General features: G+C 62.9%; 112 protein-coding genes and 1 tRNA gene (1 of these 113 cut by a window edge). 48 read left to right on the top strand and 65 right to left on the bottom strand.

Translation table 11 applies throughout. The features are described from left to right. Window positions 1–887: 887 nt before the first annotated feature. The 16 genes from J2Y41_RS17175 to dacB form a co-directional block, all read right to left on the bottom strand. Entirely contained in the window at window positions 888–2372 is a 1485-nt protein-coding gene (locus tag J2Y41_RS17175) for an MDR family MFS transporter (RefSeq protein ID WP_309930256.1), read from the bottom strand. 116 nt (window positions 2373–2488) lie between these two features. Then, complete coding sequence (gene panC, locus J2Y41_RS17180; RefSeq protein ID WP_309930258.1) at window positions 2489–3391, bottom strand: pantoate--beta-alanine ligase; 903 nt, start codon at window positions 3389–3391, stop codon at window positions 2489–2491. A 5-nt stretch (window positions 3392–3396) separates the two neighbouring features. Then, on the bottom strand, window positions 3397–4305 hold the full coding sequence (locus J2Y41_RS17185; protein ID WP_224166001.1) for a Rossmann-like and DUF2520 domain-containing protein: 909 nt from the start codon (window positions 4303–4305) through the stop codon (window positions 3397–3399). Then, window positions 4298–5824: a PH domain-containing protein gene (locus J2Y41_RS17190; protein WP_309930261.1), complete on the bottom strand. Its 1527-nt coding sequence runs from the start codon at window positions 5822–5824 to the stop codon at window positions 4298–4300. The genes J2Y41_RS17185 and J2Y41_RS17190 overlap by 8 nt, the downstream gene beginning before the upstream one ends. Then, window positions 5821–6333 (bottom strand): PH domain-containing protein, encoded by a 513-nt coding sequence (locus J2Y41_RS17195; protein ID WP_224094617.1) that lies wholly within the window; start codon window positions 6331–6333, stop codon window positions 5821–5823. The genes J2Y41_RS17190 and J2Y41_RS17195 overlap by 4 nt, the downstream gene beginning before the upstream one ends. Next, entirely contained in the window at window positions 6314–6835 is a 522-nt protein-coding gene (locus J2Y41_RS17200) for a DUF3180 domain-containing protein (protein WP_224166000.1), read from the bottom strand. The genes J2Y41_RS17195 and J2Y41_RS17200 overlap by 20 nt, the downstream gene beginning before the upstream one ends. A 2-nt stretch (window positions 6836–6837) precedes the next feature. Continuing rightward, window positions 6838–7377, bottom strand: coding sequence for a 2-amino-4-hydroxy-6-hydroxymethyldihydropteridine diphosphokinase (gene folK / locus J2Y41_RS17205; protein ID WP_224094613.1), 540 nt, complete (start codon window positions 7375–7377; stop codon window positions 6838–6840). Then, on the bottom strand, window positions 7374–7733 hold the full coding sequence (gene folB, locus J2Y41_RS17210) for a dihydroneopterin aldolase (protein ID WP_216924207.1): 360 nt from the start codon (window positions 7731–7733) through the stop codon (window positions 7374–7376). The genes folK and folB overlap by 4 nt, the downstream gene beginning before the upstream one ends. Before the next feature lie 12 nt (window positions 7734–7745). Further along, a complete protein-coding gene (folP, locus tag J2Y41_RS17215) occupies window positions 7746–8651 on the bottom strand; it encodes a dihydropteroate synthase (RefSeq protein ID WP_224094609.1) in 906 nt (301 codons plus the stop codon). Between the two features lie 7 nt (window positions 8652–8658). Beyond that, entirely contained in the window at window positions 8659–9291 is a 633-nt protein-coding gene (gene folE, locus J2Y41_RS17220) for a GTP cyclohydrolase I FolE (RefSeq protein ID WP_224094607.1), read from the bottom strand. A gap of 10 nt (window positions 9292–9301) precedes the next feature. Further along, the gene (gene ftsH, locus J2Y41_RS17225) at window positions 9302–11371 is read right to left on the bottom strand and encodes an ATP-dependent zinc metalloprotease FtsH (RefSeq protein ID WP_224094605.1); all 2070 of its coding nucleotides are present in this window, start codon (window positions 11369–11371) and stop codon (window positions 9302–9304) included. A 166-nt stretch (window positions 11372–11537) separates the two neighbouring features. Next, window positions 11538–12590 carry a LacI family DNA-binding transcriptional regulator gene (locus tag J2Y41_RS17230; RefSeq protein WP_224094604.1) on the bottom strand — a complete coding sequence of 351 codons (1053 nt, stop codon included), beginning with the start codon at window positions 12588–12590 and terminating at the stop codon, window positions 11538–11540. 48 nt (window positions 12591–12638) lie between these two features. Continuing rightward, window positions 12639–13190: a hypoxanthine phosphoribosyltransferase gene (gene hpt, locus J2Y41_RS17235; protein ID WP_216924216.1), complete on the bottom strand. Its 552-nt coding sequence runs from the start codon at window positions 13188–13190 to the stop codon at window positions 12639–12641. Window positions 13191–13221: 31 nt separating this feature from the next. Next, window positions 13222–14292, bottom strand: a complete 1071-nt coding sequence (gene tilS, locus J2Y41_RS17240; RefSeq protein WP_309930486.1) for a tRNA lysidine(34) synthetase TilS — start codon at window positions 14290–14292, stop codon at window positions 13222–13224. A 92-nt stretch (window positions 14293–14384) separates the two neighbouring features. Beyond that, entirely contained in the window at window positions 14385–15506 is a 1122-nt protein-coding gene (locus tag J2Y41_RS17245; protein ID WP_309930270.1) for a zinc-dependent metalloprotease, read from the bottom strand. Window positions 15507–15593: 87 nt separating this feature from the next. Then, a complete protein-coding gene (dacB, locus tag J2Y41_RS17250) occupies window positions 15594–17042 on the bottom strand; it encodes a D-alanyl-D-alanine carboxypeptidase/D-alanyl-D-alanine-endopeptidase (RefSeq protein ID WP_309930488.1) in 1449 nt (482 codons plus the stop codon). Window positions 17043–17190: 148 nt separating this feature from the next. Between dacB and J2Y41_RS17255 the strand changes: the two genes are divergently transcribed. From J2Y41_RS17255 to J2Y41_RS17275, 5 genes are all read left to right on the top strand, one after another. After that, complete coding sequence (locus J2Y41_RS17255) at window positions 17191–17679, top strand: inorganic diphosphatase (RefSeq protein ID WP_144663396.1); 489 nt, start codon at window positions 17191–17193, stop codon at window positions 17677–17679. Window positions 17680–17897: 218 nt separating this feature from the next. Then, window positions 17898–18878 carry a hypothetical protein gene (locus J2Y41_RS17260; RefSeq protein ID WP_224094602.1) on the top strand — a complete coding sequence of 327 codons (981 nt, stop codon included), beginning with the start codon at window positions 17898–17900 and terminating at the stop codon, window positions 18876–18878. After that, entirely contained in the window at window positions 18875–19651 is a 777-nt protein-coding gene (locus J2Y41_RS17265; RefSeq protein WP_309930272.1) for a hypothetical protein, read from the top strand. Before J2Y41_RS17260 ends, J2Y41_RS17265 begins: the two co-directional genes overlap by 4 nt. Before the next feature lie 3 nt (window positions 19652–19654). After that, window positions 19655–20248, top strand: coding sequence for an RDD family protein (locus J2Y41_RS17270; RefSeq protein ID WP_224165997.1), 594 nt, complete (start codon window positions 19655–19657; stop codon window positions 20246–20248). Window positions 20249–20299: 51 nt separating this feature from the next. Then, window positions 20300–20899, top strand: coding sequence for a hypothetical protein (locus tag J2Y41_RS17275; RefSeq protein WP_224094599.1), 600 nt, complete (start codon window positions 20300–20302; stop codon window positions 20897–20899). A gap of 4 nt (window positions 20900–20903) precedes the next feature. Here J2Y41_RS17275 and J2Y41_RS17280 read toward each other — a convergent pair whose 3' ends face one another. Next, window positions 20904–21308, bottom strand: coding sequence for a hypothetical protein (locus J2Y41_RS17280; protein ID WP_309930275.1), 405 nt, complete (start codon window positions 21306–21308; stop codon window positions 20904–20906). A 411-nt stretch (window positions 21309–21719) separates the two neighbouring features. Between J2Y41_RS17280 and J2Y41_RS17285 the strand changes: the two genes are divergently transcribed. After that, a complete protein-coding gene (locus J2Y41_RS17285) occupies window positions 21720–22103 on the top strand; it encodes a hypothetical protein (RefSeq protein WP_309930277.1) in 384 nt (127 codons plus the stop codon). Between the two features lie 441 nt (window positions 22104–22544). Here J2Y41_RS17285 and J2Y41_RS17290 read toward each other — a convergent pair whose 3' ends face one another. From J2Y41_RS17290 to J2Y41_RS17300, 3 genes are read right to left on the bottom strand one after another with little or no spacing between them, the layout of a single operon-like run. Beyond that, complete coding sequence (locus J2Y41_RS17290) at window positions 22545–23120, bottom strand: DUF3618 domain-containing protein (protein ID WP_224094596.1); 576 nt, start codon at window positions 23118–23120, stop codon at window positions 22545–22547. Beyond that, entirely contained in the window at window positions 23117–23548 is a 432-nt protein-coding gene (locus tag J2Y41_RS17295) for a phage holin family protein (RefSeq protein ID WP_224165994.1), read from the bottom strand. Before J2Y41_RS17295 ends, J2Y41_RS17290 begins: the two co-directional genes overlap by 4 nt. Continuing rightward, entirely contained in the window at window positions 23545–24576 is a 1032-nt protein-coding gene (locus tag J2Y41_RS17300) for a hypothetical protein (RefSeq protein ID WP_309930281.1), read from the bottom strand. The genes J2Y41_RS17295 and J2Y41_RS17300 overlap by 4 nt, the downstream gene beginning before the upstream one ends. Before the next feature lie 161 nt (window positions 24577–24737). Here J2Y41_RS17300 and J2Y41_RS17305 point away from each other — a divergent pair, with 161 nt between their 5' ends. Then, window positions 24738–25820, top strand: a complete 1083-nt coding sequence (locus J2Y41_RS17305) for an FUSC family protein (protein ID WP_309930284.1) — start codon at window positions 24738–24740, stop codon at window positions 25818–25820. A gap of 18 nt (window positions 25821–25838) precedes the next feature. Here the strand turns inward: J2Y41_RS17305 and J2Y41_RS17310 are convergent, their stop codons facing one another. Then, complete coding sequence (locus J2Y41_RS17310) at window positions 25839–26873, bottom strand: NAD-dependent epimerase/dehydratase family protein (protein WP_309930286.1); 1035 nt, start codon at window positions 26871–26873, stop codon at window positions 25839–25841. 32 nt (window positions 26874–26905) lie between these two features. Further along, a complete protein-coding gene (rfaE2, locus tag J2Y41_RS17315) occupies window positions 26906–28483 on the bottom strand; it encodes a D-glycero-beta-D-manno-heptose 1-phosphate adenylyltransferase (RefSeq protein ID WP_309930288.1) in 1578 nt (525 codons plus the stop codon). 114 nt (window positions 28484–28597) lie between these two features. On the opposite strand from rfaE2, the gene J2Y41_RS17320 reads away from it, so the two are divergent. Further along, the gene (locus tag J2Y41_RS17320) at window positions 28598–29761 is read left to right on the top strand and encodes a glycosyltransferase family 9 protein (protein ID WP_309930290.1); all 1164 of its coding nucleotides are present in this window, start codon (window positions 28598–28600) and stop codon (window positions 29759–29761) included. Here J2Y41_RS17320 and J2Y41_RS17325 read toward each other — a convergent pair. The 7 genes from J2Y41_RS17325 to J2Y41_RS17355 are packed head-to-tail and all read right to left on the bottom strand — an operon-like array spanning window position 29727 to window position 36653. Continuing rightward, entirely contained in the window at window positions 29727–30422 is a 696-nt protein-coding gene (locus J2Y41_RS17325; RefSeq protein ID WP_223947500.1) for an SDR family oxidoreductase, read from the bottom strand. The two genes, J2Y41_RS17320 and J2Y41_RS17325, sit on opposite strands and share 35 nt — an antisense overlap. Window positions 30423–30463: 41 nt before the next feature. Further along, window positions 30464–31885 carry a PfkB family carbohydrate kinase gene (locus J2Y41_RS17330; RefSeq protein ID WP_309930293.1) on the bottom strand — a complete coding sequence of 474 codons (1422 nt, stop codon included), beginning with the start codon at window positions 31883–31885 and terminating at the stop codon, window positions 30464–30466. Further along, a complete protein-coding gene (locus J2Y41_RS17335) occupies window positions 31882–32601 on the bottom strand; it encodes an SIS domain-containing protein (protein ID WP_396133558.1) in 720 nt (239 codons plus the stop codon). The genes J2Y41_RS17330 and J2Y41_RS17335 overlap by 4 nt, the downstream gene beginning before the upstream one ends. Further along, window positions 32598–33866: a glycosyltransferase gene (locus J2Y41_RS17340; protein WP_309930295.1), complete on the bottom strand. Its 1269-nt coding sequence runs from the start codon at window positions 33864–33866 to the stop codon at window positions 32598–32600. The genes J2Y41_RS17335 and J2Y41_RS17340 overlap by 4 nt, the downstream gene beginning before the upstream one ends. Continuing rightward, on the bottom strand, window positions 33863–34984 hold the full coding sequence (locus J2Y41_RS17345; RefSeq protein WP_309930297.1) for a glycosyltransferase: 1122 nt from the start codon (window positions 34982–34984) through the stop codon (window positions 33863–33865). Before J2Y41_RS17345 ends, J2Y41_RS17340 begins: the two co-directional genes overlap by 4 nt. Then, window positions 34981–36069, bottom strand: coding sequence for a glycosyltransferase family 9 protein (locus J2Y41_RS17350; RefSeq protein ID WP_309930299.1), 1089 nt, complete (start codon window positions 36067–36069; stop codon window positions 34981–34983). The genes J2Y41_RS17345 and J2Y41_RS17350 overlap by 4 nt, the downstream gene beginning before the upstream one ends. After that, window positions 36066–36653, bottom strand: coding sequence for an HAD-IIIA family hydrolase (locus tag J2Y41_RS17355; protein ID WP_309930300.1), 588 nt, complete (start codon window positions 36651–36653; stop codon window positions 36066–36068). The genes J2Y41_RS17350 and J2Y41_RS17355 overlap by 4 nt, the downstream gene beginning before the upstream one ends. Window positions 36654–36761: 108 nt before the next feature. Between J2Y41_RS17355 and J2Y41_RS17360 the strand changes: the two genes are divergently transcribed. Then, the gene (locus tag J2Y41_RS17360) at window positions 36762–37712 is read left to right on the top strand and encodes a glycosyltransferase family 9 protein (protein WP_309930302.1); all 951 of its coding nucleotides are present in this window, start codon (window positions 36762–36764) and stop codon (window positions 37710–37712) included. A 40-nt stretch (window positions 37713–37752) separates the two neighbouring features. Here J2Y41_RS17360 and J2Y41_RS17365 read toward each other — a convergent pair whose 3' ends face one another. Then, a complete protein-coding gene (locus J2Y41_RS17365) occupies window positions 37753–38523 on the bottom strand; it encodes a sigma-70 family RNA polymerase sigma factor (protein ID WP_224094577.1) in 771 nt (256 codons plus the stop codon). Window positions 38524–38665: 142 nt separating this feature from the next. Between J2Y41_RS17365 and J2Y41_RS17370 the strand changes: the two genes are divergently transcribed. Both J2Y41_RS17370 and J2Y41_RS17375 read left to right on the top strand, forming a co-directional pair. Continuing rightward, window positions 38666–39406, top strand: coding sequence for a GAF and ANTAR domain-containing protein (locus tag J2Y41_RS17370; protein ID WP_224165983.1), 741 nt, complete (start codon window positions 38666–38668; stop codon window positions 39404–39406). Between the two features lie 42 nt (window positions 39407–39448). After that, complete coding sequence (locus tag J2Y41_RS17375; RefSeq protein WP_224094576.1) at window positions 39449–39898, top strand: SRPBCC family protein; 450 nt, start codon at window positions 39449–39451, stop codon at window positions 39896–39898. Window positions 39899–39931: 33 nt separating this feature from the next. On the opposite strand, the gene J2Y41_RS17380 is transcribed toward J2Y41_RS17375, so the two are convergent. Continuing rightward, window positions 39932–40777: an HAD family hydrolase gene (locus tag J2Y41_RS17380; RefSeq protein ID WP_309930306.1), complete on the bottom strand. Its 846-nt coding sequence runs from the start codon at window positions 40775–40777 to the stop codon at window positions 39932–39934. A gap of 108 nt (window positions 40778–40885) precedes the next feature. Continuing rightward, a complete protein-coding gene (gene serS, locus J2Y41_RS17385) occupies window positions 40886–42166 on the bottom strand; it encodes a serine--tRNA ligase (RefSeq protein WP_224094574.1) in 1281 nt (426 codons plus the stop codon). A 55-nt stretch (window positions 42167–42221) separates the two neighbouring features. Between serS and J2Y41_RS17390 the strand changes: the two genes are divergently transcribed. Next, the gene (locus J2Y41_RS17390; RefSeq protein WP_309930309.1) at window positions 42222–43283 is read left to right on the top strand and encodes a diacylglycerol kinase family protein; all 1062 of its coding nucleotides are present in this window, start codon (window positions 42222–42224) and stop codon (window positions 43281–43283) included. On the opposite strand, the gene J2Y41_RS17395 is transcribed toward J2Y41_RS17390, so the two are convergent. The 3 genes from J2Y41_RS17395 to J2Y41_RS17405 form a co-directional block, all read right to left on the bottom strand. Continuing rightward, complete coding sequence (locus J2Y41_RS17395; protein ID WP_216924263.1) at window positions 43280–43510, bottom strand: hypothetical protein; 231 nt, start codon at window positions 43508–43510, stop codon at window positions 43280–43282. The two genes, J2Y41_RS17390 and J2Y41_RS17395, sit on opposite strands and share 4 nt — an antisense overlap. 119 nt (window positions 43511–43629) lie before the next feature. Then, window positions 43630–44559: a prephenate dehydratase gene (gene pheA / locus J2Y41_RS17400; RefSeq protein ID WP_224165981.1), complete on the bottom strand. Its 930-nt coding sequence runs from the start codon at window positions 44557–44559 to the stop codon at window positions 43630–43632. Window positions 44560–44604: 45 nt separating this feature from the next. Further along, window positions 44605–44931 (bottom strand): rhodanese-like domain-containing protein, encoded by a 327-nt coding sequence (locus J2Y41_RS17405; RefSeq protein ID WP_224094571.1) that lies wholly within the window; start codon window positions 44929–44931, stop codon window positions 44605–44607. A gap of 141 nt (window positions 44932–45072) precedes the next feature. Here J2Y41_RS17405 and J2Y41_RS17410 point away from each other — a divergent pair, with 141 nt between their 5' ends. The 3 genes from J2Y41_RS17410 (at window position 45073) to J2Y41_RS17420 (ending at window position 48793) form a co-directional block, all read left to right on the top strand. Next, complete coding sequence (locus tag J2Y41_RS17410) at window positions 45073–45816, top strand: peptidase E (protein ID WP_224165980.1); 744 nt, start codon at window positions 45073–45075, stop codon at window positions 45814–45816. Further along, window positions 45809–47230 carry an amidase gene (locus J2Y41_RS17415; protein ID WP_309930312.1) on the top strand — a complete coding sequence of 474 codons (1422 nt, stop codon included), beginning with the start codon at window positions 45809–45811 and terminating at the stop codon, window positions 47228–47230. The genes J2Y41_RS17410 and J2Y41_RS17415 overlap by 8 nt, the downstream gene beginning before the upstream one ends. Before the next feature lie 63 nt (window positions 47231–47293). Continuing rightward, window positions 47294–48793 carry a peptide MFS transporter gene (locus J2Y41_RS17420; protein WP_224167605.1) on the top strand — a complete coding sequence of 500 codons (1500 nt, stop codon included), beginning with the start codon at window positions 47294–47296 and terminating at the stop codon, window positions 48791–48793. A gap of 123 nt (window positions 48794–48916) precedes the next feature. On the opposite strand, the gene J2Y41_RS17425 is transcribed toward J2Y41_RS17420, so the two are convergent. Next, window positions 48917–49600: a DUF4190 domain-containing protein gene (locus J2Y41_RS17425; RefSeq protein ID WP_309930315.1), complete on the bottom strand. Its 684-nt coding sequence runs from the start codon at window positions 49598–49600 to the stop codon at window positions 48917–48919. A gap of 277 nt (window positions 49601–49877) precedes the next feature. Here J2Y41_RS17425 and pgm point away from each other — a divergent pair, with 277 nt between their 5' ends. After that, window positions 49878–51539, top strand: a complete 1662-nt coding sequence (gene pgm, locus J2Y41_RS17430; RefSeq protein WP_224165977.1) for a phosphoglucomutase (alpha-D-glucose-1,6-bisphosphate-dependent) — start codon at window positions 49878–49880, stop codon at window positions 51537–51539. Window positions 51540–51555: 16 nt separating this feature from the next. Here the strand turns inward: pgm and J2Y41_RS17435 are convergent, their stop codons facing one another. Then, the gene (locus tag J2Y41_RS17435; RefSeq protein ID WP_224094564.1) at window positions 51556–52074 is read right to left on the bottom strand and encodes a 2'-5' RNA ligase family protein; all 519 of its coding nucleotides are present in this window, start codon (window positions 52072–52074) and stop codon (window positions 51556–51558) included. A 181-nt stretch (window positions 52075–52255) separates the two neighbouring features. After that, window positions 52256–52861 (bottom strand): malonic semialdehyde reductase, encoded by a 606-nt coding sequence (locus tag J2Y41_RS17440; RefSeq protein WP_224094562.1) that lies wholly within the window; start codon window positions 52859–52861, stop codon window positions 52256–52258. A 208-nt stretch (window positions 52862–53069) separates the two neighbouring features. Here J2Y41_RS17440 and opgC point away from each other — a divergent pair, with 208 nt between their 5' ends. Further along, window positions 53070–55544, top strand: coding sequence for an OpgC domain-containing protein (gene opgC / locus J2Y41_RS17445; RefSeq protein WP_309930319.1), 2475 nt, complete (start codon window positions 53070–53072; stop codon window positions 55542–55544). Between the two features lie 93 nt (window positions 55545–55637). After that, on the top strand, window positions 55638–56990 hold the full coding sequence (locus J2Y41_RS17450) for a solute carrier family 23 protein (RefSeq protein WP_309930321.1): 1353 nt from the start codon (window positions 55638–55640) through the stop codon (window positions 56988–56990). A gap of 4 nt (window positions 56991–56994) precedes the next feature. Here J2Y41_RS17450 and J2Y41_RS17455 read toward each other — a convergent pair whose 3' ends face one another. Next, window positions 56995–57225, bottom strand: a complete 231-nt coding sequence (locus J2Y41_RS17455) for a helix-turn-helix transcriptional regulator (protein WP_224165974.1) — start codon at window positions 57223–57225, stop codon at window positions 56995–56997. After that, window positions 57225–57716 (bottom strand): DUF2975 domain-containing protein, encoded by a 492-nt coding sequence (locus J2Y41_RS17460; protein WP_309930323.1) that lies wholly within the window; start codon window positions 57714–57716, stop codon window positions 57225–57227. Before J2Y41_RS17460 ends, J2Y41_RS17455 begins: the two co-directional genes overlap by 1 nt. A gap of 192 nt (window positions 57717–57908) precedes the next feature. On the opposite strand from J2Y41_RS17460, the gene J2Y41_RS17465 reads away from it, so the two are divergent. Continuing rightward, window positions 57909–58475, top strand: a complete 567-nt coding sequence (locus J2Y41_RS17465) for a type 1 glutamine amidotransferase domain-containing protein (RefSeq protein ID WP_224094558.1) — start codon at window positions 57909–57911, stop codon at window positions 58473–58475. Between the two features lie 75 nt (window positions 58476–58550). Next, window positions 58551–59102 carry a dihydrofolate reductase family protein gene (locus J2Y41_RS17470; protein ID WP_309930327.1) on the top strand — a complete coding sequence of 184 codons (552 nt, stop codon included), beginning with the start codon at window positions 58551–58553 and terminating at the stop codon, window positions 59100–59102. A 66-nt stretch (window positions 59103–59168) separates the two neighbouring features. Here the strand turns inward: J2Y41_RS17470 and J2Y41_RS17475 are convergent, their stop codons facing one another. From J2Y41_RS17475 to J2Y41_RS17490, 4 genes are all read right to left on the bottom strand, one after another. Then, complete coding sequence (locus J2Y41_RS17475; RefSeq protein WP_309930328.1) at window positions 59169–60479, bottom strand: MFS transporter; 1311 nt, start codon at window positions 60477–60479, stop codon at window positions 59169–59171. Further along, window positions 60476–61561 (bottom strand): TIM barrel protein, encoded by a 1086-nt coding sequence (locus tag J2Y41_RS17480; protein WP_309930331.1) that lies wholly within the window; start codon window positions 61559–61561, stop codon window positions 60476–60478. The genes J2Y41_RS17475 and J2Y41_RS17480 overlap by 4 nt, the downstream gene beginning before the upstream one ends. Window positions 61562–61672: 111 nt before the next feature. Further along, window positions 61673–63169 (bottom strand): PLP-dependent aminotransferase family protein, encoded by a 1497-nt coding sequence (locus J2Y41_RS17485; protein WP_309930333.1) that lies wholly within the window; start codon window positions 63167–63169, stop codon window positions 61673–61675. Window positions 63170–63191: 22 nt separating this feature from the next. Then, the gene (locus J2Y41_RS17490; protein ID WP_309930335.1) at window positions 63192–63635 is read right to left on the bottom strand and encodes a YdeI/OmpD-associated family protein; all 444 of its coding nucleotides are present in this window, start codon (window positions 63633–63635) and stop codon (window positions 63192–63194) included. A 95-nt stretch (window positions 63636–63730) separates the two neighbouring features. On the opposite strand from J2Y41_RS17490, the gene J2Y41_RS17495 reads away from it, so the two are divergent. After that, on the top strand, window positions 63731–63988 hold the full coding sequence (locus tag J2Y41_RS17495; RefSeq protein WP_224094554.1) for a DUF2630 family protein: 258 nt from the start codon (window positions 63731–63733) through the stop codon (window positions 63986–63988). 20 nt (window positions 63989–64008) lie between these two features. On the opposite strand, the gene J2Y41_RS17500 is transcribed toward J2Y41_RS17495, so the two are convergent. Then, on the bottom strand, window positions 64009–65151 hold the full coding sequence (locus tag J2Y41_RS17500; RefSeq protein WP_224094553.1) for a glycerate kinase: 1143 nt from the start codon (window positions 65149–65151) through the stop codon (window positions 64009–64011). Window positions 65152–65205: 54 nt separating this feature from the next. Beyond that, complete coding sequence (locus J2Y41_RS17505) at window positions 65206–66168, bottom strand: D-2-hydroxyacid dehydrogenase family protein (RefSeq protein ID WP_309930337.1); 963 nt, start codon at window positions 66166–66168, stop codon at window positions 65206–65208. 140 nt (window positions 66169–66308) lie between these two features. Here J2Y41_RS17505 and J2Y41_RS17510 point away from each other — a divergent pair, with 140 nt between their 5' ends. Then, window positions 66309–68147 carry a sugar-binding domain-containing protein gene (locus tag J2Y41_RS17510; RefSeq protein WP_309930495.1) on the top strand — a complete coding sequence of 613 codons (1839 nt, stop codon included), beginning with the start codon at window positions 66309–66311 and terminating at the stop codon, window positions 68145–68147. A gap of 57 nt (window positions 68148–68204) precedes the next feature. Here the strand turns inward: J2Y41_RS17510 and J2Y41_RS17515 are convergent, their stop codons facing one another. Further along, window positions 68205–69002: a glycerophosphodiester phosphodiesterase gene (locus J2Y41_RS17515; RefSeq protein WP_309930339.1), complete on the bottom strand. Its 798-nt coding sequence runs from the start codon at window positions 69000–69002 to the stop codon at window positions 68205–68207. A gap of 13 nt (window positions 69003–69015) precedes the next feature. After that, complete coding sequence (locus J2Y41_RS17520; RefSeq protein WP_309930340.1) at window positions 69016–69285, bottom strand: hypothetical protein; 270 nt, start codon at window positions 69283–69285, stop codon at window positions 69016–69018. Between the two features lie 132 nt (window positions 69286–69417). Here J2Y41_RS17520 and J2Y41_RS17525 point away from each other — a divergent pair, with 132 nt between their 5' ends. Both J2Y41_RS17525 and J2Y41_RS17530 read left to right on the top strand, forming a co-directional pair. Then, window positions 69418–70278, top strand: coding sequence for an SDR family oxidoreductase (locus tag J2Y41_RS17525; protein ID WP_309930342.1), 861 nt, complete (start codon window positions 69418–69420; stop codon window positions 70276–70278). Beyond that, complete coding sequence (locus J2Y41_RS17530) at window positions 70275–71204, top strand: isoprenylcysteine carboxylmethyltransferase family protein (protein WP_309930344.1); 930 nt, start codon at window positions 70275–70277, stop codon at window positions 71202–71204. Before J2Y41_RS17525 ends, J2Y41_RS17530 begins: the two co-directional genes overlap by 4 nt. Here J2Y41_RS17530 and J2Y41_RS17535 read toward each other — a convergent pair. The 4 genes from J2Y41_RS17535 to J2Y41_RS17550 are packed head-to-tail and all read right to left on the bottom strand — an operon-like array spanning window position 71201 to window position 74411. After that, window positions 71201–72010 carry an HAD family hydrolase gene (locus J2Y41_RS17535; RefSeq protein WP_309930346.1) on the bottom strand — a complete coding sequence of 270 codons (810 nt, stop codon included), beginning with the start codon at window positions 72008–72010 and terminating at the stop codon, window positions 71201–71203. The two genes, J2Y41_RS17530 and J2Y41_RS17535, sit on opposite strands and share 4 nt — an antisense overlap. A gap of 41 nt (window positions 72011–72051) precedes the next feature. Continuing rightward, window positions 72052–72552, bottom strand: a complete 501-nt coding sequence (locus J2Y41_RS17540; RefSeq protein WP_309930347.1) for a YbhB/YbcL family Raf kinase inhibitor-like protein — start codon at window positions 72550–72552, stop codon at window positions 72052–72054. A gap of 54 nt (window positions 72553–72606) precedes the next feature. Then, window positions 72607–73548: a carbohydrate kinase gene (locus J2Y41_RS17545; protein ID WP_309930349.1), complete on the bottom strand. Its 942-nt coding sequence runs from the start codon at window positions 73546–73548 to the stop codon at window positions 72607–72609. A 41-nt stretch (window positions 73549–73589) separates the two neighbouring features. Further along, window positions 73590–74411 carry an alpha/beta hydrolase gene (locus J2Y41_RS17550; RefSeq protein WP_224094542.1) on the bottom strand — a complete coding sequence of 274 codons (822 nt, stop codon included), beginning with the start codon at window positions 74409–74411 and terminating at the stop codon, window positions 73590–73592. Window positions 74412–74520: 109 nt separating this feature from the next. On the opposite strand from J2Y41_RS17550, the gene J2Y41_RS17555 reads away from it, so the two are divergent. From J2Y41_RS17555 to J2Y41_RS17570, 4 genes are all read left to right on the top strand, one after another. Continuing rightward, on the top strand, window positions 74521–75627 hold the full coding sequence (locus J2Y41_RS17555) for a GTP pyrophosphokinase family protein (RefSeq protein WP_216924310.1): 1107 nt from the start codon (window positions 74521–74523) through the stop codon (window positions 75625–75627). Between the two features lie 7 nt (window positions 75628–75634). Continuing rightward, the gene (locus J2Y41_RS17560) at window positions 75635–77131 is read left to right on the top strand and encodes a SulP family inorganic anion transporter (RefSeq protein WP_309930352.1); all 1497 of its coding nucleotides are present in this window, start codon (window positions 75635–75637) and stop codon (window positions 77129–77131) included. 94 nt (window positions 77132–77225) lie between these two features. Next, window positions 77226–78221, top strand: coding sequence for a bile acid:sodium symporter family protein (locus tag J2Y41_RS17565; RefSeq protein ID WP_309930354.1), 996 nt, complete (start codon window positions 77226–77228; stop codon window positions 78219–78221). A gap of 122 nt (window positions 78222–78343) precedes the next feature. Further along, window positions 78344–79600, top strand: a complete 1257-nt coding sequence (locus tag J2Y41_RS17570) for a D-arabinono-1,4-lactone oxidase (RefSeq protein WP_309930356.1) — start codon at window positions 78344–78346, stop codon at window positions 79598–79600. Between the two features lie 130 nt (window positions 79601–79730). Here J2Y41_RS17570 and J2Y41_RS17575 read toward each other — a convergent pair whose 3' ends face one another. The 4 genes from J2Y41_RS17575 to J2Y41_RS17590 are packed head-to-tail and all read right to left on the bottom strand — an operon-like array spanning window position 79731 to window position 85345. Beyond that, window positions 79731–81506 (bottom strand): biotin carboxylase N-terminal domain-containing protein, encoded by a 1776-nt coding sequence (locus tag J2Y41_RS17575; protein WP_224094539.1) that lies wholly within the window; start codon window positions 81504–81506, stop codon window positions 79731–79733. Window positions 81507–81513: 7 nt separating this feature from the next. Then, complete coding sequence (locus J2Y41_RS17580) at window positions 81514–83181, bottom strand: 5-oxoprolinase/urea amidolyase family protein (protein WP_309930497.1); 1668 nt, start codon at window positions 83179–83181, stop codon at window positions 81514–81516. Window positions 83182–83199: 18 nt separating this feature from the next. Beyond that, window positions 83200–84534 (bottom strand): MFS transporter, encoded by a 1335-nt coding sequence (locus J2Y41_RS17585; protein WP_216924323.1) that lies wholly within the window; start codon window positions 84532–84534, stop codon window positions 83200–83202. A 52-nt stretch (window positions 84535–84586) separates the two neighbouring features. Then, complete coding sequence (locus tag J2Y41_RS17590; RefSeq protein ID WP_224094535.1) at window positions 84587–85345, bottom strand: LamB/YcsF family protein; 759 nt, start codon at window positions 85343–85345, stop codon at window positions 84587–84589. Between the two features lie 109 nt (window positions 85346–85454). Here J2Y41_RS17590 and J2Y41_RS17595 point away from each other — a divergent pair, with 109 nt between their 5' ends. Then, the gene (locus J2Y41_RS17595; RefSeq protein ID WP_224165955.1) at window positions 85455–86153 is read left to right on the top strand and encodes a GntR family transcriptional regulator; all 699 of its coding nucleotides are present in this window, start codon (window positions 85455–85457) and stop codon (window positions 86151–86153) included. 105 nt (window positions 86154–86258) lie between these two features. Here J2Y41_RS17595 and J2Y41_RS17600 read toward each other — a convergent pair whose 3' ends face one another. After that, a complete protein-coding gene (locus tag J2Y41_RS17600) occupies window positions 86259–86984 on the bottom strand; it encodes a LysR family transcriptional regulator substrate-binding protein (protein ID WP_309930361.1) in 726 nt (241 codons plus the stop codon). A gap of 33 nt (window positions 86985–87017) precedes the next feature. Here J2Y41_RS17600 and J2Y41_RS17605 point away from each other — a divergent pair, with 33 nt between their 5' ends. After that, window positions 87018–87467: a DUF5997 family protein gene (locus J2Y41_RS17605; protein ID WP_216924330.1), complete on the top strand. Its 450-nt coding sequence runs from the start codon at window positions 87018–87020 to the stop codon at window positions 87465–87467. Between the two features lie 50 nt (window positions 87468–87517). Here the strand turns inward: J2Y41_RS17605 and J2Y41_RS17610 are convergent, their stop codons facing one another. Further along, window positions 87518–87910: a VOC family protein gene (locus J2Y41_RS17610; protein ID WP_224165952.1), complete on the bottom strand. Its 393-nt coding sequence runs from the start codon at window positions 87908–87910 to the stop codon at window positions 87518–87520. 100 nt (window positions 87911–88010) lie between these two features. On the opposite strand from J2Y41_RS17610, the gene J2Y41_RS17615 reads away from it, so the two are divergent. Then, window positions 88011–88574: a hypothetical protein gene (locus J2Y41_RS17615; RefSeq protein ID WP_309930366.1), complete on the top strand. Its 564-nt coding sequence runs from the start codon at window positions 88011–88013 to the stop codon at window positions 88572–88574. Window positions 88575–88645: 71 nt separating this feature from the next. Here J2Y41_RS17615 and J2Y41_RS17620 read toward each other — a convergent pair whose 3' ends face one another. Continuing rightward, the gene (locus tag J2Y41_RS17620; RefSeq protein ID WP_224094528.1) at window positions 88646–90073 is read right to left on the bottom strand and encodes an NAD(P)/FAD-dependent oxidoreductase; all 1428 of its coding nucleotides are present in this window, start codon (window positions 90071–90073) and stop codon (window positions 88646–88648) included. A gap of 56 nt (window positions 90074–90129) precedes the next feature. Between J2Y41_RS17620 and J2Y41_RS17625 the strand changes: the two genes are divergently transcribed. After that, window positions 90130–90864, top strand: a complete 735-nt coding sequence (locus J2Y41_RS17625) for a TetR/AcrR family transcriptional regulator (protein ID WP_224094527.1) — start codon at window positions 90130–90132, stop codon at window positions 90862–90864. Between the two features lie 37 nt (window positions 90865–90901). Here J2Y41_RS17625 and J2Y41_RS17630 read toward each other — a convergent pair whose 3' ends face one another. Further along, a complete protein-coding gene (locus J2Y41_RS17630) occupies window positions 90902–91894 on the bottom strand; it encodes a hypothetical protein (protein WP_309930370.1) in 993 nt (330 codons plus the stop codon). 187 nt (window positions 91895–92081) lie between these two features. On the opposite strand from J2Y41_RS17630, the gene J2Y41_RS17635 reads away from it, so the two are divergent. Both J2Y41_RS17635 and J2Y41_RS17640 read left to right on the top strand, forming a co-directional pair. Further along, complete coding sequence (locus J2Y41_RS17635) at window positions 92082–93209, top strand: L-talarate/galactarate dehydratase (protein ID WP_309930372.1); 1128 nt, start codon at window positions 92082–92084, stop codon at window positions 93207–93209. Between the two features lie 10 nt (window positions 93210–93219). Further along, a complete protein-coding gene (locus tag J2Y41_RS17640) occupies window positions 93220–93918 on the top strand; it encodes an FCD domain-containing protein (RefSeq protein WP_309930374.1) in 699 nt (232 codons plus the stop codon). Between the two features lie 131 nt (window positions 93919–94049). Here the strand turns inward: J2Y41_RS17640 and J2Y41_RS17645 are convergent. Further along, window positions 94050–94132: transfer RNA gene (locus J2Y41_RS17645), tRNA-Leu, on the bottom strand. 386 nt (window positions 94133–94518) lie between these two features. Between J2Y41_RS17645 and J2Y41_RS17650 the strand changes: the two genes are divergently transcribed. The 7 genes from J2Y41_RS17650 to pknB are packed head-to-tail and all read left to right on the top strand — an operon-like array spanning window position 94519 to window position 104123. Further along, a complete protein-coding gene (locus tag J2Y41_RS17650) occupies window positions 94519–95268 on the top strand; it encodes a DUF3662 and FHA domain-containing protein (RefSeq protein ID WP_216924342.1) in 750 nt (249 codons plus the stop codon). Window positions 95269–95273: 5 nt separating this feature from the next. Further along, window positions 95274–95753 (top strand): FHA domain-containing protein, encoded by a 480-nt coding sequence (locus J2Y41_RS17655; protein ID WP_224095160.1) that lies wholly within the window; start codon window positions 95274–95276, stop codon window positions 95751–95753. 3 nt (window positions 95754–95756) lie between these two features. After that, window positions 95757–97484, top strand: a complete 1728-nt coding sequence (locus tag J2Y41_RS17660) for a protein phosphatase 2C domain-containing protein (RefSeq protein ID WP_309930378.1) — start codon at window positions 95757–95759, stop codon at window positions 97482–97484. Further along, on the top strand, window positions 97481–98911 hold the full coding sequence (locus tag J2Y41_RS17665; protein ID WP_224165946.1) for an FtsW/RodA/SpoVE family cell cycle protein: 1431 nt from the start codon (window positions 97481–97483) through the stop codon (window positions 98909–98911). Before J2Y41_RS17660 ends, J2Y41_RS17665 begins: the two co-directional genes overlap by 4 nt. Then, on the top strand, window positions 98908–100365 hold the full coding sequence (locus tag J2Y41_RS17670) for a penicillin-binding transpeptidase domain-containing protein (protein WP_224094524.1): 1458 nt from the start codon (window positions 98908–98910) through the stop codon (window positions 100363–100365). Before J2Y41_RS17665 ends, J2Y41_RS17670 begins: the two co-directional genes overlap by 4 nt. Then, on the top strand, window positions 100362–102212 hold the full coding sequence (locus tag J2Y41_RS17675) for a protein kinase domain-containing protein (protein ID WP_224094523.1): 1851 nt from the start codon (window positions 100362–100364) through the stop codon (window positions 102210–102212). The genes J2Y41_RS17670 and J2Y41_RS17675 overlap by 4 nt, the downstream gene beginning before the upstream one ends. Window positions 102213–102221: 9 nt before the next feature. Then, a complete protein-coding gene (pknB, locus tag J2Y41_RS17680) occupies window positions 102222–104123 on the top strand; it encodes a Stk1 family PASTA domain-containing Ser/Thr kinase (RefSeq protein ID WP_309930382.1) in 1902 nt (633 codons plus the stop codon). Window positions 104124–104154: 31 nt separating this feature from the next. Here the strand turns inward: pknB and J2Y41_RS17685 are convergent, their stop codons facing one another. Further along, window positions 104155–104796, bottom strand: coding sequence for an aminodeoxychorismate/anthranilate synthase component II (locus J2Y41_RS17685; RefSeq protein ID WP_224094520.1), 642 nt, complete (start codon window positions 104794–104796; stop codon window positions 104155–104157). A 170-nt stretch (window positions 104797–104966) separates the two neighbouring features. Beyond that, the gene (locus tag J2Y41_RS17690; RefSeq protein WP_396133560.1) at window positions 104967–105776 is read right to left on the bottom strand and encodes a class E sortase; all 810 of its coding nucleotides are present in this window, start codon (window positions 105774–105776) and stop codon (window positions 104967–104969) included. A 173-nt stretch (window positions 105777–105949) separates the two neighbouring features. Here J2Y41_RS17690 and J2Y41_RS17695 point away from each other — a divergent pair, with 173 nt between their 5' ends. The 7 genes from J2Y41_RS17695 (at window position 105950) to J2Y41_RS17725 (ending at window position 110789) form a co-directional block, all read left to right on the top strand. After that, a complete protein-coding gene (locus tag J2Y41_RS17695) occupies window positions 105950–106204 on the top strand; it encodes a cell division protein CrgA (RefSeq protein ID WP_224094519.1) in 255 nt (84 codons plus the stop codon). Window positions 106205–106249: 45 nt separating this feature from the next. Next, window positions 106250–106759: a methylated-DNA--[protein]-cysteine S-methyltransferase gene (locus J2Y41_RS17700; protein WP_224094518.1), complete on the top strand. Its 510-nt coding sequence runs from the start codon at window positions 106250–106252 to the stop codon at window positions 106757–106759. Continuing rightward, window positions 106759–107334: an RNA polymerase sigma factor gene (locus J2Y41_RS17705; protein WP_224094517.1), complete on the top strand. Its 576-nt coding sequence runs from the start codon at window positions 106759–106761 to the stop codon at window positions 107332–107334. Before J2Y41_RS17700 ends, J2Y41_RS17705 begins: the two co-directional genes overlap by 1 nt. After that, the gene (locus J2Y41_RS17710) at window positions 107331–107960 is read left to right on the top strand and encodes a methylated-DNA--[protein]-cysteine S-methyltransferase (RefSeq protein WP_224094516.1); all 630 of its coding nucleotides are present in this window, start codon (window positions 107331–107333) and stop codon (window positions 107958–107960) included. Before J2Y41_RS17705 ends, J2Y41_RS17710 begins: the two co-directional genes overlap by 4 nt. After that, the gene (locus tag J2Y41_RS17715; protein WP_224094515.1) at window positions 107957–108673 is read left to right on the top strand and encodes an alpha-ketoglutarate-dependent dioxygenase AlkB; all 717 of its coding nucleotides are present in this window, start codon (window positions 107957–107959) and stop codon (window positions 108671–108673) included. The genes J2Y41_RS17710 and J2Y41_RS17715 overlap by 4 nt, the downstream gene beginning before the upstream one ends. A gap of 102 nt (window positions 108674–108775) precedes the next feature. Beyond that, on the top strand, window positions 108776–109393 hold the full coding sequence (locus J2Y41_RS17720; RefSeq protein WP_224094514.1) for a DNA-3-methyladenine glycosylase I: 618 nt from the start codon (window positions 108776–108778) through the stop codon (window positions 109391–109393). A 757-nt stretch (window positions 109394–110150) separates the two neighbouring features. After that, window positions 110151–110789 carry a GyrI-like domain-containing protein gene (locus J2Y41_RS17725; RefSeq protein ID WP_309930390.1) on the top strand — a complete coding sequence of 213 codons (639 nt, stop codon included), beginning with the start codon at window positions 110151–110153 and terminating at the stop codon, window positions 110787–110789. Here J2Y41_RS17725 and J2Y41_RS17730 read toward each other — a convergent pair. Further along, the gene (locus J2Y41_RS17730; protein WP_309930392.1) at window positions 110776–111630 is read right to left on the bottom strand and encodes a rhomboid family intramembrane serine protease; all 855 of its coding nucleotides are present in this window, start codon (window positions 111628–111630) and stop codon (window positions 110776–110778) included. The genes J2Y41_RS17725 and J2Y41_RS17730 overlap by 14 nt on opposite strands. Window positions 111631–111639: 9 nt before the next feature. Beyond that, a protein-coding gene (locus J2Y41_RS17735; RefSeq protein ID WP_216924370.1) for a peptidylprolyl isomerase crosses the window boundary here: on the bottom strand, window positions 111640–112036 show its 3' portion. It continues 146 nt past the right edge of the window; only the last 397 of its 543 coding nucleotides appear in the window; the start codon falls outside the window, past its right edge; it ends in the stop codon at window positions 111640–111642.

Raw genomic sequence — 112036 nt, forward strand, 5'->3', positions numbered from 1 at the left:
AAACAGACACAACCACACCCACCGGAAATAACGGCGAACACGGCTGCACAAAATTCGAAACCAGCTGAAAACCAAACCACCACACACGGGGGTGCATGACGATCCGGCATATAATTTCAACCAATCAAAAAAACAATCGGCATCAACAAACTTGGCACACTATTGAGTTCTCAAACAACAGATACTTACCGGCACCACCCACAACCCCTACAGGGCCACAGGATCGCTCCGGAGCAACTTTTCAAACTTACCCGATTCGATCGCATGAAGCAAACCGCACTCAGGCCCCCAAGCCAGATCGGAGGCACAAAAAGCACCACCGGAAACCGGTAATTTGAAGGGGATTTCGTCACCATTATTTCCGCATCAGCGGCGGCGACTCAGATAACTTTACACGTGCCATACCGTCCGAACAAATCCGCCCAGACGCCGCCCAAATCCCCGTAAACACTGGGGAAACGGCCCAGAAACACCTCAATAACCGCAAAACCGTTGTTCGTGAAGCCCGTCACACGAAGAAGCAGCGGCAATAGCCGCTCTTTGAAGCGGCACCAAGGATCCGCCGTCGGGCCTCATCAGCGGCCGATATCGGCAAAGCCGGCAGGCGATGAACTCAAGCGCAACCGGCCCAAACACGCCAGGAAGTGAGAGAACGACACGTCAAACACGTCAGGACGTGAGAGAACGACACGCCAAACACGTCAGGATGTGAGAGAACGACGCTCGAAAACACCGATTATCTGAGAGAACATCCGAAGAAGGCGGCGCGCGAGCGCGCGCAGCGGATGAACCGACAAACAGCCGAACCCCAAACAGCCGAAGCCCCCCACGGCCCGCACCCAAACGGCCCGGCCGTGCCCGGTCAAAGGTCAGTGCCCGGTCAAGGGTCAGTGGCCGCCGTGGCCTGCGCCTTCGGTCTTGCGCATCATCGAACCGAGCACCACTGCAGCTCCGGCAATGATGGTTGCCGCCAGGAAGGCCGCTTGCATGCCGGCTACCAGGCCGGACGATGCGGACACCACGGCGAAGATGGACACGAGCAGCGCAGTGCCAGCGGCACCGGCCACTTGCTGGGCCGTGCTCATGATGGCCGATCCGTGGGAGTACAGGTGCGGAGGCAGCGGGTTCAGGCCAGTGGTGAAGGCTGGCGTAAAGAGTAGTGCCAGGCCGAGGCTCAACGTTACGTGCAGCGCAATGACCCATCCGAGGGCGCTGGCCTGATCGAGCCGCGAGAACTGCCAGAGGGTCAGGACCATGAGGACTGAACCGGATACGGTCAGGGGCAGCGGACCCACTTTGTCGAAGATCCGCCCGATCACGGGCCCCAACAAACCCATGGCCAAACCGCCGGGCAGGAGGGCAAGGCCGGTTTCCATCGGCTGGAGGTGCAGCGTGTTCTGCAGGTAGAGCGGGAGCAGGATGACTCCACCGAACAGGGCCATCATCGCCACGACCATCAGCAGCGTGGACACTGTGAACATTCGGAAGTTGAAGGCCCGGAGATCCAGTAGTGGCGAGTCGGACTTCTGCAGTTTGAGCTGGCGGAAGACGAACAGCGCCAGGCACACGAGTCCCACTACGAGTGCGACGACCGGGACCACCCCTGCGTTTGCACCACCAATCTGGCTGAGGCCATAGACAAGGCCACCGAAGGCAGGCACCGTGAGGACCACCGAAGTGAAGTCCAAACCAGTCTTCCCGCGCTCCCCCACGTTGGTGAGGTACTTGGCACCAATCGCCAAGGCAGCCAGTGCTACAGGGAGGACGAACACAAACATGAAGCGCCACGAAAAGTGGTCCAGGATGATGCCTGAAACGGTTGGGCCCATCGCGGGAGCGACCGAGATGGCGATGCTGACGTTGCCCATGACGGCTCCGCGCCGGGACATCGGGACAAGGGTGAGGATTGTGGTCATCAGCAAGGGCAGCATGATCGCCGTGCCGCCGGCCTGGACGATTCGCGCAAGGAGCAGCACGGGAAAGCCGGGCGCCAGGGCGGCGAGCAGAGTTCCACCGCTGAAGAGTCCCATCGCCAGCATGAACGAGCCCCGGGTGGTCAATCGCTGGAGGATGAACCCGGTAGTGGGAATGACGACCGCCATGGTCAGCATGAACCCGGTGGCGAGCCACTGGACCGTGGGCGCGTCCACCTTGAGATCGGTCATCAGCCGCTGGAGCGCCACGTTCATGATGGTTTCGTTGAGGATCACCACAAAAGTGGCGACCAACAACGTGACAATGACCGTGACGGATTCACGGGACATCTTCCCGGATACAGGAGCCTGGGCGAGTGCTTCCTCTGTGGAGGGCGCACTTGCGGACGCGCCGGAACCGGGCTCGCTGTTGGCGTCGGATGTGACGTCGGTAGACATGAGGATTCCTCAGGTTTGGGCTTGGATTCCGGCGATCGGTGCCGGTAAAGACAGGAACAGTCTAGACGCCCAAGGGATTCCCGTCAGCAGAAAATCCAAACGTTGGGTATTCAACCTCAGGAATTAAGCGGAACGTTGTCTATCAACCGCACCGGACCTACCTTGGCGGCAATGATTGCCAGCCCTTCGCCGCGGAACGGAGTTTCCTTGCAGTTCTCCGCCAGCGGCTCAAGGGTGGTGGGATCCACGACGTCGAAATAGTCCAGTTCCACCAGTGGCTGGGACTGGACAAGCGCGACGGCGGAATCCAGGTCCAGCGGTTCATGTGCGTTCGCGCGGGACTCGATGAGGCGCAGAGCCCGTGAGAGCACCAGAGCTGCCCCGCGTTCTTCGTCCGAGAGGAAGCGGTTACGGCTGGAAAGCGCCAGCCCGTCGTCATCACGGACGGTTGGCACGGGCACGATCTCCACTGGGAAGTTCAGATCCACGACCATCCGCTTCACGAGGGCAAGTTGCTGGGCGTCCTTCTGGCCAAAGTAGGCACGGTAGACGGGGATGGAACCGTCCGCAGCTGCCCCGCCTGGAAGTCCGTAGTGCAGCAACTTGGCTACCACGGTCAGGGCACCGTCGAAGTGTCCCGGACGTGAGGCACCTTCCCATTTCCCGCCCAGCGGACCGGCCGTGATACGGACCAGCGGCTGCCCGCCGGGATACACCTCGTCCACGGCGGGCGCGAAGACAAGGTCCACTCCTTCGGCATCAAGGATGGCCATATCGGCCTCAAGCGTGCGTGGATAGCGGTCGAGGTCCACGGCGTCGCCGAACTGGAGGGGATTCACGAAAATGGTGGCCACCACGACGTCGTTCTCTGCCACGGCGGTCCTCGCCAAGGCGGCATGGCCTGAGTGCAGGGCCCCCATGGTCGGCACCAGGCCCTGGGAAGTTCCTCGTTTTGAAGCCAGGAGCCGTGCGCTTTCAGTGCGCAGTTCGGCCGTGGTGGTCACGAGTTTGATGGCCATGCTGTTCAGATTCCTTCCGGCGCGGTGGGCTCTGTTCCCAAGGCCTCGCCAATGTCAGTCAGTTGTTCAGGACGCAGCAGTCCGCGGTTCCCGGCACGCCGGGCCGTCGCCCGGGCCATGGCCTGGTAGGCCGCGAGCACGTCGCCGCCCGCTCCGCCGTCGTATTCTTTCAGCGCCTGGGCGTGCGCAGCAACGGTGCCTACGTCGCCTCGCGCGACGGGGCCGGTCAATGCGGATTCCCCGCTCGCAAGAGCGTTCTCGAGTGTGGCCCGCAGCAATGGGCCCAGCATGGACTCCGGTGATTCGACGCCGATTTCCCGCAGCAACTGCGACGCCTGCGCAACAAGCGTCACCATGTGGTTGGAGCTGTGCGCGAGGGCCGCGTGGTACAGGGTGCGGTCTGCTTCGGCAATCGCTACCGGCTCGGCGCCCATCTCCACGACCAGTGCCTGGGCAATCGGCAGCATAGCGGCGTCGGCGGTGATTCCGAACGTGCAATCCATCAGGCGGGTCAGGTCAAGGCTCATACCGGTGAAAGTCATGGCAGGATGCAGTGCCAGCGGAATTGCACCGGCCGTGCGGATCGGCTGCAGGATCCCGACGCCGAAGCGGCCGGACGTGTGGGCCACCAGTTGGCCCGGTTGCCACGCACCGAGCTTCGCGAGTCCAGCAACAAGCTCGCCGAGGGCATCGTCGGGAACGGCAAGGAGCACCAGTTCCGAGCGCTCCACGATGTCCTGGATCCCAAGGATCGGGACTCCCGGAAGCAGCGTCTCTGCCCGCTCGCGGCTCGCTTCGGATACCGCAGAAACCCCGACGACGGCGTGCTCGGCCGCGCGCAAAGCGGCACCAAGGACGGCACCCACCTTGCCGGCTCCGATGATGCCGACTCCGAGTCTTCCTGGCCTAACCATGCTGGGGGTCCTCCTGCGTTGGTGCGTGGGGTAGAGATTGTGTTGGTGATTGGGGTGGAACCTGGCCGCTTACCTCCGCAAGCCATTGCTCGCTGGTCTGCCGCTTTCTCGCCTCGCGGGCACGGGCAGCCTGCTGGTCGAATAACTGCACGGCCACCTCGACGTCGGCCTGATAGAGGCGTGGCACCACAGGTCCCGCCGTGGTGTGGAGGACAAGGTCCGCCACACCGAAACGCCGCGCGAGCGGACCTTGCTGCAGGGCCATGGACTGAGTGCGCTGATGGGGAACCAGGACCAAAGTACGCCACCATCGGCCGGATCGAATCAACAGTGCCGTTCGCGTGGCCAGGAACCCGTTGCGTCGCCATCCCAGCGGGGCCAGGAGCCGGGCGCGGCGCGGAGTGGTAACGAAAGCATCCCCGGAGGTAAGCCCGGCCAACCCCTCCAGCCCGGACGTGAAAACCCGTTCCGGATCCTCAACACCCGGGTCCGGCAGCACGAGGGACAGCATCCGCATGACGTCCGGCTTCATGCCCACCGGTAGCAACGTGGTCCGGGCAGCATTCTCATTGCCAGCAGCGCCGCCGTAGCCGGCCACGTTGACTTGCATCCGATACCAGCCGAAGATCCTCCAGATGGGCGGCTGGGTGACTTTCAGCGCCTGGATCCGGCCCGGGGGCAAGGTCTGGGCTTGGGTGTCCAGGAGCCCGTAGCGCAGCCGGATCCCATCAGGGGAGATCGCTGCGGTGAAGTTGTAGCCCTTGTTGAATGAGCTCCAATAAGCAGCACCAATGCCCAGCACGGCCGGGATCAGCGCCAGGAAGATGGCGCTGTTTTCGGTATACACGGAGATGGCTATGGATGCCACGGCACCGAGCAGGATACCCACGGTTTGCTCGCTGAGCAGGAGCGAGCCAATAAGCCGGGAAGGTGGCACGGACAAGACAACGTGCTCGGGCGCTTCTGGGATTTCCTGTGGAGTCTCCGGTCCACTCACCACTCCGGCGGCACGGGCAAGGATAGTGGCGCGCAGCTGTTTGGCCTGGGCCAGCGGAAGGTAAGCGAGCCGCACGGCCGACTCGCCGGCGTCGGCGACTTCAAACTTGAGTTCAGCGAGGCCAAAAATCCTCGCCAAGAGCGGTTGCACGATGTCGATCGCCTGGACACGGTCCAACCGCGCCTGCCGCTGCTGCTTGAACACGAAACCGGTGTTGACCCGGACATAGCCCCCGGCCACCTGATAACGCGTGAAGTACCAACTCAGGATGAATCCACCCACGGTCAGGAGAAGCACAATGCCCCCGCCGGCCAGCAGCCAGGGCACCCTTCCATTGAGGTTGGGATCGAGGATGTCACGCCCCTGCAGTATCCGTTCAAAGGCGTCGCGACCAAAAAAGTATCCGACGGCGGCAAGCGCCACCCAGCCACGCACGAACGGCGATGCTGGATGCACGCGCCGCCAATCGCCGTCGTCGGCTTTAGCCGGAAGGCCTACGGTGGCGCTACCGTCCGGGCTCACAGCCCGGCCAGCCTGGCTTCTCCACGTGCCGAGAGCTGTTCACGCAGCCGTGCGCCTTCCCCGGCAGGAAGCCCGGGCAGGTATGCGCTGGTACCGGCGGACGCCGTGTGGAGCTTCAAAGTACAGAGTCCCAGTCCACGTTCCACGGGACCGACAGACACATCCACGTACTGCATGCGTCCATACGGGACCACCATGGTGCGCTGGAAAAAGATGCCGCGGCGGATGAGGAGATCGTCATCGCGCTCCGCATAGCCGATTGCGCGGACCTGGCGCGGAATCAGCACGAGCCGCCACAACGCCAGGACGAGCATCACCGCAGGTACCGTGATGGCGAGCCACAGCGGAGGCCAACGCCACCACCCCAGCTGCACAAACACGAGGGGAAGGCTGAGGATTGCCACCATCACCAGGTTTCCGATGGCCCACTCCACCAAGCGGACTGTGACGTACTTCGGGGAGACCCGCAGCCACTGGACGCCGGGAGGGTCAATCGCCTCGGTATGCATACTCGCCTTCGCCTTTTGCTTCCCCGCGGCGGGTTTCCGGTCCAGGGGTGCCACCTTCGAGGTCTTCGGGTGGGATCCGGCAGAACCTCTCCACCACCAGGCCGACGACGACCATCACCACGCCACCACCGCCCATCAGGACGGCGTTCCACAGGATGCCTTCACCACTGCGCAAGGTTCCGATTCGCAGAAGGTCAAAGGAGATGCCAGCATGCCAGCCCAGAAGGAGCGTCCCTGCATATGCGCAGGCCTGGGCAAGAATCAGTGTCCTGGCAGCCAGGATCGGGTTGAGCAGGTTCTTCTTCTTGCCGTTGCGCCACCGCAGCACCCGGATTCCCATGATGAGAGTGAGCACGGCGATGACGCCCATGGTGACCAGTGCGGAGACCGGAAGCACGGGAGTGGGCATGCTGAAGCGGTTCGTTGCCGCCGTAGCCAGCCAACCGATGGCGGCAGCGATGATGGCGATGATGACCAGGACCGCGGGGCGCATGGGCTTCACTGCTATTCCACCGCTCCCGTCGCGGGAACACCGGCGACGTCGCCGTAGCCGTCGAAGCGACGGATGCCGGGCATGTCATCAGCTGCGGCCGCCAACTCTGCCACGCTGTGCCCGTTCAGTTGGGCGTTCGGCTCCAGCAGCGACCACGGGTACAGGACAAAGGCCCGTTCGGCCGCCCTCGGATGAGGCAGGGTCAGGACGGGGTCGTCGCTGACCACATCACCGAAAACGATGATGTCCACATCCAGCGTCCGCGGACCCCAACGCACTTCACGGGTGCGGTGGTGCTTCTGTTCGACGTCGTGGCAGTGCTGCAGCAGCTCAAGGGGACTGAGAGTTGTTTCGACTGCCATGACCATGTTCAGGAAATCCGGTTGGCCTTCCGGGCCGCCGACCGCCTTGGTCTGGACCACCGGCGACACTCCAAGGAGCCTTACTTCCGGTGGGTCCACGAGATCGGCGACGGCTGTGGACAGGGTGTCGTTCCGCTCACCAAGGTTGCTGCCGAGCGCCAGGATCGCTTTGGTGTATCCGGAGTTCATGACCGCTCCCTGTGGACACTCACGGTGACATCGCCAAACGGAACCTCGATGGGCGCCTTCGGCTTGTGGACGGTGACATCGACTGCCGCCACGTTGTAATTGGCGAGGATGCCGTCGGCGATCCTCACGGCCAGACCCTCAATCAGGTTCAGCGGCTCGCCCTCAATGTGCGAGGTAATGAGCTCAGCCACCTCGCCGTAGTGCGCGGTGTACTGGAGGTCATCCGTCTCCGCAGCCTTGCTGAAGTCAGTATGAAGGACGGCGTCCACGACGAACGGCTGGCCGTCCCGGCGCTCGAAATCGAACACTCCGTGATGGCCGACGGCGGTGACACCGGTCAGCGTGATCCTGTCCACAAGGGCCTCCGGTCAGCGGGCGATTCGAGCGGCAACCTTGACGGCGTCAAGGCTGGGACCGACGTCGTGGACGCGGACAGCCCAGGCGCCCTTCGCGGCGCTCAGGGCAGTGATGGCTGCCGTGGCGGCATCCCGCTCCAGCGGTGCGGCAGACTTGCCGGCAACAGTGAGGAGCGAGCCGAGGAACCGCTTGCGCGACGCAGCCACCATGACCTTGTGGCCGAGCGTGAAGAGCTTGTCCAGGTTCTTGAGGATTTCCCAGTTCTGGTCCTCGTTTTTGGAGAAGCCAATCCCGGGATCAACGATGATCTGCCCGGGAGCAACGCCCGCTGCATAGAGTTTGTCGCGAACACCGCTGAGCTCGGCCACGACGTCTTCCGTGACGTCGTTGTACTCGGTGAGGCTGTCCATGGTGCGGGCATCGCCACGACGATGCGTGAGGATGTACGGAACCTTGGTGCGCGCCACGAGTTCGGGCATGTCCGGCTCGATGGTCAACCCTGAGACATCGTTGATGATCGCGGCGCCGGCTTCCACCGCAGCAGCCGCCGTTGACGTGTGCATCGTGTCGATGCTCACCAGCGCGCCTGCCTTGACCAGCGCCTGGATCACGGGGAGGACCCGGCGCTGCTCTTCTTCGGGGGAAACGGGTTCGGCGCCGGAGCGGGTGGACTCGCCACCGACGTCGATGATGTCCGCGCCGGCGTAGAACATACGCAGGCCAAGTGCGATTGCGGTGTCCGGCGTACGGTGGGTGCCGCCGTCGCTAAAGGAATCCGGGGTGACATTGAGAATTCCCATGACGAGCGTGCGGTCCGTTGGCAGGTCCTCGAACCTGGCCGCAGGCCGCGGCTTGCGGAGAATCGGCAGTGGGCTTGTGGCCGGGCCGGTTCCGGGTGCTGCAGCGAGGGAATCCATATATTGCTTACCTTCCGATGATGAGGCTCATGGCCTCGGCGCGGGTGGCCGGGTCATGGAGCTGACCGCGCACCGCACTGGTGACGGTCTTGGCGCCGGGCTTGCGGATGCCGCGCATGGACATGCACATGTGTTCGCATTCGACGACGACAATCGCCCCGCGGGGGTTGAGGTGCTTTACCAGTGCCTCGACGATCTGCGTGGTGAGCCGCTCCTGCACCTGCGGCCGGCGCGCATAGATATCCACCAAGCGGGCCAGCTTGCTCAGGCCTGTCACCTTGCCGTCATGTGACGGAATATAACCAACATGGGCCACACCGTGGAACGGGACCAGGTGGTGTTCGCACGTCGAATAGAAGGGAATGTCCTTCACGAGGACAAGCTCTTCATGGTCGAGGTCAAACGTGGTCGAGAGGACATCCGCCGGGTGCTGGTGAAGGCCCGCGAAGACCTCCGCATAGGCCTTGGCAACCCGCTTGGGCGTGTCCTGCAGGCCGCCGCGGTCAGGGTCTTCACCAATGGCGAGCAGGATTTCACGTACTGCTGCTTCAATGCGCGGGCGGTCCACTTTATTGCCTCGCTTGCCGTCCGTGGCTGAGCCGTGGGCGGCGGCGAGGTCGTCGTCGTCGAAATGAGTCACAGCAGAAAGCTTAGCCGTGAAGCGGAGAGTCGTTGCCGCCGTCGGGTCCCGGTGACTGGAATGACTCCTGGCTGCTGACGCCCTGGGAGTGCGGGGCTACGGCATCCAGCGGCTCGTCCAGACGGGCCTTCTTGGCCTCTTCCTGGGCCTCACGCTCGGCTTTCTCGGCGCGCGACTCTACGGGCGGAATCGACTGGACAGGACGGGACTCCTTGGACAGCCAGATCTCACGGAAATCACGCTTGCGGATGTCGTGGAAGATCTCGGCGATTTCGGCCTGGTTGAGGGTTTCGCGCTCAAGCAGTTCCAGTGCCAGCCGATCGAGGACATCGCGGTTTTCGGTGAGGATGGCGTAAGCCTCGTCGTGCGCCTGGTCGATCAGGCGACGCACTTCCTCGTCCACAACGTACGCGATCTGGTCCGAGAAGTTACGCTCCTGCGCGGCGTCGCGGCCAAGGAACGGCTCGCCGCCGCCCTGGCCGAGCTTCACTGCGCCAACCCGTTCGCTCATGCCGTACTGCGTGACCATCTTCCGGGCCGTTGACGTGGCCTTCTCGATGTCGTTGGACGCGCCGGTGGAGGGGTCATGGAACACGATTTCCTCAGCAACACGGCCACCCATGGCGTAGGCCATCTGGTCCAGCAACTCGTTGCGGGTTACCGAGTACTTGTCGTCCTCGGGAATCACCATGGTGTACCCAAGGGCGCGGCCACGGGGAAGGATGGTGATCTTGGTGACCGGAGCTGAGTTCCGCAAGGCAGCTGCAACCAGCGCGTGGCCACCTTCGTGGTACGCGGTGATCTTGCGCTCGAGTTCCTTCATGACGCGGCTGCGCTTCTGCGGGCCTGCCATGACGCGGTCGATTGCCTCGTCCAGTGCGCGGTCATCAATCAGGTTGGCGTTTGAACGTGCCGTCAGCAAGGCGGCCTCGTTGAGGACGTTGGCCAGGTCAGCACCGGTGTACCCCGGGGTCTTCTTGGCAACAGCCCGGAGGTCGATGCCCTGGGCCATCGGCTTGCCCTTGGCGTGGACGTTCAGGATCTGCTCGCGGCCCACCATATCCGGGGCCTCAACGGTGATCTGGCGGTCGAAACGGCCCGGGCGAAGGAGCGCCGGGTCCAGCACGTCCGGACGGTTGGTAGCTGCGATGAGGATGACGTTCGTCTTGACGTCGAAGCCGTCCATCTCCACCAGGAGCTGGTTCAAAGTCTGTTCGCGTTCATCGTTGCCGCCACCGATGCCTGCGCCACGATGGCGGCCTACGGCGTCGATTTCGTCCACGAAGATGATGGCGGGGGAACTCGCCTTGGCTTGTTCAAAAAGGTCGCGGACACGCGAAGCGCCAACGCCAACGAACATTTCAACGAAGTCCGAGCCGGAGATGGAGAAGAAGGGAACGCCTGCCTCACCCGCAACGGCGCGGGCCAGCAGTGTCTTACCAGTGCCTGGAGGGCCGTACAGCAGCACACCCTTGGGGATCTTGGCGCCAACGGCCTGGAACTTTGCCGGTTCCTGGAGGAATTCCTTGATTTCCTGGAGCTCTTCCACGGCTTCGTCAGCACCGGCGACGTCGGAGAAGGTCACCTGCGGCATGTCCTTGTTGACCAGCTTGGCCTTGGACTTGCCGAACTGCATCACCTTGGAGCCGCCACCCTGCATCCGGGAGAGCAGGAACCAGAACAGCACACCAAGCAACAGCACGGGGATGAGCAAGGAGAACAGTCCGGAGAACCAGTTGTTCTCGATCGGCTGGTCAGTGAAGCCCTTGTCGGGGTTGGCGCTGGTGACAGCCTTGACGACGTCCGGGCCACGGTCCGTGACGTAGAAGAACTGGACGTTCTTGCCTTTGTCCTGGCCATCAATATTCAGGTTGTCTTTCAGTACCAAGTCAACGCGGTTCTCGGCGTCGAAAATCTTGGCCTGCTCCACCTTGCCGCTTTGCGCGAGGAGTTCCAGGCCGTCCTTGGTGTCAATACGTGTGGAACCGCCCGGAGCCAGCGTTGCAAATGCCACCAGGAGCAAGCCGACGACGACAACAATCCAGATGCCCGGGCCCTTGAAGAAACTCTTAGCTTTCATCTGATCGGGGTTTCGCCCCGTCCCTCCTGGTAGTGCTGCGAGGCGCAACTTCTGCGCGCGAATGGTGCTGCTTCAGTTTCTAGCTATACACCGTTCCCAGTTATTCACGCACTGGAATGCTCAAAAGTTCCCTCTGGGCGTACACAGGATACTCGCCTACGTCGCGCTAGGACAGCCCTGGCTGGGGATTCGTAATGGATTCCCGGGTCACCAGGGGACACTCCAGAATCGTCGGTTTCGCTGCCAGGACGGCGAGGTCTGCCTTGCCCTCGATGGCATCGATCAGCCGTTCGGTGGCCCAGGCGCCCATCTCATAGTGGGGCAATGCCACTGTTGTCAGGCCAGGGTAGAGGTTGGCCGCGATGAGTTCCTGATCGTCGAAACCCACCACGGACAGTTCGTTGGGAATGCTGATTCCCAACTCAGCCGCTGCACGGTAGGCGCCCATGGCCATGCGGTCGTTGTAGCAGAACAAGCCCGTGGGCCGGTCCTTCCGCTTGAACATCCGCAAGGCGGCAACATAGCCGCCCAGCACCTCCGAGAGTTCGGACTCCACCGGTGCGGCCGCGCCGTCGAGCCCTGCTTCGTCCAAGGCGTTCCGGAAGCCACGCAATCGGTCACGCGTAGCCGGGACGTCGTCGGTGTTGTTCAGGAAACCGATCCGGCGGTGGCCGGCATCTAGCAGGCTTTGCACGGCTACCCTGGCCCCGCCCTCTTCATCGGGAACTACCGAAGCGACGCTCCCGGCCAAGCTCTCGGAGTCCACGAGCACCGCTGGAATCGAACTCAGGTTTTCCGGCAAGGTGACCTCGCGGTGGTACATCGTGGCGTACAGGATGCCATCCACGCGCCGCTCCAGGAGGGCTTCGACATCGGCCTGCCTGGACTCGTCACTTGCTGCACCTGAGGTGTTGATGATCATCAGGTTGTAGCCCCGCGCCCTGGCGGCCTCATCCGCACCCAGGATTATCCGCCCTGCGTGCGGTGTGGTGGCGATTTCCTCACTGACGAGCCCCAGCATCCCGGTCCGTTGCGTGCGCAGGGCCTGGGCCAGCCGGTTTGGGCCGTAGCCGAGACGTTCCGCCGTGGCTTTGACCTTTTCCCGTGTTTCCACGCTGATGCGAGCGTAAGCGACGTCATTCAGGACGTGGGAAACAGTGGTGACAGACACGCCGGCGGCAACTGCTACGTCCTTGATGCCAATGCTTTTGTTCGTCAACGGGTTCCCACGTCCTTATGGTCCGGTGAAGGGCGTAAGTAAGGGTGGTTACTCGTAAACGTGCGGGGCCAGGGTGCCCACGAAGTCCAGGTTGCGGTACTTCTCGGCGTAGTCCAGGCCATAGCCCACAACGAATTCGTTGGGGATGTCGTAGCCGACGTATTTGACGTCGATCTCCACCTTGGCGGCGGTCGGCTTACGGAAAGCGGTGCAGATCTCAACGCTGGCCGTACCGCGGGATTCAAGGTTGGACTTGAGCCATGACAGTGTCAGGCCGGAGTCGATGATGTCCTCCACGATCAGCACGTCCTTGCCCATGAGGTCGGTATCGAGGTCCTTGAGGATCCGTACAACACCGGAGGACTGGGTGCCGGAGCCGTAGGAAGAAACGGCCATCCAGTCCATGCTGACGTGGCTGTGCAAGGCACGGGCCAGGTCCGCCATGACCATCACGGCACCCTTGAGGACACCGACGATCAGCAGTTCGCGGCCTTCGTAGTCCTTGTCGATCTGCGCCGCCAGTTCAGCGATGCGCGTTTGGATTTGCTCTTTGGTGTAAAGAACGTGCTTGAGATCTGCCTGGACGTCGTTTGAATCCACCAATGGCTCCTGTTTTGATGCTCGGGTTCGGCTACTGTTGGGGCGATTTCTGATGCCGGAATACTAGCTTCCCACAGCGTGCGGCCTCCCGGGGACCGCCGGTGGCCGAATCACCCGTCCCGGCAGCAGCCGAGGCAACGGAACCACCAGCCCGTTCCTGCTCCAAATCACTGAGGGACAGGCGGTAGACACTCACGTGGCCAGGAAGTTCCACAGGGCCGGCAGAACCTTTGCGGCGAAGCAGCGCTTCCGCGGCTTGGAGCCGTCCGTACCCGGGTTGTTGGCCCCCGACGTCGGCAGCCGCCTTCGCGATGACCCGGAACCTCAGCGCTGCGGGAAGTCCGCGTACGGCATCCTCTGGCAGCCACGCGCCGTCGTCGGTTCGCTGCACGAGCGAGAGATACGTCTCGTTTGCAAGATCCTCAAGGAAATCGGCGTCCTGCTGCAGGATTGCGGCTGTCCGCGCCAAGGATTCGGCAACGCCGGGCCCCAGTTTTTCTTCGAGGACCGGCATGACCTCCACGCGTGTCCGCGAGCGCGCGAAGGCAGAGTCACTGTTGCTCGGATCATGCCACGGCTGCAGTTCCTCTGCCTCGCAGATTTCCAGGGTCTCTTCGCGCCGCAGGCCCAGGAAGGGCCGGAGCAGGCGTCCCCGGACCGGCCTCATGCCGGCCAAAGAACGGGTACCGGAGCCACGGGCCAGGCCGAGGAGCACCTGTTCGGCTTGGTCATCCAAGGTGTGGCCGAGGAGGATTCGATCGCAACCTAGATCATCTGCTGCGGCTTCGAGTGCCGCGTGCCGGGCATCGCGGGCCGCAGCTTCGGGCCCGAATCCGGTGGACGCGACCTCAACCGTGCGCACTTCCACAGGTGAGAGGCCCAGTTCCCTCAAGACAGCTGCCGTTCGGGAAGCTACGTCTGCCGAGCCAGCCTGGAGCTGGTGGTCGACAACCACGCCGGCCACGGAAAGGGGATGCCCGTCCACATGGCCGCGCCGGGCGAAGTATCCAGCCACCGCGGCCAGCGCAAGTGAATCCGGTCCTCCGCTGCAGGCTACGAGCACACGTTGCGGGTATCCCGCAGCGGCCAGGGCGTTCTGCAACTGTTTCCGTGCCTTGCCAACGACGGGCGCCAAACGGCCCGGCCGGCGTCGGCCCTTGCCTGGGGAAACGGATGCAGCGCTTGGGGAACTGCTCAAAGCCCCATCCGCTCGAGCCACATCCTGGAATTGTGGATTTCTTCCTCGGTGGGGAGGTTTTCGGCCGAGTTCCACACCCGGTTGAAGCCTTCCATGCCGCCTACCTCAACAACTTCGCGCACGAACTTTGCTCCGTCTGTGTACTGGCGCATCTTGGCGTCGAGACCGAGGAGGTTTCGGATGAACTTCTCGATGATGCCGCGGTCCTTGCCGCGATCATTGAAGCGCTGGCGAATCGTCTTCACGGACGGGACGATGCTGGAATCCACGGCATCCATCACCACGTTGGCATGGCCCTCGAGGAGGCTCATGACGGCAGTGATGTGGGACAGGGAAGCCTTCTCCTCTGGATCCTGCAGCAGGTCCAGAATTGCGCCCCGGCTTGGCACGTTGCCGGATGCAGCGCGGTCCTTCAGGGACTTGGCTACGGCGGCTGCCCGCTCAACCAGGGAATCCATGTTGCCCAGAAGGTGACCGCTGAGCTTTTCGATCTCGGCGAGCATGTGGTCCCGCAGCCACGGTGCTGCCGCGAACTGGACCCGGTGCGTTTGCTCGTGAAGGCATACCCAGAGCCTGAAGTCGTCCGGGTGCACGTTGAGTTCGCGTTCAACGGAGATGATGTTGGGCGCAACAAGGAGCAGCCGCCCGCCCGAAGGAACGTGGGCTTCCGGGGCCAAGGCCGCGAACGGATCGTATTGGCCCAGGACTTTACTGGACAGGAAAGCAAGGATGGCGCCGAGTTGGCTGCCGGTGATGGCTCCGCTGGCCGCAGCGGCAGCGGGTGTCAGGGACAGGCTGTTGCGGGACTCCAGCATTTTCGCCAGAACAGGCTGGAGCATGACGGAGAAGCTCTGGGTGTTGGCCTTGGACCACGAGGCACGGTCCACCACGAGAACGTGCGAATCCCGCAGGTCCCGGGCCGCTTCAAGCCCCGTGATGTCGTGGACATGAGGCACGGAGATATCGGCATTGAAGCGCAGGTTCTCCACCGCCTTGCCGATTTCCCCAGCGCTCAGTGCCGGGCCGGGCGGGGTAAGCCGGGCAGCCGTCGAGGCGGCCAGGTCCCAATTGATCAGGGACGGGGCCCCTGCTGACGAATCTCGGGCAGATGACACCATACGGTCCATCACACCACATGACCCTGACAAAGGGCCCTTAAGTTCGCTCCGCGCGGAGCGGCGGGATTCTGCTGTTCCCCAGCGGGGCTAGCGGCAGCCGCACGAGGCCAGCACCGATGCCGAACGGTCCATCGCCTCCTTGTTTCCAGCCGCGCCCGGTTCCAGCCCATTGCCGATGAACGAGAACACCAGCAGGCGTCCATCAGCATCCACCACGTACCCGCTCAGCGCGATGACAGTGTTCAGCGTCCCCGTTTTGGCGCGGACAAGGCCCGCACCCTGGGCTGTGCTCGGATCCACATACCTGTCATCCAGGGTGCCCGTCAGGCCCGCCACCGGGAATCCGTCCAGGGCGGTCCGAAGGCTCAGGTCCGGTCCGCTGGTGATGGCACGGACTACCTCGGCAAACTGGCGGGCAGACACCTGGTTCTCCAAGGCAAGGCCGGAAACATCGGCCAACTGCAACTGCTTGGGATCAGTGGCGATTCCCAACTCCCCAAGCCGTTGGCGCACGGCTGAAGTGGCGCCGTCGTACGTCGCTTCCTGTCCGGACGCAATGGCGGTCATCCGCCCAAGCGCCTCTGCCAGGAAGTTGTCCGAGGTCTCCAGCATGAGGTCCACCTGCTCGCCCACAGTGGCGGACTCAGCTGCAGCCAGCACTTTGGCGGGGACGCCCTTGCCGCGTTCGACGCCGGGACTCACCTGGACGCCGGCAGCCACCAATTGTTCGGCGAAAGCCTGGGCGGTGGTGACGGCCGAATCCTGGGGGCGCGGCCCGGTGGTGACTGTTGGTGAGTAGCGCCCGGAGTTCAGGGCGAGGGAAAACAAGGGGGCGGTTTCGCCAGCCGCGACGTCGTCCAGGCTCCACGCAGGATTGAGGGGCGCGCCGCTGAACAGCGAATCATCAACCTGCACGGTCACAGGCCCTTTGACCCCGGCGGTAGCCAAGGAAGCGGCCGTATCGGAGGCCAGGGTTGCAAGTCCCGCCCGGCCCATCACGGCCTCTGGATCCGAGGCGCCTCCGCCAAGCAGCACGTCCCCTCCCCCCGTCAGCACAACGGTCGAGGGTTCACTACCGGCCAGCACACGGGTGGTAAAGCGTGATTCGGGACGGAGCGCCTTCAAGGCAGCGACGGCGGTCAACAGCTTCATGTTCGACGCCGGGATTCGGTTGGCGTTGGCATCGCGGTCGAACAGGACCGTGCCTGTGGAGGCGTCCATGACAATGCCCGTAATGCTGCCGGCGCCGGAGGGTTTCAGGGCGTCATTCACAAGGCGCGAAAGCTCAGCCGGGACGGGCACGGGGGCATCGGGGTCCAAAGGAAGCACGCCATTGGCCTCGGACAGTCGGTCCGGCTCCTGCTGCCATGATGGCGCGGATGGTGACGGCTTGGGTGCACTGAGGAGTCCCGGCACCATGCCGGCCACTATGATCGCCCCCAGACACAGCAGGACCAACGTCAACAGCATCGGCCACTTCAAGCGCCCCCACGCCGTGGACACCCACTTCCGGGCACCCCCGTTTTTAACGCCCATCATGGAAGTTGCTTGGTCCTGTCAGTCCTGAAAATGTCCCCGCCGGTTCAAGAAACCCGGGCCTCTCGCTATATCCTCAATAGTAGTCGGCGGCGCTGGCTGCACTTTCGCCTGCCGCGCCCCACCCACACCCGTCAAGGAGCACGCCATGAAGCACGACGTGACCATCGAGATCCCCAAGGGATCGCGCGTCAAGTACGAAGTTGACCACGAAACCGGCCGCGTCCGCCTGGACCGCGTCCTCTTCACCTCCATGCAGTACCCCACGCACTACGGTTTCTTCGAGAACACCCTGGGCGAAGACGGCGACCCCCTGGACGCACTGGTGCTCCTGCAGGACTTCGACCTCCACCCCGGCGTCATCGTTGAGTCCCGCCCCATCGGTGTTTTCAACATGACCGACGACGGCGGCGGAGACGCCAAGGTCCTCTGCGTCCCGGTGGATGCACGCTTCGACCACATCCAGGAAGTCAGCGACGTCAGCGAATTCCTGATCAAGGAAATCGAGCACTTCTTTACCCGTTACAAGGACCTGGAGCCCGGCAAGTGGGTCAAGGCTGAAGGCTGGGGCGACCGCGCCGCTGCCGAAGCCGAACTGGAAGCCTCCATCAAGCGCTTCTCGGCCGAAGGCCACTAGCAACACTTACGACGGCGGCTGGTGCTGTTCCCTGTGAACGGCACCAGCCGCCGTCGTGCTTTAAGCAACGCGGGGTCAGATACGGCCCATTATTGGCTAAAACATGGGCCCTAAGTGACCCCGCGTTGCTTTGATGGGCACTGCTCCCCATCGCGGCATCTTCGGGGTCCGCCTAGGCTGGGACGAGACTTTACGACGCATGTAACAGGGGGTACCACATGGCCGGGTTCTACGGCGCGGACATTGCGCAGCTTCGCAGTCTGGCCGGCGTCATGGGCAAGGCTGCCGATGCCATCAATCTGCAGAGCGCGCAGTTATCCAACGCCATCAACTCCGCAACGGCGTGGCAGGGCCGCGACGCCACGGTCTTCAAGAGCGATTGGAACAGCCAGCACAGGCAGAGCCTGGTGAAGGCCGCCAACATGCTGAGGGACAACGCGAGCCAGCTCAAGAAGCACGCCAACCAGCAGGAATTTGCCAGCCACAATGACGGTTCGGGTACGTCGGTGGGCGTCCTGACGGATGTCTACGACACCGCAACGGGCGTCAAGGAACTGGGCGCGCAGCTCTGGACCGCCTACAAGTACGGGAAGCTCGGACATGCCGAATGGGTCAAGACCCGCGAGGTACTCACCAATTGGCGGGCTGGCGGTACGGTGCTGCGGGATGCTTTGAGTGCTTTGCGCAGCGGCGAGAAGGTCACTGATGTCATCACGGACCTGAAGGCCAACATTCCCTACAGCCAGGCGTTCCAGGATGCCAGCAAGTTCTCGAAAGGCCTGCGCGTCGCCGGGGCCCTGGCGGCGCCGCTGAACATTGTTGGCGGTATCAGCGACATGATCAGTCCGGAGCACGACGGCTGGCGCGGTACCGGAGACCGGGTAGCCGGCGGCCTGTCCGTAGTGGGCGGGGTGGGCAGCATCATGCTCATGACTGCCGGTGGCGCAGCTTTGCTGGGGCCCATTGGCGCGCCAATCGTGATCGGCGCGGGCATCGTTGCCGGCGCCTGGGCGCTGGGGAACCTGGTGGCGGACAACTGGGATTCCATCAGCAACTTCGCCCGGAACCCTGGCAGTTACATCGCCGACGGCGCCCGGGAAGTAGGCAATTTCGCCAAGGATGTAGGCAGTAAGGTGGCAGACGGGGTCGGTAATGCCGCCAAGTCAGTCGGAAACTTTGTCGGAGGGATATTCGGATGACCACCAGCACCATGAATTGGACCGAGCGGGACGTACAGGCCGCAGCGAAAGTCCTGGCGTCGGCCAGCGCCACCGGCAAGGCGTTGCCGACGCTGACAGATGAAGAGGTTGTTGCCTTGGACGGTGTCCAGCACGAGCAAATCGTGGCCCTTCCGTGGCTCACTTCGCAGGATGCCAGCAAGGAGCTGATGTGCGCCGTGGCCCTTCGTGGGCTGCTCGCCAAGGAACTCGTCTACCCTGTGATCTTTGAAGGCGAGACCGAACCCACCCGTCTGCACGCCACGGAGGAAATCACAGGCGCCCTGACACTGCGTCGCAGTGGCAGCAGCGTGGTCTCAGTGGAACGCACCGTTTCCACCGGCAAGCGCTGGCTCTACGGCTACATCCACGACGACGGCGTGCTGCTGGAAGAAGTGGATGAAGGCGGGCTGCACGGCTTCACTGTTGTCACCCGGGACCAGTTGGCTCCGCGCCTGGCTGAATTCGTTGACCCGAACACAGCGGCCAACCGCGACACCGATCCCACTGTTTACTCTGAGGCCGGGTTCGAAGAATATGCCGCAACGGCCCTGGCCGATACGCAGGCGGCCAGCAACGTGGTGGTCTTCAATTCTGATACGAACGACTTTCCAACTGTCACCGTCTACACCGGCCCCAGCAGCGTGCACGTGCTTACTCCGCGGGTGGAAGGCGAATCTGTCTCCCTTGAGCTGAAAGAGACATCCGCGCCGACGCTTGCCCGCGTCCTCGGCGCGCTGGCGGGGCTGGCCTGACGCATGAGCAATTCGAAGTCCCAGACCGCTACTGGCTTGGTTGATGCCCTCAACGGCCGCCCTGTACGCCGCCATCCCGGGACCGGCGCCTACTTCGTGAAAGCATCCGGAGGGGCGCACTTCTGGGGTCGCGTCCTTGACGCGATCGTGTTCCTTGCAGGCTATGGCATCCTGGCTGCAATAGTGGCAGTTGCACGCAATGCCATGATGAACAGTGGCTCACTTCTGGCCTTCAACGACGGCTTCTGGTTGACGCTCTACGTTGTTCTCTGGTTCGTTGGTTTGTTCGTTTACGGCATGATCTGGGGTACTGCGGGCAGCGTCGGCGATGCTGCCGCGGGCATGCGCTCGGTACGTATCAAGGACGGCACGACGGCGGGTGCCTGGTTGGGCGGGTGGCGCGCTATCTGCTGGTCCTTCTTTCCGTTCTTCGTGGTGATGCTGATTCTTGCGGCGTTCAGCGGGAGCTCGGACGATACGTGGGATCCGAAGTTTGCTGCTCTTGATCGCCGATCCGGCGTGGCGGAGGGCCGGCAGCCGGTCCCGGACCCCAAAGTAGGGGCCGCAGAGCGGGCATCCTCGACAGAAAAATTTTAAGGAAAACAAGCCCTTGCAGAGCGGCTACCAGCCGGTAGCATGTGATCCACTATGTTCACTCTGACCATCAACCAACGCGACAGCCGCCGCGACGGCGATCTCGTGCCAGGGCTCCTCAAGGACCTGCGGCATATTCCGGCACGGCTCGACTTCGACCGTTCGGTTGAGGATGAGGTGCAAGGCATCGTCGAGTCCGGCCACCAAGCTGTTGACACAGCACTGATCGCCCTCCGGACCGGCCAATGGTATGTAGGAATCGGAGTGGGGCCCATCAACGAGCCCCTTCCCAACCTTGTCAAGGACGCTTCCGGGCACGGTCTTGTCTATGCCCGGCGGGCTGTTGACCGCCTCCGCAACGGGAAGGAACGTGTCCCTGTTGCCGTTGATGGTCCCTTCACAGCTTTGGCGGCAGAAGCCGAAGCAGTATTGCGACTTCTCGGGCATATTGTGCAGCACCGAAGCGCGGCGGAGTGGCGGGTGCTGGACCTCCTCACCCCCGGAGTGCGTGGCCAGCAAAAGGCCGTGGCCCAGGAACTCGGCATCACGACGCAGGCTGTCAGCAAAGCACTTGCCCGTGCGCAGTGGGTGGAGGAACACGCTGCCCGTCCGGCGGCAGCCCGTCTGCTGCAGATGATCCTCGAAGTGCGGTAACTGACTACAGCCCCGGCTTAGTGCTGCCTGTTAACAGCTCACCGATTGCGGCGACCGGCCTATTCGATGCCGGGCAGGTCCAGACACCCTGATCACTGACCACGCGGGGCGTTAGGGGGTGGTTATTTGGGTGTTGAGGGCACTGGGGCCAGTTGCTGCAAGTCGCTCTATTCTCTTCAATGACCCACTCCTGAATCTGATCGGCCACGGACGCGAGCTGACCAGCGCGCGAAAGTTCGCCCAAGACTGAAATGCCTCGTCCTGTGGAATCACGGGCGCTGTAAATCATGACTGAAAGCACCCGCGGGTCGTCGTACCAATCCACGTCATGAATGCGGGGCGGCTCAAACCCGCTGGAGACAACGTCGCGCAAGACGTGATTAATAATTTCGACAATCTTGACCGTCATAAAAAGCCTCCTGGCGCCACTCCCTTGTGAACACTTCTGCCGTAACGGGGTGTTCTGTCATTAGATTACATCCGCGCGGTGTTACCTACTACGTCGGGTGATTCGAGTGACATCGGTGATAATCACTTAGTTTGGGGGAAATATGCGCTATCAAAGCACTAAGTTCAAGCAGACATTCTTTGGATTGGTCGCAGCAGTGCTCCTGCTGCTTCTAGGAGCCGTGCCCAGCGCCTGGCGGACGACACTACGGTCTCACAGGTCGTCATCTTCAATGACACCAATGCGGCCGCCGACTCAACTCTGAGGATCGAGTTCGATGCGCCCCTCTCGGAGAGTGCCGCCCGTCAGGTCAAGTCCACATTAGGTAATACGCAATTGATAGAGCCGCGAGGGGCCGTTACACCGCCGCTCGTGTACGGTCCGACCATTAATCAGAACATCAGCTGCAGGATGGGCAATTATCGGTTCTCAGATACAAACGGCGCGTTCCAGATCAGGAATAACTGCCTTTACAACAATGCAAATTGGAGCTATCAGATCTCAAGAATGCTTGCCGGCCAGATCACTAGCAACGTCAGTGAATCAGGTCTTGTTTGGTACAAAGCCGGCGTCCTCCGAGGAAAGAACGCACCTCACACCGTTCCTGCGAACTACTTCTTCCACGGCACCATGAGCAATGTCAGGAACTATGAAACAGTTACCTATGGAGATCAGCTTTCCTTCAGGGTCCTCATCGGGGGTCGCGCCGGATCAGCTGTGCTAACCATCGGCGGCACGGTAAGAATGGTCCCCTGACGCACACACTAACCCAACTAATATGTAGTTCGTTTTGTCAACGGGCGTGGGGAAGCGATCCCGGTTTGGTTTCCGGGGTCGCTTCCTTTTGGTCCGGGTCTCGGCCTCGGGAGGGGCGGCGTGTCGTTAGCGACGGCGTTGTCAGACTATTATGCGCGGGCTGGTTACCCCAGGACGAGGTGTCCGGCTGGAGGCTATCGCTTCTCCAGGGTCGAGCATGGCCCTAAGAGGGTTGCTCATAGTTGGGTCGGCGTTCACCGAGACGGACAGTCCAATGATCTATCCGGAAGGCCAAAGCCCTCCAGAGCCCTGGCGAGCCAACCCCGCATACTTTCGCGGTCCCACGGCGCGCAGCAACGCGAACCCAACTGAGTCGCAGCTAATGCCCTTTTGGGCCCTCAAAACGGCATCTGCTGCGACTCAGTTGGGTGGGTAACGCGATTACTGGTTGCCGAGGTTGTCCTTGGCCATCGCGGCGCGGTCCTGCACATCTGCAGCAGCCGCCTGGCCCTCGTCCTTGACGTTGGCAGCAGCTTCCGTGGCGCTGTCTTTGACGTTCTGGACAGCGTCCTGCGCCGGCTCCTTGAGGTGTTCGGCCATCTCCTGGGCGGCGTGGCCCAGTTCCTCGGTCAGCGGCTGGGCGGCTTCCTTGACTGCCTGCGCAGCCTCGCGTTCCTTGTCCGACGGTGGGATGAGGGCCGAAACCAGCAGACCTGCGCCGAAGGCGATCAAGCCGGCAGCAATGGGGTTGCCTTGGGCTTTTCGTGTGATCACCTGCGGTGCGTCGCCAATGTCCGAGACAACACCGGAAACAGCGTCCTGGGCCTGATGGGCAACATGGCCCGCCCTGTCCTGAACATCGTCGCGGGCGCCAAACACGGCCGTCTTGATCCTGTCTACCCTCCGGTTGACGATGTGCGAGGGCGTGACCTTGTCAGCTACGGCGTCAACGTTGGTACTGAGCCGCCTGCGAGTTTGTTCGATGTCGGCGCGCAGGGCGTCGGGATTCTGCGTCATCGTGTCTCCTCAGTATTCGGTTTGAAGGTTGGAGGTATTTCCTTGACTGTCTCGGTGGTGCGCGGCATGCCCTTGATGGCGTTCAATTCCTTTCGCCCCATCGAGGCCAGCACCGCTGCGACTATGCCCCAGATGACCGCTACAACAACGGCGGACCATCCCAGGCCTATGAGCTGACCCAAGGCCCACCAAAGAGCCAGGGAAAGGAAAAGCACGGTCAGATGCCCGGCCCAAGCGGCTCCGGCCATCATCCCTGCACCCTTTCCGGCCTTGGTGGCCGATTCCTTGAGCTCTACCTTGGCCAGCTCAACTTCCTGCCGCATCAACGTGGAGACGTCGCGTGTCAGGTCGCTCAGCAACTCGCCGAGGGGTACGGATTCGGCTTTGAGATGGGCTTCGGTGGGAGGAAGGTCGGCAGGACTACTCATCGGGGACCTCCATAGACGGGATCATCGGGATCGCTGGGATCGTCGGGACGTGCGAGCGGATCTCCTTGCGCCTTCACCCCACCGGCGTCGGTTTCCGGGTAGGGCATGGTTGATCCCTCAAGACCACCTGTGGTGCCAGCGCCATATCCCGTGTCGGTTCCAGCACCCGTTCCAGCGGCGGTCGTTCCATACCCGGCACTCGTTCCAGCGGCGGTCGTTCCATACCCGGCACCCGTCGTTCCGTATCCAGCGGTTGTCGTCTGGGGCCCTGGCAGATCAACTGCCGGAAGTGACACAGCGCCACCCTGCGTTGGGTAGTACTGGGCGCGCGGTGTCCGGGTGGTGGTATCCGAGGTGCCCGTTCCCGTCATGGGCGAGTTGTCCGCCATTCCCCGGCCCAAACGTCCGGCGAGGACGCCGGCACCGGCAGCCAGCAGCAAGAACGTGCCGGGCTTACGCCGGGCAAAGCTCTTTACCTCATCCAGGAGTGAACCCGGATCCCGGTTTTCCAACCAGTGGGCAATCGAGGAGGAGCGCTGGGCCGCTTGCTGGACCAGGTCCGTGGCGACTCCGCCGTCCTGGCTGGCATTGGCCATGGTGGATAGCTCGTCGGAGATGGACCGCAAACCCTCGGCGACCCTCTGTTGCTGGGTAGCGGCCTGATCGGTCAACTCGCCCTTGGTTTGCGTCAGCAATTGCCGGGCGTTCATTTTGACCTCTTGTGCCACGTTTCCGGCTTCGGCCTTGGCTGTTTCAACCACACCGCCAGCAGCATCGCGGGCTGTGCCGGCCACTTCGGCGGCTTCGTGCTTGGCCGATTCGACGCTTCCCGTGCCGGACGTCGTTCCGGATCCCGTGGTAGTGCTCCCGTAACCGGTAGTTCCGGCGCCGGCATCTGTTTCCATGCCGGTGGTGTCGGTTTCGACCGGTGAGTCCAGGTAACTTCCCGTGTAAGGCTCGGTCCCGGCGGGGACCCCAGTCCGTGGCGCCGCGAAGCTTCCGTCCTGCGGCGATTGGCTCTCAGTCATTGTCGCTCTCTTTCCACAGTTGGCAGGCTGCGGACAGCAGCCGGGATAGTAAGTATCGTTACTATCAATGGGTGTGTACCCGCTTGCCGGTGGTTCAATCGCCACATACTGATCGAAATCCCAGCTCGACACGCAGCGTATGACCCGCCTACGTTGGATCCATGAGCCACAAGCCCACCAGGCGGCGGCTGATTCCCGCGCTCCGAAAAACTGTGACCCGTCACCGACTCCTGTTTGCGGCCAAAACTGCTGCGGCGGCAGGCGTCGCTTGGTATCTCGCACCCTTCATGCCGGGTCCTGCTGCCTCCTACCCCTACTACGCACCGCTCGGCGCCCTCGTGAGCATGCATCCCACGGTGGCAGACTCCGCCAGGCATGGCCTGCAGAGCCTCATGGGCTTGGCCTTGGGTATAGGCATGGCTTTTGCGGTGACCACGGTGGCAGCGCCCACTGCGTTGGCCGTTGCCGTGGTGGTGGGACTGGGCGTGATCATCGGCGGCCTCCCCCGGCTGGGCACCGCCTCCGAATGGGTTCCCATGGCTGCTTTATTCGTACTCGTCCTCGGGGATTCCAATGCGGAGGGCTTCTCCTTTGCCTACGTCCTGCAGATGGCCATGGGCGTTGCCGTTGGCTTCGCTGTGAACTGGCTGGTGTTTCCACCGCTGCATCTTGAGGGAATCGACCCCGCCCTGGCCGGACATCAACGGGCTTTGTCCCAACAGTTGAAGGACATGGCGCGCGCGATGGAGGAATCCTGGCCGCCCAACCACGAAGCCTGGGCGAGCCGCAGCGGCGAACTCTCAGCAACGGCCGCAGCCGTGCGTACTGCCGTTCATGAAGCGGAACTGAGTGCAAAAGCGAACCCCAGGTCCCGGCGTCGTGCTGGCCGCCTACCAAGTGATTTGGCTGGTTTGCGGATAGTGGAACGGCTGACCTTCCATGTCCAGGACATCACCGACGTCCTGGCCAGCGTGATCTGGGAGGAGGACGCGGGAACCGTCATTCCGGACAGCGTCCTGACCAACCTGTCCGAGGCGCTGGAGGCCGTATCGCGGGTGATTGATCAGTGGCGGGGCGGCGATGCCGGGGAATTGAAGAGCCATCTGGCAGAGGCGAAGGAGAGCGTATCCGCGCTCGGGGATGCGGTCACGGAAGCTGCAGCTGGCCAGGCTTCGGTGAACGCGGCGGCGTCAGTGGCCATGAGTTTGCGCAGGATCATCACGGTGGTATCGCCTGCCGACTAGTACCACAAACGTCAGGAATCAGCGTGGCGTCAACGGTGGCGAGGCCTTCCGCCCCTTGCCGGCACCGAGGCCCTCCAGCACTTCCGTCAGCGCCTCCAACGATGAGCGGTGCGGCATCCACCCAAGGAGACTGTGCGCACGGCTTGTGTCCATGATGGGTGCGCCGGCCGCCATGTCCACCCAGCCGCCGTCGGTTACCTGCAAGCGCAATCGCCAACTGACCTCGACGACGGCGCGCAGCACCGGGAGCGGGAGCGGCAACTGCCGCCGTGCGTTGAGGATCCAGGCGAGGGCGTTGGGATCCAGCACGGGCTCCGCGGCGATGTTGAATGCGCCTTCTGCCCGACGTTCCAGCACACGCCAGTAGGCATCGGCGACATCGTCGGCGTGAACGGCCTGAAAAATCAGCTCATTGGGAATGGGGAGAATAGGCAACCATGGCTTGCGGGGAATGAGCCGTGGGAGGACGCTCCCCAGGAAGTAGCGACCCACTTCACTGCCCGCCTCCGCGCTGAAGATCAGCGCCGGGCGGAGCCGAGCCACTACGATGTCCGGATTTTCCTTGGCAAAGCCATCAAGAAGCCGCTCTTGCGCTGCCTTGTCCACACTGTAATGGGATCGCCTGATACCGCCTGCCGGCCAGTTTTCCTTGGTCCGTTGATCCTTGGGGGCTGGCGAATAGGCACCAACGGACGAGGCACAGACGACGTGCTTCACGGCGGCCTCCCGGGCGGCGCCAAGTACGTGCGCCGTTCCCGCCACGTTGGTCCGGCGCAGAAGTTCGCGATTGTGGTTTGGCTGGATCTGCCAGGCCAAATGGACCACGGCGTCGGCACCTGTGAACGTGTTCTCCAGTGCTTCCTGGTCCTTATAGTCGCCGACGTCAAGCGTGTGCCACTCCATTGCGTTGTAAGGGGCCGCATTCTTGTCAGGTTCGCGTCGCGCTATCCCGACGAGGTCAAGATCCGCGCCCTCTTCCGAACGCGCAGCCTGCAACCGCTTCAGCAATGCCGTACCTGCGTTGCCCGTGGCTCCTGTGATGACTATGCGCATGAGACTCTCCCTTCCCCTCCTGCAATTCCCCGTCATGCATGGGGATTCTCCCCCGTGGACCGGATACGCTCCAGCACCGCCGTCGTGGAGTGTTCGGGAACGTAATCCAAAATCGTCACCGTGCCGCCATAGCGTTCCACGGCCGCGGTCTCGGCCAGCATTTCCGGCGTGTAGTCACCGCCTTTGGCGTACACATCGGGCTGCAGCATCTCGATGAGCGGGATGGGAGTCGGGGTGTCGAAAACAGTGACGTGATCCACGCAGCTAAGCGCGGCGATCACGGCGGCACGGTCCGCCTCCGGATTCACGGGCCGGTCCTGTCCCTTCAGCTGCCGCACCGAGGAATCGCTGTTGAGGGCCACCACCAGGACATCGCCCAGCTGCTTGGCTTGGTTCAGATAGCGGGTGTGGCCGCGATGCAGGACATCGAAGCACCCATTGGTCAGAACGATCCTCCGGCCCTCCCTGCGGTGCGCTTCCACCTGCCTGGCCAATTCATCGGCAGTCAACGCAGTATCGGCGAACCCGCCCAGGTGGCGGGCAAGTTCCTCGGTGGTGCAGACGGAGGTGCCAGGCCGGTGGACCACCACGTCAGCCGCGGCCTGGGCAAGGTCAACGCTGGTAGTCAGGGGCAGCCCGGCCGCCCGGGCCAAGGTCAGCGCGGCAACGAACGTGTCGCCCGCACCTGAGGCCTGCTTCTCGGCTTCGGGCCTGGCCCAGGTTCGGTGGGTGGCGCGGGATCCGTTATGACCGTCACCGCTTGCGTCCGGATCGCTGGAACGCAGCGTCAGCGTCCCATCACGGTCCAAAGTCACGACGACGGCGCCCGCGCCTGAGGCGCGAAGGAGCTGGTCTGCTTGGGCCTCCACGAAGGGGCAACGTGCAGCGCCACCGGGGAACTCTGTTCCGAGCAGCCCGGCAGCTTCCTGGGCGTTCGGGGTGGCAAGATCCGGCTTGAGTTCGGCCCAGCGGGCAGGATGGTGGGCATCGACCACCAGCAGGGTGCCTTGCCTGTGGCTGAAGTCGGGGTGGGAACCAGTCCGGAGACTACGGGAGGGTCCAAGGGCATTCATCAAAGCTGCACGCACCGGCCCCTCCAAAGCCCCGGCCTCGTAGTCGCACAACACCACGGCGTTGGACCCCGCCAGCGCTCCCGGGATGGTGGCCGCCAACTCCTGAAGGCCCTCCGAAGGGACCTCTGTGGCGGCGTCATCCAGGCGAAGCATCACTTGGCCGGCACTGCTTATCCGGAACTTGGTGGTGGTGACCATGCCGGGCTGCTGCACCACGCCGGATATGTCGATGCCGGCAGCAGCGAGTCTCCCAAGGAGTTCCTGACCCGCAGAATCCTGGCCGACCAACGAGACAAACCTGACGTCCGCGCCAAGGGCCGCCAGGTTCATGGCAGTATTGGCCGCTCCTCCGGGGGCGAAGTCGCGGCGCTTGACCTGGACCACTGGGGCGGGAGCTTCGCGGCAAAAGCGCTCAATCAGCCCGTCCCACCAACCGTCCAGGATTGCGTCGCCGACAACTGTCACAACGGGCCGTTCTTCGGCCAGGCGGCGCGGCAGCCATTCGGCCAAACCTTCTTGATTGGATAGGCGTGCCATTGGGTACCTTCCGGTAGAGGCGGCATGTTCCTGCTCCCCTCAGGTACCCCGCAGCCCGCGGTTCACACGCCGGGTCCGGTAGTTTTCCAGCACCTTTGACGAAGGGAAGTCCAGATGGCTGTTCAACCGAATTTGGGCGTTGGCCCGGTGCTGGAAAAGTTCCCGGATGTGGAAAGGATTGCGGTCCTGAGGGGTGGCGGCCTGGGCGATGTGATTTACGCATATCCGGCGCTCTATGCCCTGAAAGCGGCCTATCCTGAAGCCGCGATCACGCTCCTGGGCACGCCGATCCATGCGGCTTTGGCGGCCGGGACGGATGGGCCCATTGACGAGGTGGAAATTCTCCCGTTCGCCAAAGGCGTCCGCGACCGCCACCACAAAGACGGCGATCAAAACGACGACACCGACGACAGACTTGCCCAGGAAGAATTCTGCTCAGCCATGCGCGCCCGCAAGTTCGACCTCGCGCTGCAAATGCATGGCGGTGGCCGGTACTCCAACCCTTTCCTGCTCCGTCTGGGGGCGCGGCACACGGTGGGCACCCGAACAAAGGACGCCGAGCCCCTGGAACGGAATCTCGATTACATCTACTACCAAAACGAGCCTGATCGATGGCTTGAGGTAGCGGGCTTGGCGGGGGTGCCAACCATCATTTCTCCACCCTTGCGGCCCCTGCCCGAACACCAACAAAGCGTCGAAAGCCTGCTCAGCCAACGGCGTCCCCTCCTGGTGGTCCACCCGGGTGCCACCGATCCGCGGCGGCGATGGCCGGCGTCGCACTTTGCTGAAGCTGCGGCGACCATCGCCCAGGAAGGCGCGCAGGTGTTGGTGGTGGGTGACCGCTCCGAAAAGGCGCTGGCCCAGGAAGTGGCAGAACTCGCGGCAAGGCAACTGACAGTCCAGGGCAAAGATGCCGTGCGCTCAGTTGCCGGCGAACTGGAGATCGGCGAACTCGCCGCGCTCCTGGATGCGGCCACCGTAATGCTTGCCAGCGATAGCGGTCCACGGCATTTAGCGCAAGCCCTTGGAACACCAACCGTGGGGATCTTCTGGGTAGGCAACGTCTTCAACGCAGGCCCCCGGGGCCGGAGCCTGCACCGCGTCCACATGTCGTGGGTGACCGAGTGCCCGGTGTGTGGGGCCAATGTGACCCAGGTGGGCTGGTCTGCACAGCACTGCGGCCACGACGACACCCTGATCAGGGGTATCGCCGTGGCCGACGTTGTTCAGGACGTGCATGACCTTATGGCCACGAGCCTTCTTCTGCGGGGCAAATAAGGAGCTCGCGGACCTCGCTGCCAAACGGCTGCGACAACGCGAACACCACGGCTTGCGCCACATTGGCAGGATCGTTGAGTTTGGAGTCGTCCTGCGGCTTGTATTGTTCGTCGCGGTCATCAAAGAAGTGTGTCTTCATGCCTCCCGGGATGATGGTGGTGACACCAATGACTCCCCCGGTTTCGGCGGCCAATGCCCGGCTAAATCCGATGACGCCGAACTTGGAGGCACAGTACGCCGTGGCGTCCGGCAGTGCACGCAAGCCGAGGGTTGATGCTATGGTGATCGCCCGGCCCCGGGATTCCTTCAAGTAGGGCAACGCCGCACGGACCACGGAAACGGTGCCCAGGAGATTCACTCCAATCACCTTTTCCCACTCGGCTGCGGGAACGTCCGCCAGTTTGCCACAGCGGTCGATGCCCGCGGCCGTCACCACCCCATCCAGGCCGCCGAGGCTTTCGGCTGCCTCCTTCACAGCCGCTTCAACTGATTCACGGTTGGAGACGTCGACTTCAAGGGCTTTCGCGCCGGATACGTTGCTGATGTTGCGGTCGAAGACGAAGGGAGTGCCTCCGGCGTCGCGGATGGCATCGACGATTGCAGCGCCGAGGCCGGACCCGCCTCCGGTGACGATGACGCGGCCGGGAGTTTGCGTGTTCATACGGTTCCTTTCGGTGGTCGATTCTTGGATGAGACTTGCGTTCAGCTGACTTTGGCGAGTGCTTCAGCCAGGCCGCTGGTGGAGCGTGCAGGATGGAAGGGCACCGTTACGCATCGCCCTCCCCACGCAGCCACGAGGCTGGCTTCCGGCAATTCATGGGGTTCGTAATCTCCGCCTTTGACCCAAATATCGGGCCTGAGTTGGCTCAGGCAGGCTTCTGGGGTGTCCTCGTCGAAGACCACCACGGCATCAACGCAGGACAACGCGAGCAAGAGCTCTGCCCGGTCCTCCATGCTGACGATCGGCCGGTGCGGGCCCTTCAGGCGCCGGACGGACTCATCGGAATTCAAGCAAACGATGAGGCAGTCCCCCATGTCCCGGGCCGCGGCCAGCGTGCGTGCGTGACCGGCATGGAGGAGGTCGAAGCAGCCGCCGGTCGCGACGACGGTCCCGCCACCCGCCCGGATTGTCCGCGCGAGTTGGATTCCCGGTTCCACGCCCGGAAAGCGGCCAAAAAGCTCGACGACGGGACTCCCCTTTGCCTTGCCAGGCTGGCTGCCATTTACTGCGTCGGGCGTACTCGTATCCATGGCCAGGGAGGAGGCTCCGCCCTTCGCGAGGAACGCGGAGGCATCCTCGACAGCCCTGGTCGCAGCGGCAGGCAGCGCGAGTCCCAGACCCAAATACACGGCAAGGCTCCCCGCCAGGCGGTCTCCGGCGCCGCAAGGATCATCCACGATTGTCTTTGGGGCGGGGATGATCCTGCCCGGCCCCGCACCTTCCACCAAAACCGCGCCCTCTTCGCCGGTCGTGACCAGGACGGCACGGCTGCCCCAGCGATCCAGCAAATGTTTCCCTGCGTCCTCCGCAGTGCTCTTGGACGGATGCCGCCCGCCCGCCTTGGCCCGCGCCTCTGCGAGGTTGGGCGTCACGACGGCGATACCCGGCACCGGCTCCGAACCGGCAGGGTGCGGATCCCACACCACCGGGACGTGGCGGGCGGAGTTGGCGAGCGCAGTGCGGATGTGGGGGTTTGCCGTGATTCCGCGGCCGTAGTCGGCTACGATAACCGCTTCCGCGGAGGCAATGGCAGCGAGCATCTCCGCGGTGCATGACGGGGAAGGGGCAGGTGCGCATCCTTCATCGAACCGGACCACGGGGTGGGTCCCAATACGCACGCGGGTCTTGGTGGGCGTTGGGGCGAGCGGGGCTCCGGTGAGTATGGTGACACCGGCCAGGGCGCGCCTGAGGTGGCTGGCGCCGTCGTCGTCCGACACCGCGGTGACCAGGGCGACGTCGTGACCGTCGCGTGCAAGCAGGGTAGCCACGAGGCCCGCGCCACCTGCCCGACGCCGGATATGGGCAACGTCCACAACGGGTACGGGCGCGTCGGGGCTGAGCCGGGTGGCGGTGCCGTTGATGTCCACGTCCAGGAGGACGTCACCTACAACTGTCACTTTCATGGCTGGGCTCCGTCCCCGGCCGGGCGGGGCCCCGTCCTCCTCGCGACCTCAGCATCGAAGGCGCGGCATACAGCGTGGACGGCAATGAGGTGGCCTTCCTGGGCATTGGCGGCGATGGCGTCCACTGTGATGGCTTGGTCGCAGGCTTCGGCCAGGGGGTTGGGCCCGGCGCCGGTCAGCGCCCACGTGGTGATGCCGCGTTCTCCTGCTGCCCGGACGGCGGACAGGAGGTTGGGGCTGCGCCCGCTCGTGGAGAGCAGGATGAGGACGTCCCCTGCCCGGCCGTGTGCCCTGACCTGGCGGGCGAAGACTTCCTCGTAGCCGTAGTCGTTGGACAGTGCCGTGAGGGCGGAGGTTTCGGCGTGCAGGGAAATTGCGGAGAAGGGTGCGCGTTCGGCGTCGAACCTGCCTACGAGTTCTGCGGTGAGATGCTGGGCTTCGGCCGCTGATCCCCCATTGCCGGCGGCCAGCAGCCGTTGTCCGGACAGGAGCCGGTGGGCGAGCTCGGTTCCCCATTCGGAGAGGCGGGCGGCCTGCGAGCGCAGGGACTCTAGCGCTGGCAGTACGTTGTCCAGGTGTGCGGCGACCTCTGAGGCGATCTGTGGTTCGCGGGTGTTTGTTGAGCTTGTAGACCCGCTCCAGCCTGCGGGCATGGTATCCGGGACGGGCTGCGTGTACCGCGTGATTCTCTTGGGAACTGTCGATTCTGTAGTCACAGCGCTGTTCCTTCCAGTGGTTCCAGGCCTTCTCCGGCTTGCCGGGACAACCCCGCGGCCAAGACGGACCGGTACGCTTTCTCGGTGTCCGCGGCGATGCGGTCCCAGGAGTAGCGCGAGCGGGCGCGGCGGTTTCCGGCCCGGCCCATTTCGGCACGCAAGGCGGGGTCGGCGAGGAGCCGCCCCACGGCGTCGGCGATTGCTTCCGGGTCCCGCGGCGGTACGTGCAGTCCGGTTTTCTGGTCGACGACGGTCTCCCGGAGTCCGCCGACGGCCGCGGCCACCACGGGCACCCCGCAGGCCATGGCCTCGAGGGGAACGATGCCGAACGGTTCGTACCACGGCGTGCAGACCACGGCGTCTGCGCTGCGGAAGATTCCGGGCATGGCGTCGCGCGGTACCTGTCCCCGCATGGTGACCTTGTCCTCAACGCCGAGTTCCTTGGTCAAGGCGCGAAGCCTCTGGGCTTCCGGATCCTCTTCCAGGTTCAGGGCGTCGCCGGAGCCTCCGACGATGAGGAGCTCGACGTCGTCGAAACCGGCTTCAGCAAGGAGGGGCAGTGCCTGGATCACCAGATCCACGCCCTTCCTGGGAACCAGGCGGCCGACACTGAGGATGCGGTGCGTGCGGGACTTATTCTCTGGTTCTCCAGTGCCCGGGAAGAGGTTGAGGTCCACCCCGCATGGTGCGATGGAAATCCTCGACCTGCCAATGCCCAGCGCTTTGAGCTCAAAGACCTCGTCAGGGCAGGTGGCGATCACCCAGTCCGCCGTGCGCCCTACCCACGGTTCCAGCCATGCACGTGCGGGTGGGCTGGTGTCCGCTGAACCTTGGTGCCTGCGCTTGACCGAACCCAGTGCGTGGAATGTCTGGACCACGGCAATGGGCTCGGCGGCACCGGCCCGCCTGGAAGCCTGGATCGCGGCCAGTCCGGACATCCAGAAATGCGCGTGGACAACGTCCGGGACCAAGCCGGCCCAGTCCCGGCAGATGCCGTCGGCGAGCTCACCCATGAAAGGAAGCAGCTCGTCCTTGGGGATGTGGCGGGCAGGGCCGGCGTCAACGTTGACGACGGTGAGTCCCGGCGCGACCTGCACCTTTGCAGGAAGATCCGGGTCATCCCGCCGCGTGTACACGGTGACTTGATGGCCACGGCTGGCAAGACTTGATGAAAGGGCCGCCACATGGACGTTTTGCCCCCCGGCGTCCACACCTCCCAAGGCGGCCAATGGACTGGCGTGTTCGGAAACCATGGAGATTTTCATGGGTGCGTCCTCTCTGTGTCATGGCTGACGGACTCCGAACCGGGTTGCGGGCGGCGTTCCGTGTCGGGGAGCTGTTTATTCGGGACCTGCTGTTCGGGGATCTGCTTTTCAGGAAGACGGGTATGGGCAGGCGAGGGGCGGGCCGTGGGGAGATCCGCCAGGAGTTCGTCCCAGGCCTGATGGAATTTTCCGAGCCCATAGCGTTCCAAGGCTGCGGCCCGGGCCACCATCCCCATCGCATAGGCGTCACCGGGCTCGTCCAGCAGGCACCGCGCAAACCGTTGGAGTTCGTCCACGTTGTTCGAAACAAGACCTGCTCCCGGCGGGATAGCGCGGGTCGCCTCAGTGGTCGCCAGTGCCAGGACCGGCATTCCCAGGTGCATGGCTTCGAGCAAGGCCAACCCGAGGGATGTCCAACGGAGGGGATGCAGGTAGAGCCGGCAGCGGGCGAGTTCTTGATGCAGCCGGGGCGCGGGTACGTCCCCGGAAATCCGCAGGCGCTCCTCGCTCAGGCCGAACCCCTTCAGGTTCAGTGCTTCGGGCAGGGCTTCCGTCCCCATCCCGAACACCCGCAGCGGCCCTACTCCGGCGAAGCCCGGGAGGAGGTCCGTGCCCGTCACCCGGCCGCGACGGACGGGTTCGTTGACCACCACCCCCATCTCTTCGCGTTCACCGGTATAAAGCCGGCCGGGATCCGGGATGCCGTGCTCGATGACCACTGTTGGCGTGGATCCCGTGTCCCAGAAGAGCTGGTTGAAGTGCGTCACATGAACCACGGGGATACCGTGCTGATCGGCCAGTGGATGGAGAGTGAACGGGACGTCGCCCTTGGGCGTGTTGTGTTCAACGTAGACGGCAGGCAGGTCCACTCCGGGCCTTCGACCCAGCTTCCGGGCAACCGCGGCGATCTCCTCCGGACGTTGCAGGACCACCACGTCCACGCTGTCCGGATCAATGGTGTCCAGGTCAATCTCCTGCGCGGCGACCGGCCACTCCCTGCCGCCCCGCCCCAAACCCCACGCACCGCCGTCGGGTTTTACCGGAAGGAGGTATTCGTGCCGCCCCCTGACGAAGGCCTCCATCCATCCTCCGTGGACATGCCAGACCAGGATCCTCATGGTTTCCACACCTTTCTTCGGGTGCTGAGCGAGGACACTCCCCCCAACAGCCGTTCCACCGCCTCAAGGACTTGTTCCGGGGTAACTGAGCTAAGGCACGGGTGCCCCGGTACGGGGCAGATGCGTGCCCGCGTGTTCCTGCAGGCTGCTTCCTGGTCCCCGAGCAGTTCCATCGGAACGCCGTAGGGCGCCCAGCGGATCGCAGGAACCACAGGGGAAAACAGGCACACCACCGGAGTTCCGACAGCTGCCGCCAAGTGGGCGGGACCCGTGTTGCCGGTGACCACGACGGCGGCGCCCGCGAGTACCGCTGCCAGTGTCCGCAAGTCTGTGGTGCCGCCAAGATTGTGTGCCGAGGGTCCTGCCACGGTTGCCGTCAGCGATGTTTCGCCCGGCCCTCCCGTGACCACCACTTGGTGCCCATACGCTTCAAGGAGTTCCACGGTGGCAGCGTGGTGGAGTGCAGGCCACGCCCTCGCCGGAGCAGCCGCGCCCGGGTGGACCACGATGTACGGGCCCTTTTGGGTGAGTTCGTCCACCAGCTCCCCGGGTTCGTCCAGCGGGTTGATGTGGAGCTTGCCGTCGTCGCCCCGGGGAAGCTGGAAACCTGCTGCCTGCGCAATCCCCAGCGCCCGCACAACTTCGGGCTGGTCCTCGGCGAAGTCTTCCCCGGGTTTCAACCGGACGTCCAGCAGGGAGCCGGCGTAGTCAGTGGAGGCGCCCGTGATGCGCTTGACGCCTGCCAGCCGCAGCAACAGTGCCAACGGAAGCGGGGACTGGTGGAAGGACGTGAGGATCACGGCTTCCTCAATCCTGGAGCTGCGGACGAACTCGATCAGGCTATTGGTCAGCTCAGGCGTCACAGCGGGCGCGGGATTGACGATCCATGGGCACGGCCACGTGTGGACCTGGGTGACTCCGGGCAGCATCTCCGCCGCGCCGGCGCCTTCGGGGCCGCAGAGGAGGACGACGTCGTTTTGTCTGCTTCCGTCCGGCCTGCTTCCATTCGCCACGGCACGCAGGGCGGGTCCAGCGAGGAGCACATCGCCCATGCTGTCCAGTCGGGCTACCAGGACGCGGCTCATACGGGTGAATCCTGCCTGGCGTCGGGTTTCGGGAATTCCCCTCCTGTCGTGCCTGTCGCGGCATCCAGCAACAGCCCGACGGCGGCCAACAGGTTCTCCGCGACCACCCCCACCGCCTCAATTTCCTCGGACCGCGTCACGTGGGTGGGCACCAGTACGGACCGCGAGCCGGCTGCCGTCGCTGCTTCGACGTCGGCACCGATGTCCCCAACGAAGCCCACCTGGGACGGGTGCAGCCCCAACGTGCTGCATGCGGCGAGAATCATTCCCGGCGCGGGCTTACGGCAGGTACAGCCATCGGCCGGGCCGTGCGGGCAGATTTCCCACACATCGAACGGGCCCAGAAGCTCCTCAACGCGCCGGTTCACGGCGTGGACCTGATTCAACGTCAGCAGGCCACGGGCAACACCCGACTGGTTGCTCAGCACCCCTGTTGCCAGTCCCGCCCGGCGTACCTGCTCAAGAGCCGAACGGGCACTATCCATGGGCCGCACCAGTTGCGGGTTGCCGTTATAGGGCACGTCAACGACGAGTGTTCCATCGCGGTCAAACAGGACCGCTTTCAACGTTCCAGTTCCTCCCATATCCGCAACGTTCCCCAGTTCTCCCGACACTAAACAGCGTGACGACGAGAAGTTTCCCTGCGGGGCCAGCACCTGCGTTGGCCGCTAGACTCCTAGCGGGAGGCCACCATGGACACAGCCGAATTGAACGGACAACCCCTGCTGCTGGCCTTGCGCGCCTTGAAACTAGGGGACCTGCTTGTTGCCGTTCCGGCGCTTCGCGGCCTGCGCCGGGAATTCCCCGAGCACCGCATTTTGTACGCGGCACCAGCCTGGATTGCGGAGGCCCTGGACCTGGTGGGCGGCATCGACCACCTCCCCACGCCGGGCCTTGATGCTCCACTGAACATCGCCCCCGGAGCCGTGGACATCGCCGTTAACCTGCACGGAAACGGATCCGAAAGCCGGCAGCGCATCAATGAACTTCGGGCAAGGCGGGTGCTCGCGTACCAAGCTCCCGGGCTCGACGGACCTGAATGGACAACCGGCATCCCTGAACGCGAGCGCTGGACCCGCCTCCTGAACTGGCACGGCATCGACGCCGATCCCTTGGATTACCGGCTCAACAGGCCGAGCATTCCCTCGCCCCGGCCTGGCGCCACGGTCATCCATGTGGGCGCCGCGTATGGCAGCAGGCTCTGGCCCATAGAGCGGTTCGCCGAAGTGGCCGTCGAGCTCTCCCGGGCAGGGCACGACGTCGTGCTGACCGGGGGCACGTCCGAGCGCGGGCGGGCAGTGGAGACCGCCGCCTTGGCAAAACTCAACGGAGCAAACCTCGACGGCGGCGTGCTGGCCGGGCGGCAGGGCCTCGCAGAGTTCGCGGCGACCATTGCGGATGCCCGGCTCGTCGTTTCGGCGGACACCGGCGCCGCACACCTGGCGTCCGCGTATGCCCGGCCCTCCGTGGTCCTGTTCGGCCCCGCTCCCCCTGAAGAATGGGGTCCGCCGCCGGGACCGCACGTGGTGCTTACCGCCGTCGAACTTCGCCGCGGTGACGTTTTCGCCGCCGATCCCGATCCTGCACTCCTTGCCGTGACCGTCCGTGATGTGTTGGATGCGGTGGGCGGGTTGGGCTGCTGACTCCTGGGCTCTTGGTGGTTTCGGCTGTTGCTTTCGCTTGTTAAGGCGCCGTTCCGTCCTGGAGGCGTGCTTCCTCGTCCAGGAGCTGTGTCTGCAGGGACACCAGGATCTTGGAAAGCCGCCGCGAGACCTGCATTTGGGACATGCCCAGTGCCTCCGCGATGGTGGACTGGGTTTCCTCGCGGTAGTAGCGGCGATAGAGGAGGTGCCTGTCCTCCGCGCTCAGGCCCCGGATTGCGTTTCGAAGGGCGAGCACGTCCTCCAGCCGCTCCGTCGGAGATCCGAAAGCGGAAACGCATGCTTGCAGTCCGTCGCGGCCCTCCGCAGCGGGAGCGTCCAGGGAATCCGGCCGTTTGCTGGTGCCGGCCATCAAGGCTTCCCTGACTTGGCAAGGTTCCAGGCGAAGGTCCGCTGCCACTTCTTCGGGCGTCGGAGTCCTCTGCAGGCTTTGCGTCAGTTCCTCGGTCCGGGCGAGCACCTGGCGCCGCACATCCTGGATGGGCCTCGGTGGCCGCACTACCCAGCAGTGATCGCGGAGATACCTCTTGACCTCACCGGCGATGGTCGGGGCGGCGTATGCAGGGAAGCTGACGCCTTTGCTTTCGTCAAATCCCCGTGCGGCTTTGATCAAGCCCATGTACGCAACCTGCCGGACGTCGTCGAGGTCGTGCGTGTGCGCGGAATACCGGGCGGCAATCGATTTTGCGAGATTGAGATGGTCCAAAACCAAACCGTCCTGGAAGCTTTGACGGATGGTACTTTCCGGCGCAGGAGGCCGGATTTGGACGTCGTGTGGTCGGGTTTGTCGCATGTGGCTTCAATCCTTAGACCTGCTGAAGTGAGTGAGCCCACGGCAAGACTCCTTAAAAAGAGAAGCACACTTACTATTAGCTTTCAACGGGTATTCAGGACTACGCTCGAAGGGTAGCCTCCTCCAGGGATCGGAGATCCACGTGGAAAACCAACAACTCACCGAACCGCATCTTGTAGCAGCGGAAATCCAGGACCTGCTTCTGGATACACCGGACGTGGAGGCCTTCCTGGCCGAGCTGGCACGCCACTCAGCGGCCATGTTCACCAAACCTGACAACGAAGTATTTTGTGGCATCACACTGCTTCGGCATCGGGCCGCGGCCACAGTGGCAAGCAGCAGCGAACGGGCGCAGATGCTCGACGAACTCCAGTACCAGTACGCCGACGGCCCATGTGTCCATTGCTGCAGGGAAGGCACACTGGTGCATGTTCCGGACTTCGAAAAAGACAACACCTGGCCTGAGTACAACGAGCTAGCCCTGGCGAACGGTGTTCATTCTGTCCTCGCCGTTCCTTTCCCGCTCACGGATGACACCGCACGGGCAGGCTTGAACCTCTACTCCGAACGCCCCAGCGGCTTCGACCAGGCCGCCGTTCAACGCGCCACCGATTACGTTCAGCAGGCATCCAAGGGCCTGCAATTGGCCGTGCTGATTGCGCAGCACAGCCAAACCGCCGCCAACCTTCGTGCCGCCATGGCATCCCGGACAGTCATCGACGTAGCCACAGGCATCATCATCGCCCAAAACAGGTGCAGCCAAGCTGAAGCGGTTGAGCTCATCAAAAAGGCCTCCAGTAACCGGAACGTCAAGCTCCGGGACGTTGCACAGGCAATTGTCGACTCAGCCGGCGGCGGCCCTGTTCAAACCCATTTCACTTAACCCCCCACCAAAACCACAACAATCCACAGCGAGGTGTCACTGATGCAAACCGTCACGAAGGCCATCGAGGTAGAGGTACCGGTTTCGGTCGCCTACAACCAGTGGACCCAGTTCGAAAAGTTTCCCGAGTTCATGAGCGGCGTGGAGAATGTCCGCCAGATCAACGATTCAACGCTGCACTTCTCAACCAAGGTCGGCGGAGTCCGGCGCGAATACGATGCCCGCATCACCCAACAAGTTCCGGACACCGTCATTGCGTGGGAGAGCATCGACGCACCGCGCAACGCCGGCACAGTCCGCTTCGACAACCTCGGACCCCAGCACTGCGGCGTCAACGTGACACTGGAATGGGAGCCCGAAGGATTCGTGGAGAAGGCCGGCGCAGCGCTCTCCGCCGACGAAATGCAGGTGGCCGCGGACCTGGACAAATTCAAGGAATTCATCGAGGACCGCGGCCACGAAACCGGTGCCTGGCGGGGGCGGGTGGACTAGCCCGCGCCGCCTCCGGGCTTAGCCGTGCGGCTGCTACAGCAGGCTGCGCAGAACCAGGGCGGCGCCGTCGTCGAATACTGACGCGGTGACCTCATCCGCAACGGCGATCACTTCCTCGGGAGCCTGGCCCATGGCCACTCCCCTGCCGGCCCACGTGAGCATCTCGATGTCATTGCGGCCATCTCCCACCGCCACCGTGTTGGCCTGTTGCGTGCCGATCCTCTTGCGCAGGGCCTCAAGCGCACTGGCCTTGGTCACGCCCTCCGCGGCAATGTCTAGCCACGCAGTCCAGCCAACCGAGTACGTCACGCCGGAAAGGCCGATGTGGCGGATGGCGTGATTGAAGTCGTCAGAAGTGTTGTCGCTGCTGAAGACCACCACGCGTACCGCCGTGGCCTCCAACATGGTCTGGAAGTCCACGCCGATTGCCTCGACGCCAAAGCTGGCGTCCTGGAAACGCTCCGTGGAGAGGAAGTTCCCGTCTTCATCCTCCAGCGCGTACTTCGCGTTGGGCAGGCGTTCGCGCAGGGCCTTCAGCGCCGGAGCGGGATCGAACGTTGCCTTGTGGATGATCTCATAGCCGGTCTCAAGGGTGGGATCCAGCCGGAGAGTAACGCCGCCGTTGCAGCACACCGCGTAGCCACGTTCCAAGCCGATTTGCCCGATGATGGGCAAGGTGGCATTCAGCGACCGGCCGGTGGCGATCATGACGTCATGCCCGCTCGCGACCACCGCCTGTGCCGCCGCCCTAACCTCGGGGGACATGTGGCCATCGTGGTCCACGAGCGTACCGTCAACGTCCAATGCGATCATGAGTTTGTTGTTGTCATTTGGCTGGTCATCGATGCCAGCAACTGGAGTGTCAGTCAAAATAGTCATGGTTCCAGTAGAGCAGACGCCTCTGACACCGCACTAGGACCGAGGACACAGCAAGGGATTAACGCCGCGTGAACACTCCGGGCCACCCCATCAATTCCGCGCCGAAACCTACAGGACCGGTAAAACCTCAAGCCCGCCAAGGTACTTCTGCAGGGCCTTGGGAACGTTGACCGAGCCGTCCGGGTTCTGGTGGTGCTCCAACAGGGCCACGATCCAGCGGGTGGTGGCCAGGGTGCCGTTCAGGGTGGCCACGGCACGGGTGCCCTTGGCGACGCCTTCCTCGTTGATCACGCGTTCGCGGATGTTGAGGCGGCGGGCCTGGAACGTGGTGCAGTTGGAGGTGGACGTGAGCTCGCGATAGGCATTCTGGGTAGGAACCCAGGCTTCGCAATCGAACTTGCGGGCAGCGGACATGCCGAGGTCGCCCGCAGCTGTGTCGATCACCCGGTAGGGAAGCTCGCACTTGGCCAGCATTTCCTCTTCCCATGCGAGCAGGCGTTCGTGTTCCGCAGCTGCTTCTTCAACCGTGGTGTAGATGAACATCTCCACTTTGTTGAACTGGTGTACGCGAATGATGCCACGGGTGTCCTTGCCGTGCGAACCGGCCTCGCGGCGGTAGCAGGAGCTTTGGCCGGCGTAGCGGATGGGACCGGAAGAGAGGTCCAGGATCTCGTCCGCGTGGTAGCCGGCGAGGGCCACCTCCGAGGTTCCCACAAGGTAAAGGTCGTCTTCAGCGAGACGGTAGATCTCGGCGTCGTGCTTTACATCGAACCCGGTGCCCTGCATGGTCTCCGGACGCACCAAGGTGGGGGTGATCATCGGGACGAAGCCAGCCTCGATCGCCTGGTCCATGGCCATCTGCAGCAGCGCCATTTCCAAGCGGGCACCCACGCCACGCAGGAAGTAGAAGCGCGCGCCCGAGACCTTGGCGCCGCGTTCCATGTCGATCGCGCCGATCAGTTCGCCGATTTCCAAGTGGTCCTTCGGCTCGAAATCCGTGAATTCGCGCGGCGTGCCCACCGTCTTGACCACAACGTAGTCGTCCTCGCCGCCCTCGGGAACGCCATCGACGATCAGGTTGGGGATGGCGCGGAGCAGCTCTTCCTGCTTGGCCTGGGCGGCAGCAGCTTCAGCGGAAGCGGCCTTCACCGAGTTGGCCAGTTCCTTGACCTCGGCCAGCAGGGCCTGCTTTTCCTCGCCCTTTGCCTGGGCAACCTTCTTGCCGAAGGCGTTCTGCTCGGCGCGGAGGGTTTCATGGCGGATCAGCGCGGCACGGCGATCGGAGTCTGCGGAGATGATCGCGTCCACAACAGACTCGTCGGCGCCACGGGCGCGCTGGCTGGCACGGAACTTGTCCGGATTTTCGCTGAGGTCTTTTACGTCGATCACCACACAAGAGTATCGAATCTGCGGTGCACGCCCAGGACGATAGTGTTGGAGCACCATGAGCGACTGGATCCTGTACGTGATTCTCGCTGGGGGCGTGGCCTTTGCCGTCTCCAGTTGGTGGGGTGTGCGCCGGTTGAGAGCCCGTCACATCAGGAGCGCGGTTCGGGAGGACACCCACAAGCCGGAGCCAGGGCACCAGAAGGTTGCGGTGATTCTCAACCCGGTGAAAAACAAGTCTCTCGAGGCCCGCCAAGCGATTATCGATGCCTGCGACCTCGCCGGGTGGGACAGCCCGAAGTTCTTTGAAACCACTGTGGACGACCCTGGTTACGGGCAGTCGCGCCAAGCGCTGGAGTACGGGGCCGACGTCGTTCTTGCGTGCGGCGGCGACGGTACAGTGCGTGTGGTGGCTGAGTCGCTGGCGCATAAGGGCGTGGCGATGGGCCTCATTCCGCTGGGCACCGGCAACCTCCTGGCCCGCAACGTCGAACTGGACGTCACCGACATCGCCGACTGCATCCAGATCGCCCTCTTTGGGCACCAGCGTTTTATTGACACTGCGACCATGGCCATAGACAACGGCATTACCGGAGAATCGTCCGCCCACACGTTCCTTGTGATCGCCGGTATGGGCCTGGATGCCGAGGTTGTGGGCGATACCAAGGAAGACCTGAAGAAGACCGTGGGTTGGCTGGCCTATACAGAGGCCGGAGTCCGGCATCTGCCCGGCCGCCGCAAGCGTGTCACCATCACCATGGATGACCAGCCGGAACAGGCCCGGAAAATCCGCAGCGTGCTTTTCGCCAATTGCGGCCTGATTCCGGGCGGCATCGATTTCATTCCGGAAGCCATGATCGACGACGGCATGCTGGACATCGTCGTCATGAGCCCGCGCAGCGCGTTCGGATGGATCGCGATGTACGCGAAGATCCTGTTCAAGCACAAACGGAATTTGCCGGTGATGAATTTCTATCGCTCCGGCAAGGTCACCATCCGCAGCCAGGAACCCATGGCGACTCAACTCGACGGCGACCCCGCGGGCGAGGCCACGGAGGTCACCGTCCAGGTCCAGCCGGGTTCGCTATTGGTGCGGGTACCGAAAGCTCAAACCCTCTAGACTGCACCCTTTTCGGGTTGGGCCGCATTTGCTGCGGCTGCTTCGGCCGCCGCCTTCGCCGCGGCCCGTGCCTCGGCCTGCTCACGGATCATCGCTTGTTCTTCTTCAAAACGGAGTCGATCCGCGCGGTCAGCTTCGTCGCCGTCCCAGTCGTCCTTGTTCTCGCCGGAAGGCTTGGGATTGACGATCATGCCTTGGCCGTCTTTGTCATCCCGGTGGACAGACATGACCGCTCCCTTCTTTTGGGCATTCATCCATCGTTTATGGATCAGGCAAGCATACGCACAGTTGCATCAACGCGAAAGGGGTTGAAGGTTCAATTATTTAGCGCTGGACCCAGCGCAGCCTAGCCCTTAAGAATCGATTGGACCCACGCATGAGCGGAGGCAAAGGCAGCGTCCGAAGTATGTGGGGCAACCACGGCAGCCTGCTTGTCGGCGCGCGCGTATGAGCCAAGGAAACGGGTTGCCGGGCTGATTCTGTGGAGGCCCGCCAAGGCATCAGCAACACGGGAATCCGACGCATGACCGTCGGCATCGATGCTGAAGAAGTAGTGGCCAAGGTACTGGCCGGTGGGGCGTGATTCGATCCGGCTCAGGTTGACCCCCCGCGAAGCGAACTGGTCAAGGATTTCCATGAGGGCACCGGGGTGGTCCTCCGGCAGCGGGACAACAACCGTTGTCTTATCCGCACCCGTGCGTTCGGGCAAGGGACCTGGACGGCTCACCAGGATAAAGCGGGTGACTGCATCCGGGTTGTCGCCGATGTTTTCGGCCAGAACGTTAAGCCCAGGCTGCTCCCCCGCAATCAACGGGGCGCAAATGGCGGCGTCGTAATGGGCGTCTCCTTCCAGGAGGCCCATGGCCGCTGCCGCGGTAGAGGAACCGGGGACGTAATCCGCGTTCGGAATATTTTCCTCCACCCAGAGGCGGCATTGGGCCCATGCGTGGCCGTGTGTGGAGATGCGCTTTATGTTGGCAAGCACGACGCCGGGCCTCGCCACGAGCACGAACGTGATAGGCACCAGGGCCTCGCGGATGATCCGGAGCTCTGGGCCGGTGGCAATGGCATCCAGGGTCGCAGTCACGCCACCCTCCACCGAGTTTTCGATGGGAACCATGGCAGCGTCCGCCTCACCGTTGCGAACCCGCTCGAGGGCCGTGTTTACGTTGGTGCAAGGAATGCGGGAGGCATCAGCGGCACCAGGGACCTGCATGAGGGCGGTCTCCGTGAACGTTCCCTCAGGGCCCAGGAACGTATAGGTCGGTGCTGACATTGAATATTCCTTGCTGGTTATATGCGCGGGTCGGGCTGCCGAAGGTTAGAGAACCACTGGCTTGAGACCGTTGTCCGACACCATTGGCCGGCCGGCTTCGAACCACATGTCCATCCCACCGGCCACGTTCACGGCAGAGTAGCCCTGGCCCACCAGCCACTGGACTACGCGGAAGGAACGGCCACCGGTACGGCAGATGACGAAGAGGTCGTCATCGGGATCAAGTTCATCCAAGCGGGCCGGCAGTTGGTCCATAGGGATATGCCGTGCGCCCTCAACGTGTCCGGCAACCCATTCATAGTCCTCGCGAACGTCCAGGATGCTGGCATCAGCCGGAATATCGCCCACAGGCACGGTTTCGAAGTCGCTCATGGCGGTTCCTTCCCATCGATTCAGATCATCATCCAGCCTAGTCGCAGCAGCCGCGAAGCGGGACGTCGCTTGCGCCCCGCGGTTGCGGCACTAAGACTGGGACGCAGAGACTCCGTTGAATCGGCTGTTAGGAGCAGGACCATGGCGGCTGGCCAACCCACCATCCTCGCAACATCCGGCGGTTACAAGCCTGGCAGCCGGACCCGCATCGAGTTCGACCACCTCATGCACTACGCCGTGGAGCTGTCCGGGGTGAGTGGGCGCGCACCCCGCGTGACCCACATCGGTACTGCATCAGGTGACCAACGCTGGTGGGCGGCAGAGATGGATCAGGCAGCCCGCATTGCCGGGTTTGATTTCGCTCATCTCAATCTCTTCACCATGCCCAATATTGAGGACCCTGAAGCTCATCTTTTGGAGCAGGACGTGGTGTGGGTCCACGGTGGTTCGGTGGTCAACCTGCTTGCCGTATGGCGGGCACACGGCCTCGATGGCATTTTGCGGAAGGCCTGGGAAAGCGGCGTGGTCCTGGCCGGGGTTTCCGCGGGTTCCATCTGTTGGTTCAAGAGCGGCGTGACGGATTCCTTCGGCCCTGAATTGCAGCCGGTTACGAATGCGCTTGGCTTCCTTCCCTACGCCAACGGCGTCCACTATGACTCCGAACCCCGCCGCGCTCCTGCCATCCACAAGCTCGTGGCCAACGGCACGCTGGGAGAGGCGCATTGCACGGACGACGGCGTGGGGCTGGTTTACCACGGCACCGAGCTGGTGGAGGTGGTGTCCGAAGTCAAGAACAAGGCCGCTTTCCGGGTCACTGCAGGTGCTGGTGAGAGCGTGGACGCCATCGCTGTGGAGGAACGGTTGGAGTCTCGTTTCCTTGGTTGATCTTTCCCTGCAGGCCCTCAACGCTGTGGCGCTTCGGGATGCCCTCGCGACCGGCGAGCTGTCGGCAAGGGACGCCACCGGCCATTTCCTGTCCGTCATCGAGGCCCGCAACAGGCACTTGGGCGCCTTCATTACCATTACCGCAGAGCAAGCGATGGCCGACGCCGGCACGGCGGACAACCTGCACGCGCAGCTCTCCCGCGCGCACCGCCTTTCCGAGTTGCCCCTCCTGCACGGCATGCCCCTCGCTTTCAAAGACCTCACGGACGTAGCCGGCGTTCCCACCACCCACGGCAGCGCCGCCCTGGAGCACAAACCCGCACCTGAGGATGGCGCCCTCGCAGCCACCCTGAAGGGCCAAGGCGTCATCTCGCTGGGCAAAACCCAGGTTCCGGAGTTCGGGCTCACCGCGTACAGCGAAAACCGCATCGCACCGCCGTCGCGCAATCCCCACTCCTTAAGCCGAAGTTCCGGAGGGTCTTCGGGCGGAAGCGCAGCGGCCGTGGCGGCTGGCATGGTTCCTTTCGCTCCCGGGACGGACGGCGGCGGTTCCATTCGGATTCCGGCAGGCGCCTGTGGCCTGGTGGGGCTCAAGCCGGGGCGCGGCATGGTGCCATCCGGAGCAAACGCGGGTGACGCAGCTAAATTGGTGGTCGCCGGACCGCTGGCGGCGGACGCTGCCCTGCTGATGGACGCGCTGGTCCCCCGCGAACAAGCGCCCGACGGCGGTTATCTCGCCAACGTTGGCCAAGCGCCAACGCCACTGAAAGTGGGCGTGAGCCTGGATAGCCCGTGGGCCGGAGTCTTCCCTTTCGAGGTGGAACAGGAAGCATTGGACGGCCTTGCGCGGGGAATCAAGCTGCTTGAAGAGGCCGGCCACCGCGTCGCGGAAGCGGAGATCCGCTACGACAACCGCTACCCGGAGGCGTTCACCGCAGCCTGGACTGCCGGCGTCGGGAGCGCCCGGATAGCACCCCAGCGCGAGGCGCTCCTGACCCCGCTCACCCGGACGTTCCGTCGTCGTGCGCAGCAGCGCAGCGCGTTGAAGGTCAATGAGGCCCTCGTTTTCCTGCGGCAGTTCGAGCACGACACGATCGCGCAATATGCGCAGTGGGACGTCATCCTCATGCCCACGCTGGCTCAGACACCACGCCCGATCGGCTGGTTCACGGGCGGCGGCCACAGCAGTGAGCCCTGGCCCAGCGAATGGGCGGGCGACGCAGACGAGGATTACAGAAGACAATGCGAGTACGCGCCTTGGTCCTCCATGGTCAATGTGTGTGGATTGCCGGCGATCAGCATCCCCGTCAATGTGACAACGAGCGGCCTTCCGATGGGCATCCAGGTGATCGGTAAACCCGGTTCTGAACTGCAGCTTCTTCAGCTCGCGGCGGTTTTGGAGGCCTTTCAGTAAGCGGGCTTGGGTGGTTGTCTACCATATGGAAAGTGGTTGCCACGGGCATCCATCGATGTGACAATGCCCGCAGTCAATGCCAGCATTGAGGAAATGAGCACACCTCTAACCACGGCTACGCCCCAAAAACCATCGGGCGATACGTCATTCTTCGGCCACCCAAAGATGCTGGCCAGCCTCTTCTCCGTGGAGATGTGGGAGCGATTCTCCTTCTACGGCATGCAGGGCATCCTGCTTTACTACATGTACTTCAGCGCCGAGCAGGGCGGGTTGTCGATCGACAAGGGCCTCGCCGCTGGCTTGGTTGGCGCTTATGGCGGCGGCGTCTACCTGTCCACCATCCTGGGCGCATGGCTCGCAGACCGTATCTTCGGTTCCGAAAAGGTCCTCTTCGGCTCGGCCCTCATGATCATGGCGGGCCACATTGCCCTGGCTCTCCTGCCCGGTATTCCCGGACTGATCGCCGGCCTTGTTTTGGTGGGCATCGGATCCGGCGGCCTGAAAGCCAATGCCACCGCGCTGGTTGGCAGCCTGTACGGCGAGAAGGACGAGCGCCGCGACGCCGGCTTCTCCATCTTCTACATGGGCATCAACATCGGCGGACTCATCGGCCCCCTGGTCACAGGCTGGCTCCAGGAGAGCAACGGCTTCCACTGGGGCTTCGGCGCAGCAGCCGTGGGCATGGCGATCGGCCTTGTCATCTACTCGCTGGGCCGCAGCAAGCTCCCCGAGGAAGCCCACCGCGTTCCCAACCCGCTCCCGGCTGCTGACCGCACACGGTATGGGCTGATTTTCCTGGGCATCCTCGTGATCATAGGAGTACTGCTCGGCACGGGCACGGTTAACGCCGACAACCTGGCTCGCAGCATGGCTTACGCTGCCATCGGTGCCTCAGTGATCTACCTTTTCCTGATCTTCCGCAGCGCCAAAGTCACAGGCCTGGAGCGCAAACGCGTGCTGGCGTTCATCCCGCTGTACATCGCATCGGCCGCCTTCTGGGCCCTGTTCCAGCAGCAGTTCACCTTCATTGCCGTGTACTCCGAAGAGAAACTGGATCGCAACCTGTTCGGCTGGGAAATGCCGGCGGCCTGGGTCCAGTCCATCAACCCGGTGTTCATCATCATCTTCGCCGGCGTCATGGCAGCCCTGTGGACCAAGCTGGGCACCAAACAGCCAAGTTCCCCGCTGAAATTCTCTGCAGGTCTGCTCATCATGGGGCTGGCCTTCCTCTGCTTCATCCCGCTGGCTGGCGACGGCAAGACCCCGCTGCTGGCGCTTGTGGGAATCCTGTTCCTCTTTACACTGGCAGAACTCTTCCTCTCCCCCATTGGCCTGTCCGTGAGCACCAAGCTCGCCCCGCAGGCTTTCCACACCCAAATGGTGGCGCTGTTCTTCCTGTCCGTCTCACTGGGCACCACGCTGGCAGGCATCCTTGCCGGCCTCTACAACCCCGACGACGAACTCCCGTACTTCCTGGGCATTGGCGGCGTGGCTGTGGTGTTGGCTATGGCACTCGCTGCTGGATCCCCGGCTATCAAGAAGCTGATGGGCGGCGTGCGGTAGCTGGCGGCGGGTGACCGATCCAGTTTGCGCTTAACAACGACGACGACCCTTACCTTCGGTGGGAATCCCACCTGACGTAAGGGTCGCCGTCGTACGCGTTTGCTTGGTAGCGGCAGCTGCTGCCTAGTAGTTATACCTGCTGGAAGCCCCGATCGCAGCAAAGAAGAAGATCAAGACGACCACCGTGATCGCCACGCCGACGTAACCCATGATCAGGCCGGCAATCGCCATGCCCTTGCCCGCCGGTTCGCGGTTGAGGGCAAGATGGCCAAGGATCACAGCGGCGATCTGCGGCAGGATGAAGAACCCAAAGCCAACAAATGTGGCAATGCCGCAGCACATGCTCGCGATGCTCAGGCCCTTGGGCTGCGTGGGCATGGCGTAATACGCGGGCTGGCCGTACGGGTTCTGCTGGCCATAAGGCTGCTGCTGGTACGGGCCCTGGTTGTACTGGCCTTGGTTGTATTGGCTCTGGTTATAAGGGCTGGGGGGCTGGCCATACGGCGATGGGCCCGGCTGGCTGTAATCACCGGGCGTGTACGAGCCCTGGCTGGATGCACCCTGATTGGCGCCGCTCTGGCTGGTGGGGCTCTGGCCGCCGCCGCTCTGGCTTGTGGGCGGCAGCGGCTGCGTGTAGAAGTCGTCCTGGCCCTGGGCGTTCTGCGTGTAGGCGCCCTGATCGTACGGCGAAAGCGGCTGCGTCTGTGAGGTCTGCTCCGGCGCGCTGAATTCGGCCGGCGGGATGTACTGCGGCGGTTCGTAGCCCGCCGGTTTGTCCTCGTTGCCCTTGGATGGTTGATCTGACATGGGAATCCCCCTCGCTAAGTCCTTGTTTCCCACCCTACCGCCGCCACGTGCGCCGCATAAGGCGACCCGCTTTCCGGTTCCGCCCAGTCTGGGGCATGCGTCCCATGGTGTCGGGACGGGCGACCGGGGCGGAATCCTCCCACTAAAGCCGCCGCTCGTAAACGCGAGGTAAATCTTTGGCTCATCCGGCGCCACATCGCCGCCATTCTGCGTCACAGGGGCGGGATCGCGGGACATTTCCTGTCAGGGGGCGCGGTGGTCTGGCATGCTGGACGACATGGCTAGCCGAGCGGGCACAGTTGCCCTTCCCCAGGACCTTGTTGACATCACAGCCCTGCTGGACGCGTACTTCGACGTCACCCCTGATTTGGGCGATCCCGCGCAACGCGTAGCGTTTGGAACGTCGGGCCACCGCGGATCCAGCTTGAAGTCGTCGTTTAACGAGCCGCACATCCTCGCGATCACGCAGGCAATCGTTGAATACCGCGGCCGCCAGGGCATCACCGGGCCGCTATTCATCGGGCGCGACACCCACGCCCTGAGCGAACCCGCGCAGAACTCCGCACTGGAGGTACTGGCCGCCAACGGCGTGACCGTCCTGGTGGACGCCCGCCACGGTTACACCCCGACGCCGGCGCTGAGCCACGCAATCCTCAAGTACAACCGCGAAGCCGCGCCGGGCACACCCCAGGCAGACGGCATCGTGGTCACCCCCAGCCACAACCCGCCCGGCGACGGTGGTTTCAAGTACAACCCCCCGCATGGCGGACCGGCCGACACCGACGCCACAGGTTGGATCGCCGAACGCGCCAACCAGCTCCTTGAGAACGGCCTCCGCGGCGTCAAGCGCATTCCGTTGAATGATGCTTTGAACGCGGACACCACCGGAAAGTTCGACTTCCTCAGCAGCTATGTTGATGATCTCCCATCCGTCCTGGACCTGGACGCCATCCGCAACGCTGGTGTCCGCATCGGCGCCGATCCCATGGGCGGTGCGTCCGTTGACTACTGGGGCGAGATCGGTGAACGCCACCAGCTCAACCTGACGGTCGTGAACCCCACCGTGGACCCACAGTGGGCTTTCATGACCCTGGACTGGGACGAGAAGATCCGCATGGACTGCTCCTCGCCTTCCGCGATGGCCTCACTCATCAAGCGCATGTCACTGGGTGCGGATGGTACCGCCGCCTACGACGTCGCCACGGGTAACGACGCCGACGCCGACCGCCACGGCATCGTCACGCCGGACGGTGGACTCATGAACCCGAACCACTACCTCGCCGTCGCCATCGATTACTTGTACCGCAACCGCAGCGGCTGGAATCCCGAATCCGTGGTCGGCAAGACGCTGGTTTCGTCCTCGATCATCGACCGCGTAGCTGCAGGGCTCGGCCGCAAGCTGGTTGAAGTTCCCGTCGGCTTCAAGTGGTTCGTGCCGGGCCTGCTCTCCGGCGAGGGCGCGTTCGGTGGCGAGGAATCGGCCGGCGCCTCCTTTAACAAGCGCGACGGCAGTGTGTGGACCACGGACAAAGACGGCATCCTCTTGGCCCTGCTGGCCTCGGAAATCACGGCTGTCACAGGTAAATCCCCGTCGCAGCTGTACAAGGGACTCACGGACCAGTTCGGCGCACCCGTCTACGCCCGAATCGATGCCGCTGCCACGCGCGAGCAGAAGGCCAAGCTGGGTAAGCTCTCCGCCGCGGACGTCACCGCTACTTCCCTTGCCGGCGAAGACATCACCGCCAAGCTCACGGAAGCCCCCGGCAATGGAGCTTCAATCGGCGGCCTGAAGGTTGTTACCGAGAACGCATGGTTTGCGGCCCGCCCCTCCGGCACCGAGGACGTCTACAAGATCTACGCCGAGTCCTTCAAGGGCGCAGATCACCTGGCCAAGGTGCAGGAGGAAGCCAAGGCTTTGGTGGATGGGGTAATTGCGTAGCCTCTGATTCACGTCCTTAGGCGGTTTGCGAGTCCTCAGCTTCTGCGGCGTCCTGCGTCCAGAGCCTGAGGATGCGTCGGATGGTGTGGTTGCCTTCCGGCGCCATGTCCACCAGTGCCACTTGGTCAAGCACGACGACGTCTCCCGGCTTTGGGCGCTTGCCGTCGTGATGCGAGATGTGCGGCCGGTAGCGTTCGAGGACGTAGTTCGGCGTAGCGATGCGCCCGCCCACGCTGACCACGGCGTCGAAAAGTTCCTCGTGCAGGCCCTGGAGCAGCGGGTTTTGTTCCACCAAGCTCACGGGAATCGACCCCATGTGGCCGAAGCCCGCTTCTTCGCCAATGATCAGTGGCGTTCCGAGCGCTCCCTGGACGGGTGCTTCGGCCAAGTCAGCGAGGACATTGGCGACGTCGGCACTCACGTCAGTTCCGACGTCGAACCTTAACAACGTGATGTGAAGCGGCCAGTCGCTGCGCGGAAATACCAGCCCTGGCCGCACGGGCTCCGTAAATGCCACCCAGATGAGGTTCCGCATAGGCATAGTTTGCCACTCAGCGGGTCAGAACTGACGGGATCTGCGAGAGGGATGCCGAAAAAGCCGCAGGAAGTGAGAGAACATCCAAACCCCCCGGATCCTCGCTCACATCGTGGCCATTAAACGCCGATGCTCTCGCACATCACGGCCTGCGAGAGCATCGGCGGAACAACAGGAAAGACTAAACGGTGCGAACAACCTCTTCGTAGGCGAACTTCGGCTTTGCTTCGCCCCAGGCGTCCGGGCCGGGCTGGCCGATGTTGACCACCAGGAAGCTCTTCTGGTCGCCGGCAGGGAAGAACTCGGCGTCAATGGCAGCGAAATCAGCGCCGGTCATCGGGCCGGCCGCAAAACCGAGCGAGCGCACGGCGAGAATGAAGTAGCCAGCCTGCAGGTGGGCGTTGTTGTTGCCAGTGGTTGCCGCGAATGCGGGGTCGGCGTCGTACATGGCCTTGGGGGCGCCGTAGGCGGGGAGGAACTTGTCCCACTGACCCTGCCAATCGGTGTCGTAGGACAGGATGGCGACCAGCGGAGCCGAGGCGGTCTTGGCCTGGTTGCCCTTGGAGAGCGCGTCAACCAGCTTTGCGCGGGCCTCGTCCGAGCGGACGTAGGTCACGCGGAGGGGCTGGGAGTTGAAGGCGGTGGGGCCAAACTTGGTGAGCTCGTAGATGGCGCGGGCCTGCTCGTCGGTGACCTCACCGGCAAAGCTGTTCGCGGTACGGGCTTCGGCAAAAATGGCGTCGACTGCTGCGGCGTCAATGACTGCTTCTTCGTGGGCGATCGTCATTCGTGAACCTTTCGCTGGGCCCTTGCCTTGGGGGACGGCTGGGCACTTCTGCTTTCCATGGTTGCAACTTCAAGTTCCCTTGTCCTCTTCCCATGACGGCCCGTGACGTTGCGCACAGTCATTCACTGGGTAGCATCATGGATACACGCTGCATCGCTTGGGGGACATGCCGTCTCGTCAAGCCGAAGGAACGACTTGAAGGGTCCCCATGCCAACCGTCCCTCTCGCGGCCGTTCGACGGATGCCGGCTGTTCTTGTCCTGCTGCTCCTGACTTTCATCCTGCCAAGCGCGCAGGCCTGGGCATCGGCCCAGCAGCCCGACTTCAAGGATTCCGGGTCGCGGTTCTTTGGAGCACTGCTGAACTGGGACAAGGACTCAGCAGCTGACTTCGCCCAAAGATTGGGCGAACCCGCGGCCCTGTACGGGCAGAACGTAGCCCTTCCCATGGATGAAGGCGGCCGCGCCTACCTGAAGGCGTACTTCTCACAAGTCGCAGACCAAGGCTCCCATGCACTGCTCACGGTCCAGCCCGGGATCGATTTGAAGGACATCAGTGAGGAGGTCGCCACAGATTTTGGGCGTCAAATCACGACGGCGGCGGCTGGCTTCCGGGGGAAAGTCTTCGTCCGCTTCGCGCCGGACATGAACGCCCCGTGGGTTCGTTGGGGGCAGGAACCTGAGGCATACCGGGCGGCGTTTGGCACAGTAGCTTCAGCACTGCGGGCCAGCCTGACTGATCCTGTGATGGTTTGGTCGCCTACCGCGGAAAGGGACTACCCGTTCCGGGATGCAACATCTACTCCTCCCAAGGGCGTTCCGCTGGGCTCAGTGGACACCAGCGGTAACGGGATTTGGGATCGGGACGACTCCGCGTTTTCGCCGTATTATCCCGGCGACGAGGCCGTTGACTGGGTCGGCCTGTCCGTTTATCACGACTCGACGGGCGCCGGAACAGCCAGCAACACCGTCCCCGCAACGGGCGAATTCAACGACGCACTGCACGCTTCCGGCGCTGGAACCAGCAACGAAGATTTCTATGCCAACTTCGGTGAAGCACGGAGCAAACCGATCCTTGTTGAAACCGGCGCCTTTTACTCGCCAGGGGCGGGGGGTGCCGCCGAGCTCGACGTGAAACAGACGTGGTGGCAACAGGTCTTCACCGCGGTTGGGGAGCCCCGAAACGCCGACGTCCGTGCTGTGGTCTGGAACGAAACTACTGATGTTCGCAGTCAGGGACAGGTGCCCATTGACTGGCGGGTCACCGCAGAATCCTCACTATCGACCCCCTTTCGTACTGCTTTGGACGCTTCGGGCCTCGCGACAGAACCTGTCACGGAGAAGGGCCTTGTGGATGTGCCGGGTGTCGAGGTTCCTCAGCCGAAGACTGGAACTGTCATCCAGGGATGGGCGGCGTGGGCGTCCGCCGGCTCTGTATTGGTGGCCGTCGCGGCTTTGTGGATGCTGTCATCCCGGGCATTTGCCAGCAAATGGGCCTACACCGGTACCAGTAAGCGTGATGCGCGGATCGACATGCTCAGGGGCCTGGCAATCGTGTTCGTTGTGGTCAACCACGTAGGCATCAACTCCGTGTTCCAGGTGCTCAGCCAAGAGACCCTGGGAGTGGTTTCCGGCGCGGAATTGTTCGTCATGCTCTCGGGTGTTGTCCTGGGCATGGTCTACGGGCCAAGGATCGCCGCCGAATTGGGAGAGGTGGTGGACGGGACATCCAAGCGCGCCGGGAAACTCTACTTCACCGCCCTTGCTGTGGTCCTGATCGTGTACGTGCTGAGTTTGCTTCCGTTCATCAACGCCGCGGCAGTCACCACGTTCACCGATCAAGGAACGGGCGCAGCCGGGCGAGCGGCCGCCGGTACAACCTATGACCTGTATGCCGGCATGGAAGGGTTGCTGCAGTTCCCGGTGCCGCAAGGCCTGATCCCCGCCCTGCTGCTGTTGCAAGTAGGCCCTTGGCAGTTCAACATCATGGGCCTTTACGTCATCCTCTTGCTGATCAGCCCCCTGATCCTCGTGGCGCTGTCCCGCGGTTTCACTTGGCTGGTCCTCACACTCAGCCTGGGCCTCTACGTCGCCGGATCGATTTTCCGGTTCCGGCTGCTTCCCTCGCAGTTCGAGGACTCGTTCCCTTTTCTGGTCTGGCAGCTCTTGTTCGTAGTCGGGATGACGGCCGGGTTTTATCGGCATCAGATCATCGCGTGGTTCGCTGCTCCGCGGCAACGCCTGCTCCTCGGTGTTTGTATTTTCCTGGCAGCCGCATGTGCGTTGTTCTCGTGGAGCGGTCCGTATCTGACCAACCAGTTGGATGTTCGGCTCGCACTTATCCCGGAAAGCACGTTCCGGTACATCTACGACTCCTTCTTCGGCCGCACGTACCTTGGGCCAGGGCGCGTGCTCAACGTCGTCCTCATCACCATCGCTTTGTATTCAATGCTGAGCGCTTTCTGGAAGCCGTTGTTCCGCGCTGTGGGCTGGTTCTTCATTCCGCTGGGCCAAGCGACGCTGTACGTGTTCATCATGCACGTCTTCTTCATCGTGGCGATCGCCAACATCCCGGCGCTGCGAGATGGAAATCTCTGGCTGAACACGGCCGTCTACATTGCCCTGCTCGCGACGCTCTGGGTCATGGTCAAAACAAAGTTCCTCTTCCAGGTGGTCCCCCGGTAAACCTGAACGAAGTGTGGAGGGCGCCGCTATTGGCCCCACAATGGCGGTAATGTTGCACCGAATCCCAAATACTCTTCTGAGGAAGGCCCCGCCATGAGCATGCTCGGCACCAAATGGAAGCTCCACGGCAACGGGAAGTCCATCCGGCCCGGCCACGTAGTCTCCCCCGATGAGCGGCTTGCCTGGCCCCTCACTATTGGCATCGGCATGCAGCACGTCGTGGCGATGTTCGGCGCGACGTTCCTGGTTCCGATCATTACCGGCATGCCGCCCGCCACCACCTTGCTCTTCTCAGGCCTTGGCACGCTGCTTTTCCTCCTCATCACCAAGGGCCGCGTGCCCAGCTACCTGGGTTCGAGCTTCGCGTTCATCGCACCGATCCTGGCGTCGCAGCAGCAGTACGGCGTTAGTGGCGCGCTGGGCGGCGTGGTGCTTGCCGGCGTCGTGCTGGCGCTTATTGGGGCGATCGTCCAGAAGTTTGGTGCCGAATGGATCAACCGGCTCATGCCGCCGATCGTCACCGGTGCGATTGTGGCGTTGATCGGCCTGAACCTCGCGCCTGCAGCGAAGAACAACTTCGACGCCGCGCCGGTCACCGCGCTGGTAACCCTGGTGACGATCATCCTGGTCAGCGTCCTCTTCCGCGGAATCCTGGGGCGCCTGAGCATCCTGGTGGGCGTTGTGGTGGGTTATCTCGTGGCGATGATGCGCGGCGAGGTCAGCTACGAAAAGATGGACGCGGCCGCGTGGGTGGGCCTACCCCTGTTCCAGACGCCCGAGTTCCACATCGGCGTTGTGGGCTTGTTCGTGCCGGTGGTGCTGGTGCTGGTGGCCGAGAACGTGGGCCACGTAAAGTCGGTGGCCGCGATGACCGGTCAAAACCTCGACGGCGTCTCCGGCCGCGCGCTGATGGCTGACGGCGCCGCGACCGTACTTGCCGGCCTGGGCGGCGGTTCCGGTACGACGACTTACGCGGAGAACATTGGCGTCATGGCCGCGACCAAGGTCTACTCGACGGCGGCCTACTGGGTGGCGGGTATCTTCGCCATCCTGCTGAGCTTCTCCCCGAAATTCGGCGAACTGATCGCGACCGTCCCACCCGGCGTACTCGGCGGCGCCGCGACCATGCTGTACGGCATGATCGGCGTGCTCGGCGTAAAGATCTGGGTCCAGAACAAGGTCAACTTCTCCAATCCGATCAACCTGACGACGGCCGCTGTTGCCCTGATAATCGGTATTGCGGATTACACGTGGACTATTGGCGAGCTGAAGTTCACGGGCATTGCTTTGGGGTCTGCTGCGGCGCTGGTGATTTACCACGGCATGAAGGGCCTGGCCCGTTGGCGCGGGACCGTGGCTGAACCGGAAATGGAGACGGCGGGCCTGCCGCCTGCGGTGAAATCGGCTATGAATGCGGCGGCTAAGAGGACGGGGAAGAAGAAATAGGGGGTTAGGCCGCCCCGGCGTCCTCCTCTACCTCAGCCTCCCACCGCAACAAGTCCCCCGGCTGGCATTCAAGGACTTCGCAGAGTGCTTCCAGGGTGGTAAACCGCACCGCCTTTGCCCGCCCGTTCTTCAGCACAGCGAGATTGGCTGGCGTAATCCCAACCTTCTCCGCAAGCACGCCCACGGGCATCTTCCGCTTGGCCAGCATGACGTCGATGTCCACGATGATGGGCATCAGATCACCTCGTCGAGCTCGGAGCGCAAGCGGGCAGCTTCGACGTCGCGGTCAACGGCCTGGGCAAGCAGCGCCCGCAGCACCAGCACGAGAAGTGCCACACCGCCGATCATCAGCGCAGCCCCGCAAATCAACAGCACAATCCCGGGGGCAATATCGCCCGGAGCCAAGATCACCGCGATGCCGAACATCAACACAGCAGCAACGGAAACAGCCCCGAAGATGACGTCCACGAACCGGAAGGCCGCATGGGAAAAGACCGTTCCGCGGCGCACCATCGTGAGCAGACGCCATACGCAGACGGCAACAACCTGCACACAGAGAATCCCCAGGACCACGATCACCACCAGCGCGATCCGTGGACCGTCAGGGGCGCCAGCCTCAACGAGGTCGGCCGAGAACAAGGGCACCATCCACACTTGAACGAAAAGTGAGCCCGCCAAAACCATCGCGATCACAACCCGCAGTGCAAGGATTGCCAGCTTTCCCATCGAGCCTCCCTTATCGATCAACAATATTATTCTATCGATATTCGATCATCAATCAATCGCTCCAGCGGCAAAATTAATACTCAGCTTGCTTACTAAAATGACCTTCCCTAGGCTTGAACGGGTCAGACAAACAACTCTCACAGCGGCGGCCCGCGCTCAAAAAGCAATCCGCCGCGCAATGGAGGAGGAACAATGTCAGAACACACCATCACAGGCAAGAAGGTCGCATTTCTGTTGACGGACGGCGTGGAGCAGGTTGAACTCACTAGCCCCTGGCAAGCCGTGAAGGACGCAGGCGGCCAGCCAACGCTCGTGGCACTTTCAAAGGGAAAGCTGCAGGGATTCAACGGCGTGGAAAAGGGTGACACCTTCGACGTCGATCTCGCAGTAGCCGATGCCAACGCATCGGACTTCGACGCCCTGGTACTCCCCGGCGGCGTGGTAAACGCCGATCACCTCCGCGTGGACAAGGATGCCCAGAACTTCACGCGGGCTTTCTTCGAGCAGCACAAGCCGGTGGCCTCCATCTGCCACGGACCGTGGATCCTGATCGATGCGGGCGTGGTCAAGGGCCGCAACGTCACCTCGTACCACACGCTACAAACCGACCTGAAGAACGCAGGCGCCAACTGGACCGATGAAGAAGTCGTCGTGGACCAAGGCCTTGTCACCAGCCGGAACCCGGACGACCTCCCGGCGTTCAACAGCAAGGTAGTAGAGGAAATCTCCGAGGGCCAGCACGCTGGCCAAACCGCTTAGTGCCACACTCCCGAGGGCTTCCCAAGCACGACGTCACAACATAGCGTGATGCCTGACAACCCTTTGGAGGCACGTATGCGAAAAGTTACCGCCGGCCTGTTCCACTCCGTGGATGGCGTAGTTCAGGACCCGTTCAAGTTCCAGTTAGACAGCTTCGACGACGAGCTGGGCAAGGGCCTGACCAAGATGATCAACACCGTGGATACGGTGGTTCTGGGCCGCGTCAGCTACCAGGAGTGGGCCGGATATTGGCCGAATGCGTCGCAGGACGAAGACTTTGCCGCCTTCATCAACCCCGTGGAGAAGTTCGTCGCATCCCGCACTCTCTCCGAGCCTCTCGAATGGGAAAACTCGCACCTCATCGATGGGCCGCTGGAGCAGTTCATCACTGACCTGAAAGGGCGTGACGGCGGAGAGATCGCAGTCTGCGGCAGCATCTCCGTGGTACGCCAACTGCTGTTCGCGGGGATCCTGGACGAGCTGACGCTCATGACACACCCCGTGGTGGCAGGCAGCGGACGGCGGCTTTTCGAGGACGGCGACCCCCTGAACAGGCTCGTCCTCGAGGACCAGTACGCCACGAGCAAGGGCAACGTTGTGAGCACGTACAGCCTGCGAAGGGATTGATCTGCTGCTGTCGTAACGAGACGACGGAACCCCCGCGGCAGGCGGGGGTTCCGTCGTCTCGTGTGTTTAGGAAATTGTTTGCGTCTCGGAAAGTGAAGGGACCTCGACGGCGGCACGCCGGGCCCGCGCGGCCCTCACGAGTCCGCTTGAGACGATCGCCCCCACGAGGGCAAGCGCCGCAAGGACGATGAACACGATGTGGTAACCGGCGGCTCCAGGGTTGGCATCCAGGATGGAGCCGTAGACGATGAAAGCGAACATCCCCGGCGCATAACCCACGAGGCATGCGATCCCGAAGGCGGTGCCGCTGGTCTCCTCGGGGATTCCAACCTCATCCATCGGGGCCCAGAACACGCCGCGCATGGTGAAGATGATGAGTGAGAACAGCAGGGTGACGATCATCGCCGGAATCTGGCTCCCCGGATCTGCCGGAAGGAGCAGCAGGACCCCTACCACCGGGATCAGGCTCAGGAACGCCAAGCGGATGTACCGGCTGGCACCTTTGAACACCTTGTCCGCCAGGACGCCGCCGATCGGGCCGCCGAGGATCTTCAGGCCGTACTGGTTGATGATGCCGTAAGCACCGACCAGCGCGACGGGAAGTCCGTAGACGTAGGTCAGATACGGGATGAAATACGTGAGTCCGCAGTAGACGACGTACACCATGAACACGGTGAAGCTCACCCACCAGAGCTGGGGCAGCTTCGCCGCGCGCCAGATTTCAGCGAGACCCGCCTTTTGTTTCGTGGGCGCTGGATTCTCACTTGTCTGGTTGCGAAGCAGCAGGAACAGAAGCACACCGACGGCGATGTCAAGGATTGCGTAGAAGGCGATGGCGGCGCGGAAGCCACCAATCCCGGAACCGAGCCAAACGAAGATTCCCAGGGCGGAGAAGGCCACTGCGGTATCCACTACGCCGCGCCCGCCCTCGAGCAGGCCGAAGAGCCGTCCCTGTTCTTTGGAACCACCGAGCTGGCGGATGCTCTTCAGCAGCGCCGGCCAGACCAGGCAGTCGGAACACACGGCGAGCAGCGCGAAGACCACCAGGAGCGTGCTGAATCCGGGGAAGGTGCTGAGGAAAAGACCCAGCGCCCCGCAGCCAACGAGTCCGAGGGGGATGAGGACCCGCGTGGAGAAGCGGTCCGCGAGGTACCCGCCCACGACGAAAAGGGCTGTTGCGACGATCGAATTAACGCTCAGCAGCGTCCCGATCTCAGTATGGCTGAGGCCCATGGCTTCCTGCATGGGAACGTAGAACGCGTCCTTGAGGTTGGAGAGCTTATAGATCGTGCCGCCGGCCATGACGAGCAAGGCAAAGCGGACCCACTTGCTCCAGTCGGTGCTTTTCGTGGTCCTCCCGGGGGCTATCGCGCTCATCGTGCACCTTCCAAGGACTTGTTTGATTCCAGCTGCGACACAGCAATATCGCGCAATGAGGCGAGCAGGCCTTTCACATACTTCACCTGGTCGTCGGCCCAGCCGGGTTCGGCAGCGAGCAGTTCCTCCTTGGTCCACCCGGCAGGGATTCCGGTCGTACTGAAATCGCGGTATGGGATGAAGGGGTCCTCTCCCTCACCCGCGTGCCGGAATGCAGGCGCGTAGTACAGGTTCTCCTGCTCCAGAGCCAGGGCGATGACCTGCGGCTCGTCTTCGCCAAGCATCAAGAGCTCGAAGAGCATCCGCGCGCCGGGCAGGTCGTCGTCCGGACTTCCCTGGAGCACACCACGGTGGCCATACCCGTCCCCCTCGGGGAGAATGTGAACACCCTTCAAGTGTGCCTGAAGAATGTGCGGTGCGAGCGTTGACAGGGCGTCCATCGGTCTCTCACAGGCGTTGATCATGTTCCCGAAATCGAACATTGCGTGAAGTCGCGGGTGCGAAATGCGGCGCAACAGCCCGGCAATTTCGGTAGATCGCAGCTCCTCGTGCTGCTCAAAGGAGAAATGCAGGCCGTACTCGTCAGCCAGCTCAGAGAGCCAACGCAGGTCCTCCTCTATCCGGGTCAGGACATCGGAGAGTGCGCCTTCGAAGCGCGAGTAGACGCGGATATTCTCGACGCCGAGGATCCCGGCAATGCGGACTGCTTCCTCGACGTCCGCTCGCGCGGTGGTGCTGATCTCCAGGTGGGTACTGAGACGCAAGCTGCGGGCGCGGTCCGCGAACTGGCGCAACCGGTCATCGCTCATCCGGCCCAGGCTCCGCTCCTCGCCATCGAGGACGTGGATGCACACACCAGCCAGGCCATGGCGATGCGCGAAGTCGAGCACGTCGTCGGGCGAAAAGTTTCCATAAGTCAGGTTGCCCAAGAGAGCGTACGCATGGCCGAACAGTCGGGCACCGTCGATTCGGTCGATCAGGGTTCGGGCAAGCCCGTCGGTCAGTTGCGGCAGGGAGTCGATCTCCTCTTCATTGAGGCGAGGTTTCAGGAGCGCCTGAAATCGAGTGTCGGCAGGGGGCATGGTTGGCTCCTTGGGGGGCGTGCGAGGGGCGACGGGGATTGTCACACACCATTTGTACGTGGGTAATGGACGCCGAAAAAGATCCATTATGGACACTGCCGTTAAGTCCATTCAGGGCGTTACGCCGAGCTTCTCCCATCGATCCCACGCTGCGGCCATCCTGCCCGCCGCCTCAGCCATATGATCTTCAGCGGTCCCCGCGAACCCGATCAGCAGCGCCGGTGGCAGGCGCCGGGTTACCCGGTATTCGCCGAGGGGGTAGGTGTACACGCCACCCGCTGCGAGCCCTCGAGCCACCTCGATATCGTCCGAAGGTTCCCGAAGCCAGCCCATGACGTGAAGGCCCGCATCCACGCGTTCTGCTTGGATCCGGTGGCTTAATCGCTGATCGATCGCTTCGAGCAGGGCGTCCTGGCGAGCCGCATACAGACGCCGGGTCCGGCGCAGATGCGCATGCAAATGCCCTTCTGAGAGGAAGTCCGTAAGGGCCGCCTGGAGGACCGTCGCGGGCGGCCGGCCAATGATGGATGATACGGACGCGAATGGCTCCACCAGATCCTCCGGCAACACGCAGTAACCGAGCCGGATGGATGGCGCGAGTACCTTGCTGAACGAGCCCACAGTGATGACGTGCCTGCTCAAATCCAGTCCGAACAGCGTCGGAAGAGCCTTACCGCGGTAGCGAAGTTCGCTGTCGCAGTCATCCTCCACGATCCAGCTTCCGTTTCGTTCCGCCCAGGCGATCCACTCCGCCCGCCGTGCGGGACTCATTGCCGTGCCGAGCGGATGCTGCCGCGCTGGAGTCAGGCAGGCAAGACGAGCCGGGGACCCGCCGTCGAACTCGTCCGGAAGGACCGCCCCCTCCCCGTCAATGGGGACGCCCTGGACCGGGCAGCCTTGGGACTGGAAGGCGAGCCGTCCGGAAATATGGCCTGGGTCCTCGACGACGACGGTGTCGCCGGCGTCCAGGAGGAGCGCCGCGAGCACATTGAACGCCTGCTGGGCACCGGAGGTGACGATGACCTGGTCCGGGGTGCACCCCAGACCCCTGACATCGTTGACGTAGTCCGCGATCGCTTCCCGCAAGGGACGGTGGCCATGCGGATCGCCGTACCCGTTCATGAACTGCTCTGTGCTGCCGGCATGGCGCCCCAGGAGGCGCTTCCATGTAGCTGCGGGGAAGGCCGAGGCCGCCACCTGGCTGGCGACGAATGATTCCGACTCGGTGGGTGCCCAGGCGTGCGGCGCGTCCCCGGACAGACCGGCGCCCCGTGAAGAGGTGGCCGCGCCGCGTTCGGAGAGCGGCGGCCGGGACAACGGCTGCCGCGGAGCGTGGTCACTCCATAAGGTGTCGACGTACGTGCCGTCGCCCGCGCGCGAGCGCAGGAAGCCCTCGGCGGTGAGTTGCTCGAACGCCGAGACCACCGTGATCCTGGAAACTCCCAGCTCAGCCACCAGCGTGCGGGTGGAGGGCAGGCGGGTTCCGCTTGGCAGCGAGCCTGTCAGGATCTGGGTGCGCAATTGCCCGTAGAGTTGCCGATGCAGGGGCTGGGCCGCGTCGCGGTGGAGCTCGAGTCCGGCAAGGAGGCGGCCGCCGGCGCTTTTCATCCGGCGGACCGCAAAGCTGATTTCACTTCTTCCCGGCCTTCAAGTCCGCAATAACCTTCGCGATCCGCCGAGCCCGGGTCTCCTCCGTCTTGGCGTCTCCAATTGGTTCCACGTACCGGCGTTGGGCGCTGTAGTTCAGCGTTCCATAGAAGGCCTTGGCCTCGGGCTCAGCCTCAAGGGCCGCAGCAAGATCGTCCGGAACCTCGATCACACGTGGCTGGGTGTCCACTTCCAGGTCCACGTCCACGGTGTCGCCCGCGGACGCGCCGGTCAGGTCCCTGTTCGCGGAACTGACACCCACCATGTATTTCCCACCCATCACCGCGATGCTGCTGCGATAGCTCTGGCCGTTGATGGTCACAACCACTGGGGGCCGCTTGCCGGCATCAAGCGCACTAACTACGTCCTCAGGAACCTCAATGCCGGCCTTGTTGCCATCGCCGACGATGGTCGTGGTGAATTTCATGTCCCAAGTATGCCGTCGGCCACCCGTAGACGCACCCCGCCAGCCGGGCTACGTTCGGTATAAGCAACTACCAAGTGAACCGAGGAGCGCGAACCATGGACGAGCAGGATCTTCTGGAACGGATTCAGTCACTCGTGGAAGAGGAGCACCGGCTGCGTGATGCAGCGGTGGGCGGGGGAACTGAGGACGACGTGGACGGCGACGGCAGCCGCGCCCGCCTGGCCCAGCTTGAGGCTCAACTCGACCAGTGCTGGGACTTGCTCCGCCAGCGCCGGGCCAAGAAGCGTGCTGGTGAGAATCCCGACGACGCCGAACCGCGTCCCATCAGCGAAGTCGAAGGCTACAGGCAGTAGTCCCGCCCGACGACAAGGAGCTACGCCCCCTCAAGCACCTGGCTGGTAGCCCACGCAACGTACTTGGCCGCGTTGGCAACGGCATCTGCGACATCCGGAACGCCATCCTTGCGCTGTGCGACGTCCAACAACTGGGCCGCAGCTACTATCCCGTGTTTGGCGAGATCCTCCGGCGTCACCGTGATTCGGCCTGCCACAGCCACCACGGGTATTCCGTGGACGCTTGCGGCGTCGGCCAAGGCGATTGGGGCCTTGCCGGTGAGCGACTGCTCATCCATGGAACCCTCGCCCGTAATGACGAGGTCCGCCTCGCTAAGGTGCGAAGCCAAGCCGGTCAGCCCGGCCACCAGCGCGAAGCCGCCTTCAAGCGCCGAGTCCGTAAAGGCAAGGAACGACGCCGGGAACCCGCCTGCCGCTCCGGCTCCCGGAACGTTGACGTCCCGGCCCGTGGCTTCCCGAAGGAGCGATGCCCAGTTACGGAGGCCGGCGTCGAGCCTTTCAACAGCATCCTCGTCGGCTCCCTTCTGGGGGCCGAAAACATGAGCGGCACCTTCGGGCCCGAACAGCGGGTTTTGGACGTCGACTGCGATCCGGAACTTGGCTTGCGAAAGCCGCGGGTCCAGTCCGGAGACATCCAGGGCAACGACGTCGGCGAGCGAACCTCCGCCAAGAGGCACCACATTCCCGGCAGCGTCCAAGGGCTTGAGCCCCAGCGCACGCAAGGCGCCACTACCGGCGTCGGACATTGCCGAACCGCCAAGTCCCAGCACAATCTCGGTGGCCCCGGCGTCGAGCGCCGCAGCGATGAGCTGTCCGCAGCCGTAGCTGTGGGCCCGCAAAGAATTCTCGGGGGTGGGCTCCATGAAGGCAAGGCCGGAAGCCTGGGCGGTTTCGATGACGGCTGTGGCTCCGCCGAAAGAATCTTTGCGGATGGCCCAGGAAGCTCCGACCGGCTTGAGAATTGGACCCACAACGGCGTGGTTCCGCTCATCGTAACCGGCGGCGATAGCGGCATCGAGTGTGCCTTCACCACCGTCAGCTACGGGAAATTGGGTGGTTACGGCGTCCGGATAGACGCGCAGTGCGCCCTCGGCCATGGCTGATGCGGCTTCCGCGGCGGTGAGGGATCCCTTGAACTTGTCCGGGGCGATGAGGATACGCATGGGTCCATCTTGCCAGCTTTGCCCGGAAAGCGGTTGCCGGTTACGAAGATTGCGTCACTCGTTCAGGGCGCGTAGCGGGGAACCCTCAAGCCACCCCTTGACGTCCTCGAATGCCCCGCCATAAAACTGCCGGTAGCTCTCGTGCGTCACATATCCGATGTGCGGCGAGAGCACGGTTCGCGACGAATGAAGCAAAGCATGTCCGGCGGGCAGGGGCTCCTCGTCAAAGACATCCATTGCAGCGCCACGAATCCAGCCCTCTTCCAGCGCCCGGATCAGCGCTGCCTCGTCCACCAGCGGCCCCCGTGCGGTGTTGACCAGAACGCCCTCAGGTCCAAGCAGCCGCAATTCCTCCTCGCCAACAATGCCTTCCGTCCGCTCAGACAAACGCAGATGCAAGGTCACGACGTCGGACTCCCGGAACAGCTCCTCTTTGCCCACCCTTCGGGCACCGGCAGCCTCGGCCGCCTCCGCCGTCAGGTTCTGGCTCCACGCCAAAACATCCATGCCAAAGGCCTTCGCGTAGCCTGCAATCCGCTTCCCGATCTTGCCGAGGCCGACGATTCCCAGCGTCTTTCCTTCGAGTTCAAACCCGACGGCGGTCTGCCAGTCGCCTGCCCTCAGCGAGTTTTCCTCCACAACCAGGTTGCGGGCAAAAGCGAGCAGCAACGCCCACGTCATCTCCGGTGCCGCTGCCGGTGAACCGCCCGTTCCGCACACCAGGATGCCACGCTCCGACGCAGCCTCAAGGTCGATCGCAGCATTGGCCATGCCCGTGGTCACAAGCAGTTTCAGGTTGGTCAATGACTCGAGCACCCGGCGCGGGAAACGCGTCCGTTCGCGCATCGCCACAATGATGTCGAACGGCGCCAAAGCTGCCACAGCCTGCTCTTCGGAAACAAAAGGTGCGCTGAAAACGCTGACCTTCACGCCGTCGTCGAGCAGCGAATCCCAAGGGGCGTAGTCACTGGCAACCTGCTGATAGTCATCAATGATGGCCAAGCGGTAACTCGTCACGTCATTCTCCTCGCGCGGCGGCTGGTGGTAGAAACACCATCTCACGTGCACCGGCGGGTGGGTGCGCATTTTCCGGTGATGCGCTTGACTGGAAATTGAACCCTTCCCCTTCCGAAGGAGATGCGTTGACAGAGCCCAAGATGATGCCAGCCCTTCCCAAGCCCGAGCATCCCCGTCCCCAGCTTGTCCGCGAGAACTGGATGAACCTCAACGGAACCTGGGGTTTTGAGATCGACGCCGGCGACTCGGGTTTGGAGCGCGGGCTCGCCAGGCGCGAGCTCACCAGTGAGATCCTGGTGCCGTTTGCCCCGGAATCGGTCCTTTCCGGAATTGAGCACGTGGATTTCATGGAAGCTGTTTGGTACCGACGTACGGTGACCATCCCCCAGGAGTGGGCCGGCCAGAACGTCCTCCTGCACTTCGGCGCCGTGGACCACGACGCGACTGTCTGGGTCAACGGCATTGAAGTAGCCCGCCACAGGGGTGGTTTCACCCCCTTCACCGCCGATCTTGGTGGAGTGGCCGAGCCCGGCACGGAAGCGGTCATCGTTGTCCGTGCACGTGACTCGCGGCACGAAATGCAGGCACGGGGCAAGCAGGCAACCTGGTACAACAACACTCATTGCCAGTACACCCGCACCACGGGAATCTGGCAGACGGTGTGGATGGAAGCTGTCCCGGAGGTCCACGTCAAACGCCTCCGAATGACTCCGAACCTGGCCGGTTCCAGCATCACGATTGAGGTTCCGATCAGCCGGAACCGCGCAGGGCACACGGTGACTGCTGTCCTCAGCGATGAGGGCGGTACACATGTGGAATCTACGGCCAGAGCCGACTTGGATCTCACGCCAACATTGCGCCTGGGCATTCCCGCTGGATCCCTGCGGCCTTGGTGCATTGAGGACCCCTTCCTTTACGACCTTGAGGTGACAGTCCGGGATGCTGCCGGAACAGTCGTTGACCGCGTCAGCAGCTACGCGGCCGTTCGTTCAGTTGCCGTTGACGGCAAAGTGGTTCGTCTAAATGGCAAGTCCGTGTTCCAGCGATTGGTGCTGGACCAGGGATATTGGACGGAGTCGCTCATGACCTCGCCGGATGACGCTGCGTTGGTCAAGGACATCGAGTTGTCCATGGCGGCAGGATTCAACGGTGCACGACTCCACCAGAAAGTGTTCGAAGAGCGCTTCCTCTACCACGCAGACCGGCTCGGTTACCTGGTCTGGGGCGAGTTCGGCGACTGGGGCGTCTCCGGAGGAGGAACCATTGGCCAGAACCAGAAGCCAACAGCGAGTTTCGTAGCCCAATGGCTTGAGGTGCTTCAACGCGACTTCAACCATCCCTCGATCATCGGATGGTGCCCGCTCAACGAAACGTACCAGATCCTGCACGATCGGCTCACGGTATTGGATGACGTCACGCAGGCCATGTTCCTGGCCACGAAATTGGCCGACCCCACACGGCCTGTCATCGACGCATCCGGATACTCCCACCGCATCCGCGAAACCGACATTTACGATTCCCATTCCTACGAGCAGAATCCGGAGCAGTTCCGGATTGAGCAGCAGGGCCTTTCGGACGGGAAGCCGTTTGTAAACCGGAATCCGCAGGGTGAGGAATACTCCGTGCCTTACGCTGGCCAGCCATATTTCGTGTCCGAATTCGGCGGTATTTGGTGGAACGAAACGGAGGCTCGCCAAGCCGCGCCAGAAGCGGGCCTCGGAACGGATGTTTCGACGTCGTGGGGTTACGGCCAGCGCGTCAGCAGCGAGGAGGAGTTCTACGCCCGTTTCGACGGACTATGTGGCGTGCTCCTGGATAACCCGGACATGTTTGGTTACTGCTATACGCAGCTGACGGATGTCTTCCAGGAAAAGAATGGCATCTTCACTTTCGATCGCGGAGCCAAGTTCGATCTCGAGCGGATCCGGGCCAGCCAGGTCCGTAAGGCAGCCATCGAAGCCCGCCGAGATGGCATTTGATGACAATGTTGCAGCCTGGGACTGTCATCAAATGCCACTTCGACGCGAAGCGTCGCCCTAAACCCACTGCCCCCGGCGCACCATGACGTCCTTCAGCAGATCCAGCCGGTCGGACACTATTCCGTCAACGCCAAGGTCCAGAAGTCGTTCCATCTCGGCGGAATCGTTGATGGTCCAGACGTGAACCTGCACGCCCACGCGGTGCGCGCGACGAACAAAACCGGCAGTTACCACCGGAAACCGGCCGTACCGGACCGGCACCTGGAAAGCGTCGACGCCGGTGAGCACCTTGCGGGCCAGGCCCGCCGGCAGCACGGATCCAAGAAGTACGAAAAGCGCGGTCAGGGTGCTGCCAGCCGAAGAAGCGGTCCGCTGGCTGAGGAGTTTCAACACTGCACGTCGACGCCGGTCGGAGAAACTCGTCACCAACACCCGGTCATGGATGCCGTGCTTCTCGATAGCTTCGGCCATCGATTTAGCGGAATTCCAGTCCTTCACGTCCAGGTTCAGGCGGGCATCGGGAAACGCAGCTACGAGCTCGTCAAAAGTCGGCACAGGTTCCACTCCGCCGATGCGGGCCTTGGCTACCTCGTCTGCCGTTAATTCGGCGATCCGCCCGGATGAATCCGTGACCCGGTCCAGGGAAGAATCGTGGAAAACGAGCAGGACGCCGTCTGAAGTGGTGTGTACGTCGGTTTCAAGGTGCAAAGTGCCCAGCTCAACCGCGGCTCTAAACGCAGTCAAGGAGTTCTCCATCCCATGCAGGGAGAATCCCCGGTGGGCAAAGGCCACCGGGCCCACAGTGCCATCCTTGCGGAGGAAATATGGCAGCGTCACACCCGAAGCGTAGCCCATTGCGCATAGGCGCCTACGCTTCGTCGGTGACCGTCACCTTCTCCAGTGGGACCACGGCCACCCCATCGCTGACGTGCACCAGCGTACGGCCGCGACCGCCGTCGAGCTCTACCCAAACTGCCGTTGCGTCGCCGGTAACGGCGTCCACTATGCCAGCCGATTCGTACCCGGGCGTCAGCGTGACGCTAACGCGGTCGCCCTGACGGAGTGACCTCCAGTGGTGATCCGGCTCGATCCGCCGCAACGGAGCGGTGTTGAAATCGTTGATCCTACGCTTGGCCATGATTCCCCTACATCCAACAAGCAAAACGTGTCTGTGGCTGAGAGCCTACGGGCGCAAGTTGAACGCGGGTTGTATGGAGACTGGGAAGTTGGTGATAGCTTTGCGGAGCATCAGGGCTGCCAAACTAGTGGCATGACTGTATTGATTGCCGGATGCGGCGACCTTGGAACCGAAGCCGGACTGCGTTTCGCAGACCTGGGCCATGAGGTGACCGGGCTCAGACGCTCGCCGGAAAAGCTCCCCGCGGAGATCCAGGGCATTCGCGCGGACCTCGCACGTGGAGTCCCGGTCATCCCGGCAGATGTGACCATTGTCGTGGTCGCAGTGGCCGCCGATTCTTCCACCGAGGAAGCATACCGGGCGGCGTACATAGACGGCCTCCGAAATATTCTGGACGCTTTGGATCGTGATTCTGTTGAACCGGAACGCATCTTGTTCGTCTCCTCCACTGCCGTCTATAAGGACTCCGACGGAGCGGTGGTGGACGAGACCACACCCACCGAGCCCACACGTTTCAGCGGCAAAGTGCTGGTGGAGGCTGAAAATATGTTGCTTGCCCGCACCCGGGGAACGGGAACTCAACCCATCATCCTTCGGCTCGGCGGCATTTACGGGCCGGGACGAACGCGACTGATCGACCAAGTCCGGTCAGGGCAAGCCGTGATTCCGGCGCGGCCCCGGCACACCAACCGTGTTCACAGGGATGACGCCGCGGCCATGATCGTGCACCTCACCACGATGGATCAGGACCCGGATCCGGTCTACGTGGGCGTGGACGACCACGCGGCCGAGATGGGCGACGTCATGCGGTTTCTTGCTTTGGAAATGGGGAACGCGGAACCACCAAGGGCGTCGGAAGACCAACACGGCGGCCCCGGGGACAAGCGCTGCTCCAATCAGAGGCTGCGCGAAACTGGCTTCGAGTTCGCCTTCCCCACCTACATTGAGGGCTACCGCGCCGTGCTGGCAGGCCAGGGTGAACGCCACCCGTGACGCAGCCACGCCAGGGTAGAAGAGCGGGCTTGCAGCTGCTGTGCCGAAGCTATTTTGCCGTGCAGGCAGCCGCCGGTCTTTCGTGGTGGATCGCCGCCTTCCTGTCACCCGTGGTGCGGGAAGCAACCCTCGGTAGCCTCGATCCCGTCGTTGTCGCGGCCTTTGACGTTCCACTTTTCGTCATCGCCTCCGCCCTTGCAGCAATCGGAGTGAAGGCCGCCGCAGCGGTGGCCACTGCTTGGACGGGAATCGTCGCCATTGCCCTCGGTGTCTACGCCACGGTGACAACTGAAGCAGGATCGGGCGTTCTGATCATGATTGCCGCTGCCGCTTGTTCCCTGGCCGCCCTCAGCGTCCTCTTCCTGGGCGGGATTCCCACGGCTTGGATCATCCAAGGGCCCTTCGCTTTCCGCTCAGCCACTGGCCATCGCACCACAACAAACGTGGGAGCAACGATCGGCCAAATGATGCTCTTCTGGGGATTTTTCCTGGCTGTGATCCCCTTGGCCCTGACGTTCCTCGAACAGCGATGGGAAGTGTCCCTGCCATTTCCGCCGATGGCCGCGCCCGTCGGAGCGCTGCTTCTGACGTTCGCAACTGCGCTGGGCGTGGCCTCCGCCCTGACCATGTCCTGGCTCGGAGCCGGCACCCCGTTGCCCTCAGCCATGCCCAACCGCTTGGTCATCGCCGGACCGTATCGCTGGATTCGCAATCCCATGGCTGTTGCCGGCATTACCCAAGGTGCCGCGGTTGGCCTTATCCTCGGGTCCTGGCTGATAGTCGCCTACGCGGTTCTCGGCTCTCTGCTGTGGAACTATGCCGTCCGGCCGCTGGAGGAAGCCGATCTCGAAGAGCGGTTTGGTGCAGAGTTCATCAGATACCGCGAGTCGGTGCGGTGCTGGATCCCTCGTGCCGGACGTAGCTAGACCGTCTGCTCCGTCAGTTTCGCCTCGAGGATCTGCGCCACGCCGTCGTCGTCGAAGTGTGGTGCCTGCTGCCCCGCGGCGAGGATCGCTTCCGGGTGGCCGCTGGCCATCGCGTAGCCGTGGCCGGCCCAGCGGAGCATCTCGATGTCGTTGGGCATATCCCCGAACGCAACGACGTCGGCGGCGTCGATCCCCAGAGACTCGGCGTACTTCGCGAGGGTGACGGCCTTGTTGATGCCGGGCACGGACATCTCGAGCATTGCGGTGCGCGGTGCCGAGTGCGTCGTGCTGACCAGATGGGCCACGGCAGGCTGAACTTCGGCAAGGAATTCGTCCGGGGTGCCTTTGCGGGTTATGGCGAGGAACTTCACGACGGCGTCATCCGCCGTCAGCGTCTGGTCCAGCGGTGCGGGGGTAAACTCCGCAAGCAGTTCGCTTGTTTCGTTCTCGAGGAAGCCCGGCTCCAGTTGGAAACCAGTCAGCGTTTCCACGGCGAACAAAGCATCCGGCCGCAAGGACTTGATGATGCGCCGCGCTTCAAAAATTGAGGTGATATCCAATGTGCAGGAAGAAATGGGCTTCTCGGTTTCCAGATCCCAGACCACCGCGCCGTTGGAGCAGATCACGATACCGCTGTGCCCCAGTTGTTCCTGGAGCGGGTACAACCACCGCGGGGGGCGGCCCGTGACGAACACAAGCGCCACCCCGGCGTCCCGGCATGCTTTGAATGCCTTGACGGTCCGATCACTGATCTTGCCGTCATGACCGAGGATGGTGCCGTCAATATCACTTGCTACGAGGCGCATCATGTCAGTCTACGTGGCTGTTGAGAACCCAAATGCCGCAGCTAACGCTCGAACATGCCAGTGATGGTTCCGCGCGCCAACGTATGCGCAGGAAGGACTGAGGCAAGTATGCGCGCCTCGGAATCCTTTTCGATGCCCAGGTCCTCCACGTCCAGCGCATGTACAGCCACTACGTAACGATGCGGTCCATGCCCTCTGGGAGGCGCCGCCCCAACATAGCCGCTGCGGCCGCCGTCGTTCTTTAACTGGAACGCACCGGCAGGCAACGCGTGGCCGCCCTTGCCCCCGGAACCGGCCGGAAGGCATGATACCTCAGGAGGAATATTAAGTACGGCCCAATGCCAGTAGCCCCCAGGGCCGGGAGCGTCGGGATCCCACATGGTGACCGCGAAACTCCTGGTTCCGTCCGGAGCTCCGCTCCAGCTCAGCTGGGGAGATATGTCCTTGCCGCCCGCACCCAGAATCCCGCTCCGCTGGTCGAGGCCGAGAGTATCGCCGTCGTTGAATGACTCGCTCGCAACCTGTAATTCGTGGTCTTGCATGCGCACCTCCTCTTGGCCGGACTACACCGGCAAATGTTCTGGCTGAGAACAGTCTTAGCTGGCAACAGCCCGGTGGTTGAGCTCAGCCCGCGTGGGCGGATTGGCGCCGGCGCGGGACACCGTGACCGCGGCGGCACGGGTCGCATGATCCATGATGGCGGCGAGGGTTTCAGCCGGCATGGCTCTGAGTGCCCCACGGTTTTGCGCACCGTCCAGCCCGCGGTCCACTATGGCTGACAGCAGCCCCGCCATGAACGAATCGCCGGCACCAACCGTATCCACCACCGTCACGTTAGGCGCCGGGACCTGGGTCTCGCCGATGGCCGTGATTCCCCACGGACCACGCGCACCCCGCGTCACCACCACCAGCGCGGGTCCTCCCGTACCTCCCAGCGACAACCAGCGGCGCGCCGATTCCAGCGGATCAACGCCCGGATAGAGCCATTCAAGATCTTCGTCGGAAGCCTTCACGACGTCGGAGAGCACCACAAAGCGTTCGGCCTGCCTCCGCGCGTAATCGCGATCGGTAATGATGCTGGGGCGGCAGTTGGGATCGAAGCTGATGGTGCTGCTCGGGTGGGCATGCTCGACGGCGGCAAGCACGTCCGCGGCACCGGGCTCCAAGGCCGTGGCTATTGAACCCGTATGCAGCAAGGTGGCTCCCTGCAGCATGAGCGGCAACCGCTCGCCGAGGCCCGGCAAATCCCAGGTGAGATCGAAGGCGTAGGTGGCGGCGCCGTCGTCGTCGATCACTGCCGTGGCTATGCTCGTGGGTTTGCCGTCGGGCGGAAGGGGGACCATCACGGAACTGGACCGCAGGTGCGCCGCAACGGAATCGCCGTACGCGTCCTGGCCAAAACGCCCGATGAACTGCACGGGGTGATCCAAACGCGCCAAGCCAACGGCGACGTTGAGCGGACTACCGCCAACGTGCGCCTCGATTCCGCTGGGGCGCTGCACAACGTCAACCAAGGCCTCGCCAATCACAGTCAGCATGGGACCACTCTGCCAGAGGAAGGGTGGGCGCTACCAGTGATTCAGGAGAGCAGGCGTTGTACCAATTCGCGGCATTTCTTGTAGGCAACGGCCTTTGGATCTATGAGATCGAAGTGATCCCCGGGGACACGCAGCAATTGCGCTGCGCTGCCGGCTGCTGTTGCCGCCGCGACGTAGGCCTCGGACTGGCTGACCGGAACGTCCTCGTCGTCGGTAGCGTGGACGGCGAAAACCGGAACATCAATAGGCAGGGAACTCATGGGGTCCGCGTATTTATGCCTTTTGGGGTATCTGGCAGAATCGCCGCCCATGAGGTTGCAGACGGCACCGTTGCTGAGGTTCAGTTTTTCGGCGGCAGCCAGGTTCAGCAAGCCGGACTGGCTGACGACGCCCGTCAGGTGGACGGCATTATCCTCCGGTGCACGCACCAGTTGACGGTCGGCGTCGGGCGTTCCGATGGCCGAGAGGCGCTGCCGTCCGGCGGCCCACACAGCCAGGTGACCGCCGGCGGAGTGACCCAAGGCCACTACCTTGCCAAGGTGGAGCTCGTGCTTTCCGGCGATTTCGGCGAGATGGTCAATGCCGGCCAGGATGTCTTCGAATGTATGGGGCCAACCACCGCCGTTGCCGGCCCGCCTGTATTCAAGGTTCCACGCGGTAATTCCATGCGCCGCGAGGTCGCGGGCCAGGGGCTCGCCGAGCTCGGCGCCGTACTGTGAGCGCCAGTAGCCGCCGTGGATCACCACCGCGACACCACCCTTGACGGCTGACGCGCCGCGATGGTTTCCGTTGTTCGGTTCAGGTATGAAGAGTTCGCCCCATTGACTGGGGTGTTCGCCGTAGCTGTACTTGTGCCGCAACATTGCGCCCTCCTTTGTACCGAGCCTATCGTGACGTCCCGCAACTTTGGCTAGGGCACCCCGACGGCGGGTGGCCCGCGCCAGTGTCGGGCCCGCCCCGTAAGCTGGGGGCATGGCAAGCAATTGGGACAGCCTGGACCAGGACCAGCGCGATGCAGTGGACGCGAACGTGGCGCTCTATGAGCGTGTTCGCCCTGCCCTGAAGCGGGTCACGCGGGATGTGCTGCTGACCCTAAGGGACATGCTCAACGACGCCGAGGTCACTCCCCTGTTTGTTACCGGACGAACCAAAACAGTGGAATCGTTCCGCGAAAAAATCTCACGCACGGATGATCCTCTGGAGCCGGGCGGCCCACGGGTCCTCAAATTCCCGGACCCTTTCCGCACCTTGAATGACATGGTGGGCATCCGCGTCATCACCAAATTGCCTGCCGAGAACGCAGCCGTAGCCAACATCATCAAGCGGCAGCGTCAGCTCTTCGACTGCCGTGGAGACCGCGAGAAGGACATCGGTTCCATCGAATCGGGCACGTACGGTTACTCCAGCCGGCACCTCATCCTGCGAACCATCCAGAATGAGGCCGTCAAGGAGTATCAGCATGTCTTCAACCCGGACATGCCTGCCAACGGCAGCTACTTCTTCGAGTGCCAGATCCGCACGGTCTTTGCGCACGCCTGGAGCGAGATCGAGCACGATATCCGGTTCAAGGCGGAGGATCCGCGTGCATGGACCCCGCATTTCGACCGCCAGTTCACAGCCACTGCGGCCATGTTGGAAACCGTGGAAAGTGCCTTCGCGGACCTCCATGAGCGGTACGAAGAGGTCCGAAGCTACTGGGACCTGCACGGCGAGGGTGCTTCCCCGCTGACTCCCAACCGCGTGCGGGACGTCTGGCGTACGCTCCTGCCTCACGTTGACCGTAAAGTTGATGACGACTGGGGGTGGGCTGCCGAACTCCTGGCCGCCCACGGACTCACCAAAACCGTGGAACTTGCGGGGCTCCTTAGCGCCAACCGGATCACGGAGGTCCGCAAAGCCCTGGATCACCGCTACTCCCCGGGCCCCGACCGCCTCCTGGATGACCTCCTGCTGTGGCAGTACGGAACCGAACACATTGACCTCACCGCTGAGGCGCCCGACGTCGTTCCGCACCCGCGGCGCGATAGCCTCCAGCGGCGTCTGAAGCAGATTGAGCGTTACCGCCAGACTGCACTGTAAGGACGCCATGACTCCCGAGCAACTCATGTCACTGCGGGTGACTTTCCGCTCGCCCCGCCGCCTGCTGACGGAATCCCTGGCCGGACTGGTGGTTGCACTGGCGCTCATTCCGGAGGCCATCGCGTTCTCGATCATCGCGGGCGTTGATCCCAGGGTCGGGTTGTTCGCTTCCTTCACCATGGGCGTCGTGACTGCCCTTGTTGGTGGTCGACCAGCCATGATCTCTGCGGCGACAGGGGCTGTCGCCTTGGTCATCGCTCCCGTGATGAAGGAGTACGGACTCGATTACCTGATCGCCACGATCATCCTGGCGGGTATCTTCCAGATCATCCTCGCTGTCCTGGGTGTTACCCGGCTCATGCGCTTCATTCCGCGGTCGGTGATGATCGGCTTCGTGAACGCTCTGGCTATTTTGGTGTTCATCTCGCAGATGCCCGAACTCTTCAATGTCCCTTGGATGGTCTATCCGATTGTTGCCGTGGGTCTCGTCATGGTCTTTGGCCTGCCTCGCCTGACCACGGCCATTCCCGCACCCCTCGTGGCGATCGTGGTCATCACCCTGGTTACCGTTCTGGGGCACATCGACGTTCCAACGGTTAGCGACAAAGGCGAACTCCCCCACAGCCTGCCCGGGTTCTTCCTGCCCAATGTCCCGCTGGATCTGGAAACGTTCCGGATCATTGCGCCTTTCGCACTGTCCATGGCCCTTGTTGGCCTGCTGGAATCACTCCTGACAGCCAAGCTCGTGGACGACATCACGGACACACGATCAAATAAGACCCGCGTTTCCTGGGGCCAGGGAGTGGCGAACATCGTCACAGGTTTCCTTGGTGGGCTGGGTGGTTGCGCCGTGATCGGACAGACCATGATTAACGTCAAAGGATCCGGCGCGCGGAGCCGGCTTTCCACTTTTTTGGCGGGCGTCTTCCTGCTGGTCCTGGTGGTTGTCCTGGGCGACGTTGTGGGGATGATTCCCATGGCGGCCCTTGTTGCCGTGATGATCTTCGTTTCCCTGATTACCTTCAACTGGCACTCTGTTCGGCCATCCACCTTGAAGCGCCTGCCCAAATCGGAGACCGCCGTCATGCTGATCACTGTTGCCGCCGTTGTGGCGACGCACAATCTGGCGGTGGGTGTCGGCGTCGGCGTCTTGACCGCGATGGTGCTGTTTGCGCGGCGGGTGGCGCACTTCGCTACCGTCGAGAGGACGGAACTGGAGCTCAACGGTGAAACGGTGGCCACCTACACGGTGGATGGCGAGCTCTTCTTCGCTTCGTCCAATGATCTGTACACCCAGTTCGACTACGCAAAAGATTCCTCGGAAGGCATAGATCGCGTGGTGATCGATCTTCACGCCTCGCACCTTTGGGATGCATCAACTATTGCGGTACTGGATTCCGTCACGGAGAAGTACCGGAATCACGGCCGGGAGGTGGAGTTCATTGGTCTGAACGAGGCAAGCGTTCGGATGCGCGAACGGCTCGCGGGAAAGCTGAACGACTGACCCGACGCCTTCGAAACAGCGGTCATCTGACATATATGCCCAGTTGAAAGTAACGAACTCGGTCTTGCCCGCGGACCAATGTGAGCATGGATAAATGCTTGAGGCAACGAATTCCCAGACAGAGACTTCAGGGGCCGCGGTTCCCGTCAACCCAGCTCTCGCGGCAGAGGCCAGGATCGCGCGGATAGCCGTGACGGTTTTCCCACTCCTGGTTGTGCTGGCTGGCGTGCTTGGATTCCTGCTTCCGGAACTGTTCAAGCCCATGGGCGTCGCCGTTCCTTATTTGTTGGGCGTCATCATGTTCTGCATGGGCCTCACGCTGACACCGCCCGACTTCGCTTCTGTGGCGCGGCGCCCTTGGGCTGTGGCACTCGGCATCGTGGCGCACTACGTGATCATGCCCGGGGCGGGCTGGTTGATTGCCGTCCTGCTTCAGCTTCCGCCCGAGCTCGCCGTCGGCCTTATTCTTGTGGGCTGCGCACCGTCCGGTACGGCGTCCAACGTGATGGCGTTCCTGGCCAAAGGCGACGTCGCACTGTCGGTGGCTGTCGCCTCTGTTTCCACGTTGATCGCTCCCGTCGTCACGCCTGCCCTGACTCTCCTGCTGGCCGGTTCGTTCCTGCACATTGATGCTGGCGCCATGGTGCTGGATATCGTGAAGACCGTGCTGCTTCCGGTCATCGCAGGCCTGCTCGCCCGACTCTTCCTGTCCAGGCTCGTCGCGAAGGTGCTGCCGGCACTTCCGTGGGCGTCCGCCGTCGTGATTTCACTGATCGTGGCTATCGTCGTGGCCGGCAGCGCCAGCAAGATCGTCGCAGCCGGCGCCATCGTGTTCCTGGCGGTCGTCCTCCACAATGGCTTTGGGCTGGGCCTGGGTTACCTCGCCGGCAAACTGGGCCGCCTGGATGACAAAGCCCGCCGCGCCCTGGCATTCGAGGTTGGCATGCAGAACTCCGGCTTGGCCGCGACCCTTGCCACGGCGCACTTCAGTCCACTGGCTGCACTGCCCTCCGCCGTCTTTTCGCTGTGGCACAACATCTCCGGCGCGATTGTAGCGGCATGGCTGGCCCGCCGCCCACTGAAGGACTAGCGTCCCGCGTCCCGCTGCCCGACTGATACCTGCTTCAGCCAGTTGGACACCCCTTGACGCAATTAGTTGTGAACGTTAACAATTACGGAAGCCAACAAGTAGCCAACCGGGAAGATCATTCAATGAAGAACTGGGCAGGAAACCTTGAGTATTCGTCCGCAGAAGTCCAGCGGCCCACTTCAGTGGACCAGCTGTGCGGGCTGGTGGCGAACGCGCCGCGGATCAAGGCCCTTGGTTCCCGTCACTCGTTCAACAACGTCGCAGACACCGATGGCATGCACCTTCTCCTGGATGCATTGCCCCAGGAAATCTCACTTGATCCCGGCACGGGCACCGTCAAAGTCAGCGGCGGTATCAGCTATGGCGCACTCTGCCGGGCAGTCGAGGAACAGGGTTATGCCATCCACAACCTCGCTTCGCTCCCCCACATCTCGGTTGCGGGAGCAATCCAAACCGGGACACACGGCAGTGGCGTCGGCAATCCCTCCTTGGCTGGCGCCGTCGAAAGCATTGACCTGGTGCGGGCAAATGGCGAGCTGGTGACGCTTAGGCCGGACGACGACGAATTCCTCGCCAGCGTTGTGGGACTCGGCGCCCTGGGGATCGTCACCGGACTGGAACTGGCCGTCCGGCCGAGCTACCAGATGCGGCAGCGCGTGCTCACGGGGCTGCCGTGGGACCGGGCGCTGGCCGATTTCGTGAACATCGCGTCGGCCGCCTACAGCGTCAGCTTCTTCACGGACTACACCGGAGACGCCATCCCGCAGGTGTGGTTCAAAGCCCTGGATACCGAGCCAGTCCTCCCCGACCTCTTCGGTGCAAGCGCGGCTACTGCCGCTCTGCACCCGCTGCCCGGGATGTCGGCGGAGAACTGCACGGGTCAGCTGGACGAGCCCGGCAAATGGCTGGACCGCCTGCCGCACTTCCGCCACGAATTCACGCCGAGCAACGGTGAGGAACTGCAGAGCGAATTCCTCCTGCCCCTGGAGCATGCACCCGCGGCTCTTCAAGCTGTCCGAGAGCTCGCGGACAAGCTGGCACCCCTGCTGTTCATCTCCGAAATCCGTACAGTAGCGGCCGACGAATTCTGGCTCAGCCCGTTCTACCGGCAACAAAGCGTGGCCCTCCACTTCACATGGAAGCCACTGCAGGCCCAGGTGGAAGCGGTACTCCCGGATGTTGAGGAAGCACTGCGTCCCTTCGGCGCGAGGCCACACTGGGGCAAGCTCTTCACGCCAAGCCTGTACGACTTCGCCACTCTCTACCCACGCTTCGAGGACTTCTGCAGCCTCGCCGCCACCAACGACCCCTCGGGCAAGTTCCGCAACGCCCTGTTGGACAGCATTTTGGGAGCCACAACCTCGTTGCTTGGCCGCTGATCCGTTGCTGCCCCACCACGGAATAGCAGGTTAGCGACGTCCCAGCGGCCCTCCTCACCAACCGCGCACGACGACGGCGGTCCAGCTCCCCGCGAAGGGCTGGACCGCCGTCGGGGTTTAGCCAGCCGGACTACTGGATGTGCGCCAATACGGCTCCCGCGGTCACCACGCCGCCGGGTGCCGAGAGCACCTCGGAGAGCGTGCCTGCACGGTGGGCTGCCACCTGCGTTTCCATCTTCATGGCCTCGACTACCAGTAACGGATCGCCTGCAGAAACCTCGGTGCCGGGCTCCACGAGCCACTTCACCACGGTGCCGGCCATGCTGGAGACCAGGGCTGATTCCGCTGGCGGGGCTACCCCTGAATCGGAGGCTCCCACGTAGTCACCCTGCAACCCCGTGACCACCGAGCCTGACGGAAGTGCCTGCCCTGACCGGGCCCAACCCTCCAGCAGATCAGCCGGGAGTCCCACCGCGAGCCGCTTGCCGTCGACATCCACGGTGATGGTGCGCCGCACGCCGCCAGGGGCAACCACGTTGTATTCGAAATCAACGGGGATCTGATCTGCAAAGTCCGTCTCGATCCACCGGGTGTGAACATTCAGCCCGGCTACGGACGTAAAGTCATCGGACTCCACAACGGCGCGGTGGAATGGCAACACGGTGGGCAGTCCGGTGATCTCCATTTCCGCAAGTGCACGGCGTGCGCGGCGCAGCGCTTGCTGGCGGTCGGCGCCAGTAACAATCAATTTGGCCAGGAGCGAATCGAACTGCGGTGCAATAAACGAGCCCGCGCGGACGCCGGTGTCCAGGCGAATGCCGGGGCCGGTGGGCGCTTGGAACGATGCCACTGTGCCCGGGGAAGGCAGGAATCCGCGGCCAACGTCCTCTGCGTTGATGCGGAACTCGAAGGAATGGCCCCGGGCGATGGGGTCCTCGGAAAAGCTCAAGGGCAGGCCGGCTGCAACACGGAACTGCTCCTGAACGAGGTCAATCCCAGCCGTTTCCTCGGTAATAGGGTGCTCAACCTGCAGGCGCGTGTTTACCTCAAGGAAGGCCACGGCCCCGTCCGCGGAGACGAGGAATTCGACAGTCCCGGCGCCGTAGTAGCCGGCCTCGCGGACGATTGCTTTGGCTGCGTCATAGATCTGTTGCTGCTGGGACTGGGTGAGGAACGGCGCAGGCGCCTCTTCCACGAGCTTCTGGTGACGGCGTTGAAGGGAGCAATCGCGCGTACCCACCACAACGACGTTGCCATGGGTATCCGCGATGACCTGCGCTTCCACGTGCCGAGGCCTGTCAAGGTACTGTTCAACGAAGCATTCCCCACGTCCGAACGCTGTGATGGCTTCGCGCACTGCGGAGTCGAAAGCCTCCTCCACTTCGGCGAGTTCGCGGACAACCTTGAGCCCGCGGCCGCCGCCGCCAAAGGCCGCCTTGATGGCCACCGGCAGTCCGTGTTCCTCGGCAAAAGCCCGGGCTTCAGCAGCATTGGCAACCGGCCCGTCGCTGCCGGCCACAAGGGGTGCACCAGCACGGACAGCGATCTCGCGGGCCGTGATCTTGTTGCCCAACTGTCGGATCGACTCCGGTGACGGACCGATCCACTCGAGTCCGGCGTCGAGGACTGCTTGCGCGAAGTCGGCGTTTTCCGACAGGAAGCCATAGCCGGGGTGGACGGCGTCAGCACCCGACTGTTTGGCAACGGATAGCAGCTTCGCGACGTTGAGGTAGGTCTCAGCAGGGCTGTTTCCTACCAGGCTGTAGGCCTCATCCGCGGCACCCACATGCATTGCGTCGGCGTCGATGTCCGCATAGACGGCCACGGACGAAATGCCGGCGTCATCGCAGGCTCGGGCGACTCGAACAGCGATTTCTCCGCGGTTCGCAATCAGGACCTTTCGCATCAAATACTCACTTCTCTGGGGTCTTGGTGAAGTCGGGGGAATCGGGGACCATCCGGAACCGGATCCGTCCGCCAATGGGGACCTGCCCGGCAAGGTCAAGGTGTTCGTCGCGAACCACGCCGATCACGGGGTAACCACCGGTGATGGGGTGGTCGGCCAGGAACAGCACGGGGAGGCCGGCGGGCGGGATCTGGAGGGCACCGGCCATGGTCCCCTCACTGGGAAGTTCACCCTCGCGGGCGCGCTGGAGAGGAGTACCGTCCAGTCGCATGCCCACGCGGTTGGATTGTGGTGTGACCAGCCATTCCTGGCTTGTTAGGGACTCGATGGCGGACTGATCAAACCAATCAGCACGGGGTCCGGGAACCACATCGAGAACGGTGACATTGGCACCCGGAAATTCCGGTTGCAGCTCCGGGCTTCCAACCGCAGTAGACGCCGTGGCGTCGCCCGCCGGGAGCTCCTGCCCGACCACCAATGGCGCAGGTCCGATCCCCGACATCGTATCGGCCGAACGACTCCCCAGGACTTCGGGAACCGCTATGCCACCGCGGATTGCAACATAGTTCCGGAAACCGGCCTCGGGCGGTCCAACAGTAAGGACTTCGCCGTCGAGCAACGCGAATGGAGCAGCCATGGGGACGCTGCGCACTGCGTCCCGGATGCCGCCGTCAGATTCTTCGAATTCAACCGACGACGGCGACTGGACCGTTAGGGTGGTGGGCGCACCTGTCACGGCAATCACCTGGTCGCCGATTGCCTCGACCGTAAGCCCGCCATTGACGGTTTCGATGGCTGCGGCCGACGAACTGTTGCCGACAAGACGGTTGGCCCGCCGGACCGATGCCCGATCCAACGCGCCGGCCGCCGAGACCCCCAAAGCCCCATAGCCTCTGCGGCCAAGGTCCTCGATAAGGCTTTGAGCGCCGGGGTTGAGTACCCGTAAGCCGGAGTCCGTGTGGTGATCCGAGTCGGGTTCAGCTTGATGCGCCGCACTGGCCGTGACAACCTCCCGAACAACCCGGTACCGCACCCTGTCACCGGGCCGAACCAGGGCCGGTTGCGGACGGTCGAGGTCCCACATCCGGGCTCCCGTTCGGCCAATCAGCTGCCAACCGCCGGGAGAGCGCCGGGGATAGACAGCCGAGTACTGGCCGCCGAGGGCCACGGATCCAGCGGGAACAGCCGTGCGGGGTGAAGGGCGGCGGGGAACCGTGAGGACTTCATTCTCGCCCACCATGTAGCCGAATCCGGGAGCGAAGCCAGCGAAGGCAACAGTCCAAATCTGGCCGGTGTGGGCCGCAATCACGCCCTCCACGCTCAGCCCGGTGAGCTCCGCGACATCGGCGAGGTCATCGCCGTCGTACACGGTATCGATGACGACCAGCCCGGAATCGGTAACGTCCGTCGCGACGAGTTCCAGTTCGAGCAACCGGGCGCCGATTGCCCGGGTTGCCGCTGCGGATTCGCCAACGACCATAACTGTTTCGGCTGCTGCCAGGACGTCTACCTGGCCAGGGAGCGGAGACTTGTAGAGCATGTCCTGCAAGGCCAGTACGTCCTGCAGCCCATCCAGCTCCGCAAGGACGGCACGTGTGCCGACGGGTCGCACGGACCGGACCCTCTTTGCGGTGGTCGTTTGCTTCGCGGTGGTCGTTTGCATCACGGTCTCCATCATCCGCTTCGTCGCCAATTAGGCGGCCGACTCCTGCAGCAGGCGAAGGTCTTCTTCAGGCTTCGGATCCCGGCCCAGGAGCATACCCACGATCGTGACAACGGCTGTCAGGACGAGGTACCCGGCGATCAAATACCAGCCGCCGGATGCCGCGCCGTAGAGGGCAGTGAAGATGATGGGCGCAACAGCTCCACCAATCACACCGGCCAGGGTGTAGGCCAGGGAGCTGCCGGCATAGCGCAGGCGGGCTGGGAACTGCTCAGTGATGAAGGCGGCCTGCGGGCCATACATGAACGCGTGCAGCGCCAAACCGATCACCGTGCCGATGGTCAACATAACCACTGACTTGCCCTGGATCATGAGGAAGAACAGGGGAATATAGACGGCTGTGGCGGCCGCTGTGACGCCGTAGACAAGGCGGCGGTTGAAGCGGTCGGTAAGAGCGCCGGCCAACGGAATGAGGAACAGCTGGAATGCGGATCCGATGAGGATGGCTGCCAGGACATTACCCGTGGTCATGCCAAGTTGCTTGGTGGCGTACACCGCAACAAACACGGTGAAAAGCGCGTAGAGGACGTCCGGGCAGACCCGGGAGAGCGCTGCTGAAACCAAGGCCTTGGGTTCAGTGGTGAAGACCTCTTTGATGGGTGCTTTGGGTCGTTCGCCGTGGGCCTGGATTGCCTTGAAGACCGGGGTTTCTTCGAGCTTGAGGCGGATGATCAGGCCAAAGACCACCAGGAGTGCGGATGCCAGGAAGGCGACGCGCCAGCCCCAGGAAAGGAAGGCCTCGTTGCTGAGTGAAGCAGCCAGGATGGCGAGGACGCCATTGGCCATCAGGTTGCCCGCAGGCGGGCCGATCTGTGCAGCGGAGGACCAGAAGCCACGCTTGTTGGGGTCGCCGAATTCACTGGACAGCAGAACCGCTCCGCCCCATTCGCCGCCTACCCCGATGCCCTGGGCGAGGCGAAGAAGAACCAGGATGGTGGGCGCCGCCACGCCGATGACTGAGTAATCGGGCAGCGCACCTATGAGTACGGTCGCGACGCCGATAAGCACCAGCGTGAATACCAGGACGTACTTGCGGCCAATCTTGTCGCCCAAACGCCCGAAGATGACGCCGCCGATCGGGCGGGCCAAGTAGCCCACCGCGAAAGCTGAGAAGGAGAGCAACAGTGCAACGAACTCGTCGTTGCCGGGGAAGAAGATCTTGGGAAAGACGAGGGCCGAAGCCACGGAGTAGATAGCGAAGTCATAGTATTCAAGCGATGTGCCGGTGAGGCTGGCTATGTATGCCTTGAGGGCGCCGGCCGGTGGCTTCCTTGTCACGGCCTTGGCTGCGTTGGTGCTGGTCATGGTTTCCTCCGGGGGGATGAGGGGTGTGCTGCGGGGCCTGGTTCAAACAGGTCTAGAGGAACGAGCCGATGCTGACGCCGGCGTCGTCGAGAGCGGACTTCACTGCAGTGGCCATCGCGACGGCCCCCGGTGAGTCACCATGCACGCAGATGCTCTCTGCGCGGATCTTCAGGATGGAACCATCGATCGTCCTGACGGACTGTTCGGTGGCCATTCGCAAAACGTGTTCCGCCACTTCGGCGGGGTCATGCAGGACGGCGCCTGGCTGTGAGCGCGAGACGAGGGTTCCGTCCGGGTTGTAGGCGCGGTCCGCGAACGCTTCGGCAACGCCACGAAGGCCGGCTTCCTCAGCGAGGCGCAGGACTTCGGAACCGGGAAGGCCGAGGATCGGAAGGTTGGGGTCAACCGATTTCACGGCGTCGACGACGGCCTTTGCCTGCGCCGTGTGCTTGACGATGGCGTTGTAGAGGCCGCCATGGGGCTTCACGTACTGGACGCCCGCACCCGTCGTGGCAGCCAGCGCCTGCAGGGCCCCGATCTGGTAAACGACGTCGTCGGCCAGCTCCATGGGATCAACGTCCAGGAAGCGACGGCCGAATCCTGCAAGATCCCGGTAGCCGACGTGGGCGCCAATCACGACGCCGGCCTCAGCCGCCTTTTTGCAGGTGCTGCGAATAACGCTGGGGTCGCCAGCGTGGAATCCGCACGCAACGTTGGCACTGGAAACGGATTCGAACATGGCTGCGTCGTCGCCCAGCGTCCAACGTCCGAAGGACTCTCCGACGTCGCTGTTCAGGTCGATGACTGCCATGGTGTGATTCCTGCCTCGTGATGTGCGTTACATCAAGGATGCACCAGATTTCCGGATTGTTCAACAATCCAGCGATCCTGATTTTTGGCAATCGTGTAATTTTGGTGTCATGGCCAGTGCAGATCAGGAACCACGGGGAAAAGCCGGCATCGACGGCGCTGGCGCCCGCATGCGCCTCCGAGTACCTTCGGTTGCCGAGAGGGTTGCCGAAGAACTGCGCTACCAACTGGCCGAGGGCTTCCTCGTGCCAGGTGCCAAGCTCACGGAAGCCACCATCGCCGAGGACCTGGGGGTATCGCGCAACACCGTCCGTGAAGCATTCGCCGAACTGGCCAGCGAGCGTCTGCTGGTGCGGCAACCGAACCGGGGCGTCTATGTGGCCACGTTGGAAGCTGGCGACATTCACGATGTCTACACCGTGCGCAGGGCCATCGAGGTCAGCTCCATCCGGGCCGGCGGCTCTCCAGAGCGCATCGCCGCGGTGAGGGCCGCCGTCGAGGAGGGAAAGCGCGCAGCAGCGGCAGACGATAACGAAGGCCTCGGCAGCGCCAACCAGCATTTCCACGGGGCCATCGTTGCCTTGGCCGAAAGCGGGAGGCTGAACTCGATCATGGCCCAAGTGCTCGCTGAGATGCGTCTTTACTTCCACAAGGCCACCATGAACGCGCACTTCTACAGCGACTGGCTAAAGGAAAACGAGCAGATCTGCTCGGCACTCGAATCCGGCGACCTGGAGCGCGCCGGGGACCTTCTGCTCGCCTACCTCAACAGGTCAGAGCAGCAACAGGCCGCGATCCACGGCGAATAGCAGGGATTCGCTGCGCTCCATCCCACTTGCCTCAGTCCGCACGGCGACTTTTCGCCGATTGCAGTGCTCCAGGCCGCAAAATCGCGGAGCAACCGGGCAGGAGCATCAGCGCTTGCCCTTCTTGCGCGAACCCTTGCCACGGCCCTTGTCCGGATTCGGGGCGTAGCGCTGCGCCACGGCGGGCTTCTTGGCCCCGCTCCCACGGCGATCCGGCTTGGGCGCCTTCTTCGGCTTCTCCTGCCGGGCCGACGGCTGGCGTGAACTCTGCGCCGTCCGGCCGCGCACGATCCCAATGAATTCCTCAATCACCGGGCTATCTGTTCCCGCAAGCCAAGCGAGGCCAATCTGAGTTCCAGGAGCGCCGGTCAGGAGCCGCATCACGGTCTGCTTGTTGTTCAGGTGCCGGGCCACTGACATGGGCAGGATGGCCAACCCGGCCCCGGAAGCCACCACCTGCAAGGCCATATCCGGCCCGCCCATTTCCTCCACGTCCAGGAAGTTCTCCTCGGACAGGTCCTCCAGCGCCACCTCTTCAAACACGGAGATCTCGTGTCCCTTGGGAGCGACCACCACCGGCTGCTCTTCATACAGGGGAATGACGTTCAGGCCTTCCCGGTCCACGGGCAGCCGAACAAAGCTAAGGTCAGCGGAACCGTCGTGCAAAACCGAAAGCTGCGCGCCGTCGTCGGACATGAACGCGTGCAACGGGACGTCCGGCATCCGCTCTTCCCACCGCCGGATCCATTTCCCAGGCGTCACACCCGCAACATAAGCGAAGCGAAGCTCGCTCGGGGGCTCGGTTATTTGGGCGGATTCTTCAGCGTCTGGCACACACTCACAGTACCGGCCAGATACCCTTGAAGCATGACGTCCTCGAACTCCCAGTCCATGAAACCGGCAACCGTTGCCAAGAAACTCGGCATCTACCTGCCCGCGACACCCCAGGAGTTCCAGGATTCGTCCATCTCCCGCGAAGAATTCGCCGAACTCCAGGCCAACCCGCCGGAGTGGCTCGCCGAGCTCCGCCGCAACGGCCCGCACCCGCGCCCGGTAGTGGCACAGAAGCTGAACGTCTCCATCAGCGGCCTGGCCCGCGGTGGCGTCGAAGAAGCACTCACGACGGCGGAAATCACCGAGCTGCTGCAGGCTCCGCCGCAGTGGCTGGTTGTGGAGCGCGCCACGCACGCCGCCGTCCGCGCCGAAGCACAGCGCGTCAAGGAAGAGGCTGCGAAGAAGGCAGCCACCAAGGAAGCCAAGGACAACGCAGCGGCCAAGCGCGATGCCCCGAAGACGTCAAAACGCGATCACGCATAGTTTGAGCTGGCTGTGGCCGGGACCAGTTGGTCCCGGCCACAGCTGTTTAACTAGTCCTGGTGTAGCTGCACGAAGTTGCCGCAGCCGTCGTCGAACACTGCGCTGATGCCGGAAGGATCCTCGGAGGGCTCGCCCTTGAACGTCACGCCGGCTGCAACCAAGCGCTCATACTCGGCCTGCACATCCGGTACGCCGAAGACGATGGCGGGGAGGCCGGCGTCGTGCACTGCGTTCATGTAGTTGGCGCCGATCGGGTTGTCGCTGGGTTCCAGCAGGAGTCCCACGGAATTGTTGTCTGCACTGTTGTCCGCGCCGGGATCCTTAATAATGAAGAGGTTGTGCTCGGGCATGGCCATCAGGGTTTCGAAGCCCAACGTTTCCGTATAGAAAGCATGGGCCGTAGCGGGGTCCTTGACGTGGATGCTGCACATTTTCAGTCTCATGGGCCCTAGGCTACGCCCCTGGACCCAGAGAGTGGCAGCGTGGGAACACTCTGGCGCATACTGAAATCACAGCAGCGCGTACTCGCCTGGAGGTGGTCCAATGCCCGCCATGATGCTCCTGTGGGGCCTAGCCTTGGTGCTCGCAACAGCGGCAACAACGTTCGTCCTCCACAGAAAACTCACGCATGGGCGCGGCCCGGAACCGGACACGATCTTCTGGGATCTCTTCGCCGGCCTGGTCGTGATTCTTCCGGCCATCCTGGTTCCCGCAGTGGAATGGGCGCCGGCCGGACTGATCATGGTCTTCGTCGGGATGACCGCTGCAGCAGCAACGCTGGCGACCAGCCGCAAGGTTGACCGTCTCCACGCAGCCGAGCCCCGGCGTCGTCGTGGTTTTGCCGAAACTGCCGCACGCCACGCGAGCGTCCTCCAGCAGTGGCAGCGCTACGAACTCGATCCCGGGCAGGCAATAGATTTCCCGGCAATGACGGACGTCAGGATGGCCGAGACAGCTGCCCTTGCCCGCGCCATGCGGGAGGCTGAACGCTGCCGGGTGACACCCGGGACTGACTACCAGGCCGCCGTCGAGCGTCTGGCCCAAGCACTCATAGAAGCGGAGCGAGCGGCAGGGGTGCCGAGGGCCGGACAACCCGCGCCGAGGTGACACTTAACACCAATGCCAGGCGCGAACATGGGTGTTAAGTGCCATCTCGGCGCGTGTCCCAGGCGCTTTGCCTAGCCGACCGGCAGCGCGCTCAACTTGTTGGCCTCGACGATCCGGGCAGCGGTTGCCTGGCCCATCCTGACCGCGCCGTCCACATGCTGGTAGCCCTCCGCGGCGAGGTCCGACGAGGACCAGTAGATCGGTCCGACGTTGGCGTGCTGGTCCTTGCCGTAGCGGTGCAGGCCGCCGAGATCGTAGCTGGAGGCGTATGCGCCGCGGGTCCATTCCTCGGAGCCCCAGTCTGATTCGTAGTAGACCTCGGGGGTGAGGGCCTTGTCGCCGAGGAAGCCGGCGATGGACTCGAGGACGGCCTTCTTGCGGTCTTCGGCGCTGAGCTCGAACACGGCGTCGGCTTTTTCATCGGAAATGAAGCCCACCAACGTGCCGCGGGAGTCGCCGTGGTTGGTGTTGTCGTAGACCTCCTGCACCAAGGCGCCGGCGCTGAAACCGGTGCCCGAGAGGCCTTCTTCGCGCCAGAACGGCGTGCTGTAAACAGCGTGAACCTTGATGACCAAGCCCAGTGACTGGTGCTGGTGCATCTGGTGCTGGCGGCGCGGCAGCGGCGGGTTGAAGGAAACACGCGAGTACAGGTTTGGCGGCACCGCCATGATGACGTACCGCGCGTTCACCGTGGCTCGCTCAGACTCAACCGTCACGCGGTCGACGTCCCAGTTGATGGTGCGAACCGGGCTGTTAAGCACGACGTCGGAACCCAGCTCGGCTGCCTGGAGCAGCGAAACCTGCTGCATGCCACCAATGACCCGCTTGTCCAGGATGAAGTCTTCGTCCGTCAGGTGTGTGAAGGACCCAGCGGAAGCGGCCATGAGGACGGCCTGCAGCGCAGAGAAGGCGTGGGCAGGCTTGGTCAGCATGCCGCCGGCGATGAAGAGGCCGATGTTGTTGCAGGCTTCTTCGTCGTTGGAGTTCTGACGGAGCCAGTGGTGGAAGGAGATGGTGTCCAGTTCGCGGGCCTTGGGGTGCGCCCAGGGCTCGGTGGGACCGATCTCCGCGGCGAGCCCGTCCAGGATGGCAACGAGCTTGTCCATCTCGGCCTTGGTGTGCTCGTTAACGGGGAAGGTGTCACCCGTGTACTGGACGCGCTTGCCGTCTGCGCCGATGTAGACGGACTCGCCGTCGCGGTAGCGCGGGTACATTTTCAGTCCCAGCTCGTCCAGCAGGTCCATGAGGGCCGTCTGGTCCGGGGAAACCCACTGGCCGCCGATTTCCAGCATGGCGCCGTCAATGGTGTCGGTCCAGGTGCGGCCGCCCACGCGGTCGCGTGCTTCGAGCACTGCGACGCTGAGTCCGGCCTTCTTCAGTTCGCGTGCCGCCGTCAACCCTGACGGTCCGGCACCGACGATCACAACGTCGCGATCAAGATTCTGCATGATGTCCTCTCCGTGGCCGTCCGTGGTGGCTGACCAATAAATGAATGCCATTCATTTATATTTGATAATAGCCGCCAAGTCCGCGAGTGGGAAGACCCGATGGAATAATGCTGGAGATACAGGCAGCAGAAAGGCTTCCGATGCCCGCACCCACACCCGCTCCCGAACCCGAGCCGGGCGCTGCCCCAGCTTCCGCCAGCAAGTCGCGGCGGCGCGCCGGACGGCCCATGGCACGCATCCTGGACCAGAACGGCATCACGACGGCGGCCCTGGAGTTAATCAGCAGCAAGGGTTACGACGGACTCACCATGGCAGCCCTGGCACGTTCGCTGGGCGTGGCGCCATCCGCCCTCTATAACCACGTAGCCTCCAAGGACGACGTGCTCTTGCTGGTGGAGGACCACTTGGCCGCGATGGTTGATGTGTCCGCTTTTGGTGTGGAGCCGTGGGATGTGGCCGTGCGCCGCTGGGCGTGGTCCTACCGGGATGTGTTTTCGCAGCACACGCCGCTGATCCCCGTTATTGCCGTACTGCCGGTGGCTAACGCCCCGAAGACCCTGGCGATGTACGAGGCCGTGACCGCCGGATTCCGCGACGCCGGGTTTCCGGAAGAGAAGATCATTTCGGCGATTGTTGCGTTGGAGGCCTTCGTGTTCGGGGCCGCATACGACGTCACCGCGCCGGAGGACATTTTCGACGCCGGCTCGCTTGCGGACCAGGTGCCCAACTTCACGGCCGCCGTGGACAGACTCGCCTTGGAGCGCCATCCACGGCCGACCGATGTTGCTTTTAGTTTGGGGCTTGAGGCGCTGATCACCGGGTTCGGCGCGCTGCGGGGGTAGTTTTGAGGGGGTCGTCTGCGGCCCCTTCCGCCCGTGCCTAGCGGGCGCCAACCACCACAACCTCGAACGTTGTGGACCCCGGCTGGAAGAACTTTGCGTTCACCACGGCGAGCGTGTCACCGAACAGGGCCGCCGTCGTTGGAGTCTTGAAGAGGTCACTGGTGATGACGCCCTTCAGCTTCCCGGATTCCTGGTCATCGTCCAACACGAACCTGCTGACCTGGTTGAGCATATTCTGCACCGCCCAAAGCTGGTTGCCCTTAACTACGATGCCATCGACGGCGGGAACGCTGACGCCCTCGATTATTTCGCTTGCACCCGTAGCAGGGTCGACCGTGTAGAGAGCGCCGTTTCCTGAATGGGCGACGATGAGGCTCTCGCCGTCCGGAGTTGCCGCGATGCCGTTGAGGTTGAACTGCGACGAGGTGTCAGCTGCGGGACCGGACAGAGAAAGTGTCCGGACACTGCCGAGTTCGCCGTCGCGCCCGACCGGAACAAGGTACAGTTCAGCGGCCACGGAATTCGTGAACCAGGCGCCTTCAGAAGTCAAAGTGACGTCGTTGATAAACGCTGGGCCGGTGGTCAGTTGGAGCACGGCGACCGTCTGGCCCGTATCTGTGTTGTAGACGTAAGCTTGCCCGGTCCCACCCCCAGCGACAAACAACAGGCTGTTGCCCACATCCACGGTCATCCCGACGGCGGCCCTGCCATCAGGCACGTCGATGAAAAGTGACGCCGTTTGCTGGCGGATGTCGCCGCGGAAGATGTCTCCGTTTCCAAGGTCTCCGGCGTAGAACGTCGTTCCTGCGCCTGCGGCAATTCCTTCGGCCGATGAGGCTCCAGGCAGGGGGATGAGGTAATCCGTGGCCCGGGCGGCAGAGGCCAGCGGCGCGGGGCCGAAGAAGGCCGCGAGCACAAGGGCGAGTACGCCCGCGAAGACGCGGCGCACAGCCCTGGTTCGGGGCTGTGACGGGTCTCGGCGCAGGAATCCGCCCCGAGCTATGACAGTGCTGTGGTTTGAGTGACGCATGATGCTCCCTGGATCAGGTTCCGGCGGAACACGTCCCCGCCATCTGCGGGAGCTCCGCCGATTGTGCTGTCAGTCTAGGCACCGGCCTGACGGCGTGCCAGAGCTTGCGGAACATAATCTCTTGTACTACAAGTTAATGACTTGTATCCTAAGTTTCAGGCAAAGATGCCCGCACCTTAGGAGAACCATGAGCCCTGTAGATCTCATTCGCCACATCAAACTGTCAACGGCCCGTTTGCCCCTCACCGTGCCCATCAGCGACGCCAAAGTGTTCACGGGCCGCCAGAAGCCGATGACCGAAGTAGTGTTCCTCTTCGCCGAGATCACCACGGAGCAAGGCCACAGCGGCGTGGGGTTCAGCTACTCAAAACGCGCCGGCGGTCCCGCACAGTACGCCCACGCGAAGGAAGTTGCCGAGGGCATCATTGGCGAGGACCCCAACGACATCGGCAGGATCTACACCAAGCTTCTGTGGGCCGGAGCCTCTGTGGGCCGCTCGGGCGTTGCAACCCAGGCCCTGGCTGCCATCGACATCGCGCTCTACGACCTCAAAGCCAAACGCGCCGGACTCCCCCTGGCCAAACTGCTGGGTTCCTATCGCGACTCCGTGCAGACCTACAACACCTCCGGCGGCTTCCTTAACGCCACGTTGGAAGAGGTCAAGGCACGCGCGACGCAGTCCATTGAAGAAGGCATTGGTGGCATCAAGATCAAGGTTGGCCTCCCGGATTCCAAGGAGGACCTCCGTCGCGTGGCCGGCGTCCGCGAGCACATCGGCTGGGACGTACCGCTCATGGTGGACGCCAACCAACAGTGGGACCGTGCGACTGCCCTGCGCATGGGCCGCCAGCTTGAGGAATTCAACCTCATTTGGATCGAAGAGCCGCTGGACGCCTACGATTTTGAGGGCCATGCGCACCTTGCCCAGGTTTTGGATACGCCCATCGCCACGGGCGAGATGCTGGCCTCCGTGGCGGAACACAAGGGCCTTATCAACGCCAACAGTTGCGACATCATCCAGCCCGATGCACCCCGCGTTGGCGGCATCACCCAGTTCCTGCGCCTCGCTGCCCTTGCGGATGAGCGCGGTCTTGGCCTGGCTCCGCACTTTGCCATGGAGATCCACCTGCACTTGGCCGCTGCCTATCCGCGGGAACCCTGGGTGGAGCACTTCGATTGGCTGGATCCCCTCTTCGAGGAACGCCTGGAGACCAAAAATGGCCGGATGATCGTTCCGGACCGCCCCGGACTGGGCGTTACGCTGAGCGGGCAGGCCCGCGCCTGGACCACCGAATCCGTGGAATTCGGCGCGTAATCTTGAATCCATGAACCGAAACCTGACCGCGGATCTCGCCGCCGACCTTCGCACCCGCATCGTCGACGGCGTCATCCAGCCAGGTGAGAAACTCCCCAGCGAAAATACCCTCATCAGCGAATTCGGTGTCAGCCGGACAGTGGTCCGCTCCGCCCTGACCCGCCTGCAGGCTGAAGGACTTGTCGAAACTGAACGTGGGCGGGGCAGTTTCGCACTGACCCCGCCGGCCGACGGCCCTACGCAGGCCCCCGGAACCCGTCCGGTATCCAGCATGGAAGAGCGGCTGCAGATGCTCGACTTCCGGATCGGCGTGGAGACCGAAGCAGCAGCCTTGGCGGCCCTGAACCACACGGGCCATCAATTGAAGGCAGTGCATGGTGCACTGGAGCAATTCACCGCGAGTTCGGGCCACCCGGCCCACTCCATGAAGGCTGACTTCGAATTCCACCGGGCCGTTGCTGCAGCGTCAGGCAATCCCTTTTATACGGACTGCATCACCGCGCTGGGTCAAACAATGATCACCATGCCACGCACGCGCCTCCTGGGCAGTGAAGAGCAGGACTCGCGGGAACGGTTCGAACAAGTGGTCCACGAGCACTCCTCTATATACGCAGCCATCGCCGACGGCGACCCAGCCGCTGCCGCCGCAGCGATGCGCCTTCACCTGAGCAATTCACGACGCCGGTTCAAGGGTTCGCCGCGCGGCTGACCTCCCGCTTCGCAGCCCAACTGAGTCGCATTAGTGCGCGTTTAGAGCCGTCTAAACGCGCACTAATGCGACCCAGTTGGGGGAAACAACAAAAGAGCCCCGATCCTAAGACCGGGGCTCTTTCAATTGCGTGCGCGAGGGGGGATTTGAACCCCCACACCCTTTCGGATACTGGCACCTGAAGCCAGCGCGTCTGCCGTTCCGCCACTCGCGCGCAACTTCTTTTTCAGGACTTCCACCGGTCTCCCAGCTTCGTTTCCTTCAAAAGCAGCGAGATCAAGCATAACGGACATTCCAGACAAAACACCAATCGAGTCCCTGCCGGGCTGTGGGCAACGCTGCTGGGAGGTGCCCAAGCCGTACAACTTTTGCTTAACGGCACGGAAATTTCACCCCCTGGCTCCCCCGGCAGAACGGGCCGGAATCGAACTTTTCCGCGTCGTAAGGCGTTGTGGATTAAGGCCATTCCCAGACACTCCCAGTAGTATCGGGAAGTGGAAGGGCCGTTCGGCGCTCACTTTGCTGTGTGCGTGGACGGGTCGAAGCACCGAGTATTGAACCAGGCACAGTGGGTGCCGCGGCGAGGAAAGGAGAAGGACCATGGGTTTGCTGGACAAAGTCGAGCGCGGCATTGAAAAGGCTGTCCGCAATGTCTTCTCCACGGGGTCGCGGGCACGTGTTGAGCCTGTGGAAATCGCGAGCAAGCTACGGCGCGAGCTGGACAATAAGTCCATCACCATCGCAGCCGGGCGCACTCTCGCCCCCAATGTGTTCGATGTCCTCCTCAGCGACGAAGATTTTGGACGTGCCCAGGAGTGGGGGACTCCACTGGCTGAGGAACTGTGCGATGTAGTCATCCAGCACGTTCGCAGCCAGGGCTACACTCTCCAGGGCGCGGTCCGGATTTCGTTCCGTCGAAATGAGGAGGAACGCGCCGGTCACTTCGAAATAACTTCCCGGACCGAGAAATCCTCCGACGACGCCGCTGCCGCACCACAAGCCCCGCGGCCGAATGTTCCAGCTGCACCCGCCCGGCAGCCCACCCGACTCCAGCCTGTCCTGGACATTGCCGGCCAGCGCTATTCCCTCAATGCCCAGTCGGTCGTGCTGGGCCGCTCTTCGGAAGCGGACATCCTGGTGGATGACACCGGAGTTTCCAGGAAGCACCTTGAGGTCCGCACCCAGAACGGCACTACGTGGGCCGTTGACCTTGGCTCCACCAATGGCAGTTACGTCAACGGTCACAAGGTGGACGGCAGCGTGGAGCTCACTGACGGCTCAACCATCACGATGGGACGTACCAAGATCATTTTCCGCCTCCTCCCCCAGACCCTGGGTGGCCACGCGTGAACGACATCAGCGAACTGACCATCACGGCACTTCGCTTCGGTTTCCTGCTGTTGCTGTGGGTCTTGATCTTCAGCATCGTGTCCACCATGCGCCGCGACTTCCAGATCGGCCGCAAGGCTGTAACCGGAGCTCCTACAGCACGCGAGGTCCGCAAGCACCCCGAATTGGCCGCTTCCCCGCCGCCAGCCATCCAGCACGCACGCAATTTGGTGGTGACTGAGGGCCCCCTCAAGGGCACCACACTTCCCTTGGCGGCAAGCCCCATCCTGTTGGGCCGCGCGCAGGAAGCCACGCTCGTCCTGGAAGACGACTATGCTTCCGGCCGGCATGCACGCTTGTTCCCGCAGGGCAGCCGCTGGTTCATTGAGGACCTTGGGTCCACCAACGGCACCTACCTGGCCGATCAGCAGCTCACCCGTGCCCTGCCGGTGGAGCTTGGCGTTCCCGTGAGAATCGGCAAGACGGTTATTGAATTGAGGCCGTAGTCCATGGCCTCTCCCGAGACCCCGGAAGGCAAGGAAACGCCTGCGGAGCGCCCACTCATCATGCGCTACGCCGCGCGATCCGACGTCGGACGGATCCGCTCCAAGAATGACGACTCCGCGTATGTGGGCCGCCATCTTGCAGTCGTTGCCGATGGAATGGGCGGACATGCAGGCGGAGACGTCGCCTCGGCCTCCACGGTGCTGGACATGATCCACCTCGATCATGATGACTACCCCGAGGGCGCCGATACGATCCTCGCCGATGAGATCCAGACCGCCAATTCGCTGCTGTCCGAGCTGGTTCATCAGAATCCCAAGCTTTCCGGCATGGGCACCACCGTCACCGCCCTGCTCCTCGAGGGCCGCAAACTCCATTTCGCCCACATCGGCGATTCCCGGGCCTACCGCCTGCGGAACAAGAAGTTTGAGCAAGTCAGCATTGACCACACGTTCGTTCAACGCCTTATTGATGAAGGCCGGCTCCGCCCCGAAGAAGCCGAAACACATCCCCACAAGAACGTCCTGATGCGCGTCCTGGGTGACGTCGACGCCAGCCCTGAGCTGGACTTGGATGCCCTCGACGTCGAACCGGGCGAACGCTGGTTGCTCTGCTCGGATGGCCTCAACTATGTGGCAGGGCACGTGGTGGAGCGGGTATTCCGGGAAACCAAGGACCTGCGGGAATGCGCAGAAATCCTCGTTAATCTCACGCTGGAAGCCGGCGCTCCGGACAACGTCACCGTGGTCGTGCTGGAAATCGTTGAGGAGACCGTCGACGACGTCAACACGGCCGCCGTCGACGTCGTTCCTCCTGCGGCGCTTGCCGCGGTGGACGGGCCGGAATCATCTGCTGCAGGCAAGCCGACGGAAGGTCCCTCCGCCACCAAGCCCGCAGACGCCAGTCCGGGCGAGCTTAAGGCAACAGCGGCTAACGATGGCAAGGTTGCCGACGCCGGTTCATCTTCCAGCCCTGTCGACCCAACAGCGGAGGGCGGCCCAGCTGCGGAGGGCGGCCCAGCTGCGGAGAAGGCTGAGTCCGCTGACGAAGACGGAACCTCCAAAGAACCGCCCACCACTACTGACCCGCATCTGGGTGAGCATCTTTCCGCCGAAGTCCTCCGAGAGGAACTCGCCAGCCGTCCCCATGAGCTCGTGGGTGCTGCAGCTACGGCGGCCGAGACCGGATCCATCCCCACTGTGGCAGGCCGTACCGTTGCTCGACGTGCGGCTACTGTGCTCACCCACAAAGCCGAACAGGATCGTCTGGAAGTCGAAGAACCGGCACGACGCCGCATCCGCTGGCTCATGCCCGCCGTCGCAGCTGTTGTTGTGCTCGGCGTCGTGGTGGGCCTATGGCTTGGCTACGCCTGGACGCAGACCCGCTATTACGTTGGAGAGTACGATTCCCGTGTAGCAATCTTCAACGGCATTTCGCAGCGGCTCGGCCCCATCCAGTTGTCCCGGCTCGAGGCTGTCACCGACCTCCGTGTTGAGTCCCTTCCCGAGTATGGTCAACAGAGTGTTCGGCAGACCGTTCCTGCGGGAGACCTTGATGATGCGCAACGTATTGTGGAGAACCTGAAGAACTACGGCAGTACGTCGGGAACCTGCCCCAGCACCACTCCTTCCCCGACTCCGTCAGCGACAACCAGTGTTCCAATTCCCAGTACAGCGGCCATTGCCAGCCCTACGCCTTCGCCCGTACCGACTCCCTGTGAGGCGGCAAAATGATCCAGACTGAGACCGCGGCCAAACCGCGCCGCAATGTTGAGCTGGTGCTCATCGTGCTTGCGCTTGCCGTTGGCATCGGCGCCAGTGCTCTGGTGAGCATCAATTCCGAAAGTGGACTCGACAGTGACTTCTGGTTCCAATCGAGCCTGCTTGCTGTCGCTGCCTTTGCCTTCCACGTAGTCCTGAGGTTGCGCGCTAAGTATGCCGATCCAGTAATACTTCCGATCGTTGTTGCCTTGAACGGGCTCGGACTCGCTTTGATCCACCGCATGGACGGGCCCGGGGACGATACCGGTAATAACCAGCTCCGTTGGACGCTTATTGCCATGGCGGTATCCATCGCTGTGATTTGGTTCCTCAAGGACCACCGCATCTTGCGGCGGTTTACCTACATTTCCTTGGCAGCGAGTGCTTTCCTTCTGATTTTGCCGCTCGTTCCGGGCATCTCTGCCGGTGAAGTACTGGGTGCGAGCGTGTGGATCAGGATCGGCCCGATGACGTTCCAGCCAGGCGAAATTGCCAAGATCACCCTGGCAATATTCTTCGCCGGGTATCTGTCCTCCAACCGGGACCTCATCCTGCTGGCCGGACGGAAAATCGGCCCCATGCAATTCCCGCGGTTCAAGGACCTGGGTCCCATGATCACTGCCTGGTTGGTGAGCATTGGCGTCCTCGTATTCCAGCGCGACCTCGGATCGTCAGTCCTGTTCTTCGGCCTCTTCATTGTGATGATCTACGTCGCTACGAGCCGCATCTCATGGGTGGTGATCGGCCTTGCCCTGATACTTGGGGGCGGATTCATTGCTTCCAGGATCTTCTCGCACGTTGCCTTCAGGATCGATAGCTGGATCAACGCGTTCACTCCCGAAGTCTTTGGCAGGTCACCCGGTGGCAGCGGACAGATCGTCCAAGGCCTGTTCGGCATGGCTGACGGCGGCCTTGTGGGCACAGGCCTTGGCCAGGGCCGGCCGGACCTGGTGCCCTTCGCCAACAGCGACATGATCGTGGCACTCATTGGCGAAGAACTCGGCCTCATCGGCCTGTTCGCTGTCGTGATGCTCTACCTGTTGCTTTTTACCCGCGGTTTCCGCGCCGCACTCGGCACCCGGGATGCGTTCGGCAAGTTGCTGGCGTGCGGGCTCTCCTTCGCAATCGCTCTCCAGTGCTTCGTGGTCATCGGCGGCGTCACCAGACTTATTCCGCTGACGGGCCTCACCACGCCGTTCCTGGCCGCCGGTGGATCCTCCCTCCTGGCCAACTGGATAATCGTCGGCCTCCTGCTCATGATCTCCAACACGGCCCGCGGGCCCATAGATACCACTCCGATGGTGAATAAACCTCCTGCAAGCAGCACCAACCCGGCCGCCCGCAAGTCAGCTTCCGTACCCACGCCGGGCGCGCCCACGGAAGCGGTGAAGCATCCATGAACCAGGCAATTAGAAGTTCGTGGATGGCTGCCGTCGCCATGTTCGCCTTGATTTTCGGCGCCATCAGCTATGTCCAGGTCATTGGCGCTGACGACCTCAACGCCAATCCATGGAATCAGCGGGCAATCCTGGCAACATTCTGCAACGACCGCGGGGCGATCATCGTCGCCGGTAAACCGATTGCAGAGTCCGTTCCAGGTAACGAGTCCTGCGCGTTCCAACGTAAGTACACCCAGCCGGAACTTTATGCGGGCATCACGGGATACTTCTCCAGGGGATTTGGTTCCACCGGGCTCGAACAGTCCCTCAGCGACCAGTTGGCCGGCAACTCCGACCAACTGTTCCTGGACCGCGTCAGCCAGATGTTCCTTGGCAATGAGCCCAAGGGCGCCTCTGTGGAACTCACGCTCGATCCCGCCATCCAGCAGCTTGCCTACGACCTCATCCCCGAGGGCCAGCGTGGCTCGATCGTTGTGACCAACCCGAAAACCGGCGCCATCCTTGCCATGGTTTCCAAGCCGTCCTACGACCCCAACCTGATTGCTACACACGACACCGCTGCCGCAGCGGCCAACTACGCCGAGCTGAACAAGATTCCCGGCATCAACTTGAACCAGAACCTCAGCGGGCCCACGGGTAACTTGTTGTCCCCGGGCTCGGTGTTCAAGCTCGTAGATACCGCAGCCGCCCTGAATTCCGGCAAGTACAACAAGGACAGCGAACTGCCGAACCCCAGCAGCCTGCCCTTGCCTGGATCCAGTGCGAGCCTGCCCAACTACGCCGGCGGCAACTGCAACGTCCGCGAAACGGCAACGTTCTCCTTCGCCCTGGAACAGTCATGCAACACTCCCTTTGCGAGCATCGCGCTGGACCTGGGCCAGGACGCCATCCGGGATCAGGCAGAGAAGTTCGGCTTCGGGGACACCTTCGGCGAGCAGCTCAAGCTCCAGCAAGCCATCAGCGTCTTCCCGAAGGACCTGGACCAGGCCCAGCTTGCCCAGTCCTCAGTGGGGCAGCGTGACGTCAAGGCAACCCCGCTCCAGATCAACCTGATGACTGCGGCAATTGCCAACGGTGGTGTGCAGATGAAGCCCAACCTGGTCAAGACAGTCCGTGCGCCCGACCTCCGGGTGATCAGCGAGTTCAAGCCGGAGGCCCTGCGCACCAGCACGACCCAACCCATCGCGAACCAGATCACCCAGTGGATGAGCAGCGCTGTCTCCAACGGCATCGCCAGCGGCGCTGCTGTCCCGGGGGTCCAGGTAGCCGGTAAGACGGGTACCGCCGAGCTCGGCGATTCAGGTTTGAACAACTCTTGGTTCACCGGGTTCGCCCCGGCGAACGATCCGCAAGTGGCCGTCACCATCGTCATGGAAGGTGTGGATGTGCTCACAGGCGCCAAGCTAACCAGTCCGAACGCAAAGAAGATTTTTGAGGCGGTGTTGAATAAGTGAGACCTACTTCGGGAATCACACTCGGCGGCAGGTTCCAGCTGACCAGTCGCATTGCGATTGGCGGCATGGGCGAGGTCTGGAAGGCCAAGGACCAGATCCTGGGCAGGATCGTTGCCATCAAGGTGCTCAAGGAGGAATACACCGGGGACCCCGGCTTCCTCCAGCGCTTCCGCGCCGAAGCCCGCCACACAGCACTCCTTAACCACGTGGGTATTGCCAACGTCTTCGATTACGGCGAAGAAGCCGGCTCGGCGTACCTCGTCATGGAACTGGTGCCCGGCCACCCGTTGAGCGGCATCCTTGAGCGCGAGCAGGTCCTGTCACCTGACATGACCCTTTCGATCATCTCCCAGACGGCGCGCGCACTGGCAGTGGCACATGCCCAGGGCCTGGTCCACCGCGACATCAAACCGGGCAACCTCCTGATCACGCCGGACAACCGCGTCAAGGTCACCGACTTCGGTATCGCCCGCCTGGCTGACCAGGTGCCGCTGACCCAGACCGGCCAGGTCATGGGCACCGCCCAGTACCTTGCTCCCGAGCAGGCAACAGGACAAACTGCCACCGGCTCGTCTGACATCTACTCGCTGGGCGTCATTGGCTACGAATGCCTCACCGGCCACCGTCCGTTCTCCGGTGAATCCCAGATCGCCATTGCCCTTGCACAGGTTAACGACGCTCCGCCACCACTTCCGGAGACGCTGCCCACGCCGGTGCGTGCCCTCCTGATGTCGATGCTCGCCAAGGATCCAAAGAACCGTCCAGCCAACGCCATCAAGCTGGCGGAGGCCGCCGAGGCTATCCGCAACGGCGATATCACCACTGCCCACGCCGCGGTGCCGGGTATGCTCCTCTTCGAAGCCGCTACCGGACCCATCACGGCACCGGTCAATACTGCTACGGCCCCCACCGGCGTCGTTACCTCGCCGTTTGGCAAGGAGCATTCCACGACGTCGACTTCCGCACTTCCGGTGCTCGGCGCAACCGCCGCCGTTGGAGGTGCAGCCGGTGCGGCTGTTGGAGCCGCCGGCGCTTCCGCGGACAACCATTTGGCGCGGGCGAATGCGCTGGAGGCAGAGCGGCAGCTGAACGACGAAGAAGAAGTCATCTACAGCGATGATGACAACTACGACGACGTCGAGCCTGAGCGTAAGAAGCGCAGCCCCTGGACCTGGCCACTCGTTGCCCTGATCCTGCTGGTGCTCTTCGCACTGGTTGGTTTCCTGATTTCACAGTCGGGCTTCTTCTCCCCGAATCCCGGTCCGGGCGAGTCCACCTCTGCAAGCGCAAGCCGGAGCGCAAGTCCAACGTCGCAATCGGCCACACCAACGCAGACGTCCCAGGCCCCCTCCCCGACACCGACGCAGTCCACACCCCAGAAGATCAACCTGATCCCTGAGGAGTATCTTGGACAACCGTTTGAGACTGTCCGCAGCCAGCTTGTTGGATTGGGCCTGCAGGTCAACGGGCAGGAAGTGTTCAACACTGCCCCCGCCGGCACGGTAACTGACCTTAACCCCACGGGTCCCGTGGATCCAGGGGAAGTTATCACTGTCCAGTACTCCAAGGGTCCGGAAATGGTGTCCGTGCCCAGCATCGGGGTCGGCCTCAGCGAGGAAGAGGTGCGGGGACTGATCGAAGCAGCGAACCTGCGGTGGGTCCCGGGCGATCCCGTCAATGGCGCCGTCGGCCAGAAACCAGGCACCTTCGTACGGTCCGAGCCGGCCCCTGGAACAAAGGTTGCGGCTGGTTCGGTAGTCACATACCACCTGTCCAAGTCGCTTGTACCGAGCAATCCGACGTCCCCGAGCGCCAGCCCCAGCGGCTCCGGCAGCCCGAGCAACTAAGTAGCCGCCATGTCTACGCCACGGCCCGGTCCAGCGCACCGAGAGGAGAGTACACCTGTCTCTTCGCAGCGCATCCTCAATGGGCGCTACGAACTCGGTGACCTGATCGGCCGTGGCGGCATGGCAGACGTCTACCGGGGGTCGGATACGCTCCTGGGACGCACCATTGCAGTCAAAGTCCTGCGTGCCGACCTCGCCCGCGATCCCCAGTTCCAGGCCCGCTTCAAACGCGAGGCCCAGGCTGTCGCAGCCCTGAACCACCCTTCCATCGTGGCCATCTTCGATACCGGTGAGTACTCTGTCCCGGGCGGACCGGGTGAGGACGTGCGTGTCCCGTACATCGTGATGGAGTTCGTCGCAGGACGGACGCTGCGGGACATGATCAAAGCGCACGAACTTGGTGTTGAAGACTCCATCGGCTACACCCTTGGCGTCCTCGCGGCGCTGGAATACAGCCATCGGGCGGGCATTGTGCACCGCGATATCAAACCCGCCAACGTCATGGTCTGTGCTGATACCGGGGACGTCAAGGTCATGGACTTTGGCATCGCCCGGGCCATGGCTGACTCCGCTGCCACCATGACGCAGACGCAGGCTGTAGTGGGAACGGCACAATACCTTTCCCCCGAACAAGCACGGGGAGAGACCGTTGATGCCCGTAGCGATCTCTACTCTGCGGGCTGCCTCCTGTACGAACTGCTTACCAGCCGTCCACCATTCGTAGGCGACAGCCCGGTTTCAGTGGCCTACCAGCACGTCCGGGAGACGCCGGACCTCCCCAGCGTCCATAACCCCGAGGTTTCCGAGGCTTTGGATTCCGTGCTTGCCAAGGCCCTGCAAAAGAGCCGGTCGGACCGCTTCCAGGATGCGGCTGCCTTCCGGCGGGCACTCAGGGCCGCTAGCAATGGCATTGCCGTTCCCGTTCTTCCCGCCAGCGAGGCACCCACCGACCCCAACGACCTCATTTCGTCCGAAGACCCGGAAACGCAGCTCTTGAGCGCCACGGCCGTTGGATTCCTTGACGTCGAGCACTACAACGGCGTGACCCAGGACCCCATTGAGGAACCGCTGGACGAAGCGCTTCCCTTGGACCTCCCACCCGAACGTGAGCGGACCTCCCACCAGAAGTCCCGCCGTCGCACTTGGGCGGCGACGCTGGCAATCTTTACTATCCTTGTTCTCGCAGGCGCCGGATTCTGGATCTACAGCCTGGTCAACGCGCCCCCCGCGGCGCCGGCCAAGGTGGCGGTTCCCTCGGTGACCAACATGTCGGAGTCCCAGGCGCTGCAAGAGCTCTACTCCGCAAAGCTGGTCCCCAAAACTGCCCGCGTGGCCAGTGACAAGGTTGCCAAGGACATGGCGATCGGCACCTCACCCAGTGCGGGCTCCATGCTTGAACAGAACGCCGAGGTCATCCTCAACATCTCCAGCGGTCCCAGCTCGGTAACTATCCCTGCCGACATTGTGGGCCGCACCGAGTCAGACGCCCGCGACACCCTTCGGCGCCTGGGAATCACGGGCAACATCTCCAGCGTGCGGACGCACAGCCCCACGGTTCCCATCGGACTCGTGATCACCACGGGTCCCGCCCCCGGGGCGCCCATAGCCGCAGCTTCCAACGTTGAGCTGCAGGTGTCGTCCGGCAAAGTGCTGATGCCCCAACTGATCGGTCTTGCCCAGTCGGAAGCCGAAGCGCTGCTTAAGGAGAACGGCCTCGTCATGGCCGTGGTGGAGCAAGAAAATTCCCAGGTGACCCCCGGCAAGGTCACGGCACAAAGCGAAACCTTCAATACTGAAGTGGATCAGGGCAAGACAGTGACGGTAACGGTAGCCAAGGCCCCGGTTCCGACGCCCACACCCACGCCCACAGATACCTCCAACCCCAAGCCGACCCCCACTAAGAAGGACTAACGGGTCACGTCCCCTCAGCTGCCGCTACACGTCAGTGCTGGATCAGCGGACTCAGCTTCGAAGCACGTTCGGCAGCTCCGGTCATGCCGAGGGACTCCAGCCAGTTGCCCAGCATCTGGTAGCCGCCTTCGGTGAGGACTGATTCCGGGTGGAACTGCACACCGCAGAGGGGAGCGGTCTTGTGCTGCAGGCCCATGACCACACCGTTCGTGGTCTCGGCTGTGATCTCCAGGACGTCGGGGATCGAGTCGCGAACCGCGGCGAGTGAGTGGTAGCGCGTGGCCGTTACGGGCGACGGAAGCCCGACAAAGACACTCTTGCCTTCGTGCTGCACCGGCGAAGTTTTCCCGTGCATGAGCTCAGGAGCGTGGGTGACAACGCCCCCATAGGCTTCGGCAAGGGCCTGGTGGCCAAGGCACACCCCGAACATAGGCTTGGCGGCCTCGCCGCACCACTTGATGAGGTCAATGCAAACACCGGCTTCTGCCGGGGTTCCCGGACCGGGAGAGATAAGGACTCCATCACGGGCTGCGGCAAGCTCCTTGGCTTCTGCGAGTGTCACGTCGTCATTTCGGACCACGGTTGTCTCGGCGCCCAGTTCCTGCAGGTAGCCCACCAGGGTGTAAACGAAGCTGTCGTAGTTGTCCACGACGAGGATTTTTGTTGAGCTCATGGCTGCTGCACTAAACCAATCGTTGAGTCGGTCAAAGAAGTGAATTGGGAGAACCACGGGAAGAGGAACTCCACCATCAGGACGAGGGCTACGGCCACAAGCGCCACCGATGTCAGTATCCGCACCCACAAGGGGCCGGGCAAATTCCGAAAGATCCAGGCGTACATCCGTTACCCCTTTCCTTGGGCTTGGGCTACTTGGGCGGCTATTTCCGACGGCGGTCCGGCTGAGGCCGGTTGCCAACCCTCAAGGACGGAGTAGGCGATGATGCGTTCCTGGGATCCGAAGCGCGGGTTGCAACTGGTCATGGTCAGGATGCTTTCACGGGGCGTGACTCCGGGTTGGGTGGGGACCGGCATCAAGACGTCGGTTTGGCTGGGCAACACTATCTGGTTGTTGCGGAAGACATACGTGTAATAGCCGTCTGGCGTCTGGACGTAAATCTTGTCCCCGGGGACCAGGGTGTGGATGTTATCCAGTACAGCGCCGTGTGTTTGCCGGTGCCCCGCGACGGCGAAATTGCCGAGGGCTCCAGGCATGCTGGTGTTTCCGTAGTGTCCCAGGCCCAGCGTGTCCAGGACATCCTGGTCTGTTCCTTCGATAATGGGCCGCGTGTAGTCCGGACCGAATCGCGGGATGTACATGATCCCGATCGTTTTCCCATGGGCAGGTGCTGTCCCGACGACGGGCGGACCGTAGTCCGTGGCCTGGCTGGCGGCTGGCGTTACCGGCCCCGCAAATTCCTGTGCAAAACTCTTCACGGCTTCGGTCTGCTTTGCGTCGGCCTCCACGTTGGTCCACCACAGCTCCCAGCCCACAAAAAGCAAGAGGACAATGCCTGCAGTAATGAGCAACTCGCCCAGTACCTGGCTGATCTTGCGCATAACAGCCGAGGCTGTGAGCCGGTCGCGGGGAGGCTTCCCCTGGTTCCGGCGGGCGGACGGCACGGCGGCAGCCGCCGTCGTCTGCTGGTCCGCCACAGGGTCTCCTCATGTAGGGCGCGGGCGGCGCTGGCCTACCCCGGTTGCGGCTAGACTTGACAGCTAGTAACAACCCGGAGCACCGCGTGGCCGTTGACCGCTGGAATTTTTCCTTCCTGCAGGATACCAAGGCCGGCAGCATCGGGTTTCAATCGAACAGCCAAGGAGGATCCGTGCCCGAGTCCAAGCCCCGCAAGCGGCCTGCCCGTCAGGCCCAGCAGACTTCCGCCGCACAGCAGTACAAGCCGAATCCCGTTTGGTACAAGCCGGTCATGTTCGGCCTGATGATCCTGGGGCTGATCTGGATCATCACGTTCTACATCACCGAGGGCAAGTTCCCCGTGCAGGAATGGGCTTCGTGGAACATCGTTGCCGGGTTCGGCATCGCCATCGTCGGATTCCTCATGACTACGCGCTGGCGCGCCTAGGGATCCCACACCTCACATTTCGGTGCCCGTGAACGTCTACAGGTTATGAACACCAGGCACACCACCATGGATTCCCCGCTGGGGCAGCTGACGCTGACTGCCCGCGGGGAGTTTTTGACGGGCATCTTTTACGAGGGCCATTGGCACATGCCTCCGCCGGACTACTTCGGAGTCCCGGCACGTATCGACGAGCCACTCTTCGAGCAGACCCGTGTCCAACTCGATGAGTATCTCGAAGGAAAGCGCACTCAATTCGACGTCGCTTTTGAGGCCCGGGGCAATGCCTTCCAAGAGAAGGTCTGGCAGCGGCTCCAACACATTCCTTTTGGGGAAACCATTAGCTACGGCGAACTGGCTCTCGAGATGGGGGACCCCCATCTGGCCCAGGCTGTTGGATCCGCAGTAGGGCGGAATCCCATTAGCATCATCATCCCGTGCCACCGCGTGGTGGGGCGCAAGGGGCAACTCACCGGCTACGCGGGCGGCCTGCGCAACAAGCGCTTCCTTCTTGAGCTCGAAGAGCCAGCCGTCGTGAAAGAGGGCAAGCTCTTCTGATGCAGCGCCCGCACCCGGCCCACAAGAGGCCGTTCGAAGCAGTCGTCCAGGAACACGGCGGCACTGTGCTCCGGGTGTGCCGTGCAGTGGTGGGCCTTCATGATGCTGACGACGCATGGTCCGAAACCTTTCTTTCGGCTTTGCAGGCTTATGGTGCCCTCCCTGAGGATGCCAACCTTGAGGCCTGGCTCGTCACTATTGCGCATCGGAAATGCATCGATCTCATCCGTTCCAGTAATCGCCGCCCCTTGCCTGTCGATCAGCCACCCGAGCGGCCCTCGAAAATTGGCATTCCTGGTGACAACCAAGCGGAGCTGCTCAGCGCTGTGGGGCGATTGCCACCTAAACAACGCCAGGCAGTGGCCTACCACTATTTGGCGGGCCTCCCATATCAGGACATAGCGTCACTTCTTGGCGGGACACCGGATGCCGCACGACGTGCGGGATCCGACGGTGTGAAAGCACTCCGTGCCATGCTTCGCGAAGAGCCCGAATCCGTGCGGGCGTTCCTGGTTCATTCCACGTCCGTGACCACCTCATCCGTCCCAGCATCGGCGAAAGGAGAAATCCGATGACTCTTGAATCGCTCCCGGACCACGCCGAGGTTGCCGTGCTCCTTAAGCCCCTCGACGCCGGAATCGAACCGGCCCTGTCCAGCCTCCACGCGAGACTTGTCCGCGCTGCCCATGAAAGCCATTCCCTGGATATCGCATACTCAGTGGTGGATTCACCTGTGGGCAAGCTCCTTTTGGCGGCTACGGAACATGGCCTTGTGCGGGTAGCGTTCGAGCGTGAGAACCATGAGGCCGTATTGCAATTGCTGGCCAGCACGGTGAGTCCCCGCATCCTGCATGCACCCTCACAACTTGAGGCCGCTGCCCGCCAATTGGACGAGTACTTCAACGGCACCCGTCAGGATTTCGACCTTCCCTTGGATTTCCAGCTTGCACGCGGGTTCCGCCTCAATGTCCTCCACCACTTGCCGCAGATCGCCTACGGCAGGACCGAAAGTTACACACAGGTGGCCCAGGCCGCCGGGAGCCCCAAAGCTGTGCGCGCCGTTGGAACCGCCTGCGCTACGAACCCACTGCCGGTGATCGTTCCCTGCCACCGCGTGGTGAAGTCCGACGGCACTTTCGGCGGTTACCTTGGCGGAACCGAGGCGAAACGAAGGCTCCTCACACTTGAGGCTGCAGCATGAGCGAGGACGCCCTTTTTCCGTTGACTCTTATCCAACCTGACACCCCCGACGCCGGCCCCCGGGTGATAGCTCCAGGCGCCGTGCACGTGCCGGGCTGGCTCAGCCTGGAGCAGCAGAGGTGGATCGTGCAACGCTTTGGCGAATGGACACACGGGCCGGTGCCCCTGCGGGCAGCGACGTTGCCGGGAGGGCACCGGATGTCTGTCCGGACCCTTTGCCTGGGCTGGCATTGGCAGCCCTACCGTTACACGCGGGAAGCTACGGATGTGAACGGCAGTCCGGTACTCGAGTTCCCGGAGTGGATGGTTCGCTTGGGCAGGAAGGCCGTAGCCGATGCTTACTTGCCCGGGCCGGAAGGCAACGAGGCTCTCGGCGAACTCGCCGGCAATTACACACCCGATGCCGCACTGGTGAACTTCTACGATCGCGGGGCCACCATGGGCATGCATCAGGACAAGGATGAACGTTCCAATGCTCCGGTAGTGTCGCTCAGCATCGGGGAGACGTGCCTCTTCCGTTTCGGCAACACCCAGACGCGCACCAAGCCGTATACGGACGTCGAACTCAGGTCGGGAGACCTTTTCGTTTTCGGCGGAGCCTCGAGGTTCTCGTATCACGGCATCCCAAAGGTCCTCCCCGGAACCTGCCCGGAAGGATGTGGGCTCTCCCATGGACGAATCAACATCACCATGCGTGTCACGGGGTTGTCCTAGGGTCCAGATCCCAGCGATAAAAATGTCACAGGCAGGGGGCAGAATGTCCCTAGAGACAAGAGCAAGGGTTGGCGTCCGTGGGACGGCCGCAGAGGAGCATTCATGACCACGGAAGAAACCGGCATCATCATCGGCCAGGATGGCTTGGCGCGGCCACTGTGGGCTGCCTCGGATCCGCTGATGCAGGCTTACTACGATCACGAGTGGGGCATGCCGGTCCGGGACGAGCAAGGGATGTATGAGCGCATCAGTCTTGAGGCGTTCCAAGCCGGCCTGTCATGGGCAACCATCCTTCGGAAACGGGATGCCTTCAGGAAGGCTTTCCTGGATTTCCACCCTGAAAGCGTCGCTGCTTTCACGGACGCGGATGTCGAGCGGCTGATGCTGGACGCCGGCATAGTCAGGAACCGTCTCAAGATCCAGGCGGCAATCACCAACGCCAAGGCCACCATCGCCCTTAGGGCTGAGGGCGGGCTGGTGGACTTCGTGTGGTCCTTCAAACCGGATACTACGCCTGCCCCCCGAACCTACGCAGAAATCCCCACCACTTCGCCCGAATCGATAGCGCTGTCCAAGGCGCTCCGTAAGAAGGGCTTTGCGTTCGTTGGCCCCACCACCATGTATGCCCTCATGGAAGCCGTAGGGATCATCGACACACACTTGGTTGATAGCCACAGGCGGGGTACGTCGGGCGTTTGGCTGGAGCAAGGTCAGAAGTAGGGCTTCGGCCTTCCCCACAGGCCACCCTAGGCCATTTTCCACAGAAGTGCGTAACTTTATCCACAGGCGTGGATAAGTTCTGTGGACATCCACGTACTTTTCCCCAGAATCCCCGTCGCAGTGCTGATCCTGGACGCCGGACCCACACGAGGGAGTTATGCCCACTGTGCATCCCGCTGTGGATAGTGGCCGCATCTTCATTGAACGTTCATCAGTGGAGCATTGCTGGATTCACTCATTAGCGCTTTCGCCGACGATCCGAAGCCCAAAATCGTCCCGAAGCCGGCCTTCCTCCCTCGCCGGTCATCGTCGCGACCTTCGCATCCCCCGCGGAGTTACCCACTTAACAACAACCCCCTACCCACAAGTTATCCACAGGTGGGGAAAACTTGTGGGTTTCCCGCGCTTGATCCGCGCGCTTGCGCCAAAAAAGCAACCGCAACGCTCCTGAACTACACACGTGTAAGTTATTAACATTGTTGATAAGCCTGTTGATAGAGGCCCCTCCACACCACCATTAACAGCTTTATCCACAGCTCGCCTGGAAAGGGCTTGGTTGTCCACAAACGAGGCAGCTTGGGGGACAAAGTTATCCACAGATGTGGATGAATCCATGCCTTTCCGGGGATATCTACTGCCCTGACAGGCCGCACAGGCCCCTAACAAGCTAACTACACGGATGTAAGTTACTCACACTGTGGACAACAGCTGTGGATAACGTCCAACGCCGATAATAGGGGAGTGGGATTACTTGCCGATGAAAGTCGACCTTAAAAAGCAGATCGGAACGTACAACGCGTCGCACGGCAGGTTTTGCGTGGTGACGGTTCCAGCCCTGCAGTTCCTCATGATCGACGGCCATGGGGATCCAAACACGTCCCAGTGCTATAGGGATGCGCTGGCCACCATCTATCCGGTCGCTTACAAGATGAAGTTCTTCAGCAAGCAGGAGCTGGGCCGCGACTACACCGTGATGCCCTTGGAAGCGCTCTGGTGGGCAGAGGACATGGATACGTTTACAAGCGCCAGGGACAAGTCACGCTGGGACTGGACCTTGATGAATATGGTTCCCGGCTGGATGACCCAGGACCACTTCGAGGACGCACGTAAGATCGTCGCCCAAAAGGGCCATGGCCCGGCAATTGACGCTCTTCGATTGGAAACACTCGATGAAGGGCTAAGCGCCCAGACCCTCCACATAGGGCCCTACGATGACGAGGGACCAGTGCTCGCGGAAATGCACAACAGCTTCATTCCCGGCGAGTCGCTGACGATGTCGGGGAAGCATCACGAGATCTATCTCAGCGACGCTCGCCGCACTGCACCGGAGAAACTCAGGACGATACTGCGGCAACCGGTAATAGTTGCTGGAAGTGTTGCAGCTAGCCTGCAGTGATGCGGAACCACGCGAGCACGGCCAGAAGGCCTGCCACGAGGATGAGGCCGCCCGCTTGGAGCAGGGCCTGGTTCTTGCCCCGCGGGGCATAGGCAATAGCGGCGGCAGCGAGGCCGCCGGTGATCAGGCCACCCAAGTGGGCTTGCCAGGCGATGCTGGGTACAAAGAAGCCAATGGCACCATTGATCGCAATGAGAACCCAAAGTTGTTTGGTTTCGCCGCCGCGATGACGCTGCACTACGAACATGGCACCGAACAGGCCGAAAATGGCGCCTGAAGCTCCCACCACGCCAACCACGGGAAAGGTGGGAGTCAACAAAAGGTAGCCCACGGATCCGCCAACGGCGGAGAGCAGGTACACGGCCAGGAACCGGATCCGCCCGAGCAAAGGCTCAAGGGCTTGTCCGAAAATCCACAGCGTGTACATGTTCAGGACGATGTGCAGCAGGAACCCTTGCGAATGAAGGAAGGCCGCCGTAAGCATCCGCCAAGGCTCGCTGGCAGCTGCATAATTTGCGAACGCAAAATTCTGGAATACGGCGTCGCCGGGAACAATCCATTGAAGGACGTAAACCAGCACGCACAACCCGATGATCGTAAACGTCACCAAGGGCCGGCCGGTTGCCAAGGCACCGCCATAGGGAGAGCGGTAGCTCGGCGTCGTACGTTTTTGTTCGTTGACGCAATCAACACATTGGAACCCGACGGCGGCCGCCCGCTGGCACTCGGGGCATGCGGGGCGCCCGCAGCGCTGGCAGCGCACGTAGGAGGGCCTGTCCGGGTGCCGTGGGCACACCGGGATGGTGGCGGACGGCTCTGCCGACGGGATTCCGTAGCTCATGAATGCAGGCTAGAGCTGTTCGATGTCGATGCTGTTGATGACGACGTCCTCAACGGGGCGGTCGCCCATGCCGGTGCGGACGCCCTCAATGGCGTCAACAACCTTGCGGGATTCCTCGTCAGCTACTTCACCGAAGATGCTGTGCTTGCCGAACAGCCAGTCGGTGTTGACCGTAGTGATGAAGAACTGTGACCCGTTGGTGCCCTTGCCCATCTGGATACCAGCGTTGGCCATGGCCAGTTTGTAGGGGGCGTTGAAGGTCAGCTCGGGGTGGATTTCGTCGTCGAACTTGTAGCCCGGTCCGCCAACGCCGCGGCCCAGGGGATCGCCACCCTGGATCATGAAGTCCTTGATGATGCGGTGGAAGATGGTGCCGTCGTAAAGGGGCGTGCCGGTCTTGTCTTCG

Source organism: Arthrobacter sp. 1088 (assembly GCF_031455315.1).
GTDB lineage: Bacteria > Actinomycetota > Actinomycetes > Actinomycetales > Micrococcaceae > Arthrobacter.

Bases quoted from the DNA above. Each gene is read 5' to 3' on its own strand.
- J2Y41_RS17440 (WP_224094562.1), bottom strand. From the start codon at position 52,861: ATGACGATCGCCCACGAAGAAGCAGTCATTGACGCCGCAGCAGTCGAC.
- J2Y41_RS17660 (WP_309930378.1), top strand. From the start codon at position 95,757: ATGGCCTCTCCCGAGACCCCGGAAGGCAAGGAAACGCCTGCGGAGCGC.
- J2Y41_RS17395 (WP_216924263.1), bottom strand. From the start codon at position 43,510: ATGTCTGTCCACCGGGATGACAAAGACGGCCAAGGCATGATCGTCAAT.
- J2Y41_RS17320 (WP_309930290.1), top strand. From the start codon at position 28,598: ATGGCTGTTCAACCGAATTTGGGCGTTGGCCCGGTGCTGGAAAAGTTC.
- J2Y41_RS17390 (WP_309930309.1), top strand. From the start codon at position 42,222: ATGAGCGACTGGATCCTGTACGTGATTCTCGCTGGGGGCGTGGCCTTT.
- J2Y41_RS17255 (WP_144663396.1), top strand. From the start codon at position 17,191: ATGAAGCACGACGTGACCATCGAGATCCCCAAGGGATCGCGCGTCAAG.
- J2Y41_RS17270 (WP_224165997.1), top strand. From the start codon at position 19,655: ATGAGCAATTCGAAGTCCCAGACCGCTACTGGCTTGGTTGATGCCCTC.
- J2Y41_RS17340 (WP_309930295.1), bottom strand. From the start codon at position 33,866: ATGAAAATCTCCATGGTTTCCGAACACGCCAGTCCATTGGCCGCCTTG.
- J2Y41_RS17460 (WP_309930323.1), bottom strand. From the start codon at position 57,716: ATGGGAAAGCTGGCAATCCTTGCACTGCGGGTTGTGATCGCGATGGTT.
- folP (WP_224094609.1), bottom strand. From the start codon at position 8,651: ATGGATTCCCTCGCTGCAGCACCCGGAACCGGCCCGGCCACAAGCCCA.
- J2Y41_RS17605 (WP_216924330.1), top strand. From the start codon at position 87,018: ATGACGTCCTCGAACTCCCAGTCCATGAAACCGGCAACCGTTGCCAAG.
- J2Y41_RS17175 (WP_309930256.1), bottom strand. From the start codon at position 2,372: ATGTCTACCGACGTCACATCCGACGCCAACAGCGAGCCCGGTTCCGGC.
- J2Y41_RS17620 (WP_224094528.1), bottom strand. From the start codon at position 90,073: ATGGCATTCATTTATTGGTCAGCCACCACGGACGGCCACGGAGAGGAC.
- J2Y41_RS17580 (WP_309930497.1), bottom strand. From the start codon at position 83,181: ATGGAGACCGTGATGCAAACGACCACCGCGAAGCAAACGACCACCGCA.
- J2Y41_RS17520 (WP_309930340.1), bottom strand. From the start codon at position 69,285: ATGGCCAAGCGTAGGATCAACGATTTCAACACCGCTCCGTTGCGGCGG.
- J2Y41_RS17345 (WP_309930297.1), bottom strand. From the start codon at position 34,984: ATGAGGATCCTGGTCTGGCATGTCCACGGAGGATGGATGGAGGCCTTC.
- J2Y41_RS17625 (WP_224094527.1), top strand. From the start codon at position 90,130: ATGCTGGAGATACAGGCAGCAGAAAGGCTTCCGATGCCCGCACCCACA.
- J2Y41_RS17615 (WP_309930366.1), top strand. From the start codon at position 88,011: ATGCCCGCCATGATGCTCCTGTGGGGCCTAGCCTTGGTGCTCGCAACA.
- pheA (WP_224165981.1), bottom strand. From the start codon at position 44,559: ATGTCAGCACCGACCTATACGTTCCTGGGCCCTGAGGGAACGTTCACG.
- J2Y41_RS17560 (WP_309930352.1), top strand. From the start codon at position 75,635: ATGACTCCCGAGCAACTCATGTCACTGCGGGTGACTTTCCGCTCGCCC.
- J2Y41_RS17245 (WP_309930270.1), bottom strand. From the start codon at position 15,506: ATGGTGTCATCTGCCCGAGATTCGTCAGCAGGGGCCCCGTCCCTGATC.
- J2Y41_RS17330 (WP_309930293.1), bottom strand. From the start codon at position 31,885: ATGAAAGTGACAGTTGTAGGTGACGTCCTCCTGGACGTGGACATCAAC.
- J2Y41_RS17465 (WP_224094558.1), top strand. From the start codon at position 57,909: ATGTCAGAACACACCATCACAGGCAAGAAGGTCGCATTTCTGTTGACG.
- J2Y41_RS17710 (WP_224094516.1), top strand. From the start codon at position 107,331: ATGACTCTTGAATCGCTCCCGGACCACGCCGAGGTTGCCGTGCTCCTT.
- J2Y41_RS17455 (WP_224165974.1), bottom strand. From the start codon at position 57,225: ATGCCCATCATCGTGGACATCGACGTCATGCTGGCCAAGCGGAAGATG.
- J2Y41_RS17595 (WP_224165955.1), top strand. From the start codon at position 85,455: ATGGCCAGTGCAGATCAGGAACCACGGGGAAAAGCCGGCATCGACGGC.
- J2Y41_RS17420 (WP_224167605.1), top strand. From the start codon at position 47,294: ATGCCCGCAGTCAATGCCAGCATTGAGGAAATGAGCACACCTCTAACC.
- rfaE2 (WP_309930288.1), bottom strand. From the start codon at position 28,483: ATGGCACGCCTATCCAATCAAGAAGGTTTGGCCGAATGGCTGCCGCGC.
- J2Y41_RS17480 (WP_309930331.1), bottom strand. From the start codon at position 61,561: ATGCCCCCTGCCGACACTCGATTTCAGGCGCTCCTGAAACCTCGCCTC.
- J2Y41_RS17700 (WP_224094518.1), top strand. From the start codon at position 106,250: ATGAACACCAGGCACACCACCATGGATTCCCCGCTGGGGCAGCTGACG.
- J2Y41_RS17650 (WP_216924342.1), top strand. From the start codon at position 94,519: ATGGGTTTGCTGGACAAAGTCGAGCGCGGCATTGAAAAGGCTGTCCGC.
- J2Y41_RS17195 (WP_224094617.1), bottom strand. From the start codon at position 6,333: ATGCATACCGAGGCGATTGACCCTCCCGGCGTCCAGTGGCTGCGGGTC.
- J2Y41_RS17380 (WP_309930306.1), bottom strand. From the start codon at position 40,777: ATGACTATTTTGACTGACACTCCAGTTGCTGGCATCGATGACCAGCCA.
- J2Y41_RS17555 (WP_216924310.1), top strand. From the start codon at position 74,521: ATGGCAAGCAATTGGGACAGCCTGGACCAGGACCAGCGCGATGCAGTG.
- J2Y41_RS17525 (WP_309930342.1), top strand. From the start codon at position 69,418: ATGACTGTATTGATTGCCGGATGCGGCGACCTTGGAACCGAAGCCGGA.
- J2Y41_RS17265 (WP_309930272.1), top strand. From the start codon at position 18,875: ATGACCACCAGCACCATGAATTGGACCGAGCGGGACGTACAGGCCGCA.
- J2Y41_RS17310 (WP_309930286.1), bottom strand. From the start codon at position 26,873: ATGCGCATAGTCATCACAGGAGCCACGGGCAACGCAGGTACGGCATTG.
- J2Y41_RS17435 (WP_224094564.1), bottom strand. From the start codon at position 52,074: ATGCGGAACCTCATCTGGGTGGCATTTACGGAGCCCGTGCGGCCAGGG.
- J2Y41_RS17355 (WP_309930300.1), bottom strand. From the start codon at position 36,653: ATGGGAGGAACTGGAACGTTGAAAGCGGTCCTGTTTGACCGCGATGGA.
- J2Y41_RS17290 (WP_224094596.1), bottom strand. From the start codon at position 23,120: ATGACGCAGAATCCCGACGCCCTGCGCGCCGACATCGAACAAACTCGC.
- J2Y41_RS17450 (WP_309930321.1), top strand. From the start codon at position 55,638: ATGAGCATGCTCGGCACCAAATGGAAGCTCCACGGCAACGGGAAGTCC.
- J2Y41_RS17300 (WP_309930281.1), bottom strand. From the start codon at position 24,576: ATGACTGAGAGCCAATCGCCGCAGGACGGAAGCTTCGCGGCGCCACGG.
- J2Y41_RS17475 (WP_309930328.1), bottom strand. From the start codon at position 60,479: ATGAGCGCGATAGCCCCCGGGAGGACCACGAAAAGCACCGACTGGAGC.
- J2Y41_RS17295 (WP_224165994.1), bottom strand. From the start codon at position 23,548: ATGAGTAGTCCTGCCGACCTTCCTCCCACCGAAGCCCATCTCAAAGCC.
- dacB (WP_309930488.1), bottom strand. From the start codon at position 17,042: ATGGGCGTTAAAAACGGGGGTGCCCGGAAGTGGGTGTCCACGGCGTGG.
- J2Y41_RS17405 (WP_224094571.1), bottom strand. From the start codon at position 44,931: ATGAGCGACTTCGAAACCGTGCCTGTGGGCGATATTCCGGCTGATGCC.
- J2Y41_RS17540 (WP_309930347.1), bottom strand. From the start codon at position 72,552: ATGCAAGACCACGAATTACAGGTTGCGAGCGAGTCATTCAACGACGGC.
- J2Y41_RS17365 (WP_224094577.1), bottom strand. From the start codon at position 38,523: ATGCGACAAACCCGACCACACGACGTCCAAATCCGGCCTCCTGCGCCG.
- J2Y41_RS17305 (WP_309930284.1), top strand. From the start codon at position 24,738: ATGAGCCACAAGCCCACCAGGCGGCGGCTGATTCCCGCGCTCCGAAAA.
- opgC (WP_309930319.1), top strand. From the start codon at position 53,070: ATGCCAACCGTCCCTCTCGCGGCCGTTCGACGGATGCCGGCTGTTCTT.
- J2Y41_RS17610 (WP_224165952.1), bottom strand. From the start codon at position 87,910: ATGAGACTGAAAATGTGCAGCATCCACGTCAAGGACCCCGCTACGGCC.
- J2Y41_RS17570 (WP_309930356.1), top strand. From the start codon at position 78,344: ATGAAGAACTGGGCAGGAAACCTTGAGTATTCGTCCGCAGAAGTCCAG.
- J2Y41_RS17630 (WP_309930370.1), bottom strand. From the start codon at position 91,894: ATGCGTCACTCAAACCACAGCACTGTCATAGCTCGGGGCGGATTCCTG.
- J2Y41_RS17565 (WP_309930354.1), top strand. From the start codon at position 77,226: ATGCTTGAGGCAACGAATTCCCAGACAGAGACTTCAGGGGCCGCGGTT.
- ftsH (WP_224094605.1), bottom strand. From the start codon at position 11,371: ATGAAAGCTAAGAGTTTCTTCAAGGGCCCGGGCATCTGGATTGTTGTC.
- J2Y41_RS17725 (WP_309930390.1), top strand. From the start codon at position 110,151: ATGAAAGTCGACCTTAAAAAGCAGATCGGAACGTACAACGCGTCGCAC.
- J2Y41_RS17515 (WP_309930339.1), bottom strand. From the start codon at position 69,002: ATGGGCTACGCTTCGGGTGTGACGCTGCCATATTTCCTCCGCAAGGAT.
- J2Y41_RS17705 (WP_224094517.1), top strand. From the start codon at position 106,759: ATGCAGCGCCCGCACCCGGCCCACAAGAGGCCGTTCGAAGCAGTCGTC.
- J2Y41_RS17325 (WP_223947500.1), bottom strand. From the start codon at position 30,422: ATGAACACGCAAACTCCCGGCCGCGTCATCGTCACCGGAGGCGGGTCC.
- J2Y41_RS17545 (WP_309930349.1), bottom strand. From the start codon at position 73,548: ATGCTGACTGTGATTGGCGAGGCCTTGGTTGACGTTGTGCAGCGCCCC.
- J2Y41_RS17275 (WP_224094599.1), top strand. From the start codon at position 20,300: ATGTTCACTCTGACCATCAACCAACGCGACAGCCGCCGCGACGGCGAT.
- J2Y41_RS17260 (WP_224094602.1), top strand. From the start codon at position 17,898: ATGGCCGGGTTCTACGGCGCGGACATTGCGCAGCTTCGCAGTCTGGCC.
- J2Y41_RS17685 (WP_224094520.1), bottom strand. From the start codon at position 104,796: ATGAGCTCAACAAAAATCCTCGTCGTGGACAACTACGACAGCTTCGTT.
- J2Y41_RS17280 (WP_309930275.1), bottom strand. From the start codon at position 21,308: ATGACGGTCAAGATTGTCGAAATTATTAATCACGTCTTGCGCGACGTT.
- J2Y41_RS17670 (WP_224094524.1), top strand. From the start codon at position 98,908: ATGAACCAGGCAATTAGAAGTTCGTGGATGGCTGCCGTCGCCATGTTC.
- J2Y41_RS17590 (WP_224094535.1), bottom strand. From the start codon at position 85,345: ATGGCAGTCATCGACCTGAACAGCGACGTCGGAGAGTCCTTCGGACGT.
- J2Y41_RS17510 (WP_309930495.1), top strand. From the start codon at position 66,309: ATGATGCCAGCCCTTCCCAAGCCCGAGCATCCCCGTCCCCAGCTTGTC.
- J2Y41_RS17350 (WP_309930299.1), bottom strand. From the start codon at position 36,069: ATGAGCCGCGTCCTGGTAGCCCGACTGGACAGCATGGGCGATGTGCTC.
- J2Y41_RS17575 (WP_224094539.1), bottom strand. From the start codon at position 81,506: ATGCGAAAGGTCCTGATTGCGAACCGCGGAGAAATCGCTGTTCGAGTC.
- J2Y41_RS17360 (WP_309930302.1), top strand. From the start codon at position 36,762: ATGGACACAGCCGAATTGAACGGACAACCCCTGCTGCTGGCCTTGCGC.
- J2Y41_RS17410 (WP_224165980.1), top strand. From the start codon at position 45,073: ATGGCGGCTGGCCAACCCACCATCCTCGCAACATCCGGCGGTTACAAG.
- J2Y41_RS17535 (WP_309930346.1), bottom strand. From the start codon at position 72,010: ATGCGCCTCGTAGCAAGTGATATTGACGGCACCATCCTCGGTCATGAC.
- panC (WP_309930258.1), bottom strand. From the start codon at position 3,391: ATGGCCATCAAACTCGTGACCACCACGGCCGAACTGCGCACTGAAAGC.
- J2Y41_RS17720 (WP_224094514.1), top strand. From the start codon at position 108,776: ATGACCACGGAAGAAACCGGCATCATCATCGGCCAGGATGGCTTGGCG.
- J2Y41_RS17585 (WP_216924323.1), bottom strand. From the start codon at position 84,534: ATGACCAGCACCAACGCAGCCAAGGCCGTGACAAGGAAGCCACCGGCC.
- folK (WP_224094613.1), bottom strand. From the start codon at position 7,377: ATGAACTCCGGATACACCAAAGCGATCCTGGCGCTCGGCAGCAACCTT.
- J2Y41_RS17550 (WP_224094542.1), bottom strand. From the start codon at position 74,411: ATGTTGCGGCACAAGTACAGCTACGGCGAACACCCCAGTCAATGGGGC.
- J2Y41_RS17715 (WP_224094515.1), top strand. From the start codon at position 107,957: ATGAGCGAGGACGCCCTTTTTCCGTTGACTCTTATCCAACCTGACACC.
- pknB (WP_309930382.1), top strand. From the start codon at position 102,222: ATGTCTACGCCACGGCCCGGTCCAGCGCACCGAGAGGAGAGTACACCT.
- J2Y41_RS17730 (WP_309930392.1), bottom strand. From the start codon at position 111,630: ATGAGCTACGGAATCCCGTCGGCAGAGCCGTCCGCCACCATCCCGGTG.
- J2Y41_RS17640 (WP_309930374.1), top strand. From the start codon at position 93,220: ATGAACCGAAACCTGACCGCGGATCTCGCCGCCGACCTTCGCACCCGC.
- J2Y41_RS17185 (WP_224166001.1), bottom strand. From the start codon at position 4,305: ATGGTTAGGCCAGGAAGACTCGGAGTCGGCATCATCGGAGCCGGCAAG.
- J2Y41_RS17665 (WP_224165946.1), top strand. From the start codon at position 97,481: ATGATCCAGACTGAGACCGCGGCCAAACCGCGCCGCAATGTTGAGCTG.
- J2Y41_RS17485 (WP_309930333.1), bottom strand. From the start codon at position 63,169: ATGAAAAGCGCCGGCGGCCGCCTCCTTGCCGGACTCGAGCTCCACCGC.
- J2Y41_RS17470 (WP_309930327.1), top strand. From the start codon at position 58,551: ATGCGAAAAGTTACCGCCGGCCTGTTCCACTCCGTGGATGGCGTAGTT.
- pgm (WP_224165977.1), top strand. From the start codon at position 49,878: ATGGCTAGCCGAGCGGGCACAGTTGCCCTTCCCCAGGACCTTGTTGAC.
- J2Y41_RS17490 (WP_309930335.1), bottom strand. From the start codon at position 63,635: ATGAAATTCACCACGACCATCGTCGGCGATGGCAACAAGGCCGGCATT.
- J2Y41_RS17375 (WP_224094576.1), top strand. From the start codon at position 39,449: ATGCAAACCGTCACGAAGGCCATCGAGGTAGAGGTACCGGTTTCGGTC.
- J2Y41_RS17635 (WP_309930372.1), top strand. From the start codon at position 92,082: ATGAGCCCTGTAGATCTCATTCGCCACATCAAACTGTCAACGGCCCGT.
- J2Y41_RS17500 (WP_224094553.1), bottom strand. From the start codon at position 65,151: ATGCGTATCCTCATCGCCCCGGACAAGTTCAAGGGATCCCTCACCGCC.
- J2Y41_RS17425 (WP_309930315.1), bottom strand. From the start codon at position 49,600: ATGTCAGATCAACCATCCAAGGGCAACGAGGACAAACCGGCGGGCTAC.
- J2Y41_RS17495 (WP_224094554.1), top strand. From the start codon at position 63,731: ATGGACGAGCAGGATCTTCTGGAACGGATTCAGTCACTCGTGGAAGAG.